This is a genomic window from Pseudarthrobacter arbutini, assembly GCF_054510915.1.
In genome coordinates, this window is the sequence record NZ_JBTNDQ010000004.1 from 55,300 (window position 1) to 168,848 (window position 113,549).

The 113,549-nt window shown below is 65.0% G+C and carries 105 protein-coding genes, 1 tRNA gene and 2 pseudogenes (2 of these 108 only partly in view); 52 read left to right on the forward strand and 56 right to left on the reverse strand.

Annotation, left to right across the window (positions count from 1 at the left end):
• The 10 genes and pseudogenes from ACX80V_RS05925 to ACX80V_RS05970 all read right to left on the reverse strand — a co-directional run.
• Positions 1-2,048 carry the 5' portion of a putative bifunctional diguanylate cyclase/phosphodiesterase gene (locus ACX80V_RS05925; RefSeq protein WP_485842381.1) on the reverse strand. 79 nt of this gene lie to the left of the window's left edge, so the window shows 2,048 of its 2,127 coding nt (coding positions 1-2,048); it begins with the start codon at positions 2,046-2,048; its stop codon lies beyond the left edge, outside the window.
• Between the two features lie 133 nt (positions 2,049-2,181).
• A complete protein-coding gene (locus ACX80V_RS05930) occupies positions 2,182-3,594 on the reverse strand; it encodes a UDP-glucose dehydrogenase family protein (protein WP_485842382.1) in 1,413 nt (470 codons plus the stop codon).
• On the reverse strand, positions 3,591-4,796 hold the full coding sequence (locus ACX80V_RS05935; RefSeq protein ID WP_485842383.1) for a glycosyltransferase family 4 protein: 1,206 nt from the start codon (positions 4,794-4,796) through the stop codon (positions 3,591-3,593). Before ACX80V_RS05935 ends, ACX80V_RS05930 begins: the two co-directional genes overlap by 4 nt.
• An 88-nt stretch (positions 4,797-4,884) precedes the next feature.
• Complete coding sequence (locus ACX80V_RS05940; protein ID WP_141139796.1) at positions 4,885-5,133, reverse strand: NfeD C-terminal domain-containing protein; 249 nt, start codon at positions 5,131-5,133, stop codon at positions 4,885-4,887.
• Complete coding sequence (locus ACX80V_RS05945) at positions 5,126-6,559, reverse strand: flotillin family protein (RefSeq protein WP_485842384.1); 1,434 nt, start codon at positions 6,557-6,559, stop codon at positions 5,126-5,128. Before ACX80V_RS05945 ends, ACX80V_RS05940 begins: the two co-directional genes overlap by 8 nt.
• A gap of 211 nt (positions 6,560-6,770) precedes the next feature.
• Complete coding sequence (locus ACX80V_RS05950) at positions 6,771-7,628, reverse strand: HNH endonuclease (RefSeq protein WP_485842385.1); 858 nt, start codon at positions 7,626-7,628, stop codon at positions 6,771-6,773.
• 66 nt (positions 7,629-7,694) lie between these two features.
• Positions 7,695-8,026: pseudogene (gene fdxA, locus ACX80V_RS05955) on the reverse strand (ferredoxin).
• A gap of 6 nt (positions 8,027-8,032) precedes the next feature.
• On the reverse strand, positions 8,033-8,173 hold the full coding sequence (locus ACX80V_RS05960) for a hypothetical protein (protein ID WP_485842386.1): 141 nt from the start codon (positions 8,171-8,173) through the stop codon (positions 8,033-8,035).
• Positions 8,174-8,439: 266 nt separating this feature from the next.
• Positions 8,440-9,210: a hypothetical protein gene (locus ACX80V_RS05965; RefSeq protein ID WP_485842387.1), complete on the reverse strand. Its 771-nt coding sequence runs from the start codon at positions 9,208-9,210 to the stop codon at positions 8,440-8,442.
• 255 nt (positions 9,211-9,465) lie between these two features.
• Positions 9,466-9,924 (reverse strand): DUF4383 domain-containing protein, encoded by a 459-nt coding sequence (locus ACX80V_RS05970; protein ID WP_056347206.1) that lies wholly within the window; start codon positions 9,922-9,924, stop codon positions 9,466-9,468.
• 313 nt (positions 9,925-10,237) lie between these two features.
• Here ACX80V_RS05970 and ACX80V_RS05975 point away from each other — a divergent pair, with 313 nt between their 5' ends.
• Entirely contained in the window at positions 10,238-11,554 is a 1,317-nt protein-coding gene (locus ACX80V_RS05975; protein WP_485842388.1) for a cell division protein PerM, read from the forward strand.
• A 42-nt stretch (positions 11,555-11,596) separates the two neighbouring features.
• Here ACX80V_RS05975 and ACX80V_RS05980 read toward each other — a convergent pair whose 3' ends face one another.
• A complete protein-coding gene (locus ACX80V_RS05980) occupies positions 11,597-12,025 on the reverse strand; it encodes a hypothetical protein (protein WP_485842389.1) in 429 nt (142 codons plus the stop codon).
• 39 nt (positions 12,026-12,064) lie between these two features.
• Between ACX80V_RS05980 and purN the strand changes: the two genes are divergently transcribed.
• A complete protein-coding gene (gene purN / locus ACX80V_RS05985) occupies positions 12,065-12,634 on the forward strand; it encodes a phosphoribosylglycinamide formyltransferase (protein ID WP_485842390.1) in 570 nt (189 codons plus the stop codon).
• A 20-nt stretch (positions 12,635-12,654) separates the two neighbouring features.
• Here the strand turns inward: purN and ACX80V_RS05990 are convergent, their stop codons facing one another.
• A complete protein-coding gene (locus ACX80V_RS05990) occupies positions 12,655-14,007 on the reverse strand; it encodes an MFS transporter (RefSeq protein WP_058929716.1) in 1,353 nt (450 codons plus the stop codon).
• 142 nt (positions 14,008-14,149) lie between these two features.
• Between ACX80V_RS05990 and purH the strand changes: the two genes are divergently transcribed.
• Positions 14,150-15,844: a bifunctional phosphoribosylaminoimidazolecarboxamide formyltransferase/IMP cyclohydrolase gene (gene purH, locus ACX80V_RS05995; protein ID WP_485842391.1), complete on the forward strand. Its 1,695-nt coding sequence runs from the start codon at positions 14,150-14,152 to the stop codon at positions 15,842-15,844.
• A 260-nt stretch (positions 15,845-16,104) separates the two neighbouring features.
• Here the strand turns inward: purH and ACX80V_RS06000 are convergent, their stop codons facing one another.
• Positions 16,105-17,073, reverse strand: a complete 969-nt coding sequence (locus tag ACX80V_RS06000) for a trypsin-like serine peptidase (RefSeq protein WP_485842392.1) — start codon at positions 17,071-17,073, stop codon at positions 16,105-16,107.
• Positions 17,074-17,315: 242 nt separating this feature from the next.
• Between ACX80V_RS06000 and ACX80V_RS06005 the strand changes: the two genes are divergently transcribed.
• A complete protein-coding gene (locus tag ACX80V_RS06005; RefSeq protein WP_485842393.1) occupies positions 17,316-17,543 on the forward strand; it encodes a hypothetical protein in 228 nt (75 codons plus the stop codon).
• A gap of 228 nt (positions 17,544-17,771) precedes the next feature.
• Positions 17,772-19,991 carry an NADP-dependent isocitrate dehydrogenase gene (locus ACX80V_RS06010; protein ID WP_485842394.1) on the forward strand — a complete coding sequence of 740 codons (2,220 nt, stop codon included), beginning with the start codon at positions 17,772-17,774 and terminating at the stop codon, positions 19,989-19,991.
• A gap of 144 nt (positions 19,992-20,135) precedes the next feature.
• Here the strand turns inward: ACX80V_RS06010 and ACX80V_RS06015 are convergent, their stop codons facing one another.
• The 7 genes and pseudogenes from ACX80V_RS06015 to ACX80V_RS06045 form a co-directional block, all read right to left on the reverse strand.
• On the reverse strand, positions 20,136-20,621 hold the full coding sequence (locus ACX80V_RS06015; protein ID WP_485842395.1) for a hypothetical protein: 486 nt from the start codon (positions 20,619-20,621) through the stop codon (positions 20,136-20,138).
• Positions 20,618-21,832 carry a serine/threonine-protein kinase gene (locus ACX80V_RS06020; RefSeq protein ID WP_485842504.1) on the reverse strand — a complete coding sequence of 405 codons (1,215 nt, stop codon included), beginning with the start codon at positions 21,830-21,832 and terminating at the stop codon, positions 20,618-20,620. The genes ACX80V_RS06015 and ACX80V_RS06020 overlap by 4 nt, the downstream gene beginning before the upstream one ends.
• Positions 21,833-22,099: 267 nt before the next feature.
• The gene (locus ACX80V_RS06025; protein ID WP_485842396.1) at positions 22,100-23,251 is read right to left on the reverse strand and encodes an LPXTG cell wall anchor domain-containing protein; all 1,152 of its coding nucleotides are present in this window, start codon (positions 23,249-23,251) and stop codon (positions 22,100-22,102) included.
• An 86-nt stretch (positions 23,252-23,337) separates the two neighbouring features.
• Positions 23,338-23,955 carry a hypothetical protein gene (locus ACX80V_RS06030; RefSeq protein WP_485842397.1) on the reverse strand — a complete coding sequence of 206 codons (618 nt, stop codon included), beginning with the start codon at positions 23,953-23,955 and terminating at the stop codon, positions 23,338-23,340.
• Positions 23,956-24,366: 411 nt separating this feature from the next.
• A complete protein-coding gene (locus tag ACX80V_RS06035; protein WP_485842398.1) occupies positions 24,367-25,437 on the reverse strand; it encodes a Gfo/Idh/MocA family protein in 1,071 nt (356 codons plus the stop codon).
• Between the two features lie 34 nt (positions 25,438-25,471).
• On the reverse strand, positions 25,472-26,161 hold the full coding sequence (locus ACX80V_RS06040; protein ID WP_485842399.1) for an ABC transporter ATP-binding protein: 690 nt from the start codon (positions 26,159-26,161) through the stop codon (positions 25,472-25,474).
• 2 nt (positions 26,162-26,163) lie between these two features.
• Positions 26,164-26,877, reverse strand: a pseudogene (locus tag ACX80V_RS06045) (ABC transporter permease); the annotation flags it as partial.
• 240 nt (positions 26,878-27,117) lie between these two features.
• Between ACX80V_RS06045 and ACX80V_RS06050 the strand changes: the two are divergent.
• A complete protein-coding gene (locus ACX80V_RS06050) occupies positions 27,118-27,276 on the forward strand; it encodes a hypothetical protein (RefSeq protein WP_485842400.1) in 159 nt (52 codons plus the stop codon).
• A gap of 202 nt (positions 27,277-27,478) precedes the next feature.
• Here ACX80V_RS06050 and ACX80V_RS06055 read toward each other — a convergent pair whose 3' ends face one another.
• The 4 genes from ACX80V_RS06055 to ACX80V_RS06070 form a co-directional block, all read right to left on the reverse strand.
• Entirely contained in the window at positions 27,479-28,576 is a 1,098-nt protein-coding gene (locus ACX80V_RS06055; RefSeq protein ID WP_058929702.1) for a substrate-binding domain-containing protein, read from the reverse strand.
• A gap of 50 nt (positions 28,577-28,626) precedes the next feature.
• Positions 28,627-29,910, reverse strand: a complete 1,284-nt coding sequence (mmsB, locus tag ACX80V_RS06060) for a multiple monosaccharide ABC transporter permease (RefSeq protein WP_058929701.1) — start codon at positions 29,908-29,910, stop codon at positions 28,627-28,629.
• A 48-nt stretch (positions 29,911-29,958) separates the two neighbouring features.
• Positions 29,959-31,515 carry a multiple monosaccharide ABC transporter ATP-binding protein gene (gene mmsA, locus ACX80V_RS06065; RefSeq protein ID WP_485842401.1) on the reverse strand — a complete coding sequence of 519 codons (1,557 nt, stop codon included), beginning with the start codon at positions 31,513-31,515 and terminating at the stop codon, positions 29,959-29,961.
• 131 nt (positions 31,516-31,646) lie between these two features.
• Positions 31,647-32,837, reverse strand: a complete 1,191-nt coding sequence (locus tag ACX80V_RS06070) for an ROK family transcriptional regulator (protein ID WP_058929699.1) — start codon at positions 32,835-32,837, stop codon at positions 31,647-31,649.
• Between the two features lie 221 nt (positions 32,838-33,058).
• Between ACX80V_RS06070 and ACX80V_RS06075 the strand changes: the two genes are divergently transcribed.
• Positions 33,059-33,838, forward strand: coding sequence for a carbon-nitrogen hydrolase family protein (locus ACX80V_RS06075; protein WP_485842505.1), 780 nt, complete (start codon positions 33,059-33,061; stop codon positions 33,836-33,838).
• Here ACX80V_RS06075 and ACX80V_RS06080 read toward each other — a convergent pair.
• Positions 33,817-35,466, reverse strand: coding sequence for a PucR family transcriptional regulator (locus ACX80V_RS06080; protein WP_485842402.1), 1,650 nt, complete (start codon positions 35,464-35,466; stop codon positions 33,817-33,819). The genes ACX80V_RS06075 and ACX80V_RS06080 overlap by 22 nt on opposite strands.
• Positions 35,456-36,670, reverse strand: coding sequence for an alanine racemase (gene alr / locus ACX80V_RS06085; RefSeq protein WP_485842403.1), 1,215 nt, complete (start codon positions 36,668-36,670; stop codon positions 35,456-35,458). Before alr ends, ACX80V_RS06080 begins: the two co-directional genes overlap by 11 nt.
• 100 nt (positions 36,671-36,770) lie before the next feature.
• Between alr and ACX80V_RS06090 the strand changes: the two genes are divergently transcribed.
• Positions 36,771-38,309: an amino acid permease gene (locus ACX80V_RS06090; RefSeq protein ID WP_485842404.1), complete on the forward strand. Its 1,539-nt coding sequence runs from the start codon at positions 36,771-36,773 to the stop codon at positions 38,307-38,309.
• Positions 38,306-40,000, forward strand: coding sequence for a flavin monoamine oxidase family protein (locus ACX80V_RS06095; RefSeq protein ID WP_485842405.1), 1,695 nt, complete (start codon positions 38,306-38,308; stop codon positions 39,998-40,000). Before ACX80V_RS06090 ends, ACX80V_RS06095 begins: the two co-directional genes overlap by 4 nt.
• Here ACX80V_RS06095 and ACX80V_RS06100 read toward each other — a convergent pair.
• The 3 genes from ACX80V_RS06100 to purU form a co-directional block, all read right to left on the reverse strand.
• A complete protein-coding gene (locus ACX80V_RS06100) occupies positions 39,997-40,515 on the reverse strand; it encodes a gamma carbonic anhydrase family protein (RefSeq protein ID WP_485842406.1) in 519 nt (172 codons plus the stop codon). The two genes, ACX80V_RS06095 and ACX80V_RS06100, sit on opposite strands and share 4 nt — an antisense overlap.
• 85 nt (positions 40,516-40,600) lie before the next feature.
• Complete coding sequence (locus tag ACX80V_RS06105) at positions 40,601-41,281, reverse strand: class I SAM-dependent methyltransferase (RefSeq protein ID WP_240484316.1); 681 nt, start codon at positions 41,279-41,281, stop codon at positions 40,601-40,603.
• Between the two features lie 27 nt (positions 41,282-41,308).
• Positions 41,309-42,169 (reverse strand): formyltetrahydrofolate deformylase, encoded by an 861-nt coding sequence (gene purU / locus ACX80V_RS06110; RefSeq protein WP_485842407.1) that lies wholly within the window; start codon positions 42,167-42,169, stop codon positions 41,309-41,311.
• 257 nt (positions 42,170-42,426) lie between these two features.
• Here purU and glyA point away from each other — a divergent pair, with 257 nt between their 5' ends.
• Complete coding sequence (gene glyA, locus ACX80V_RS06115) at positions 42,427-43,725, forward strand: serine hydroxymethyltransferase (protein ID WP_485842408.1); 1,299 nt, start codon at positions 42,427-42,429, stop codon at positions 43,723-43,725.
• A gap of 3 nt (positions 43,726-43,728) precedes the next feature.
• Positions 43,729-44,628, forward strand: coding sequence for a bifunctional methylenetetrahydrofolate dehydrogenase/methenyltetrahydrofolate cyclohydrolase (locus tag ACX80V_RS06120; RefSeq protein WP_485842409.1), 900 nt, complete (start codon positions 43,729-43,731; stop codon positions 44,626-44,628).
• 92 nt (positions 44,629-44,720) lie between these two features.
• Here ACX80V_RS06120 and ACX80V_RS06125 read toward each other — a convergent pair whose 3' ends face one another.
• Positions 44,721-45,161: a CHRD domain-containing protein gene (locus ACX80V_RS06125; protein WP_485842410.1), complete on the reverse strand. Its 441-nt coding sequence runs from the start codon at positions 45,159-45,161 to the stop codon at positions 44,721-44,723.
• A gap of 150 nt (positions 45,162-45,311) precedes the next feature.
• On the opposite strand from ACX80V_RS06125, the gene ACX80V_RS06130 reads away from it, so the two are divergent.
• The 5 genes from ACX80V_RS06130 to ACX80V_RS06150 are packed head-to-tail and all read left to right on the forward strand — an operon-like array spanning position 45,312 to position 49,504.
• Positions 45,312-45,875 carry a hypothetical protein gene (locus ACX80V_RS06130; protein ID WP_058929690.1) on the forward strand — a complete coding sequence of 188 codons (564 nt, stop codon included), beginning with the start codon at positions 45,312-45,314 and terminating at the stop codon, positions 45,873-45,875.
• 10 nt (positions 45,876-45,885) lie between these two features.
• Positions 45,886-46,719, forward strand: coding sequence for an exodeoxyribonuclease III (locus ACX80V_RS06135; protein WP_485842411.1), 834 nt, complete (start codon positions 45,886-45,888; stop codon positions 46,717-46,719).
• A gap of 20 nt (positions 46,720-46,739) precedes the next feature.
• Positions 46,740-47,783: a tryptophan--tRNA ligase gene (trpS, locus tag ACX80V_RS06140; protein ID WP_485842412.1), complete on the forward strand. Its 1,044-nt coding sequence runs from the start codon at positions 46,740-46,742 to the stop codon at positions 47,781-47,783.
• A gap of 4 nt (positions 47,784-47,787) precedes the next feature.
• Complete coding sequence (locus ACX80V_RS06145; protein WP_485842413.1) at positions 47,788-48,384, forward strand: 2'-5' RNA ligase family protein; 597 nt, start codon at positions 47,788-47,790, stop codon at positions 48,382-48,384.
• A gap of 37 nt (positions 48,385-48,421) precedes the next feature.
• Positions 48,422-49,504 carry a YihY/virulence factor BrkB family protein gene (locus tag ACX80V_RS06150; protein WP_485842414.1) on the forward strand — a complete coding sequence of 361 codons (1,083 nt, stop codon included), beginning with the start codon at positions 48,422-48,424 and terminating at the stop codon, positions 49,502-49,504.
• Here ACX80V_RS06150 and ACX80V_RS06155 read toward each other — a convergent pair.
• From ACX80V_RS06155 to sdhC, 5 genes are all read right to left on the reverse strand, one after another.
• On the reverse strand, positions 49,461-50,231 hold the full coding sequence (locus ACX80V_RS06155) for an alpha/beta hydrolase family protein (protein WP_058929686.1): 771 nt from the start codon (positions 50,229-50,231) through the stop codon (positions 49,461-49,463). The two genes, ACX80V_RS06150 and ACX80V_RS06155, sit on opposite strands and share 44 nt — an antisense overlap.
• Before the next feature lie 94 nt (positions 50,232-50,325).
• Positions 50,326-51,108, reverse strand: a complete 783-nt coding sequence (locus ACX80V_RS06160) for a succinate dehydrogenase iron-sulfur subunit (protein WP_058929685.1) — start codon at positions 51,106-51,108, stop codon at positions 50,326-50,328.
• A 1-nt stretch (position 51,109) separates the two neighbouring features.
• Entirely contained in the window at positions 51,110-52,909 is a 1,800-nt protein-coding gene (gene sdhA / locus ACX80V_RS06165) for a succinate dehydrogenase flavoprotein subunit (RefSeq protein ID WP_058929684.1), read from the reverse strand.
• A gap of 104 nt (positions 52,910-53,013) precedes the next feature.
• Complete coding sequence (locus tag ACX80V_RS06170) at positions 53,014-53,490, reverse strand: succinate dehydrogenase hydrophobic membrane anchor subunit (protein WP_056347273.1); 477 nt, start codon at positions 53,488-53,490, stop codon at positions 53,014-53,016.
• Between the two features lie 3 nt (positions 53,491-53,493).
• Positions 53,494-53,874 (reverse strand): succinate dehydrogenase, cytochrome b556 subunit, encoded by a 381-nt coding sequence (sdhC, locus tag ACX80V_RS06175; protein WP_082576094.1) that lies wholly within the window; start codon positions 53,872-53,874, stop codon positions 53,494-53,496.
• A gap of 256 nt (positions 53,875-54,130) precedes the next feature.
• Between sdhC and ACX80V_RS06180 the strand changes: the two genes are divergently transcribed.
• The 24 genes from ACX80V_RS06180 (at position 54,131) to ACX80V_RS06295 (ending at position 79,107) form a co-directional block, all read left to right on the forward strand.
• Positions 54,131-55,264, forward strand: coding sequence for a mannose-1-phosphate guanylyltransferase (locus tag ACX80V_RS06180; protein WP_485842415.1), 1,134 nt, complete (start codon positions 54,131-54,133; stop codon positions 55,262-55,264).
• Positions 55,265-55,351: 87 nt separating this feature from the next.
• The gene (locus tag ACX80V_RS06185) at positions 55,352-56,551 is read left to right on the forward strand and encodes an amidohydrolase (protein ID WP_485842416.1); all 1,200 of its coding nucleotides are present in this window, start codon (positions 55,352-55,354) and stop codon (positions 56,549-56,551) included.
• Positions 56,552-56,729: 178 nt separating this feature from the next.
• Positions 56,730-57,164, forward strand: a complete 435-nt coding sequence (locus ACX80V_RS06190; RefSeq protein ID WP_056343580.1) for a MarR family winged helix-turn-helix transcriptional regulator — start codon at positions 56,730-56,732, stop codon at positions 57,162-57,164.
• Positions 57,165-57,209: 45 nt separating this feature from the next.
• Entirely contained in the window at positions 57,210-57,641 is a 432-nt protein-coding gene (locus ACX80V_RS06195; RefSeq protein ID WP_485842417.1) for an organic hydroperoxide resistance protein, read from the forward strand.
• Complete coding sequence (locus ACX80V_RS06200; protein WP_485842418.1) at positions 57,638-58,660, forward strand: NADP-dependent oxidoreductase; 1,023 nt, start codon at positions 57,638-57,640, stop codon at positions 58,658-58,660. The genes ACX80V_RS06195 and ACX80V_RS06200 overlap by 4 nt, the downstream gene beginning before the upstream one ends.
• A gap of 297 nt (positions 58,661-58,957) precedes the next feature.
• Positions 58,958-60,064, forward strand: a complete 1,107-nt coding sequence (locus ACX80V_RS06205) for a BMP family lipoprotein (RefSeq protein ID WP_485842419.1) — start codon at positions 58,958-58,960, stop codon at positions 60,062-60,064.
• Between the two features lie 176 nt (positions 60,065-60,240).
• Entirely contained in the window at positions 60,241-61,878 is a 1,638-nt protein-coding gene (locus ACX80V_RS06210) for an ABC transporter ATP-binding protein (protein WP_485842420.1), read from the forward strand.
• Positions 61,871-63,238: an ABC transporter permease gene (locus ACX80V_RS06215; RefSeq protein ID WP_485842421.1), complete on the forward strand. Its 1,368-nt coding sequence runs from the start codon at positions 61,871-61,873 to the stop codon at positions 63,236-63,238. Before ACX80V_RS06210 ends, ACX80V_RS06215 begins: the two co-directional genes overlap by 8 nt.
• Positions 63,235-64,560, forward strand: coding sequence for an ABC transporter permease (locus ACX80V_RS06220; protein ID WP_485842422.1), 1,326 nt, complete (start codon positions 63,235-63,237; stop codon positions 64,558-64,560). The genes ACX80V_RS06215 and ACX80V_RS06220 overlap by 4 nt, the downstream gene beginning before the upstream one ends.
• A 5-nt stretch (positions 64,561-64,565) precedes the next feature.
• Positions 64,566-64,976, forward strand: a complete 411-nt coding sequence (locus ACX80V_RS06225) for a cytidine deaminase (RefSeq protein ID WP_485842423.1) — start codon at positions 64,566-64,568, stop codon at positions 64,974-64,976.
• Positions 64,973-66,286 (forward strand): thymidine phosphorylase, encoded by a 1,314-nt coding sequence (locus ACX80V_RS06230; RefSeq protein WP_485842424.1) that lies wholly within the window; start codon positions 64,973-64,975, stop codon positions 66,284-66,286. The genes ACX80V_RS06225 and ACX80V_RS06230 overlap by 4 nt, the downstream gene beginning before the upstream one ends.
• Positions 66,287-66,291: 5 nt before the next feature.
• A complete protein-coding gene (locus ACX80V_RS06235) occupies positions 66,292-66,921 on the forward strand; it encodes a DedA family protein (RefSeq protein ID WP_104060968.1) in 630 nt (209 codons plus the stop codon).
• Between the two features lie 105 nt (positions 66,922-67,026).
• On the forward strand, positions 67,027-67,755 hold the full coding sequence (locus tag ACX80V_RS06240; protein WP_485842425.1) for a DedA family protein: 729 nt from the start codon (positions 67,027-67,029) through the stop codon (positions 67,753-67,755).
• A 39-nt stretch (positions 67,756-67,794) separates the two neighbouring features.
• Positions 67,795-68,946, forward strand: coding sequence for an adenosine deaminase (locus ACX80V_RS06245; protein ID WP_485842426.1), 1,152 nt, complete (start codon positions 67,795-67,797; stop codon positions 68,944-68,946).
• Positions 68,924-69,586 carry a MazG nucleotide pyrophosphohydrolase domain-containing protein gene (locus ACX80V_RS06250; RefSeq protein WP_485842427.1) on the forward strand — a complete coding sequence of 221 codons (663 nt, stop codon included), beginning with the start codon at positions 68,924-68,926 and terminating at the stop codon, positions 69,584-69,586. Before ACX80V_RS06245 ends, ACX80V_RS06250 begins: the two co-directional genes overlap by 23 nt.
• 131 nt (positions 69,587-69,717) lie before the next feature.
• Positions 69,718-70,998, forward strand: a complete 1,281-nt coding sequence (gene eno / locus ACX80V_RS06255; RefSeq protein ID WP_056343550.1) for a phosphopyruvate hydratase — start codon at positions 69,718-69,720, stop codon at positions 70,996-70,998.
• A 134-nt stretch (positions 70,999-71,132) separates the two neighbouring features.
• Positions 71,133-71,798 (forward strand): FtsB family cell division protein, encoded by a 666-nt coding sequence (locus ACX80V_RS06260; RefSeq protein WP_485842428.1) that lies wholly within the window; start codon positions 71,133-71,135, stop codon positions 71,796-71,798.
• Positions 71,799-71,826: 28 nt separating this feature from the next.
• Complete coding sequence (locus tag ACX80V_RS06265; protein WP_485842429.1) at positions 71,827-72,498, forward strand: DUF501 domain-containing protein; 672 nt, start codon at positions 71,827-71,829, stop codon at positions 72,496-72,498.
• The gene (locus tag ACX80V_RS06270; RefSeq protein ID WP_485842430.1) at positions 72,495-73,442 is read left to right on the forward strand and encodes a Ppx/GppA phosphatase family protein; all 948 of its coding nucleotides are present in this window, start codon (positions 72,495-72,497) and stop codon (positions 73,440-73,442) included. The genes ACX80V_RS06265 and ACX80V_RS06270 overlap by 4 nt, the downstream gene beginning before the upstream one ends.
• A 35-nt stretch (positions 73,443-73,477) precedes the next feature.
• A complete protein-coding gene (locus ACX80V_RS06275; protein WP_485842431.1) occupies positions 73,478-74,851 on the forward strand; it encodes a S8 family serine peptidase in 1,374 nt (457 codons plus the stop codon).
• Positions 74,852-74,889: 38 nt separating this feature from the next.
• The gene (locus tag ACX80V_RS06280; protein WP_485842432.1) at positions 74,890-76,389 is read left to right on the forward strand and encodes an NAD(P)/FAD-dependent oxidoreductase; all 1,500 of its coding nucleotides are present in this window, start codon (positions 74,890-74,892) and stop codon (positions 76,387-76,389) included.
• A 107-nt stretch (positions 76,390-76,496) separates the two neighbouring features.
• Positions 76,497-77,441, forward strand: coding sequence for an N-acetyltransferase (locus ACX80V_RS06285; protein ID WP_485842433.1), 945 nt, complete (start codon positions 76,497-76,499; stop codon positions 77,439-77,441).
• A 20-nt stretch (positions 77,442-77,461) separates the two neighbouring features.
• Positions 77,462-77,535, forward strand: a tRNA-Leu gene (locus tag ACX80V_RS06290).
• A 225-nt stretch (positions 77,536-77,760) separates the two neighbouring features.
• Entirely contained in the window at positions 77,761-79,107 is a 1,347-nt protein-coding gene (locus ACX80V_RS06295; RefSeq protein ID WP_485842434.1) for an ABC transporter substrate-binding protein, read from the forward strand.
• Between the two features lie 192 nt (positions 79,108-79,299).
• Here the strand turns inward: ACX80V_RS06295 and ACX80V_RS06300 are convergent, their stop codons facing one another.
• From ACX80V_RS06300 to ACX80V_RS06315, 4 genes are read right to left on the reverse strand one after another with little or no spacing between them, the layout of a single operon-like run.
• The gene (locus tag ACX80V_RS06300) at positions 79,300-80,073 is read right to left on the reverse strand and encodes an ABC transporter ATP-binding protein (protein WP_058929664.1); all 774 of its coding nucleotides are present in this window, start codon (positions 80,071-80,073) and stop codon (positions 79,300-79,302) included.
• The gene (locus ACX80V_RS06305) at positions 80,070-81,107 is read right to left on the reverse strand and encodes an ABC transporter ATP-binding protein (RefSeq protein WP_252614995.1); all 1,038 of its coding nucleotides are present in this window, start codon (positions 81,105-81,107) and stop codon (positions 80,070-80,072) included. Before ACX80V_RS06305 ends, ACX80V_RS06300 begins: the two co-directional genes overlap by 4 nt.
• Positions 81,104-82,072: a branched-chain amino acid ABC transporter permease gene (locus ACX80V_RS06310; RefSeq protein ID WP_485842435.1), complete on the reverse strand. Its 969-nt coding sequence runs from the start codon at positions 82,070-82,072 to the stop codon at positions 81,104-81,106. Before ACX80V_RS06310 ends, ACX80V_RS06305 begins: the two co-directional genes overlap by 4 nt.
• 9 nt (positions 82,073-82,081) lie before the next feature.
• Positions 82,082-83,365, reverse strand: coding sequence for a branched-chain amino acid ABC transporter permease (locus ACX80V_RS06315; RefSeq protein ID WP_485842506.1), 1,284 nt, complete (start codon positions 83,363-83,365; stop codon positions 82,082-82,084).
• A 488-nt stretch (positions 83,366-83,853) separates the two neighbouring features.
• Between ACX80V_RS06315 and ACX80V_RS06320 the strand changes: the two genes are divergently transcribed.
• On the forward strand, positions 83,854-84,738 hold the full coding sequence (locus tag ACX80V_RS06320; protein ID WP_058929661.1) for a Bax inhibitor-1/YccA family protein: 885 nt from the start codon (positions 83,854-83,856) through the stop codon (positions 84,736-84,738).
• Between the two features lie 99 nt (positions 84,739-84,837).
• Here ACX80V_RS06320 and galK read toward each other — a convergent pair whose 3' ends face one another.
• Complete coding sequence (gene galK / locus ACX80V_RS06325; protein WP_485842507.1) at positions 84,838-86,001, reverse strand: galactokinase; 1,164 nt, start codon at positions 85,999-86,001, stop codon at positions 84,838-84,840.
• A gap of 68 nt (positions 86,002-86,069) precedes the next feature.
• Positions 86,070-87,227 carry a galactose-1-phosphate uridylyltransferase gene (galT, locus tag ACX80V_RS06330; protein ID WP_485842436.1) on the reverse strand — a complete coding sequence of 386 codons (1,158 nt, stop codon included), beginning with the start codon at positions 87,225-87,227 and terminating at the stop codon, positions 86,070-86,072.
• Positions 87,228-87,378: 151 nt separating this feature from the next.
• On the opposite strand from galT, the gene ACX80V_RS06335 reads away from it, so the two are divergent.
• From ACX80V_RS06335 to ACX80V_RS06350, 4 genes are read left to right on the forward strand one after another with little or no spacing between them, the layout of a single operon-like run.
• On the forward strand, positions 87,379-88,338 hold the full coding sequence (locus tag ACX80V_RS06335; protein WP_485842437.1) for an aldose 1-epimerase family protein: 960 nt from the start codon (positions 87,379-87,381) through the stop codon (positions 88,336-88,338).
• Positions 88,339-88,378: 40 nt separating this feature from the next.
• Positions 88,379-89,692, forward strand: coding sequence for an AI-2E family transporter (locus tag ACX80V_RS06340; protein ID WP_485842438.1), 1,314 nt, complete (start codon positions 88,379-88,381; stop codon positions 89,690-89,692).
• A 49-nt stretch (positions 89,693-89,741) separates the two neighbouring features.
• Complete coding sequence (ilvA, locus tag ACX80V_RS06345; RefSeq protein WP_485842439.1) at positions 89,742-90,980, forward strand: threonine ammonia-lyase; 1,239 nt, start codon at positions 89,742-89,744, stop codon at positions 90,978-90,980.
• Between the two features lie 8 nt (positions 90,981-90,988).
• A complete protein-coding gene (locus ACX80V_RS06350; RefSeq protein ID WP_485842440.1) occupies positions 90,989-91,606 on the forward strand; it encodes a rhomboid family intramembrane serine protease in 618 nt (205 codons plus the stop codon).
• A gap of 52 nt (positions 91,607-91,658) precedes the next feature.
• On the opposite strand, the gene greA is transcribed toward ACX80V_RS06350, so the two are convergent.
• Positions 91,659-92,153, reverse strand: coding sequence for a transcription elongation factor GreA (gene greA / locus ACX80V_RS06355; RefSeq protein ID WP_056343498.1), 495 nt, complete (start codon positions 92,151-92,153; stop codon positions 91,659-91,661).
• Between the two features lie 152 nt (positions 92,154-92,305).
• Positions 92,306-92,764, reverse strand: a complete 459-nt coding sequence (locus ACX80V_RS06360) for a DUF4307 domain-containing protein (RefSeq protein ID WP_248761972.1) — start codon at positions 92,762-92,764, stop codon at positions 92,306-92,308.
• 145 nt (positions 92,765-92,909) lie between these two features.
• Here ACX80V_RS06360 and mca point away from each other — a divergent pair, with 145 nt between their 5' ends.
• Both mca and ACX80V_RS06370 read left to right on the forward strand, forming a co-directional pair.
• Positions 92,910-93,815: a mycothiol conjugate amidase Mca gene (mca, locus tag ACX80V_RS06365; protein ID WP_485842441.1), complete on the forward strand. Its 906-nt coding sequence runs from the start codon at positions 92,910-92,912 to the stop codon at positions 93,813-93,815.
• Between the two features lie 114 nt (positions 93,816-93,929).
• Positions 93,930-94,289, forward strand: a complete 360-nt coding sequence (locus tag ACX80V_RS06370) for a hypothetical protein (RefSeq protein ID WP_485842442.1) — start codon at positions 93,930-93,932, stop codon at positions 94,287-94,289.
• A gap of 39 nt (positions 94,290-94,328) precedes the next feature.
• Here the strand turns inward: ACX80V_RS06370 and trhA are convergent, their stop codons facing one another.
• Positions 94,329-95,051 (reverse strand): PAQR family membrane homeostasis protein TrhA, encoded by a 723-nt coding sequence (gene trhA / locus ACX80V_RS06375; protein WP_240484314.1) that lies wholly within the window; start codon positions 95,049-95,051, stop codon positions 94,329-94,331.
• 154 nt (positions 95,052-95,205) lie between these two features.
• Here trhA and ACX80V_RS06380 point away from each other — a divergent pair, with 154 nt between their 5' ends.
• Both ACX80V_RS06380 and phoH2 read left to right on the forward strand, forming a co-directional pair.
• A complete protein-coding gene (locus ACX80V_RS06380) occupies positions 95,206-95,967 on the forward strand; it encodes an isoprenyl transferase (RefSeq protein WP_485842508.1) in 762 nt (253 codons plus the stop codon).
• A gap of 240 nt (positions 95,968-96,207) precedes the next feature.
• Positions 96,208-97,638, forward strand: coding sequence for an RNA 5'-3' helicase PhoH2 (gene phoH2, locus ACX80V_RS06385; RefSeq protein WP_058929654.1), 1,431 nt, complete (start codon positions 96,208-96,210; stop codon positions 97,636-97,638).
• A gap of 341 nt (positions 97,639-97,979) precedes the next feature.
• Here the strand turns inward: phoH2 and ACX80V_RS06390 are convergent, their stop codons facing one another.
• Both ACX80V_RS06390 and ACX80V_RS06395 read right to left on the reverse strand, forming a co-directional pair.
• The gene (locus ACX80V_RS06390) at positions 97,980-98,627 is read right to left on the reverse strand and encodes a GNAT family N-acetyltransferase (RefSeq protein ID WP_485842443.1); all 648 of its coding nucleotides are present in this window, start codon (positions 98,625-98,627) and stop codon (positions 97,980-97,982) included.
• Positions 98,628-98,699: 72 nt separating this feature from the next.
• Positions 98,700-99,494 carry a hypothetical protein gene (locus tag ACX80V_RS06395; protein ID WP_485842444.1) on the reverse strand — a complete coding sequence of 265 codons (795 nt, stop codon included), beginning with the start codon at positions 99,492-99,494 and terminating at the stop codon, positions 98,700-98,702.
• Between the two features lie 59 nt (positions 99,495-99,553).
• Here ACX80V_RS06395 and ACX80V_RS06400 point away from each other — a divergent pair, with 59 nt between their 5' ends.
• The gene (locus ACX80V_RS06400; RefSeq protein WP_058929652.1) at positions 99,554-100,111 is read left to right on the forward strand and encodes a prepilin peptidase; all 558 of its coding nucleotides are present in this window, start codon (positions 99,554-99,556) and stop codon (positions 100,109-100,111) included.
• A gap of 155 nt (positions 100,112-100,266) precedes the next feature.
• On the opposite strand, the gene ACX80V_RS06405 is transcribed toward ACX80V_RS06400, so the two are convergent.
• From ACX80V_RS06405 to ACX80V_RS06425, 5 genes are all read right to left on the reverse strand, one after another.
• Positions 100,267-101,967 (reverse strand): MDR family MFS transporter, encoded by a 1,701-nt coding sequence (locus ACX80V_RS06405; protein WP_485842445.1) that lies wholly within the window; start codon positions 101,965-101,967, stop codon positions 100,267-100,269.
• Positions 101,964-102,623 (reverse strand): TetR/AcrR family transcriptional regulator, encoded by a 660-nt coding sequence (locus ACX80V_RS06410; RefSeq protein ID WP_485842446.1) that lies wholly within the window; start codon positions 102,621-102,623, stop codon positions 101,964-101,966. Before ACX80V_RS06410 ends, ACX80V_RS06405 begins: the two co-directional genes overlap by 4 nt.
• 134 nt (positions 102,624-102,757) lie before the next feature.
• Entirely contained in the window at positions 102,758-104,179 is a 1,422-nt protein-coding gene (locus tag ACX80V_RS06415) for a class II fumarate hydratase (protein ID WP_485842447.1), read from the reverse strand.
• A 76-nt stretch (positions 104,180-104,255) separates the two neighbouring features.
• Positions 104,256-104,870 (reverse strand): carbonic anhydrase, encoded by a 615-nt coding sequence (locus ACX80V_RS06420; RefSeq protein WP_058929648.1) that lies wholly within the window; start codon positions 104,868-104,870, stop codon positions 104,256-104,258.
• A 9-nt stretch (positions 104,871-104,879) separates the two neighbouring features.
• Positions 104,880-105,560: a DUF4245 domain-containing protein gene (locus ACX80V_RS06425; protein ID WP_485842448.1), complete on the reverse strand. Its 681-nt coding sequence runs from the start codon at positions 105,558-105,560 to the stop codon at positions 104,880-104,882.
• A 219-nt stretch (positions 105,561-105,779) separates the two neighbouring features.
• Here ACX80V_RS06425 and glpX point away from each other — a divergent pair, with 219 nt between their 5' ends.
• A complete protein-coding gene (glpX, locus tag ACX80V_RS06430; RefSeq protein WP_252566698.1) occupies positions 105,780-106,802 on the forward strand; it encodes a class II fructose-bisphosphatase in 1,023 nt (340 codons plus the stop codon).
• Between the two features lie 166 nt (positions 106,803-106,968).
• Positions 106,969-107,904: an endonuclease domain-containing protein gene (locus ACX80V_RS06435; RefSeq protein ID WP_485842449.1), complete on the forward strand. Its 936-nt coding sequence runs from the start codon at positions 106,969-106,971 to the stop codon at positions 107,902-107,904.
• 27 nt (positions 107,905-107,931) lie between these two features.
• On the opposite strand, the gene ACX80V_RS06440 is transcribed toward ACX80V_RS06435, so the two are convergent.
• The 5 genes from ACX80V_RS06440 to ACX80V_RS06460 form a co-directional block, all read right to left on the reverse strand.
• Positions 107,932-108,897: a lipid II:glycine glycyltransferase FemX gene (locus ACX80V_RS06440; protein WP_485842450.1), complete on the reverse strand. Its 966-nt coding sequence runs from the start codon at positions 108,895-108,897 to the stop codon at positions 107,932-107,934.
• A 3-nt stretch (positions 108,898-108,900) separates the two neighbouring features.
• A complete protein-coding gene (manA, locus tag ACX80V_RS06445) occupies positions 108,901-110,151 on the reverse strand; it encodes a mannose-6-phosphate isomerase, class I (RefSeq protein ID WP_485842451.1) in 1,251 nt (416 codons plus the stop codon).
• A gap of 89 nt (positions 110,152-110,240) precedes the next feature.
• Positions 110,241-111,887, reverse strand: a complete 1,647-nt coding sequence (locus ACX80V_RS06450) for an LCP family protein (protein WP_485842452.1) — start codon at positions 111,885-111,887, stop codon at positions 110,241-110,243.
• A gap of 10 nt (positions 111,888-111,897) precedes the next feature.
• Positions 111,898-112,476, reverse strand: a complete 579-nt coding sequence (purE, locus tag ACX80V_RS06455) for a 5-(carboxyamino)imidazole ribonucleotide mutase (protein WP_058929643.1) — start codon at positions 112,474-112,476, stop codon at positions 111,898-111,900.
• Positions 112,473-113,549, reverse strand: the 3' portion of a protein-coding gene (locus ACX80V_RS06460) for a 5-(carboxyamino)imidazole ribonucleotide synthase (protein ID WP_058929642.1). 72 nt of this gene lie beyond the right edge of the window; the window shows 1,077 of its 1,149 coding nt (coding positions 73-1,149); its start codon lies off the right edge, out of view; its stop codon occupies positions 112,473-112,475. Before ACX80V_RS06460 ends, purE begins: the two co-directional genes overlap by 4 nt.

The window sequence follows — 113,549 nt, forward strand, 5'->3', positions numbered from 1 at the left end:
GAGAAAAAGTACCCCTGCAGCAAATCGCAGTCCAGCGCTGTCAGGAATTCCGCCTGAACCGCCGTTTCGATGCCCTCGGCGGTGACCGTCAGGCCCAGGCTGTGCGCCATGTTGATCATGGAACTGAGGATGGGGAGGCGTTCGGTTCCGGTGCGCACCATAGACACAAAGGTTTTGTCGATCTTCACCGCGTCCACCGGCAGGTCCTGCAGCCGGCCCAGCGATGAGTAACCGGTGCCGAAGTCATCCAGCGCCACACGGACTCCGGCCTCACGCAGGCTGGCCAGCTGCTTGATCAGACTGCAGTCGGCGTCGAAAAATACACTCTCGGTGACCTCCAGGACCAGCTGGTACGCCCCCACCCCGCTGGCCTCGGCGAGACGGAGGACGTTGCCGGCAAAGTCACGTTCCTGCAGCTGGACTCCGGAAACGTTCACCGCCAGCGACCGGGACGGGTCTTCGTTCAGCCACGGCGCGAGCTCGGCGAGCCCTAAAGTCATGACAGCGGTACCGATCTCGCTGATCAGGCCGCTGCGCTCAGCCACGGGAATGAAGACCGACGGCTGGATGCGCTCGCCATCGCGGTCCCACCGCGCAAGCGCCTCGAACTGGACTACCTGGCCCATCCGTGGGGAGACAAGGGGCTGGTAGTCCACGGAGATTTCCCCCAGCGGAATGGCGAGCTGCAGGCCGGCCTCCATCTCCGTGCGCTGCACCAGGGCAGTCCTCATCTCCGGATGGAACCGCAGGAACCGGTTCTTCCCCGCTGTCTTGGCCGCATACATGGCGATGTCCGCTTGGCGGAGCAAGTCTGACGCGCCGATGACGGCATTTCCGATGGAGGCAAGCCCCAGGCTCAGGCTGGGCCGGAGCATGGTGCCGTCAATCCACACCGGGACGTGCAGGCAGCGCACAATGCAGGCCGCGATTGCTTCGGCGTCCGGGCAGGCGGTAAGCAGAACCACAAACTCGTCGCCTCCCAGCCTGGCCACCACATCCGCGTTGGGGACACAGCCTTTGAGCCTGCGCGCCACTTCCACCAGCATGTCGTCGCCGGCCTGGTGGCCCAGGATGTCGTTGACCTCCTTGAAATCGTCCAGGTCGAGCAGCAGGACATCCACGGTCTTGAACCGCGGCTCGCGGAGGGCTGCCACCAGTGCGTCTTTGAAGACCGCCCGGTTGGCCAGTCCGGTCAGCGGATCCTGGAACGCAAGTGCTCGCAGCTGTTCGGCCTGCGCGGCCAGGTCAGTCACGGCCTGCTCGGCCAGCTCCTGCGCCTGCCTGCGCGGAGTGACATCCCGGAAGCTCCACACGCGGCCCGCTATCCTCTCGCCCACGCGCTGCGGCCGCGAATACCTTTCAAACGTCCTGCCATCCTTGAAGTCCAGCACGTCGTGGCTCTCGGCCCCGGGGCTGTCCGCAACCTCGGCGATCCTGGCCATGAAGGCCTCCGGATTCGCGACCTGGGAGACGATGAGGCGCATGATGGGGTCTTCACTGTCGCCGTCCACCAGTTCAGGCGGAATGCCCCACATTGTCAGGAACTGGTCATTGAACCCGGCCACGCTGCCGTCGGAGCTGATGACCAGGATGCCGTCGGCGGTGGATTCGAGGGTGGCAGTCAGAAGCGACATGGCCTCGCGGAGGTCAGCGTCAGCTCCCTTGCGGTGTTCCGTGCTCCGGACGGAGACAAGCAAAACCTGCGAGCCGCCGTCGTCCAGCAGTGAGCCTGCCACCTCGGCTGCGAACTCTGTGCCGTCCCGGTGCAGTCCGTAGACTTCCCGCGGCGGCAGCGGTTCATCGGGCTGCGCCTGCAGGTGCTCCTGAAGCAGCCGCGTTTCGTTCCGGAACCCCTCCGACAGGAGCAGCCAGTGGTCGCTGCCGATCAGCTCAGCGAGTGTGTAGCCGAACAGCCTGCTGGCCGCCGTATTGGCCATTTTGATGGTGCCGTCCGCGTTGACCGCCAGAAGCGCATCCGGGCTGGCATCAAGAAGCATGCCGAACTTCGACGCGCCCAGATCCTTGTCCTGCCGCTTGGAACGCCCCATGCGCTACCACCCCCACGCACATCATAAAGTGCAGGTTGTGATCGCGGTACGAAAACGCGTGACTTTTGAGAGGCCCTTGGAAATGGAGGCCCAGGAATTCGCGCTTCTGCTGGTCCGCGGCGGTGGAAACGGGCTAAGAGTTACGCATTCCCGTCAGCCCGGCCCCGGAAACTTGCCCGGCCCCGGCAACGACGCTGACAGCGGCGCCGGCGTTGGTGCCCAGCCCGCGGACCACCCAGCCGTCCGCCTGCCAGGCAGCAGCATCGAGAACGTTCCTGGCGTCCAGGATCACCCGCCGCCGCACCAAAGCGCCCGCAGCGGCAGGGCTCAGGCGCAGGTACTCGTCCCACTCAGTAAGGAGAAGCACCAGCTCCGCACCCTCCAAGGCCCGCGTTGCCGAGGCTTCGAACCGCAGCTGCGGATACCGCAGCCATGCGTGGTTCACGGCTTTCGGATCAGTCACCGTCACGTGTGCGCCGGCCGCTGCCAGCCGGGCCGCGACGTCCAGGGCGGGGGAGTCGCGGATGTCATCGGTCTCGGGTTTGAAGGAGGCTCCGAGGATGGTGATGGCGCGTCCGGAGAGCCCGCCGCCGCACAGTTCCGCGGCCAGGGACACTGTCCGGGTCCGCTGGCGGACGTTGATGGCGTCCACCACGCCCATCCAGTCGTTCACCGGATCCACGCCCAGCGCGGCGGCCTGGCTGCGGAGGCTGCGGATGTCCTTGGGCAGGCACCCGCCGCCGAAGCCCAGCCCGGCATGCATGTAGCGGTTCCCGATCCTCGGGTCCATGCCCATGGCCTCGCTGAGTTCGGCCACGTCCGCGCCGGACGCGTCGCACAATTCGGAGATGGCGTTGATGAAGCTGACCTTGGTGGCCAGGTACGCGTTCGCGGCCGACTTGATCAGTTCAGCCGTGGCGAAGTTGCACACCAGGCGCGGAATGCCGGCGTTCAGCAGCGGCTCATAAACGGCATCCAGCGCAGCCGTCACGGCACGCGGCGCCCCGGTCTTGGGGTTGAAGGCCGCGGCGCGTCCGCCCGCCACACCGTAAACCAGCCGGTCCGGCACCAGCGAGTCCTTCACTGCTGTGCCCTGCCGCAGGAACTCCGGGTTCCAGCCCAGCTGCACGTCCGGCCGCCCCGCGAGGACGCCCTGGAGCATGTCCACCGTGCCCACGGGCACCGTTGATTTACCGACGACGACGGCGCCCCTCGCCAGGTGCGGGAGCAGCGCCTCGGTGGCGGAAACAAGGAAGGTGAGGTCGGCGCGGTCGGACGTCTTGGACTGCGGCGTCCCGACGCACAGGAAGTGGACCTGGGCGCCGGCGGCAGCGGCGACGTCGGTGGAGAACGTGAGGCGGCCGGTGCTGCGTCCGTCGCGTAGCAGTTCGTCCAGGCCGGGTTCGAAGAAGGGGGCCTGGCCGCGGCCCAGCTGGTCCACTTTGGCGGCGTCCACGTCGATGCCCACCACGGTGTGGCCCATGGACGCGAGCGTGGCAGCGTGCACGGCGCCGAGGTAGCCGCAGCCGATCACCGATATTTTCACAGGGACGCTCCACTTTTGGTTTGGGCAGGCTCAACCACCGGGCGGCGGCTCTTGGTTTCGATGGTTTCAGCCAACGGTTCTCCGGCGATTACTGATTGGTACTGACGCACCAGCTCGGCGCTGAGCACCGGCCACGTCCGCGCCTGGACCGAGGCGTGCGCTGTCCTGGCGAACGCGCGGCGCTTGGCGTCGTCGCCCATGAGGTCCATGACCCGGGCCCGGAAACCGGCCAGGTCGCCGGGCTGGTACAGCCAGCCTGTACGGGAGTTTTCCACCAGGTCCAGGGGCCCGCCGCGGCCCGTGGCCACCACCGGCACCCCCGATGCCATGGCCTCCTGGATGGTCTGGCAGAACGTCTCGAACTCGCCGGGATGAACAAAAAGGTCGAAGGACGCCACAGCCTTCGCCAGCTCCTCACCGCCGAGGAACCCGGTGAACACGGCGTCCGGCAGGGCTTCCTGCAGGGCGGACTTTTGGGGTCCGTCGCCCACAATCACCAGCTTGGCGTTCGGGACGTTGGCGAGCGCGGCGAGGTCCTCCACCTGCTTTTCGATGGCCAGCCGGCCGACGTAGCCGATGATGCGCTCACCGCCGGGGGCAACCGTTGCCCGCCACCCGGCGTCGCGCTTTTCCGGAGAAAACCGCGCGGTATCCACACCGCGCCGCCACATGCCCACTCGCGGAATCCCGCGGCCGCGCAACTGGTTCAGCGCGAAGGTGGACGGCACCAGGGTCCGGGTGGCCAGCAAGTGGATATTCTCCACCCGGTTCCACGCCCAGTTCTCCAGGAACGGCACACCATACCGTGCGGCGTAGCTGGGAACCTCGGTCTGGTAGATGGCTATGGTGGGGATCCCCAACTGATGCGCGGCCTGCACTGCCCGCCACCCGAGGATAAACGGCGATGCGAGGTGGACAACGTCGGGTGCGTAGTCGGCAAGGATTCGCTTGACCCGGTACACACCGCCCATCGCCACTCGCACGTTGGTGTAGCCAGCCAGCGGAACTGCGGGCACCCGGTGCACCGTCGCGCCGTGAACCACCTCGGCCGGTCCCACGAACTCGGAGACGGCATAGGTGGAAGGGGCGATGACCAGGACGTCGTGGCCCTGGTCCTCCAGGTGTTCAAGCACCCTCAGGATGGAGTGGGTCACTCCGTTCATCAGCGGCAGGAATGACTCGGCAACAATTGCGATCCTCACCCCTCCACGGTGGGTGCGGCTCCTGTCGGGGCGGGGTCACGCGGGTTGAGTAGAGGGAAAGGTTGGGTTAACAGATCAGCGCTTGGGGTCAGCCGTCGTGGCCGTGCCGCAGCACGTCCGGGAGTTCGTCCACATAGACCGTTTGCGGCGGCTCGAAGTAGATGACCAGCACCTCGTCGCCGACCGCGAAGACGCTCGTCTTGTCGAAGGGGTGGGCATGGAACGCGTTGGTGCCGCCCAGGTAGGGCAGCATGACCTCGCCGAGGGTCCCTGGCCCAATCCGCCCGGTCACGCGGCCGATCTTGCCGGTAAGGCTCCGGTCAACGTTTCTATGCATCGGGGGCTTTCGCGGGGCGCTTGCCTTCCCGGCTGTTCTTCAGTGCCGAGGACAAGGCAGGAAGGTAGTCGCCCACCTGGGCCAGGATGCCGCCCAGCATCTTGTTGACGCCCTCGCCGCCGTTCAGCACGGTCATCTGTCCCACGTGGGAGAAAGGCTCGGCCGCTGCGGCGATGATGGCCGGCATGTTTTCAGCCAGCTGCTGCGAAATAACGGCGTCCTGGTTGGTCCCGAGTGCTTCGGCCCGCGCCTTGATGCCGTCTGCCTCGGCCAGCGCCTTGGCCTTGATGGCGGAGGCCGCGGCGTCACCGCGGGCCCTGGTGGCAGCGGCTTCGGCCTCGCCGGTGACCTTCGTGGCTCCGGCCGCGGCCGCCGCGGCAGTGGCGTTCGCCTGGGCCTGCAGTTCCGTCCGGCGGGCGTTGGCCTGGGCTTCGAGTTCGGTGCGGCGGGCCAGCGCTTCGGCGGCGCTGATGTCGGCCGCCTTCTGGCCTTCAGCGTCGGTGCGTTTGGCATATGCCTTGGCATCGGCCGGCTTCCGGATGGTGGTCTGGAGCTTCTGCTCTTCCCGGTCCGCCTCAAGCTTGGCCACTTCCGTTTCCTGCACGACGACGTGCTGCCGGGCTGTTGCATCGGCCAACGGTCCCGCCTGGGCGGCCTCGGCTTTGGCCCGTTCGGCGTTCGCCTGCGCCACCGACTGCCGGATGGCCGAAATGCTCTGCGCGTCCGCGATCATTGCGGCCGCCTCGGCTTCCTTCTCGGCCGCCTCACGGTTCCGTGTGGCCTCCGCGATCCGGGCCTCCATTTTGACCTGGGCAATGTGGGGCTTGGCGATGTTCTGGATGTAGCCCGTGGGGTCCTGCAGGTCCTTGATCTGCAGCGAATCCACCACCAGCCCCAGCTTCTCCATTTCCACTCCACTGGCGCTGCGGACCTGGGACCCCAGCTTGTCCCGTTCGCGGATGATCTCTTCAACGGTCATGCTTCCGATGATGGACCGCAGATGGCCCTCAAAGACGTTGTAGACCTGGCTTTCCATTTTGGGCTGCTGGCCCAGGAAACGCCTGGCCGCATTTGCGATAAACGGCGGGGCGTCGCCGATTTTGTAAATTACCACGCCTTCCACAATCACCTGGATGCCCTGCGAAGTCACGCAGGAAACCTTTAGCTCCGTTTCATTTAGCGTCAGGGAAAGCGTGCGGACGGTCTGCAGGCCCGGAAATACCAGGGCGCCTTTCCCGGTGACAATCTTGAAGTCCATTCCGGCCCGGGTTTCCAGGGTCCCGCGGGTCAGGCCGGAGATGATCAGGGCCTCATTGGGCTCCGCCACTTTCCACATCAGTTTGATGGCCCCCCAGACAAAGCCGACCACCAGTATTGCCCCGATAATCGCGGCAAGAAGCGGGAAGAATGCTGACAGATCCGGCATGACGAGGTCCTTTCGCGTGCGGAACAGGCCTCCCAGGAAAGCCCCAATAATGACAGCTGCTCAGGCCTCGCCGGTATTGCGTGTCTCCAATTCCGGCCAGCCGGCCAGCTGTTGTAGACAGTCTGGTTGGCGCCCGCCCAAGAGTCCAGAGCGCGGGATGTTGCATGGGGGTTTCAACAGGCCGGATCTCGACGGGCCCGATCACCGGTTCCTATTTGCCGAGGATCTCGCGGGCAACGCGCTGGGCCTCAATCTCCTCAGGGGCAACGGTGGTTCCGCGGAGGTATCCGGCGGTGGCCATGATTTGCCGCAGCTCGGCGTGCGTGCGCGGCGTGCTCACTCCGTGGTGGGCCATGGCATGGCAATTGGCACAGAGCGGAACCAGATCCGTGAGCGGATCCAGCTGGTAGCCGCCGCCGAGTTGAGCCGCCGGCACCATATGGTGGACGTCGATGAAGTCCTTGCCGAGCTCGCCGTACGCCAGTTCGAAGGAGAACCCGCAGGCCGCGCAGCTGCTGCCGCGGTGCGCGATGCACGCCCGCCGGGCCGCCGCATCACGCTCGTACCGGTTGGCGGTGACGCGCACGACGGCGGTCTCGGGGTACGTGCCGGGCACAGGTTGGGTGGGGTCTGGTCCTTGCGCCGGCCCGTGAGTGGCCCAGAGCGCCCGGACCGCGGCTTCGTCGCCGGACTCCAGCGCCACGCCCTCGGTTTCGGCGCTGTCCCACACGACGCCGGGCACCGCTGCGTCGAGGACCGCCGCAGGCACGTGGTCGCCCAGCGGCAGGAGCGCATCGAACGCCACCTGCACGGTGAACTCAGGCTGGCCCGACGACGTGGCCGCCAGATCCGGGTGCCCGGGCTGCCCCGACAGGACAACGCCATGGCCGAGCAGGCCGGGGCCGTGCGCTCCCAGCAGGAGCAGCCACACGCCGGTGCCGGGGGCAACGCTCCGGCCCACGCTCCAGGGCTCCAGGTGCAGCCCTGTCACGGCGACCTGTTCAGTAACAGCCGCGTAGTTCCAGCGGTTCCAGCCGGCCGGGTCCCAGCCCAGGATGATGTCGCTCATGGGGCCATTGTTGCAGGCCCCAAATGTCCGTTCGCGCTTGGTCAGCGGGGTGCCGTTTCGGCAGGCTCACCCACCGACCGGCTCGGTCACCGGCTCGGCGGCCACTACCGGGTGGTCCCGGCACAGGTTCCCGAGGCCAGCGGCGCCTTGCGGCGACCCCAGGTCCTCGAAGAACTCCACGTTGGCCCGCACGTAGTCGGCCCATTCATCCGGGACGTCGTCCGAGTAGTAGATGGCCTCCACTGGGCACACGGGGTCGCGCACGCGCCGCAGTCCACATACTGGGACGGGTGGATGTACAGCGAGCGTTCGCCTTCGTAGATGCAATCCAGCGGGCATTCCTCGATGCAGGCCTTGTCCTTTCCATCAACGCATGGCTGCGCGATCAGGTAGCTCACGGCGCGCTACACACCGGTGTAGACGGTCTTGCCCGAGGTGAAGAAGTCCAGGGCCAGTGACTCTCCGTGCAGGAGGGCGGCACGGCGTTCGACGGCGGTGCGCACCACCGCCTGGTTCTGCTCAAATTGCTGCCTGCCAGCGGTCAACGATTCATCTTAATTAAAGTGAAAAGTTTTCTCCAGGAGTGCGGTTCGGGCGGGTGGGCGGCCGTCCAGCCGCCCACCGCACCTTGTGCTAGCCGAGCTTTCCCATCGGGTCGGGCCAGTTGCCCACTGTCGAGATGACGCGGGCGCGGTTGATCACAGCACTGTTGATGGACATGACGGGTTTTCTCCTTGACTGAACGTGGTGTCCGCGCGCCGGTGGTGCGCGGTGGTCATGGTCTGCCGCGAAAAGGGCAGAGGTGACCTGTTCAGTCGGGTGAGGACCCTGGATCGAAGGAAGGACCGGCCGGCAGCGTCACTGCGCCGGACAGGTGTGGTCCACTGGTGGCTGTGGGGAGGAATGGCCAGGACCCGCCAAGGTCAGCCGCCCCCTCGGACCCTCCGGCTGACCCGGAATTGGCCGTCCCGGCGCCATTGGCCAGGGCCGGGGGAATTCGCAGCGCAGGGTTTTGCGGCCCGTTTTTGGGGCCGGAAGCGCTTGCCGTTGCCTCCGGCGTGGAGGCCAAGCCTGAGCGGTCCTGGGCCGGGCCGAAGCCGAACCTCGGGGCGTTGGTGGCCGCCAGGCTAACCGGGCCGGCCGATGCCGGGCTAACGCTCGCATTGCTACCCTCCGCAACCGCGCTCGACGCCGGGAGGCTGGGTGCCGCCGTTGGCACCGGGCCGGGTGCCGGCGTCGTACGCGGTGGCAGGCCAGGCAGCGGCCGTATGCCAGGAACGGGCAGCAGATCGGGAAGCCCGGGCACCAGGACAGTGGCAGTATCAACAGTGCCGGTGACCGCTGGCAGCGCGGGGGCAGCCAACGCGTTTGCGGCGGCCGCGGCTGAATCCGCCAGGGACGTTGCGGTTGCCAGTGCAGTTCCGCTTGAGCTCACCACGGCGGGAGGCACCGGAACAGGAAGCGGTTTCGCAAGTGCCGCGGAAGCGGGCTTCAGGAGGTCTCCGGCATCCGGGACGGGGCTGGACGCGGTGGCTGTTCCGGCTCCCCAGACGAGCCACGCCAACGCGACCAGGAGGACCAACAAGACAGGCCGGGACGCGGAGCGGCAACGAGCCCGCAGTATCGCCCCCATCCGATTCCCCCCACGCCGATGGGCATCAGCGTACGCTCGGCCCCGGCCGCCGTCCAGCATTAGTTTTCGCCGCCGTCGCGCACCAAGAAGCCGGTGCAGCTGGTCGCGGAACGCGGCAACTGCACCGGCGAGTAGGACGAAAATTCAGAACTTATTGATCATTTCTCATTCGCGGCTCCTATATCCCGGCCTGTCATTTCCGGGCTATTTCCTCTCGCCGGACATGTTCCTGGAGAACAGCCAGCCAGCAGCTATCATCGCTACGCCCAGCACCAGGTGGGTCCAGTTGTCAGCCATGTTGAACGACAGGAAGTTGGCCGCCGAGTCAACGCCGACACTGAGCCCGAAAATGCTGAGGATGATGTACAGCGCGCCTGCTCCGATGAGGAAGTTCCGTGCGCCATGTTCGGTCCGGGACATCGCCCAGCCCGTTGCGCCGATGGCCAGCTGCACAATATTGAGCAGCATGGACACCTGGAACAGCCCAAGGAACATTGCATGGGAATCAGGTCCCAGGAACATCAATTCGCTGTACTGGGTGGTGACGCCGGGGATAAAGCCCAGGGCACCCACCACCAACAACAGGATACCTACTCCCATGCCCGCATTTTGGACGTCTGCGCGCCCAAAATGAACGTGTGCATGTGGGGATGCGGTAGTCATTTTTTTCTGCCTCCAACCACTGATTGCGGACATTCCAATTTTACGGCGGCCCCGCGGAAAAAGCGCCGAATCAGGCCCGGATGGGGACATCTGCCCAGCGACATGAGCGACCCGGATGAGGCGCCCCGACAGTCTGAACGCCCGACGACGGCGCCATCACCAGCGGCGGCCGTCCCGCCGTCGTCGTCCGGTTCTTCGCCTGCCACGGGCCCCGCCGGCCGCGGACTACGAACTCTGGTGAGGCACGTCTCGCAGGGGGAATGAGCCTGTCGAAGCCCGGTCCGGAGGCCCGGCCGTGACACCATGGGACACGATGAAACTGCGCGCTGATCAGACCGGAGACCGTGGCCTTCCCATGCCCTTGTGGTTGCAGGGAGGCCTCGAAACGGCGCAGGCTGCCATCATCTCCACGCTCCTGGCGGTGGTGCCCATTGTGGCCGTGTGGGCCACCGCGGGTTTCCAGAACGCCGCCTTTGATGCCCTGGCCCGCCTCGCCGGCCAAGGCTGGCTGCTGATTCACGGGGTGCCGCTGCAGCTCGCCGTCGTGTCCGGTGAGGCTGGTGCGGCCGGCAGTCCAGGCTCCGGCCTGCTGACCCTGGTGCCCCTCGGCCTGACCCTGATCCCGTTTTTGCTCGCCTGGCGTGCGGGGCGGCGCCTGGCCCGGGCCTCCTATACGGACCAACTGTGGCAGGCGCTGCTCGGGTCCTGGGTGGTCTACTCGGCGTTCGGCGCTGCCACCGGCTTTGTGTGCCGCACGGCCGACGTCGTCATTAACATCTGGTTGGCAATGCTCATCCCGCTCATCCCGTTCGCCCTCGGCATGGTGATCGGCGCCCGCCGCGAGGCAGGCTCATGGAGCCGACTGATCGGCGTCGACGCCGTCGACTGGATCTCGCGCACGAGCCAGCATTCCCGCTGGGCCGGCTCCTATTTGGGCTCCGCGGCGAAGGCGGGATTTGTGGCGCTGTCTGCTTCATTGGCGCTCGCCGGTGTGCTCCTGGCCGTGGACCTTTTTATCCACTGGAACCTGGTGATTGCTGTCTATGAAGCGCTCGACGCCGGCGCGGTAGGGGGTGCCGCCCTCACCATCGCGCAGCTTGGGTATCTGCCCAACCTTGTGGTTTTTGCGCTGGCTTGGGTCTCGGGCTCGGGCTTCGCCCTGGGCGTGGGCTCGCAGGTGGGGCCGCTGGGCACCGCCACCGGGCCGCTGCCGTCCATCCCCGTCTTCGCCGCTATCCCGTCGGGTCCGCTGGACTACGGGTTCGTGGCGCTGGTGCTGCCCGTTCTGGCGGGTACCCTGGCTGGCTGGTGGTTCCTGCGCGAAGGCGAAAACCACTTCGACGAGTGGCTCTCCATCAAGATTGACGCGCGCTGGTTCACGGCCACGGTGTCCACGCTTGCCCTCGGCTCGCTGGTCGGGGTTGTATCCGGGCTGCTGGCCGCGGGCCTGGCGTGGCTGGCCCGCGGCTCCGCCGGGCTGGGCCGGCTCACCGCCATCGGACCCGACCCCTTGTGGATGGGACTCTGGATTGCCGCAGAGGTGGGCATCGGCGTTGTGATCGGTTACGCAGCCGGACCGTGGCTGGAACGCCAGCAGCACGTGGATGAGGAAGCGGAACTGGCCCGCTGACTTTCGTGGCGACTGCTGGCGTGGCTTCTAGTGGTGTGGCTGCTACCGGAGACCCGGCAGCGAGCTTTCAAGCTGGACCCGGCAATTGGAGAGCGCCTGGTCGGTGAGGGCCTCGCGTGAGCAAGTCTGGAAGTCCTGGACCTGGCGGAAAAACAGCGCCGTGGCCAGGATGACCAGCAGCATGATCAGCGATACCACCAGCCCCGAGATGGTGCCGAACAGGACCAGCTTGGACTCCTTGAGCCGAGCCGACCGGACCAGCAGGAGGATACCCAGCACAAAGCTCGCCGCGGTCAAGATGCCGGTGAGCCAGAGGTAGCTGACATCGAGCTGGTAGACGAAGAAGGCGCCCAGCACGGTGACAATGAAGATCCGGAACAGGTTGCGGGTTTTGGCGAGCGAGCCTTTGGCGGCCTCGCTGAGCGGCTGTTTGGTCCGTTGCTGGCCAGCCGGTTCCGGGGTGTTGTTCATGTTTTCCAGCCTACGCGAGCGTGCCCATAAGCTAGACCCATGCGCATCGTAGTCCTCGTTTCCGGTACCGGGTCCAATCTCCAGTCAGTCATCGACGCCGTCAAGGCAGGGGAGCTGGACGTGGAAATCGCCGCGGTGGGTGCCGACCGGGAGGGGACCTACGGCGTCGAACGCTCCTCGGAAGCCGGGCTGGAGACGTTTGTGGTCAACTTCAACTCCTTCCCCACCCGCGACGAATGGGATGCCGCACTGACCGCCCGCGTGGCGTCCTACGCCCCGGACGTGGTGGTCTCCTCCGGCTTCATGCGTATCGTCAGCGCCGACTTCATCGCAGCCTTCCACGGCAAGTACCTCAACACCCACCCGGCCCTGCTGCCTGCGTTCCCCGGCGCCCACGGCGTCCGCGATGCCATGGCCTACGGCGTGAAGGTCACCGGCTGCACGGTGCACTGGGCCGACGCCGGGGTGGACACCGGGCCCATCATCGCCCAGGAAGCCGTCACGATTGAACCGGGCGACACCGAGGAATCGCTGCACGAACGCATCAAGGTGGTGGAGCGCCGCCTCCTGGTCAACACCCTGGCAGAACTGGCCCTCGCCGCCGTCTGATTTTCGGGCGACGCCGGCGGCTACTCGAGGCGGCGCTGCTTGGTTTCGGGGGAGAAGAACGCCATCCACAGGACGGCCACCAGCACCAGCCCGCCGGCCAGGGCGAAGGACGTGGCCAGGCCGAGCTCGGGCCAGAAGTAGTTCGCAAATATCAGGGGCCCAAAACCAGCCCCCAGCCGGGAGAATGTTGACGCCCAGCCGAAACCCGTGCCGCGGAGCTCGGTGGGGTACAGCTCTGACACATAGGCGTAGAGCACCGGGATCGCTATCTGCACCACAAAGCCGAATACCAGCAGCCAGAACACCGCCGCCGTGGGGATGTCCACCACAATCGCCACGATCACCAGGGTCAGCGCGGACAGCGGGCCGGTGATGGCCAGGATCCATTTGCGGCCCACACGCTCCACCAGCAGCGCGGCCACAACAACACCCAAGAGCCCAACCGCGGCCATGGACGCCGTGGTCACAAACGCCTTGTACTCGGCGAAGCCCGCGCCGATCAGGATCCGCGGCATCCACGTCAGGGACAGGTAGTAGACCAGCAGGATGCTGAAAAACAGGGCCCAGGCCGTGGCCGTGATCTTCCAGTTGAACTGCCACACCAGCCGCAGCTGGTGCCAGGCGCTGCCGGCGGAGAGCCGCGGAACTTCCTGCGCGTCGGGCAGGCTGTAGGCACGGGGTTCGGCGCCCGTTGCCGCCACGAGGTCGTCGATGACCTTGGCAGCTTCCTCGCGGCGGCCCTTGCGGATGAGGAACAGCGGCGACTCCGGAACGCTGCGCCGGACCCAGAACACCAGGAGCGCAGGCAGCACCATCACCAGCATGGTCAGCCGCCAGTCGCCGAACACCGCCACGAGGCCGGCGGACACAAAACCGGCAAGGGCCGCGCCCACCGGCCACCAGCCGTCCATCGCGGTGAGGACCTTCCCGCGCTGCTTGCGTGGTGTGAACTCACCCACCAGCGCGTAGTCCACCGGAATGCAGCCGCCCAGACCGAAGCCGGCCATAAAGCGGAACACGCAGAACCAGATGAAGTCGGGGGAGAAGGCGCCCAGGACCGTGAAGAGCGAGAAGATCAGCAGCGTGGCCGTAAACGCCTTCTTCCGCCCGATCGTATCCGCGATGGTGCCCCACACAAACGCGCCCAGGGCCATGCCGATCAGGTTGGACGTACCCACCCAGGCCACTTCGCCGGGAGCCAGGGCCCAATGCGTCGAGAGCAGCGGGATGAGGATGCCGTTAAGCGTCACGTCCCAGGCATCGAACATAAAGCCGAGGCCGCCGATCACGAAGATCCTGCCCTGGACTTTCCAACGCCAGGGCAGTTCCTGGACCACCTGTTCGCCGCTGGGCACAGTGGTGTAAGTATTCATCGCAGCCTCCTGTGAAAACTCTAACCGTGCCCACTGACGTTCACACTGCCGCCGGCAAGCGGGGCAAACCGCACAACACGATAAACTGGGCCCATCCCCACCAACCGCGGCACTGTTCCGCGAGATCAGACGGAGACTTTTTGTGAGCGTCACGCAGCCTGACCGTGTATCCATCGACCGTGTTCCCATCCGCCGGGCGCTGATCTCGGTCTACGACAAGACCGGTCTGGAGGATCTCGCCAAGGGCCTGCACGCAGCCGGCGTGAAGATCGTCTCCACCGGTTCCACGGCCAAGAAGATCGCCGCGGCCGGTATCCCGGTCCAGGAAGTCGAAGAAGTCACCGGGTCTCCGGAAATGCTGGACGGCCGCGTCAAGACGCTGCACCCGCGCGTCCATGGCGGCATCCTGGCGGACCGCCGCGTCCCCGCGCACATGGAAACCCTCGCCGGCATGGAAATTGAAACCTTCGACCTGGTGGTGGTGAACCTCTACCCGTTCGTTGAGACCGTGAAGTCCGGCGCCGCGCAGGACGATGTCGTTGAGCAGATCGACATCGGCGGCCCCGCCATGGTCCGTTCGGCAGCGAAGAACCACGCCGCCGTCGCCATTGTTGTTGACCCCGCGTTCTACGGCTCCGTGGTTACCGCCGCCGCTGAGGGCGGCTTTGACCTGAAGACCCGACGGCGGCTGGCCGCCAAGGCGTTCGCCCACACCGCGTCCTACGACAACGCCGTGGCCACCTGGACTGCCAGCCAGTTCCTGGATGAAGACGGCGACGGCGTCATCGACTGGCCTGCCTACGCCGGCCTGTCGCTGGAGCGCTCCGAGGTTCTCCGCTACGGCGAAAACCCGCACCAGCAGGCTGCGCTCTACGTAGACAAGGCAGCCCCGGCCGGCATCGCGCAGGCCGACCAGCTGCACGGCAAGGCCATGAGCTACAACAACTTTGTCGACGCCGACGCCGCCCTCCGCGCCGCGTTCGACTTCGCCGAGCCCGCCGTCGCCATCATCAAGCACGCCAACCCGTGCGGTGTCGCCGTTGGTTCCGCTGATGTTGCAGACCCGATCGCCGACGCCCACGCCAAGGCCCACGCCTGCGACCCCGTTTCGGCGTTCGGCGGCGTCATCGCTGCCAACCGGACGGTCACCGCAGCCATGGCCGAGACCGTTGCCGGCATCTTCACCGAGGTTGTCATCGCCCCGGACTTCGAGCCGGCAGCCGTGGAGATCCTCGCCAAGAAGAAGAACATCCGCCTGCTGGCCCTGCCCGAAGGCTATGGCCGCTACCCGGCCGAAATGCGCCAGGTTTCCGGCGGTGTCCTGGTCCAGATGAGTGACAAGGTGGACGCCGACGGCGACAACCCCGCCAACTGGACCCTCGCCGCGGGCGAAGCCGCTGACGAACAGACGCTCGCGGACCTCGCCTTCGCCTGGACTGCCTGCCGTGCCGCCAAATCCAACGCCATCCTGATCGCCGATCACGGCGCAGCCGTGGGCATCGGCATGGGCCAGGTCAACCGGCTGGACTCCTGCCGCCTGGCCGTCGAGCGTGCCAACACGCTGGGCGTTTCGGTGGAGTCCGACGTCGAAGGTGCTGGCGGTGCGGCTGGTCCGTCGACAGCAGAGGCGAGCGTTGCACCCGAGCGCGCCCGCGGCGCCGTTGCAGCCTCCGACGCGTTCTTCCCGTTCGCTGACGGCCTGCAGATCCTGATCGACGCCGGCGTCCGCGCCGTGGTCCAGCCCGGCGGTTCCGTCCGGGATGAGGAAGTCGTCGCCGCGGCCAACGCGGCCGGCATCACCATGTACTTTACGGGTGCCCGCCACTTCTTCCACTAGGCGGTTAAACGTCGACGGCGCCTGTCCCCAACTGAGGGGACAGGCGCCGTCGGGCCTTAACGGGCAGCTAGGAAGGACGTGGTGCCGGGTCCGCGCCCCGCTGCATGAGGCACGGACCCCCTTCCGGAAGCCGAAGCTCCCGGGGCTTTGCAGCGGCCATTCGCTGTTTGGTCCAGTACTCGCGGATCTCCTCGCGGGGCTGGCCCGATTTGATGTGGCTGACGGATCCGTTCCCGGATGCCTCGTCAGGCGAGGTTTTCCTAGGCTGCTGCGGCACTGTCGTAGGCCGCTTTGATGACGCTGCCCCAGTACGGGCCGTACATCACGGGTTTCGGGCTGTAGCCGTAACTGTTGATGGAGTTCTGGAAGCCGTCGGAGCCGCTGCCGATGAACCACGGGCCGCCTGAAGAGCCGCCCGTCATGTCGCACGGGATGCCCTGGGTATTGAACTGCGAGTTGTTGGTGTCTTTGGTGGCCGTGCCGGTGCAGCTCCAGAGCCGTTCGCCGCTGAAGGGCTTGGCGGCGGGGTAGCCGTAGGCGGTGTACTGCAGGCCGCGGTCTTCATTGAATGCCACGCCTGAGCCGCCGACGACATCCTCCAGCAGTGCGCCGTCTTGCCTCGGGTCCATCACGGCAAAGCCGGTGTCGTAGGTGATGTCCCCACCCGTGCTCCACTGGGTGGGCGTGAAGTACTCGTCGGCGGTCCACGCACCGTAGGGCGCCACCCCGTCCTTGTACTTAGGGACAAAAACGAAGTTGGTGGCGAACGTGCCGGGACCCTCGTTGAGGCAGTGTCCGGCCGTGGCAACGGTGCTCTTGTTCGACGCCGACACGACGTTTCCGGAGCAGACGTAATTTTGGCCGCCGAGGGTGAAGAACACCTTGCCGATGTGGGCTACAGGGCCTGCAGGCTGAGAGAGTGAGGGCTTGCCCGTGGTGCCCGCCACCTTGGTTTTAGGCCCCTTCAGCACGCTCGCCGCGCTGGAAGAGTTGCCGCGCTCCAGCGCCTTGCTTGCGAGGACATCGCCGGGAATCGCCGCGCGCATGCGGTCTGATGTCCAGTAGTCTGCCGCGCCGGTGCTGTCCGCCGCTGCGCGGGCAACCGAAGGTACTGCCTTATCGTCCGACGCCGATGGTGCAGCGTTGGCGCCCCCGGCGCCAACCAGCGCGATTATGGCAGCTGCCGAAAGGCTCAGGAAGCTGGCAGCCAGGGAGCTGGTTCGCGTCATTGTTGTCCTGTCTAAAACGGGTGTGAGGGGGTCCGGGACGGCCCGCCGCGTGACTCCTCGAACCTATCGACGTATGACAAATTTGTAAATAGTAGTGACGCCTCGGGTATGGTCCCGGGCAGGCGTTCATGATCGCTCGCTGGTGCGCCGCTCTGGCAAAAACGGCCGCCGAAGGGTACTTTTCTCTATACAGTTACACGTCCGATCTGGGCTCCGGACTCTATGCGAATTGGGGTCCCGTCGTGATTGCTTTCAGGAAGTCCGCCAAAAGGTCCGCCGTCATCGGCCGGCATGTTACAGCCGAAGGGAGCGCCCAGGGCGCTTCGCCGGAAATTGAGGCATACGCCGCAGCCCTTCAGTTGCGCGACGTTGATCCGGTCCACTCGTTCACGGCAACGGAGGAATTGCGCCGCCAGGACCCCAAGTACGTGCAGCTGTGGCCCAGTGACATACCCCACAAGAGGCGCTGACCGGATCCTCACCTGCGACGGTGGCTCCCGGAGGTAGAGCGCGACGGCGGCTGTCCGCCCGAAGTGCGCACCGCCGTCGGGCGTTCTCCCATGCCCCAATCCGCTGTAATGCAGGGCCGTCCGGCCGCCCCGGTACGGTTCAAAGCCGTGTCCTCAGGTAAGTTAGGTGGTGGTGAAATAGAACAAAATTTCCAAAAAATCAGCCGACCTCCAGGGAGACGCCCGCGCATGTCCAAGATTATCTATACCCACACCGACGAAGCGCCGATGCTGGCTACTTATTCGTTCTTGCCGATCATCGAGGCGTTTGCTTCGACCGCAGGTGTGGAGGTGGAGACCCGTGACATTTCGCTCGCAGGCCGCATCATCTCCGTGTTCGGTGACTACCTCACCCCGGAACAGCAGATCGGCGATGCCCTTGCTGAACTGGGTGAGCTGGCAAAGACGCCGGACGCCAACATCATCAAACTGCCCAACATCAGCGCTTCCATCCCGCAGCTGAAGGCCGCCGTCGCCGAGCTCCAGGGCCAGGGCTACAACCTGCCGGATTACCCGGACAACCCCTCCTCGGACGAGGAAACGGCCGTCCGCTCCCGCTACGACAAGATCAAGGGCTCCGCTGTGAACCCGGTCCTGCGCGAGGGAAACTCGGACCGCCGTGCACCGCTGTCCGTCAAGAACTACGCCCGCCAGAACCCGCACTCCATGGGTGCCTGGTCCGCGGATTCCAAGACCAACGTTGCGCACATGACGGCTGACGACTTCCGCGCGAACGAGAAGTCCGTGGTTATCGAGTCCGACGGCACCATCGCCCTCCAGCTGGTCCGCGAAGACGGCTCGGTCAAGGTCCTGAAGAAGGCCTTCCCGGTGCTGGCCGGCGAGGTCATCGACGGCACTGTTATGCGCGCCGCGGCGCTGGACGAGTTCCTGGCAGCCCAGGTAGTCCGCGCCAAGGAAGAGGGCGTCCTGTTCTCAGCGCACCTGAAGGCCACCATGATGAAGGTCTCGGACCCCATCATCTTCGGCCACGTGGTGAAGGCCTACTTCTCCGAACTGTTCGAGACCTATGGCAAGCAGCTCACGGCCGCCGGGCTGAGCCCCAACAACGGCCTTGCCGCCATCCTGAGCGGCCTCGAGGAGCTTCCGGAGGACGTCCGTGCAGGCGTGAAGGCGCTCATCCAGAGGGGCCTCGACGACGGCCCGGCCCTGGCCATGGTGGACTCTGACAAGGGCATCACCAGCCTCAACGTGCCCTCCGACATCATCGTGGACGCTTCCATGCCCGCCATGATCCGCTCCTCCGGCCACATGTGGGGCCCGGACGGCCAGGAAGCCGACACCCTGGCGGTCCTCCCGGACAGCTCCTACGCCGGCATCTACCAGGTTGTTCTCGACGACTGCCGCGCCCACGGCGCCTTCGACCCCACCACCATGGGCACCGTCCCGAACGTAGGCCTGATGGCCCAGGCCGCCGAGGAATATGGTAGCCACGACAAGACGTTCGAGATCCAGGAAGCCGGCACCGTGCAGATCGTGGACGGTTCCGGCGCTGTGCTGATCGAACACGAGGTCGCCCCGGGTGACATCTGGCGCGCCTGCCAGACCAAGGATGCCCCCATCCGCGACTGGGTCAAGCTGGCCGTCACCCGCGCCCGCGCCTCCAAGACGCCCGCAGTGTTCTGGCTGGACGAGACCCGCGCGCACGACACTAACCTCATCGCCAAGGTCAACGAATACCTCAAGGACCACGACACCGAGGGCCTGCAGATCGAGATCATGTCCCCGGTGAAGGCAACTGCCTTCACCCTGGAGCGCATCCGCAAGGGCGAGGACACCATCTCCGTCTCCGGCAACGTGCTCCGCGACTACCTCACGGACCTGTTCCCCATCCTGGAACTGGGCACCAGCGCCAAGATGCTGTCGGTTGTTCCGTTGATGAACGGTGGCGGCCTCTTCGAGACCGGCGCCGGTGGATCTGCTCCCAAGCACGTCCAGCAGCTGCTCAAGGAAAACCACCTGCGCTGGGACAGCCTGGGTGAATTCCTGGCTCTGGCCGTCAGCTTCGAGCACCTGGCCACCACCACGAACAACGCCCGCGCGCAGGTCCTGGCAGACACCCTGGACAAAGCGACGGGAACTTTCCTGCTGGAAAACAAGTCCCCGAGCCGCCGCGCGGGCGAGCTGGACAACCGTGGCAGCCACTACTTCCTCGCCCGCTACTGGGCTGAGGAACTGGCCAAGCAGACCGAGGACGCGGAGCTGGCGGCATCGTTCGCGGCTGTGGCCAAGGAGCTTTCCTCCAACGAGGACACCATCGTCGGAGAACTTGCCGCGGTCCAGGGCTCAGCGGTGGACGTCGGCGGTTACTACCGGCCGGACGAGGCCAAAGCCTCGGCCGTGATGCGTCCGTCCGCCACGCTGAACAGGGTCATTGCGACCCTGAACTAAGCGGCACCGAACCTTAGAAGGCGGCGCCCACGGGACATGACACCGGGGCGCCGCCTCTTTCGTCTAGTCGACATCGCTTAGGCGACGGGAGCCGATGAAGCACAGATGGGTTAATAACCTCATATGCCGTCCGCCCGACCGCACTCAGTCGTCGTCCTTGCCTTTGCCTCTACTTCCCTTGTCGCCTGTGGGCGCGGGAGATACCGGCGCAGTGACCGCTTTCTGGGCCGCATCGGCGTCTGCCTGCTTTTGCGCAGCGGCCGCGTCCTCTGCGGCCTTCGCTGCTGCGGCGTCGGCTACGGCCTTCGCCGCCGTCAGGTCCGCCCGGACGGCAGTGGCGACCGTCGTGATGCTGCGCCGGCGTTCCTCGGAAACCTGCCCGGTCCCCGCAGCGGACGCGAGGTCGGCCTCGAGGCTATCCAAAGCTGCCAATCCGCCAGCGGGGTCATTATTTGCTGAGGCCTGGGTGACGCCGAGGACTCGTTCCTGGAGTTGGCGGGCGGCATCACGTTGAAGGCCGGTCTCAGCCGGACCGCACGCTGCCAGTGAACCGGCGACCAGAAATGCTGCTGCAGCTGTCAGGCATTTGGCCGTGGCCGAACGCCCGCGGTGCTTCGGTGCAGGGCTCATGGTTCCACGCTCTCCTGTAGTTCCTTGAGGTGGTCGCCCAAGGTGCCGGTGACGGCGGGGTAAGGAACGACGTCGGGCGTTGGCTGAGGTGCCAGGCCCAAGGTCAGCGCCGCCGCGGCTGCTCCAGCGGCGAGCCCGCCCAGTGCGGTGACCGTCCAGAACCGCCTTCCGGTGTGGCGGAGACGAGACAAGTCCGGGACCCAGCGCCGCGCGTCAGGACCGCGGGTGATGTCCAGTTGGCCCTTGCTGGGCCGGACTACAGGCAGATCTGATTCCGCGGTGATGGCGATGGACGGCGGCCTGAACGGCATGGCCGGGAGTACACGGGTTGTCTCCGGCGCGAGCTCGCCCGGTGCGGACACGGGTGACACCAAGGCCTGACGCAGAACGGATTCAACATCGGACGCGACGGGACGTTCCAGCGGTTCGATGGCAGTCATTGAACGGATCAGATCAGCCCACTCCGCCGGAAGGTCAGCGGGGATCTCGGGTGCCCGGTGCAACCTGGCCACTGCGGATTCCACGGCGCTGCCAGGGAACTCAACGGTCTGTTTGACGCATTCCAGCAGTACCAGACCCAGCGAGTAGATATCAGTGGCGGGCGACAGGGGAGAACCCATGGCCTGCTCCGGACTGAGATATGCGGCCGTCCCCACCATGGTTCCCGTGGCGGTCAGCCGGGCTGAATCCGCCATCCTGGCGATGCCAAAATCCGTGAGTTTGGGTCGTAAAGGTTCGCCCGGACGGATCTGCACCAGCAGGATGTTCCCGGGCTTGATGTCGCGGTGGATGATGCCCAGGCTGTGCACGTAGGCCAGCGCGTCAGCTACGCCTGCCCCGATGACTGCAAGCTCGTCCAAGGGAACTGCACTGTGCCTGATCCGGCTGCGGAGGTCCTGGCCCTCGACGAGCTCCATTGTCAGGAACGGCCGAGGTTCGTCCAGGACACGGGTATCGATGCCTGCATCGAACAGCGTGACCAGGCTGGGATGGTTGAGCGTTGCCAGCAGTTGGATTTCGGCTTCCTGGCGCCTGAGCTCATTGGCATCCGGTGCCTGCGGGGCAAAGAGCTTCAGGGCGACATCCCTGCCCAGGTTTTCGTCCCGGGCGCGGTAGACGGATGACATGCCGCCGCGGCCGACTATGTCCGCCAGCCGATAGCGTCCGCCGAGCATTTCATTCTTAATTGAGCTAGGCGAATCCGCCACCATGACCAGTTCCTCCCGGTGCGCTGCGGCACTATTCCTGCTCAATAATACCGGCCGGTAGGGCATCCTTTGAGCCGTCTGCCGGCACGCCGGCGGCCCGGCTAAGAAGTGATTGGGATTTTCTCAGCCGGACCTCCGGTCACAAGGACAAGTGCTGGTAGTTGAGCTCTCTGGTGGCCACCTCCTATCTGAAAAGTTGGCTAGGCCGCGAACGGCGGAGCCGGTGCATTGACGGTCTTAGCCGTCGCAGTCCGTTGAGTGCGGAGTCCGCTAGGCCTTCCGGCGCCGCTTGAGCATCAGCAGTCCGGCAAGCAGCAGGATGACGGCGAGAGGGATCAGCGAAGCATCCATGCCCGTCTTGGCCAGGGTGGCGGTGCCGCCCTGAGCTGAGGTGTTGCCCAAGGTGTTTGCTGCGGAAGATACCGAGCCGGTGGTCGTGCCGGCGGGAACAACAGTGATACCGGTCGTGCCAGCTCCCGTGGTGCCGGTAGTTCCGGTTCCCGGATCGGTCGCTCCGGTTCCTGGGTCAGTGGTGCCGGTAGTTCCGGTACCTGGATCCGTGGTATCCGTGTCACCCGTCGTTCCGGTTCCCGGGTCCGTTGTGTCCGTACCGGGCATTTCCGTACCGGGGGTTTCAGTACCTGGGGTTCCACAGCCATCGGTGCCGCCGCCGACGATGACGCATGCATCAATAGCAACATTCGCGCCGTCAAGAACGCCGGACGTGCCCAGGCCGAGGTTGATGTCGGCCGCTGCGGCGACCGCGGTGGTGCTGTCAGCGCCGCTGCCGTTGGTGTTGCCGAGGAGGTTGTCTCCGAGGTTGACGTCGACGATTGCGGCTACGTCAGCGGTGGTGCCACTGTCGTTTGTACCGCCGAGGATGCCATCACCGAGGCCGAGGTTGATGTCGGCCGCTGCGGCGACCGCGGTGGTGCTGTCAGCGCCGCTGCCGTTGGTGCCGTTGCCCAGCCCGATTGCGACGTCGGCTGCAATGTCGGCGGTGGTTCCGTTGCCGGTGGTGCCGGTCACGGTGCCGCTGCCCAGGCCGATCGCGAGGTCGGCTGCAACGTCGGCGGTGGTTCCGTTACCGGTGGTGCCGTCGAGGACGTTGTTTCCGAGGCCGAGGCCGAGGTTGATGTCGGCTGCTGCCGCAACGTCGGCGGTGGTTCCGCTTCCGTCGGTGCCGCCGAGACCGAGGTTGACGTCGACCACAGCGGCGACGTCAGCAGTGTCCGACTGCGTTGAGCCACCCAGCAGGCCCAACGACGTCGTATCTGCGGACGTCGCCGCTGAGACCAGTGCGGAGGCCGTGAGGTCCGGTCCGCTGGTTGTGTCCGCGGCGCTTGCCGCGCTGGCGCCGAAGGCCAGTAGCCCGCCGGCAAAGAGGGTGCAGAGCAGCCCCCTGCGAAGGTTGCAATTCATGATGATGTCTCCTGAGAAGTTGATGTGTGGCGCTGTTCAGCGCCTGGAGGCCGTGTTCTGCCCATGAAAAGGGCAGAAGGGCTCAACTAGTCAGGTGAGGAACCGGGGTCGAATGACACCGGTGAAGGGGCATGCTCGTGTGATCCGCTGATGGGGAAGGCTCCCGAAAGCGGCAGGTTGAAACCGAACTCGTCCAGCCAGGCAGCAGAACCTGAGGCGCCGGAGGGCGGAGCGCCGCTGCCGGCCCCCGAAGCAGGTCCTGCCGGGGCCGGAGCCGGTGGCGTGGAAGGGCCGGTGGTCCAGGGGCTTTCTGCCGGGACTGCAAGCAAGTTGTTGGAAGTGCCGGGGGAGTTTGTGGTGGCATCAACAGCGACGTGCCCTGAAGCGCGGGCGTCCGTGACAGTCGAGATCGCGCCGGCAGTCTCTTCAAGCGGCAGCAGCCCGGGAAGCTTGACCGGTGCGGACGGAACGGTCGCATCTACCAGATCCACTACGGGCTTCAGAATAGGCTCAAGAACCGGTGCGGCATCGGTGAGTGGAGGGGCGACTGTCTCAACCAGGTCATCTGCAGCGGTATCCACCACTGCGGCAATCGGGACAGCCCCGGCCGTGACGGTCCCCGCCGGAACCGCGCTCTTCACCACAGGGACGGCGGCGATCAGTTGATCAGCCGTGCCTGCCACCCTGCCTACTACGGGCTGCACGAGTCCGTTGGGAGAAGGAGCCGGGGACGCGGCCTCAAGATTGGGAGAGGCAGCACCAGACAACGGTGCCGCCAGGGACGAAACCGATGAAGAGAGGCCACCCAGAAGGGATCCTGAATCTCTCGAAGAGTCTGCTGTTGCGGCTGAAGCAGAAAGTGTCAGCCAAGTGGCAGTCACTGCACCTGCGAGGAGAAGCGGCCGGAGCGCACGCCACGGCGAACGGAATTTAGCCATGCGTACCACCCCCAGCATCGTTGAGACCTACGATTTCATCAGCGTAAGACTCTCGCGTGCAGGAAGTCTAGGGAAACTGAAAATAAATCCAGCAAGCTTAGTAATTTGTCACTCAGTCATCGATAACCGAAAGATGACTGTCAAACATGTTTACAAAAAAGTCATAGGCCAAAACGATCAATGGGCATCGTTCGGGTAGCTAACGCCCAGTTGCCCGCGCACTCCGTCAAAGAGCCGCATGGTTTTGATGGAATCCTCCAGCGGCATGACCGGGCTCTCGGTCAGACCCTGTTGGATGCACCGGGTCACCTCGCGCAGTTCGTAGGTATAGCCGATGCCGACGACGTCGAACGCCTCCATACGCAGGCCCTCCCGTCCGACGCCGATCACCAACTCCCGCGGATTGTTGATGGAACCGACACTCTGGAGGTAGCCCAGGCTGCCGGCCACCGTGGCAGTCCGCGGACCGTACGCCAAGAGCGAGGACGTCAGCTGGGCCTGGGCACCATGGTTATAGCCGAGCGTCAACGCATTCTGGGCGTCCACGCCGTCGTCATTAATGAAGCCGGTGGCACTGACGGTCTGCGGGAACCCCAGCGTTCCTACTGCCCACAGCAGGGGGTAGACCGAGATGTCCAGGAGGGCGCCGCCACCGTCCTGCCTGGCCCACAACCTGGACGTCGGGGAATAGGGCGCGGGAAAACCAAGGTCAGCGGTCACCCAGTGCACGTCCCCGAGCTCCCCGGACGCGGCAATCTCGAACGCCCGCTGCATGCCCGGGAGGAAGCGGGACCACACGGCCTCCATGAGGAAGAGCTTCCGCTCCCGGGCAAGCGCGACGAGCTCGCTCGCTTCCCTGCCGTTGATGGTGAACGCCTTTTCGCACAGCACGTGCTTGCCCGCATTGAGCGCAGCGAGCACAATCTGGTGGTGCTGGGCGTGCGGCGTAGCGACGTAGACAACGTCCACCGAGCCATCGGCGAGCAGCCGCTGGTAGCCGGGCACGCCGTCGTCGTCCCCGTAGGCCTTGGCGAAACCGTAGTCCGCCGCGAAACTCTCCGCAGTGCCCTGTGAACGGGAACTGACGGCATAAAGCTCGGCGTCTGGAAGCAGTGCCAGGTCCTGCGACACTGAGCGCGCGATCCCGCCGGTGGCTATGACGCCCCACCGCAGGCGTTTTCCGGTGGCAGACCGGGGATCCGGATCGGACTGGGTGGACAGCCACGGTGTGGCAATGGGCGCGCTCATGGTGCCCATCCTCTCATTCAGACCAGTGCGGGCGTCAGACCAAGGCGCGCGCCGGTTCTTCCGTCAGCCTGCCCTGCTGGAGCCTGAAGCGGCGGTCCGTCTTGTTGGCCAACGCCTTGTCGTGGGTGACCACGAGGATGGTGGTGTTGTGGTCACGGCTGAGCGAGCTGAGCAGTTCGATGATGTGATCGCCCGTCTGCTCATCAAGGTTGCCGGTGGGCTCGTCCGCGAGGATCAGCTTGGGTTCGTTGGCCAGCGCCCGGGCGATCGCCACGCGCTGCTGCTCGCCGCCAGACAGCCGGTTGATACGCCGCACCTGTTTCTCCGGGTCCAGCTGCACCTGCTCCAGAAGGTCCGTTGCCCGCTGCCGACGCTCTGTCCTGTGCACGCCCGCGAACTCCATGGGCAGCATGACGTTGTCCATCGCCGAAAGATTCGGGATCAGGTTGAACTGCTGGAAAACGAACCCGATATCCCGGCGCCGGTACTCGGTCAGCTTGCCGTCCGGCATCCCGGCCAGGCTCACGCCGTTGACGACGACGTCTCCGCTGGTGGGTTTGTCCAGCGCACCCAGGAGGGACAACAGTGTGCTCTTGCCGCTGCCGCTCTTGCCGACAATGGACGCCAGCGTGCCCTGGTCCAGAGCAAAACTGACGTCGTTGACCGGCTTGATGGTGCGGTCACCGGAGTTGAAAGTGCGGACCAGGTTCTTGACTTCAATCATGGCTATTCTCCTCGCAGGACTTCGATGGGACGGATGCGTGCCGTGAGCAGCGCCGGGACCAGCGCGCCGATGATGGCCACGCCGAACACCGCTGCGATGCCGGCGGCGATGACCCCGGGGGAGGCACTGGCGGTGACTGACGTCAGAAGCTGGGAAGCGCCGCCAAGAGGTCCGCCCTGGCCGCCAGGGAAGCCAGCGCCACCGCCCGGCATTCCGGCGCCGCCTGCAGCGCCGGCCATGGCGGCCCCGCGACCGGTGGTGGTGGCCGCCGTCGTGGTGGTGTTGGTGCTGATCAGCGCGGAAGCGATGCCGCCGCTGGCAAAGGAGGCGACGGCGGCGCCCACCGCGCTGCCCATGGCCACGAGGACCAGCGCCTCCAGCACGAACTGCAGGCCGATGGTGCGGTTGGGTGCTCCGATCGCCTTCACGACACCGATTTCTCGGCGGCGCTCGCGGACCAACATGACCATGATCAGCAGGATGATCAGCCCGGCGGTGCCCAAGGCTGCTACGAAGGCGATGAACGAGATGTTCTTGACGCTGCCGAGCGAGCTGACGGCGGACTCCAGGTTCTGCCCCTGCGTGACGTCGGCTTTGTCGGTGCCGAGGGCGGACTCAAGGGCGGTCTTGGCGGCCTCGAGATTTTCCATGCTGTCCACCGTGACAATCATCGAGGACAGCTCGCCCGGCAGTTCCGCGACGGTCTGCGCCGTCGGTTCCCGACCGCGGGGCACCTGTGTTCCTGGGCGAAGTTCTCCCCGGGCATCAACTCCTCCGCAGGCAAGACCAAGGGCAACGGCTCGACCGGACACGGTAACCGCTATCTCGCCCGGGTCCTGGGCGAGGCCGCCGTCGGGGCCAGCAAAACTCACACCTTTCTGGGCGAACGCCACCAGAGGCTCGCGCGGCGGCGGGGCAAGAAACGCGCCATCGTCGCCACCGGACGTTCCATCCTCGTGATCATCTGGCACCTGCTGGAGAACCCGGACGCACGGTTCAACGACCTCGGGCCCGATTACTTTAGCCGCCATACCAAACCAGAGACCAGCAAACGCAACCACATCCGCCAGCTCGAAGCCCTCGGCTACACCGTCACTCTCGCACCCGCAGCCTGACCCCTACCCGTCTTCATACCAACACCAACACCCGCCAGACCACGACGGGGTGCACCAGTGCGCACCGACCGCGGTCACGTCCCCTCCATTTTCGGACTAGTGAGAGAGCGTTGGGACGCGGAATGCCCCGGCTCCCTGTGGGGGAGCCGGGGCATTCTATGTAAACCGGTGGTGACCGGCGGACCGCGTTACTTAGACCGCGTTACTTGGTCAGCGGGCCCAGTACCGGATCGTCCACGTAGGCCGTCTTCACGTTGGCGGCGGTCACGATGACCGGCGGCAGCAGGAAGGCGGGTACGGTCTTCACCGTGTTGTTGTAGGACTTATCGTCGTTGACCTCAGGCGTCTTGCCTGCCTGGAGATCCTTGACCATCACGATCGCGTGCTCAACGAGCTTGCGGGTGTCCTTGTTGATGGTGGAGTACTGCTCGCCGGCAAGGATGGACTTGACCGATTCCTCCTCGGAGTCCTGGCCAGTGATGACGGGAAGCGGCTTGCCGGCGGCCTTGACGGAGGTGATGACTGCCCGGGCAAGCGTGTCGTTCGGCGAAAGGACACCGTCCAGCGACGCCGTGCCGTAGGAACCGGTCAAGAGGGTATCCATCCGGCGCTGGGCGTTCTCAGCCTTCCAATCCTGCGTGACGGCCTTTTCAAACGTCGTCTGGCCGGAGAGCACCTTCAGCGTGCCGTCATCGATCTTCGGCTTGAGGACCTTCATGGCGCCGTCGAAGAACACCTTCGCGTTGGCATCATCCGGTGAGCCTGCCAGCAGTTCAATGTTGTACGGGCCGGAAGGCTTCTTGGCCTTCATGCCGTCCAGGAGGGCCTGGCCCTGAAGCTCGCCCACCTTGAAGTTGTCGTAAGCCACGTAGTAGTCCACGTTTGCCGTGTTCAGCAGGAGCCGGTCGTAGGCGATGATGGTGGCGCCTGCGTCCTTGGCCTGCTGGAGCTGGGTCCCCAGCTGGGAGCCGTCGAGGGCACCCACAATGATCACCTTGGCACCCTTGGCGATCATGGCGCTGATCTGGTTCTGCTGCTCAGCCACACCGTTGTTGGCGAACTGGACAGTCGGCTTGAAACCGGCACTGTTGAGTCCGTCGTTGAACAGCTTCTCTGCCAGAACCCAGTTTTCGCTGGTCTTCTTGGGAAGCGCGACGCCGATGGCGGAGTCCTGTGCAAAGCCGCTGGCTCCACCGGTGGTGCTGGAGGTGCCGGGTTCGGCCCGTCCGCAGGCCGTCAGCGCCAGTGCTGCGATTGCAGCTATCGCTGCTGCCTTTCCTGCTTTACCAATCATTCGCATTTCTTGGTCCACTTTCTTTTTTGGGGTGTTGGTTCCGGAACCTGAATCGCTCAGGCTTCCCTGGAAATGACTTCTTTGGTGGAGGTGGTTTCATCCGGCTGCAGCGGTGTGCCTGGCCCGCCGGACGGACGGTTGAAGTTCTTCATCATCAGCCCGATGATCGATGCCCGGCCCTGCGACTTGTTGTAGACGTCGATGGCAACGGCCACCAGCAGCACCAGGCCCTTGATCATGGACTGCCAGTCGGCGCCGACGCTGAGTAGCTGCAGGCCGTTGTTCAGCACAGCCATGACCAGGCCTCCGACGATGGATCCGATGACGGTACCCACGCCGCCCGTCACGGCAGCGCCGCCGATGAAGACAGCAGCGATGGCGTCCAGCTCCCAGCCGGTACCGTCAGACGGTCCTGCAGAGGTTGAGCGGGCCACGAAGATCATTCCAGCGAGCCCGGCGATGATGGACATGTTCATCATGACCAGGAAGTTGATCTTCTTTGACTTCACACCGGACAGCTCGGCGGCGTGGCGGTTGCCGCCCACTGCGTAAACGTGGCGTCCCACCACCGTCTTGGAAGAGACGAAGCCGTAGATCAGAACCATCACGGCGAGGATCAGGCCTGGAATCGGGAAGGACGTGCCCGGGCGGCCGGTGGCAAACAGGTAGGTGGCGTAGAGAATCCCGCCGCAGATCAGGACAAGCCTGAGGACACTGACCCAGGTTTCCGAAACCTCCGCTCCGAGCGCCTTGGCCGTGCGGCGGCGCCGGACTTCGCTGTAGACAACGAACGCAACGGCGGCGAGTCCGAGGAGCAGCGTGAGGTTGTTGAATCCGGTGTTCGGTCCTATTTCGGGGAGGTAGCCGGCGCCGATGTACTGGAACTCCCGGGGGACCGGAATCGAGTTGGACTGGCCAACGAACTGTTGCGCCCCGCGGAAGATCAGCATGCCGGCCAGTGTCACGATGAACGCCGGAATGCCGACGTACGCCGTCCACCAGCCATGCCATGCTCCGATCAGGGCGCCCAGGCCCAGGCCGAGCAGGATTGCCAGGAACCAGGGGATGTCCCAGTCCCGCATGGCGATGGCCACCACCATGCCCACGAACGCCGCCACGGAGCCCACCGACAGGTCAATGTGGCCGGCGATGATGACCAGCACCATGCCGATGGCGAGGATGAGGATGTAGGAGTTGCCGTTGAAGAGGTTGATGACATTGCCCGGGGTGAGCGTGATGCCGCCTGTGAGCCACTGGAAGAGAACTATCAGAGCCACCAAGGCAAAGATCATGCCGAACTGGCGGGTGTCGCCACCGAAGAGTTTCTTGAGCGCGTTCATTGTTTTTTCAGTCCTTGTATCTGGAAGGTTCTGGAAGGCTGCAGTGGATCAAGCGGCTTTGCGGGCGGAGGTCATCAGCTTCATCAGGCTTTCCTGGCTGGCTTCCTCCTTATCGAGTACCCCAGTGATAGCGCCCTCGAAGATCGTGTAGATGCGGTCCGAGAGCCCCAGCAGTTCAGGGAGCTCGGAAGAAATCACTATGATTCCCTTTCCTTGGTTGGCGAGCTGCTGGATGATGCCGTAAATCTCGTACTTGGCGCCGACGTCGATACCTCGGGTGGGTTCGTCCAGGATCAGCAGTTCAGGATCGGTGAACATCCACTTGGCCAGGACCACCTTCTGCTGGTTGCCGCCGGAGAGCTTGGCAACCCCTTCCTCAACCGACGGGGCCTTGGTCCGCAGGGATTTCCGGTACTGTTCGGCGACCGTGAACTCCTTGTTGGTGTCCACCACGCTGCGCTTGCTGATTTTCTCGAGGTTGGCCGAGACCGTGGTGGTTTTGATGTCGTCGAGGAGGTTCAGTCCCAGCGACTTCCGGTCCTCCGTCACGTAGCCGAGGCCGGCGTAGATGGCCTGGTGGACACTCTTGAGTGTCATTTCCTTGCCGTCCACGTAGACCTGGCCCGACACGAAGTGGCCGTAGGACCGGCCGAAGACGGAGCGGGCCAGTTCGGTTCGGCCGGCACCCATAAGTCCGGCGAATCCCACGATTTCCCCGCGCCGCACAAAGAAGTTCGAGTTCTTGCAGACCAGGCGGTCCTGGATCTGTGGGTGGGCCACGGTCCAGTTCTTGACCTCGAAGAACACGTCGCCGATCTTGGGGGTGTGGTCGGGGAAGCGGGACTCCAGGGCCCGGCCCACCATTCCCTTGATGATGCGGTCCTCGTCGACGCCGTCGGCCTTGACATCGAGCGTTTCGATCGACTTGCCGTCCCGGATGATGGTGATGGAATCGGCGATCTGTTCGATCTCGTTGAGCTTGTGGGAAATGATGATCGAGGTGATGCCTTTGCCCTTGAGGCCGAGCATCAGGTCCAGGAGGTGCTGGGAATCGGATTCGTTCAGCGCAGCGGTTGGCTCGTCCAGAATGAGGATTCTGACCGCCTTGTTCAGCGCCTTGGCGATTTCCACCAACTGCTGCTTGCCGACGCCGATCTCCTTGATGGGAGTGTCCGGGTCTTCCCTGAGTCCCACCCGGGCCAGCAGCTCCGTGGACCGCTGCCGGGCCTCCGCCCAGTTGATGACGCCGCGTTTGGTCGGTTCGTTGCCCAGGAAGATGTTCTCCATGATGGACAGTTCCGGGATCAGGGCCAGCTCCTGGTGGATGATCACAATGCCGGCGTGCTCGCTGGCGCGGATGTCCTTGAACTGCTGGACCTCGGCCTGGTACACGATGTCGCCGTCGTAGCTGCCATACGGGTAAACCCCAGAGAGCACCTTCATCAGCGTGGACTTGCCAGCGCCGTTTTCGCCGCAGATTGCGTGGATCTCGCCGGCCTTGACCCGGAGGCTTACTTCCGCCAAAGCCTTGACGCCGGGAAATTCCTTGGTAATTGAGCGCATCTCCAGGATGACCGGGTCAGTGTGCGTGGTGTGGGACGTCATTTGTCCTTACGCCTCCAATGCATGACTTCTTTGTCCGCCCAGCAAAGCGCAGGGTCGTCTGATGAAAAAGTAAACTGGATCACACGGGTTGTCGTCAAGTCTTTAACGCAATTACCGGGATAACGAAATGGCTACGCACGCCGTATCCCGGCATGCTGGAACACCAGTGCGGCCGCTCCCAAAGCCTCTGCGCGGTCCCCAAGTGAGGACATCGTCAGTGTGGTGGTCTCGCCGATCACCGGCACTGCATGCCGGATAAGCCCCCGCCGAATGGGATCGAGCAGCAGGTCGCCCAGGCCCGCAAGGGGACCGCCCACCACGATGACTTCAGGGTTGATCAGGTTCGCTACGTTGCCCAGGGCGCGTCCAACTGCCAGGCCTGCATCGTCCACCACCCTGAGCGTGGCGGAGTCGCGCGCCAGGGCTTTGCGCACGATGTCCGCAGGTGTGAGGGGTGGGTCTTCCCCGCGGCCCAGCAGCTCCATCATGGTGGTGGTGGAGGCAATGGTTTCCAGGCAGCCACGGTTGCCGCAGCGGCACACGAGTCCGTGCTCGTGGATAGTTGCATGGCCGATTTCGCCGGTAATGCCAACGGTGCCGTAGTAGGGCGCGCCGTTGAGGATAAGGCCGGCGCCGATGCCCGATCCGATCTTGAGGAACATCAGGTTGCTCACGCCTGAATGCGGCCCCCACGTAACCTCGGACCAAGCGCCAAGATTGGCGTCGTTGTCAACGAATACAGGTATTTTGAGGGTTTCCTCCAGATGGTGAAGGATGTTGATTCCCACCCATTCCGGGAGGATGGCGCCCTGCGCCACGGTGCCGGTCCGGCGGTCGATGGGGCCGGGAATTCCGACGCCGGCGCCCACCACCAGGGTCCGGTCCACGCCGCTTTGCTCCAGCAGTTTGTCCAGTAGTCCGACGGCTGCCCGGATGCCTTCCTCGGCCTGGTGGCCCAGTGGCAGCAGGACGGATTCCTCGGCGATCACGTGGTAGCTCAAGGAGGCCAGGACCACGCGGAGATGCCGCCGCCCGAAGTCGATTCCCACGGCCACCGCGCCGTTGCTGTTGAGCCGCACGTTGAGTGCCCGGCGTCCGGAACTGGTGATCGGTTCGGTGGACGCCAGGCCCGCATCCTGCATGATTTTGACGATATTGGAGACCGTGGCGGTGGAGAGGCCGGTCTGGCGTGCAAGCTCGGCCTGGGTGGACGGACCGCTCATGAGGGTCTCGATGATCCGTTGCTGGTTCAGTTGCCGGAGGGCTGACTGGGATCCCGGATTTTTTGGTTTGCTCCTCGTCGAGCGCGGTGTGGCGGACATGAAAAGAAGATTGCCCTACTTTGACCATTGCAGTCAAGAAGTTAACGCAAGGAGTTTGCCGGATGAGACAAAATGATGGGACGATCCGTCCGTCCTGTGGCTTTGGCAGGTGCAATTGGCCCGGATGCCGTTCAGGGCCGGTGGCTAGGCTGGAAAAAGCGGACGCATACTTCCTGTGGCCGTCCCGATCATGTGAGGTGGAAACGGTGCTGCTGGCCCTGATGCAGGCAAACGCCCGCGTACTCGACGTTGACGCAAACTGCGCCGCCCTGGATGCGGCTGCCAAGGCGGCCGCCGCGAAAGGCGCAGCCGTCCTGGTGACCCCAGAACTCTTCCCCGTTGGATACGCCCCGCTGAGGCTCCGGGCGGAATTCGACCCCGCCGGGCTTCCCGCCATCAGGAAGACGCTCGCCGCCATCGCCCGCCGGCACGGGATCGCCCTGGTCTACAGCCTGCCGTCAGTGACGGAAGGGGGCAGCTGGCACATCACGTCCACGCTGGTGGACACCACCGGGGCAGAGCTTCTCAACTACGCCAAGGTGCACCTCTTTGGTGACGACGAACGCGCGGCGTTCAGACCCGCGGAGGCGGGTCCCGCCGTCGTGGATTTCAACGGGTTCCGGACCTCCATGGTGATCTGCTACGACGTGGAATTTCCCGAAACCGTCAGGGCCGCGGCGCTGGGCGGGGCGGAGTTGCTCCTGGTGCCCACCGCACTGGCGCACGGTTTCGACAGCGTTCCCCAGGTGCTGCTGCGGGCCCGCGCGCTGGAAAGCCAGCTGACCATCGCCTATGCCAACCACTCCGGAACCGAGGAGGGCTGCGAATTCCTCGGCGGCAGCGTCATTGCCGGGCCGGACGGTTCACTGCTGGCGACGGCGGGAGAGGGAGCCGGACTCCTGTACGCCGAGATGGATCCGGACGCCGCCCGGAAAGCCCGTGACGAGGTGCCCTATCTGCGCGAACGCCGGCCGGAGCTTTACCGGACCTGGGGCGTTTGAGCCGTCCCGTCTTCCAGGCCGTCCACGTACTGCAGGGCAATCCACAGTTCAGCACGCACCTGGGCGGAACCAAGGTCCATGGCAAGCAACTCAGCCAGGGCATTGATCTGGCGCCGCACGCTGTTCCGGTGCATCCCCAGGGCTTTGGCAGTGGCATCCCAGTTGCCGTTTTCGCCCAGCCATGACTTCAGGACACTGAGCTGGGAGCTGCGGCGGTCAGGCTCCTGCGCCAGGACCGGTTCCAACAGCCGGGTGGCAAGCATGGTGCCAGCGCTGCGGCCCAACAGCCCAGCGACTGACCACGTGACGTCATCCACGCGCACACTTTGTCCGCTTGCCTGGACGCGGGACCGCAGCGACGCCGCGCGCTGGTACGCTCCCGCCAGTCCCGCCAGTTCGGTGGCATCCCCGATGACCAGGCGCCAGCCGAGCTTCTCGACTTCGCTTACCAGGGCATCATCAACCTTCAGCCGGGTGACGGCAGCGAACCCGTAATCCGTGATCTCCACGAGTTTGGTGTCGAACAGCCGCCGCCACTGCAGCAGCTCCCGGACGGGACTGTCGCCCGCCGGCCATGTGCCCTGCTCCGCCTTGATACCCTGCACCACGCGAAGCGGTGCCGAACGGGTGGAGGAGGTGCTTTGGGCCAGCAGGTCCCTGAGCCCGTTGATGTGCCGCGTTCCGCCGCTGGCCAGGCTGTCCGGATGCAGCAGCAGCGCTGTGGCCAGCTGGCTCGGCGCGAGGGATCCGCTGGTCCGCTGCCGGACCAGCAGTTCCAGCAGCCCGACGGCGGATGAGACCACGCTGTTCTGCGAGGGCGTCAGCGGCTGGTCCGTCCCGAGAATCAAAGCGCCGAGGTTGGCGTCCCGCGTGCTGCGCAGTGGATGCCCGAACACCAGGACAGATCCGGGAATGTCGAACGAATCCATTTCCACCCGGGGGCCGCTGCCGCCGAGCAGCCGGTCGAGAATCTGCTGCAGGGCGGGAAGTTCGACGCCGGTGCCCGCCCGGGCGCGGACCCGTCCGTCCGCGCCGACCAGCACTGCCCACACGGGAACCCGCTGGGCCAGGGCGGCCAGGAGTTCATGCTCGGGACGGGCGGAGAGGACTGCGCGCATCAGCTGCCGGTTGATGTCCGCCAGCTGCCTGAAGACTTTGGCGTTATCCGATTCGAGCAGCTGCGAAAATTCCAGCCCGATGGCAGCGAACGGCACAGTGCCTGGCACCTCAACCAGCGTCAGGTTATGCCGGATGCAGGCCTTCACCAGTGCCTCCGGCACTGCGTCGAAGTAGGGTTCCAGCCCGAAGCCCAGGGCCCCCACACCGGCTCCCACCAGACGCCGCACGTACGCGTCAACCCGGGCCTGGTTGCTTGCCTCGCCCACAAACGGCAGCCCCGCCGTGAGGAGGAACTCGCCGTCGAGCAGGTACGGCGTGGGGTCCTCCAGCTCGCTGGGCTCTACCCAGCGCAGCAGGCCGGAACCGTTGCCGCCGTCGTGCAGGATCGTCAACTCCGGCGGCAACTTTTCCAGGAACTGCTCCAACGTGACAGCGCTGATCGGCTCGGCGCCGGTCCCTCTTCCCGTTACGGCTCTGGTGCCCGCTCCCGCGGCAGCTTCAGGCGACATGCGTCACGCTGACTTCGGGATCCTGGTAGTCGGGGCACTCGTAGGCCCTGGGCAGCCGCGGCGCTATCCGGTTGATGATTTCGTCGCCGTGGCTGCCGATGGCCGAGCCCCACTCGTCCGCGCTCGCCGCACCGGTGTCCGGATCGCCGAACAGCACGGCCGTGTCGCCGACGGAAACTCCGCAGGCTTCCGGGCCGAGGTCCACCATGAACTGGTCCATGCACACCTTGCCGATCACGGGCACCCGTCTGCCGCCCAGTTGGACAATGCTGCGCCCTGAGATGCCTTTCGGGATGCCGTCCGCATATCCGAGGGGGATCAGCCCCAGATACCTTGCCTCGTGGGTGATGGCCTGGTGTTCGTAGCTCACGCCGGTGCCGGCCGGAACCTTCTTCACGAGCACAACGGGAGCCGTGACAGTCAGGGCCGGGCGCAGCCCGAAATCCGCGGGGTCAAGATGGTCGGCGGGCGCCAGGCCATAAATGGCCAGCCCGGCCCGCACCATGTCGAAGGCAAACTCAGGGCGGTCCAGGATGTTGGCAGAGCTGGACACATGCCTCAGCTCCGGTTCCAGGCCGCCTTCCCTGGCCTGCCGTACGGCTTCCCCGAAGGCGTCCACCGCTGCGCGGTTCCCGGGGTGGGCCGGTACGTCGGCCCAGGCCAGGTGGGTCCAGATACCCCGGACAGTGAGGGTCCCCTCGAGCTCGGCGTTGCGTGCAGCGGCCACAAGGTTAGGCCAGTCTTCCGTGCGTGCGCCGCCGCGGCTCAACCCGCTGTCCAGCTCAAGGTGGACCGCGGCCGGCCTTCCGAGCGTGCGGGCGATGCCGGCCACTACGTCGAGTTGGGCGGGGCTGCCCAAGGACATGTCGACGTCGTTTTCCACAGCTTCGCGAATGATCTCGCTGGACGCTGTGGCGAGGTACAGCCAGGACAGCACTGGCGCCGTGATGCCGGCGCGGCGTAGCGCAAGAGCCTCGGTGAGCTGTGCCGTTCCGAGCCAGTCGGCGCCGGCAGCGAGGGCAGCCTCTGCCACCTCGACAAGCCCGTGGCCATAGGCATTGCCTTTCACCACCGCCATGAAATGCGGCGCGGGAGTGCGTGCCCGGAGGGCGCGGACATTATCGGAAATCGCGGCCAGATCAACGCTGACCCGGCCGGAAAGCGCTACCGAAGGCGTGCTGTTCTGTTGTGCATTACGTCTCATGCCAGAACACTATAGGTCATTTTGCACAATCGTGAGAGGTGGCTCACACGCCTAAGCTGGGCGAGGGGAAATGACAACTACTCACGAACGGACGTCAACGATGACTGTGCCCACCTACACAGAACGCCGGCCGGCACCTCCTGCCGGCCGGCCCGGCCTGGCCGCGCAGCTGCTGCGCCGCAAGCCGATCGGACAGATGGTCAATGAAGCCGAAACAGGCCACGGCGGAACCCGGCTGGTCCGCAGCTTCGGCGTTTTCCAGCTGACAATGATCAGTGTCGGCGCCACCCTGGGAACCGGCATCCTGGTCATCCTCGGCGAATCCGTTCCCTTGGCGGGGCCGGCGATCTGGATCTCCTTCGCCATCGCTGGACTCGCCGCCTTGCTGTCGGCAGTGTCCTACGCCGAAATGGCCGGTCTCGTTCCGGTGGCAGGCTCCAGCTATTCGTACAGCTACGCCACTTTGGGCGAGGGCATGGCCTGGATCTGTGGCTGGTGCCTCGTGCTCGAATACGCAGTCTCGGTCGCGGCAGTGGCAGTTGGGGCCGGCCAGTACGTGAACGAGTCCCTGGCGGTCTTCGGCCAGTTCCTGCCCGACGCAATCTCCCAGCCCCCAGGAGACGGCGGGGTCGTGAATATCCCGGCAATGGTCATCGTTCTGCTCGCCATGATCTTGCTGGTTCGCGGCGCCAAGGAAAGCGCCTGGATTAACACCGTCATCGTGGTGGTCAAGGTGGGAATCCTGATCTTCTTCTGCGCAGTGGCTTTCACCGCCTTCAGCGCCGGCAACTTCGAGCCTCTCCTGCCTATGGGCGCAGCCGGTGTCTCAGCCGCCGCTTCCAGCGTCTTCTTCTCGTACATCGGCTTCGACGCGGCATCCACGGCCGGTGAGGAAGCCCGCAATCCCAAGCGCGACCTGCCGCGGGCCATCATGCTCTCCATGCTGATCGTCACCACCATCTATGTCCTGGTTGCCGTGGCCGCCGTCGGCGCCCGTCCCTGGGGCTGGTTCGATGGTAACGAAGCAGCACTCGTGAAGATCCTCGAGGAAACCACCGGGCAGCCGTGGATCGCCCTGGTCTTCGCCGTCGGCGCAGTCCTGGCCATCGCCAGCATCGTGCTGACTGTCCTTTACGGACAGACCCGCATTCTTCTCTCCATGGCGCGCGACGGGCTCATTCCAAAAATCTTCGGCCGGGTCTCCGCGAGGACCGGCACTCCGGTTGCCGGCACCCTGATCGTGGGCATCCTCGTGGCAGTCACGGCCGGCCTGGTTCCACTCGGCGCCCTGGCTGACGCCACGAGCATCGGCACCCTCTTCGCCTTCTCGCTGGTGAATGTTGCTGTCATCTATCTCCGCCGCGTGCGGCCTGAACTCAAGCGGACCTTCCGGGTCCCGCTGTTTCCGCTCACGCCCATCCTCGGAGCGCTCATGTGCGCTTACCTCATGGCCAACCTGGGCGCCGACACCTGGGTGACGTTCGGAATCTGGATGCTGGTGGGCCTGGCGGCCTACTTCGGCTACGGTCGACGGAACTCCAGGGTAGCGGCGCTGAGCCACGAGGAATACTGTGAGCTGAGCAGGCCGGAATCTTCAACGCTGTCCACCCCCGAACAAACTAAGGCAGAGCTTTCATGACCGTCGCCACCGAACTCCCGGCCTCTGACCCGTCCAGCACACAGGCTGGCCCCATCACCATGCTGAACCCCGATTTTCCGTTCAGCTACGACCACTACCTCGCCCACCCGGCAGGGCTCGGTGCGGTTCCGCCGGAACTCTACGGCACTGAGGTAGCCGTTGTAGGGGCGGGCCTTTCGGGCCTCGTCACGGCCTACGAACTGATGAAACTGGGCCTGCGGCCGGTCGTCTACGAAGCGGACCAAATCGGCGGCCGCCTGCGCACCGCCAGCTTCCCGTCCGCTCCCGGCGTTGTGGCCGATCTGGGCGGGATGCGGTTCCCCGTTTCCGGGCGGGCGTTCTACCACTACGTGGACCTGCTGGGGCTGGACACGCAGGATTTCCCCAACCCGCTGGCGCCCGTCACCTCCAGCACCGTGATCGAACTTACCGGCCAGAAACACTACGCCGAGACCGCCCAGGACCTGCCGCCGTTCTTCCGCGAGGTGGCCGACGCCTGGAAGGCAGCCGTGAACGACGGCGCGAAGTTCGTCGAAATGCAGGAGGCCATCCGGGCCCGGGACACGGGCCGGATCAAGGACCTCTGGAACGAGCTGCTGCCGCTCATGGACGAGCAGACCTTCTATGGGTTCATCGCCGGGAGCGAGTCATTCAAGGAAGCCGGCTTTGCCCATCGTGAGGCCTTTGGCCAGGTGGGTTTCGGCACCGGTGGCTGGGACACCGACTTCCCCAACTCCATCCTGGAAATCCTCCGCGTGGTCTACACCGACGCCGATGACCAGCACCGGCTCATCAGCGGGGGAGCACAACGGCTGCCCGAGGCACTGTGGCAGCACGCGCCGTCGGGCATGGCCCACTGGCCCGACGGAACGTCCTTGGCGTCGCTCCACTCCGGCTCACCCCGCGGGGCCGTGGACAAGATCAGCCGCGATGCCGACGGCGACCTCCGGATCCGGGAGCGCTGGGGCCGCGAAGCCAGCTACCCCGCCGTGGTCACCACGTGCCAGTCCTGGCTGCTGTCCACTCGCATCCACACCGAGGAGGCACTGTTCCCGGCCGAACTGTGGACTGCGATCGAGCGTTCGCACTACATGCAGTCATCCAAGACTTTTGTGATGGTGGACCGGCCGTTCTGGAAGGACATCGATCCGGACACCGGCCGTGAGGTCCTGTCCATGACCCTCACGGACCGGCTGAACAGGGCCACCTATCTCCTGGATGACGGCCCGGACAAGCCCGCCGTGATCCTGCTGTCCTACACATGGAACGATGACGCGCTCAAATGGCTGGCGCTGGACGCCGACGAACGCGTTGAGCTGATGCTGCACTCGCTCGAGCAGATTTACCCGGGCGTGGACATCGCCAGCCACATCGTGGGCCAGCCCATCACCGTTTCCTGGGAAGCGGACCCCAACTTCATGGGTGCCTTCAAAGCGAACCTGCCGGGGCACTACCGCTACCAACAGCGCCTCTTCACGCACTTCAAGCAGGACAAGCTGCCCGAATCCCAGCGCGGGATCTTCCTCGCGGGTGACGACGTGTCCTTCACCGCGGGCTGGGCCGAGGGCGCCGTGACCACCGGCCTGAACGCGGTGTGGGGTGTGGTGAACCATCTGGGCGGGACATCGGCGGTGGGCAACCCCGGTCCGGGCGAACTCCTTGACGCCATCGGGCCTATCAGCCTCGACTAGCCGTGCAGCTCCCGGTGCGCCCGGGCCAGGTCCACGTAGCGGGCGGCATTCTGCTTCACGCCGTCGAACTCCTCGTCGGTGAGTTCCCGCCGTACCTTGGCGGGGACGCCGGCCACGAGTGACCGGGGCGGCACTACCGTGCCTTCCAGGACCACGGCACCTGCCGCCACGAGCGAGCCGGTGCCGATCACCGCGCCGTTAAGCACAGTGGCGCCCATGCCGATCAGGCAGTCGTCCTCCACAGTGCAGCCATGGACGACGGCGGCATGTCCCACACTGACCCCGGCCCCGACTGTGCAGGGGAAGCCCGGGTCTGCGTGGAGCACCACGTTGTCCTGCAGGTTGCTGCCGGCGCCGACGCTGATGGCCGCCGTGTCCGCCCGGACCGACACACCATAGAAGGCGCTCGAGTCCTCGGCGAGGGTTGCCTTGCCGATGATCGACGCCGTCGGGGCGATGAAGGCGGATTTGTGGACGGCCGGAGTGTTGCCGGCGAAATCGTAAAGAGGAGCCATGGGCCAAGCCTAGGACATCCACCCACCACCCAAGTAACTAGCGCTAACCGGCGTTTTGAGGGCTCATAACGACAGTTAGCGCTGCTTACTTGGGGGAGGCGGGTGTGCGGAGGATCAGGAACTGGTAGTGCTGTGTCCAGTTCCCGGCGCCCGGACCGGATTCCTCGCCGGCGCCTTCCGGCCAGGTGACAAAGTCCTCGATGGCACCATGCCGGCCAAAGACCTGCCGCACCGTCGCGTCGCTGCGCCGGCTGAAGAACCGCCGGGGCTCGACGTCGTCCTCGGGGTTCAGGACTTCTACATCCTCACCGGACCAGAGGCCGACGGCGATGGGCGCGTTGGGTGCCGTGACGCGCACGAGTTCGCGAAGGACGCCGTCAATATCAGTGGCGGGGACGTGCAGCAGCGTGCTCATGGTCCAGGCGGCCGGAAAGGTTCCGTCCGCAAAGGGCAGTTGCCGGGCGCTGGCCACGGAGACGTCGAGGCCCTTCGCCCGGGATCTGTGGACGTGCTCCTCAGAGAGGTCAACGCCGGTGTAGTGAATGCCGGCCCGGAGGAACTGCAGGCCATCGAGCCCCGTGCCCGAGCCGATCTCCAGGACGTTGTGACGGCGCTCGGACTTAAGCAGCGAAATGAACCGCTGACACTGTTCCACTCGCCTGGGCGCCAGCGGATGTTCCCAGCCGGACGCGGCGCGGCGGTTGTAGAACTCGGCGAGACGCTGCTCGCTGCCGTGTTCCTCCATCGCCACCTCAGCTGGCTCCATGGCTAAAGTCCCTTACCAATAGACCGTTTAGTTAAAGACCACTGTCCGGTTGCCGTCCAAGAGGACCCGGTGTTCTGCATGCCATTGGACGGCCTGCGTCAGGGTGCGGCCCTCCACGTCCCGGCCCATCTGCACGAACTGCTCCGGAGTGCGGGCGTGGTCCACGCGGATGACTTCCTGCTCGATGATGGGGCCCTCGTCCAGCGCAGCCGTGACGTAGTGGGCAGTGGCGCCGATCAGCTTCACGCCGCGGGCATGAGCCTGGTGGTAGGGCTTGGCGCCCTTGAAGGACGGCAGGAACGAGTGGTGGATATTGATGGCCTTGCCGGTGAGCTCCGCGCACAGGTCATCCGAAATGATCTGCATGTAGCGGGCCAGGACGGTCAGTTCGATGTCGTGCTCGGCCATGAGGGCACGCAGCTTGTCCTCGGCCTGGGCCTTGGTGTCCGGGGTGACCGGGATGTGGTGGAACGGGATGCCGTAGAACTCGGCCAGCCCGGCGAGGTCACGGTGGTTGGAGACGATGGCCGGGATCTCGATGGGCAGGGTGCCGGAGCGCTGCTGGAACAGGATGTCGTTGAGGCAGTGCGCGGACGTGCTGGCCATCAGGAGCGTGCGCACCTTCTGGCCCACGGGGTTGAGACTCCACTGCATGCCGAAGGAGTGGACCACCGGCTCAAGGGCTGCCTGGACCTCGGTGCGGGAGGCCGTCGTCGTTGCTTCCACCCGCATAAAGAAGTTGCCCGTTGCGGGGCTGCCGTACTGCTGCGAGTCCAAAATATTACAGCCCGCCACCAACAGTGCTCCGGCCACGGCGTGGACAATTCCGGGGCGGTCCGGGCAGGACAGTGTCAATACGTAGGCTCGGTTCAGCTGCTCTTCAGTCACGACTACAAGCCTACCCGCGCGGCCCGACCGCGTTTGGTAGTCTGGTGGGGTCGCAACTGGCGTTGGGTGGCTAACCACCAGGGAGTGGCAATCACGAAGACCACGGATCGTACGCCTGGGCCGAGGGTCATGTCTTACCGGAGCTGCACCCTCTGAGGATGTGGTTCATTTTCACGCCCTGTCATCAAGGGGCGGTGATGTGCGCCAGCCGGTAGCCTGACCTTAGCAGTGCCCGTATCCCTAGCCAGGAGTTTTTCGTGACTACTACCGCCACCACAACAGCCGTCGTCAGCAACCAGTCGCTGGCCGAGCTCGACCCCGAAATCGCAGCAGTCCTCAGCCAGGAACTTGGCCGCCAGCGCGGCACCCTGGAAATGATCGCTTCCGAAAACTTTGCCCCGCGCGCCGTGATGGAAGCCCAGGGCTCGGTCCTGACCAACAAGTACGCCGAGGGATACCCGGGCCGCCGCTACTACGGTGGCTGCGAATACGTGGATATCGCCGAGCAGCTGGCCATCGACCGCGTCAAGGCACTGTTCGGTGCCGAGTACGCCAACGTCCAGCCGCACTCCGGTGCCCAGGCCAACGCCGCAGCACTGTCCGCAATGATCACCCCAGGTGACAAAATCCTGGGCCTGTCACTGGCCCACGGCGGCCACCTGACCCACGGTATGAAGCTTAACTTCTCCGGCAAGCTCTACAAGGTGGCTGCCTACCAGGTGGAGCCGGACAACTTCCGCGTTGACATGGACAAGCTGCGTGAGCAGGCCATCGCAGAGAAGCCCCAGGTCATCATCGCCGGCTGGTCCGCCTACCCGCGCCACCTGGACTTCGCGGCCTTCCGCTCCATCGCCGATGAAGTGGGCGCGCTGCTTTGGACCGACATGGCACACTTCGCCGGACTGGTGGCTGCAGACCTGCACCCGAGCCCGGTGCCGTACTCCGACGTCGTCACCTCCACGGTGCACAAGACCCTCGCCGGCCCGCGCTCCGGTGTGATCCTGGCCAAGCAGGAGTGGGCCAAGAAGATCAACTCCAACGTCTTCCCGGGCCAGCAGGGCGGCCCGCTCATGCACGTCATCGCGGCCAAGGCTGTCGCCTTCAAGATCGCCGGCACCGCGGAATTCAAGGAGCGCCAGGAGCGTGTCCTCGAAGGCGCCAAGATCATCGCTGACCGCCTCAACCAGTCCGACGTCGCCGACGCCGGCGTCTCCGTCCTCACCGGCGGCACCGACGTGCACCTGGTCCTGGTGGACCTGCGCAACTCCCAGCTGGACGGCCAGCAGGCCGAGGACCTCCTGCACTCCGTGGGCATCACCGTGAACCGCAACGCGGTTCCGTTCGACCCGCGCCCGCCGATGGTCACCTCCGGCCTGCGCATCGGCACCCCGGCCCTGGCCACCCGCGGCTTCGGCGCCGAGGAGTTCACCGAGGTCGCCGAGATCATCGCCACCGCCCTGAAGGCCGGCTCCGCCACGGACGTGGACGCCCTGCAGTCCCGCGTGGACAAGCTCGCCGCCGACTTCCCGCTGTACCCGCAGCACGAGCAGTGGTAGTCCATGACCACTGAAACCGGAACTGCACAGATTCTTGACGGCAAGGCTACCGCCGCTGCCATCAAGGCCGAGCTGACCGTACGCGTGGCCGCACTCAAGGCCAAGGGCGTCGTCCCCGGGCTGGGCACCATTTTGGTGGGCTCCGACCCCGGGAGCACCTGGTACGTGGGCGGCAAGCATAAGGACTGCGCGGAGGTGGGCATCACGTCCATCCGCCGCGACCTGCCGGAGGAGACCACGCAGGACGAACTCCTGGCCGTGGTCCGCGAGCTGAACAACAACCCGGAATGCACCGGCTACATCGTGCAGCTTCCCTTGCCCAAGCAGATCAACCAGGACGTCATCCTGGAGGCCATGGATCCCGAGAAGGACGCCGACGGGCTGCACCCGATGAACCTGGGCCGCCTGGTGGCCAACGTCAGCGGACCCATGACCTCCCCGTTGCCGTGCACGCCCAAGGGCTGCGTCGAGCTGCTCACCCGGCACGGCATCAACCTCAAGGGCAAGCGCGTCCTGGTGGTGGGCCGCGGTGTCACCATCGGCCGTCCCGTGGGCTTGCTGCTGACCCGCAAGGACGTCAACGCCACGGTCATCCTGGCGCACACCGGCACCGTTGACCTGGCCGCCGAACTCCGCCAGGCCGACGTCGTGATCGCCGCCGCGGGAGTCCCGCACATGATCAAGGCAGCGGACCTCAAGCCGGGCGCAATAGTGCTCGACGTCGGCGTGAGCCGTGTGGACGGCGGCAACGGCAAGGCGGTGGTCACCGGAGACGTGGATCCTGCTGCTGCCGGTGTCGCTGCGTGGATCTCCCCGAACCCGGGCGGCGTGGGGCCGATGACCCGTGCCATGCTGCTCGCCAATGTGGTGGAGACCGCGGAGCGCCAGGCAGGAATCGCCTAGTTTCGTTCCTTAACAGCAACGCTCGACGGCGGCCCGCACCTTCACTGAAAAGGTGCGGGCCGCCGTCGGGCTTTTTGCCGTGAAACCAGAACTTACTTCAGCTGGCCGCGGACCTCCCCGCCGGGGAAGTCGGCGTTATGCACGTTGACGTAGTAGTCGCCTGGGTTGGCTTCGATGGCTGCCAGGACGGCCGGACTTGCCGTGGTGCAGTCATCAACCGTCCAGTCGGTGCCACTTACCACATCAACCGGAATAACCACGTCGCCGGCCACATTGCGGGACGCGACGTGGATGTGGGCCGCCGTGGCAGGAGCGGACAGATGACGGACCGTCAACGTGTAGCAGAGCTCGTCATCGTCGATGGTGTAGCTGAAGGATCCGCCGGCCCCGGTGTGGACAGGGTGGGCTTCCTGGCCGGTGTTGAGCGGAATGGCGGGAGCGGCGCCCGGTTTCGCCTCCGCAGGGGCGGTGATCCCCAACAGGGAGATGATGGCTGTGGCCACCGCGGCTGTCCTGAACGCATGACTTTTCATGATGTGTCCTCAGATAGACGAATGAACTTCCACCCCTAGCCCGATTCACGCTACGCCGCGCCCTGATCAGGCACTATGGCGTCCCTGGCCGGGTGTTCGCCGGGGGTGGAAGGTGCGCTGGGGCTCTGCTGCGTTTGAGACAATAGACGCATGCGATCTCTGGGTAACACTCAATCTCCGTCCGGCCGGCCCAAGGGCGGCTTCTCCATGCTCCGGATCAGCGGCCCGGGAATGATGGTCTTCGTCATCGCGTTCATCGTTGCCGTGATCTTTGCCGCGAACCAGAACGACGTCGTGGGCTGGGTCGTCGCCATCATCGCCGCTTTCTGGCTGGCCCTCGCAGCCTTTGTGGTGTTCAGCATCCAGAAGGCCGCCAAAAAAGCCGGCGCGAAGCTGACGGAAGCCCAGAACGCCTTCAACAGCGCAGCCGGCCGCGCGCCGTCGTCGTCCTCGGCCGACCACGGCGGCACCCGGGTGGTGTACGAGCGGACCGAAGCGGACGAAGTCCGCGACCTCAAGCTGGACCACTCCTTCAAGATCGTCCAGGTCCAGATCCAAGTAGTGGAGAAGGAACGCGCCAAGGGTGAGGCAGCGGATCAGGATACGATCCGCCGCGCGCTGGAGACCATCGAGATCACCGCCACCAACGCCCGCGACATGATCCGCGCTGCCGGCGGCACCGGCGACCCGGTCAGCGGAACCATCATCGACTAGAGTAGTGCGGGTGATCTCGGCATTGAAGAAGGACCACCTTCGCATCGCATCAGTCAACGTCAACGGCCTCCGGGCTGCCTACAAGAACGGTATGGCGGCATGGCTGGAGCCCCGCGAGGTGGACATTCTCTGCCTCCAGGAAGTCCGGGCCCCTGACGCGATCGTGCGCCAGCTGCTTGGTGATGGCTGGCACATCCTGCACGCTGAAGCCGAGGCCAAAGGCCGCGCCGGCGTCGCCATTGCGTCCCGTGAAGAGCCACTGGAAACCCGCAACGGCATCGGCGATGACTACTTCGCCACCGCCGGACGCTGGGTTGAGGCTGACTTCAGGGTGGCCGACGCCGAGGGGAACCCCGCGCAGCTGACCGTTGCCAGCGCCTACGTGCACTCCGGCGAGGTGGGTACCCCGAAGCAGGTGGACAAGTACCGCTTCCTGGACGTCATGAGCACCCGCCTGCCGGAACTGTCCAAGCACAGCGACCACGGACTTGTCGTGGGGGACCTCAACGTGGGCCACACCGAACGGGATATCAGGAACTGGAAGGGCAACGTCAAGAAGGCCGGCTTCCTGCCCGACGAACGTGCCTATTTTGACCGCTTCTTCGGCGAGGACATCGGCTGGAAGGATGTCCACCGTGGCCTGGCGGGCGACGTTGACGGCCCTTACACCTGGTGGTCACAGCGTGGCCAGGCCTTCGACAACGACACCGGCTGGCGCATCGACTACCATATGGCCACCCCGGACCTCGCCGCCGCCGCATTCTCGGCAGTGGTTGACCGGGCGCCCTCGTGGGACACCCGCTTCTCTGACCATGCACCGCTGGTAGTGGACTACCGGCTCTAAGCCCCGAAGGTTTTCTTCCCATGACTAGCCCGACTTCCCCGGCGACCAAGAAACGCATCCTCTCCGGCGCCAAGCCCACGGCGGACTCCCTGCACCTGGGCAACTACATTGGCGCTGTCCGCAACTGGGTGGACATGCAGGCCGAATATGATGCCGTCTTCTTCATCCCGGACCTTCACGCCATCACCGTGGACTTCGACCCCGCCGAGCTCGCCAAGCGCACCCGAGTGGTTGCCGCGCAGTACATTGCCGCCGGCATCGACCCGGACAAAAGCATCTTCTTTGTGCAGTCCCACGTCCCCGAGCACGCCCAGCTGGCCTGGGCACTGAACTGCATCACCGGCTTCGGCGAAGCCTCCCGGATGACACAGTTCAAGGACAAGACCCAGAAGTCGGGCGCGGACGTCGCAACTCTTGGCCTGTTTGCATACCCCACGCTCATGGCAGCCGACATCCTGCTGTACCAGACTGACCTCGTGCCGGTGGGCGAGGACCAGCGGCAGCACCTGGAGCTCACCCGGAACCTGGCCCAGCGCTTCAACACCCGCTACGGCCACACGTTCACCGTGCCGGAGGCCACCATCCTCAAGGCCAGCGCCAAGATCTACGACCTCCAGAGCCCGACTGCCAAGATGTCGAAGACAGGCGGGTCGCCCCACGGTTCCATCCAGCTCCTGGAAGACCCCAAGCTCGCCGCGAAGCGCATCAAGTCCGCAGTCACTGACACCGGAACCGAGATCCGGTTCGACGCCGAAGCCAAGCCGGGGGTTTCCAACCTCCTCACCATCTATTCGACGCTTACCGGGAAGTCCGTCGCTGACCTGGAGACGGAGTACGAGGGCAAGATGTACGGCCACCTGAAAGTGGACCTTGCGGAGATCATGGTGGACTTCATCACGCCGCTGCGGAACCGCACCAACGAACTGATGGCTGACCCGGCCGAGCTGGACCGGCTGCTGGCCCAGGGCGCCGAGCGGGCCAGGGAAATCGCCGCAGTGACCCTTGGCCAGGTCTATGAGCGCATGGGCTTCCTGCCGTCCCTCAGCCTCGCAGGCGTCCGCTAGCTCGATGTCGGCCACCAGCAATGTCAGTGAAGGAATGAGCGTAGGCGTCATTCTGGGCTTCCCCCCTGCCATCGCCGAGGAACTTCAACGGTGGCGCGCCTCCTTCGGGGACCCCATGGCGGGGGTGGTGCCCGCGCACATCACGCTGGTCACCACCACGCCCACCCAGGACTGGGCAGCCACGCAGGCGCACGTCCGCGACGTGGCGCGGCGGCAGGTCCCGTTTATGGTCACCATCGCCGGGACCGGAACGTTCCGGCCGGTCTCCCCGGTGGTTTACATCAACGTGGAAGACGGGTTCGACTCCTGCGTGGAGCTCCACGAAAAACTCCAGACCGGCCCGCTGCAACGCGAGTTGCCGTTCTCGTACCATCCGCATGTCACGATCGCCCACGATGTCGCGCCCGAAAGCCTGGACGAAGCCGAAACGGTGCTTGAAAGTTACCGGGCGACGTTCCCGGTGGTTAGCATGGGACTCTACGAGCACGATGCCGACGGCATTTGGCAGCTACGGGAAGAGTTGGACTTTGGGACCGAAACTGACGACGGCGGGTCCTTCGCCGCGGACGCCGACGCAAACGGAGCCACCGCTCCCTACTGAACAGGCCCGCCTGAAGCTCGCCGTCATCCAGAAACGGATGGAGTGGGGCAAAGCCAGAAGGTCCGACGGCGGCCCAGTGGCCAGCTCGCTGGCGATGCTCCAGTGGCTGCTGGCCAGGCTTAATGCCTTCCGCCCGATGCGCGCGTGGCAGCACTACAACCTCCAGCATGGCCCGTTGATGAGCGCCGGCATCGGCTTCAACATGTTCTTCTCCATCACCGGCCTGTTGGCCACGGGTTTCTCCGTTGCCGGCCTGGTGCTGCGGGGCCAGCCTGCCCTGCTGGACACCATCATCGGCAGCGTCGCCCAGAGTGCGCCCGGACTGCTGAAGGTGGGAGGGGGAGAAGGGTTGGTTGATCCGAATGACCTCCTGAACCCGGACGGCCTTGGCTGGACCGCCGTGATTGCTGCCGTGGTCACGGTCATCACGTCCCTGGGCTGGATCGCCGGGCTCCGCGACGGCCTGCGCGGTGTGGTGCAGTTGCCGCCTCTTAGAATCAACCCGATTGTCCTTAAACTGCGCGACGCCGGCACCCTCCTGCTCCTGGGAGTGGCCCTGGTGATCAGCGCCGGAGCGTCCTTGGTGTTCGGCACGGCGGCCGGCTGGGTCACGGACTTCCTGCAGCTGGATCCTGCGGTGGCAGGTCCGCTGACCACCGTGATCAAGATCGGTGTGCCGTTGACGCTCAACTGGGTCACGGCCGTCATCATGTTCCGGCTGGCCGGTGGGCTCAAGCTCTCCCGGCGGGCACTCCTGGAGGGGACCATCCTTGCCGCTGTGGGCACCACCGTCCTTCAGGTCTTCAGCACTGAACTGCTGGCCGGTGCGGGACGGAACCCCATCCTGGCGCCGTTTGCCATCATCATCGGCCTGCTGATCTGGTTCAACCTGGTCAGCCAGGTCTACCTCGTGTCAGCCGGCTGGTCCACCATCCGTGAAGAGGACATCAGGAGCGAACCCGCAGGCCAGGACAAAGCCCTGCGGGGCTCCCGACAGGTCCAGCCCGGCAAAGTACCCGTCGAGGGCCACAGCGACGGAAAGGGCCCCGGCGCCGGGCACCAGGGCAGCGCGGCAGTTACTTCCCGGCGTCGAGGTACTGGTCGGCCCAGGCAGAAATAATCCTGGCGGCCCGGGCTGCCTGGCCCTTGCCGGTCAGCAGGTGGTCGCTGCCTTCGAGTGAGACGAAGTTCCGCGGATGGCGCGCCGTCTGGAAGATGGTGCTGGCGTTCTCGATGCCCACAGTGTTGTCCGTGGGGGAGTGGAGGACCATCAGCGGTTTGTGCAGCTGCCGGATGCAGTCCGTGAGGTCCGCGTTCTCCAGGTCCTCCACAAAGTGCTTCCGGATCTCCACGCGTTTCCCGCCGAGGTCCACTTCCGCGCTGCCCTCGCTGAGGATCTTGTCCAGTGCGGCGTCAAAGACGTGGGCCACGTGCTTGGGTGAGAACGGGGCCGCAACTGTTGCGACGGCGTCGAGCTCCGGGATCTGGCGGGCGGCCGAAAGCACCGCCGCGCCGCCGAAGGAGTGGCCCACCAGCAGGGAGATGGCCTTGCCCTGGCTGCGCATGAACTCAGCTGCCACCACGGTGTCCGCCACCTTGTGGCTGAAGGAGCCCTCCGACCAATGGCCGGCGGACTCGCCCAGCCCCAGATTATCGAAGCGGAGCATCCCGATGCCGGTGTCGGCCAGGGCCTTGCACATCCGGGACGCCGCCGGGCTGTCCTTGCCCAGGGTGAAGCCGTGTGAGAAGACGCCCCAGCCCCGCACCGGCCCCTCAGGGACGTCGATGATGCCGGACAGGAGCTCGCCGGTGGAACCTTCGAAGCTGACTTTTTCGGAGCGGGACATCGCGTGCTGCTTTCGTTGGTGCCGTCACGTGTTAAACAACGACGGCGCCCATCCCACCTGAGGTGGGTGACGCCGTCGTAAGCAAGAACCTGAATTAGATCTTACGGGAGAGAATTGCCTGCTTGACTTCGGCGATTGCCTGGGTCACCTGGATGCCGCGGGGGCATGCTTCGGAGCAGTTGAAGGTGGTGCGGCAACGCCACACGCCTTCCTTGTCGTTCAGGATTTCCAGGCGCATGTCGCCGGCATCATCACGGGAATCGAAGATGAAGCGGTGGGCGTTGACGATCGCGGCCGGGCCGAAGTACTGGCCATCGGTCCAGAAGACCGGGCAGGAGGACGTGCACGCAGCGCAGAGGATGCACTTGGTGGTGTCGTCGAAGCGCTCACGGTCCTCGGCGGACTGCAGGCGTTCCTTGGTGGGCTCGTGGCCCTTGTTGATCAGGAACGGCATGACTTCGCGGAAGGACTGGAAGAACGGCTCCATGTCCACGATCAGGTCCTTCTCCACCGGCAGGCCCTTGATGGGCTCAACGGTGATGGGCTTGGTGGTGTCCAAGTCCTTCAGGAGCGTCTTGCAGGCAAGGCGGTTGCGGCCGTTGATGCGCATGGCATCGGAACCGCAGACACCGTGGGCGCAGGAACGGCGGAACGAAACGCTGCCGTCAATTTCCCACTTGACCTTGTGCAGGGCATCCAGCACGCGGTCGGTGCCGTACATGGTCACCTTGAAGTCGTCCCACGTGGCGTCCTCGGACACCTCAGGGTTGTAACGGCGTACACGCAGGGTGACGTCGAACGTGGGGATCTCTCCGCCGCCTCCGATGTGTGCGGGCAGTTCGATCTTGGAGGCTGGCTCAGCAAGTTCAGCGGTCATCTTAGTACTTCCTCACCATCGGCTCGTAGCGGGTAAAGACAACCGGTTTGGTGCCCAGACGGATGCCGGCGATTGCCTCTGCCGAGCCGTCGGCCGGGGCGTGGTCATCCTTGTATGCCATGGAGTGCTTCATGAATTTTTCGTCGTCGCGTTCCGGGAAGTCCTCGCGGAAGTGTCCGCCGCGCGATTCCTCACGGTGCAGGGCGGCCACGGTCATGACCTTGGCGAGTTCCAGCAGGAAGCCCAGCTCAACGGCCTCGAGCAGGTCCAGGTTGAAGCGCTTGCCCTTGTCCTGGACGCTGATCTTCTTGTAGCGGGCCTCGAAGGACTCGATATCCGTCAGGACCTGGTTCAGCGTGTCAGCTGTACGGAACACCTGCATGTTGGCGTCCATGGTGTCCTGGAGTTCCTTGCGGATCACCGCCACCTTCTCATCGCCGTTGCCGTTGCGGGCAATGTCCAGCAGCTCGATGGTGTAGGCCTCCGGATCCTCCGGGAGGTCCACGAAGTCAGCAGTCTTGGCGTACTCCGCGGCGGCGATGCCGGCGCGCTTGCCGAACACGTTGATGTCCAGCAGAGAGTTGGTGCCCAGGCGGTTGGAGCCGTGGACCGAAACGCAGGCAACCTCGCCGGCGGCGTAAAGGCCCGGGATGACGGTGTCGTTGTCCTGCAGGACCTCGGTGGTGATGTTGGTGGGGATGCCGCCCATGGCGTAGTGCGCCGTGGGGAACACCGGAACCGGCTCCGTGTACGGTTCCACACCCAGGTAGGTGCGGGCGAACTCCGTGATGTCCGGGAGCTTGGCATCGATGTGCGCTGGCTCCAGGTGCGTCAGGTCCAGCAGGACGTAGTCCTTGTTCGGGCCGCAACCACGGCCTTCACGGACTTCGTTGGCCATGGAGCGGGCCACGATGTCACGCGGTGCGAGGTCCTTGATGGTGGGGGCGTAGCGCTCCATAAAGCGCTCACCCTCGGAGTTACGCAGGATGGCGCCCTCACCGCGTGCGGCTTCGGAAAGCAGGATGCCCAGGCCGGCTAGGCCTGTCGGGTGGAACTGGAAGAACTCCATGTCTTCCAGCGGGATGCCACGGCGGAAGGCGATGCCCATGCCGTCACCGGTGAGGGTGTGGGCGTTGGAGGTGGTCTTGAAGACCTTGCCGGCGCCGCCCGAGGCGAAGATCACGGACTTGGCCTGGAACACGTGCAGCTCACCGGAGGCAAGGTCATAGGACACGACGCCGGCAACACGCTTCTGCTTGTACGGCGTGCCGTCCTCGCGGACAGCGTCTTCCTCGACCGTCAGGAGGTCAAGGACGTAGTACTCGTTGTAGAACTCCACGTTGTGCTTGACGCAGTTTTGGTACAGCGTCTGCAGGATCATGTGGCCGGTGCGGTCTGCTGCGTAGCAGGCGCGGCGGACGGGCGCCTTGCCGTGGTCGCGGGTGTGGCCACCGAAGCGGCGCTGGTCGATCCGGCCTTCGGGCGTGCGGTTGAACGGCAGGCCCATCTTTTCCAGGTCCAGCACGGCGTCGATGGCTTCCTTCGCCATGACCTCGGCGGCGTCCTGGTCAACCAGGTAGTCGCCGCCCTTAATGGTGTCAAAGGTGTGCCATTCCCAGTTGTCTTCTTCGACATTGGCAAGGGCCGCACACATGCCACCCTGCGCCGCACCGGTGTGCGAGCGGGTGGGGTAGAGCTTGGTCAGTACTGCTGTTCGCGCGCGCTGACCGGACTCGATCGCGGCGCGCATGCCAGCGCCACCGGCACCGACGATGACGACGTCGTACTTATGGACCTGCATACTTGGGCGCTCTTTCTCTCAAAATTCGCTATAAAACAACGGGCGGGCGTTGCCTGCACCGCAAAATACAGCCTGCGGCTCACCGCGGGCAGCGGATGATCTGGCTACGCGGGGCAGAAGCCGCCGGGCAGCGGAACGCCGTCAACCACGGGGCACGGGTTGAAGGTGAAGATCACCAGGGTGCCAAGGACGATGATCACGGTGGTGGCCGCGTAGAGGACGATCTTGAGCCAGAGTCGGGTGGAATCCTTCTCGGCGTAGTCGTTGATGATGGTGCGTACGCCGTTGGTGCCGTGCAGCATGGCCAGCCACAGCATGGCGAGGTCCCAGATCTGCCAGAACGGGTCAGCCCACTTGCCGGCGACGAAGCCGAAGTCGATGGCGTGGATGCCTTCGCCCACCAGGAGGTTCACGAAGAGGTGCCCGAAGATGAGCACCACCAGCACTACGCCGGAAAGGCGCATGAACAGCCAGGCGAACATTTCGAAGTTGCCCCGGCTTGCGCCGGTGCGGCGGTACTGGGGGGAGATTTTGCCGCTACTGTTTTTCCCACTGCGTGGGCTGTCGATCGTTGCAGTCATGGCTCAGTGACCTCCGAGTGCGAGGGAAAGGTGGCGGATGGAGAAGCCGACCATAACAACTACCCACAGGGCCAGGACGGTCCACAGCATCTGGCGCTGGTATTTGGCGCCCTTCTTCCAGAAGTCGACGGCGATGATCCGCAGGCCGTTAAAGGCGTGGAAGACAATCGCGGCAACCAGGCCCGTTTCACCCAGGGCCATAAGGGGGTTCTTGTAGGCACCGATAACAGCCGTGTAGGCCTCCGGGGACACACGCACCAACGAGGTGTCCAGCACATGGACCAACAAGAAGAAAAAGATCACTACACCGGTAATCCGGTGTCCTACCCAGGACCACATGCCTTCACGGCCGCGGTACAAGGTGCCAGCTGGTTTTGTCGGCACTGATAAACCTCCCTGCAACACAGCGGCGCTGGCATGAGATCCACGCGGGGGGAACGCCTGCTGCGAGAGCAACTCGTAGCTCAGGCCTAAATCTAGGCTTCGCTCACAGCTTATTCAATTTAGGAACTCCTTGGTGACCCCGCAATGCCTGCGTTTTGCCCGTAGATGAGACGAACACCACACCATGGCGCGCCCGCGGGGGTTGGCGGAGGGTTCTGAAAGGGCAGTTCACGGCTCGTCAGCTAAAGTAGCCGTGATGAGTACAGACAAAGTGACAAGCCCGGATTCACCCCTGAGCCGCTTTATTGCGGTCATTCCGGCAGGCGGAGTGGGGACCCGCCTCTGGCCCCTGTCACGGGCAGCAGCTCCCAAATTCCTCCATGACCTCACCGGGTCCGGCAGCACTCTGCTGCGTGCCACCTACGACCGCCTCGAGCCGCTGGCAGGCAGGCGCGTCCTCGTGGTGACCGGCACTGCACACCGGGCCGCCGTCTGCCGGCAGCTGCCCGAGGTCCAGGAGTCGGACCTGGTCCTGGAGAGCGAGCCCAAGGATTCCGGCGCCGCCATCGGCCTGGCTGCCGCCATCCTGTACCAGCGTGACCCGAACACCATCATGGGTTCCTTCGCCGCTGACCAGGTCATCAGTCCTGACCACCTGTTCCAGCAGGCCGTCCGCGAGGCCATCCACACGGCCGCCGCCGGCAAGATCGTGACCATCGGCATCAAGCCGACCCACCCGTCCACCGGCTTCGGTTACATCCGCGCCGGCGAGGGACTCAACATCGAAGGTGCGCCCAGCGCCCAGGCCGTGGTGGAGTTCGTGGAGAAGCCGGACGAGGAAGTTGCCCAGCAGTATGTGGACAGCGGTGAGTATGTCTGGAACGCAGGAATGTTCGTGGCTCCCGTTGCCCTGATGCTTAGGCACCTTGAGGCCAACCAGCCGGAGCTGTTCAAGGGCCTGCAGGAGATCGCCCAGGCCTGGGACACTCCCGAACGTGATGCCGTCACAGCCCGCGTCTGGCCCACGTTGCCCAAGATCGCCATTGACTATGCGGTGGCCGAGCCTGCCGCCGCTGCTGGCGATGTTGCCGTTGTGCCGGGCACCTTCGGATGGGACGACGTCGGGGACTTTGCTTCGGTGGGCCGGCTCAACAGTGCGCGGGAAGTCGATGACGTCACCGTTATCGGTGAAGGCGCCCGGGTTTTCACTGAAAACGCCAGTGGTGTAGTGGTTTCGGACACGAAGCGCGTGATCGCCCTGATCGGCATCAAGGATGTGGTCATCGTTGACACGGGCGATGCCCTCCTGGTGACCACCAAGCAGCACGCGCAGCGGGTCAAGGGAGCCGTTGACGCGCTCAAGGCCAGTGGCGACACCGACGTTCTGTAACCCGGTCGGAAGTGTCCAGGCGCGGCACAATCTGTAACGCGCCCGCCGTGATGACGCTATTCCGTGGACGCTCGCTAGAGTAAATGAGTGCGTAATTACACTACTGAAGCCGAGCCCACCGCATTAGTGCGGCCATGGTTGGAACCCCTCCTGCCGGAGCTGATCGACTTCCGCCGGGATCTGCACGCGCACCCCGAGCTTTCCTTCAAGGAATTCCGCACCACAGACAAGCTGGTGGAGCGGCTCGAAGCCGCCGGACTGGCTCCGCGGCGGCTTGAAGGCACCGGCCTCACCGTCGACATCGGCGAGGGTCCCATCGCCACAGCGCTCCGGGGCGACATTGACGCCCTGCCCATCATCGAGGAAACGGGGCTGCCGTTTGCCTCAAAGAACCATGGCGTCACGCATGCCTGTGGCCACGACGTCCACACCGCCGCCATGCTCGGCGTCGCGCTGGTCCTGCAGCGCATGCACGAGGAGTCCCCGCTGGGCGGTTCGGTCCGGATCATTTTCCAGCCTGCCGAGGAGACCATGCCCGGCGGCGCACTGTCCTGCATTGAGCAGGGCGTCCTGGACGGTGTGCCGCGCATCCTTGCGCTGCATTGTGACCCGAGGATCGACGTCGGACGCATCGGTACGCGCATCGGCGCCATCACGTCCGCGTCGGACACCATCAGGATCGAGCTGAGCGGCCGCGGCGGCCATACCTCCCGTCCGCACCTGACGGAGGACCTCGTGTTCGCCCTGGCACAGATCGCCGTGAATGTTCCGGCTGTGCTGTCCCGCCGCGTTGACGTGCGCAGCGGTGTCTCTGTGGTGTGGGGCCATATCTCCGCCGGATCCGCGCCAAACGCGATTCCCGGCACCGGCTTCATGGCCGGGACCATGCGCTGCCTGGACCGCGATGCCTGGAAAGACGCCGGCGAGCTCCTGGACGAAGTAGTACATCAGGTGGCCGCGCCCTACGGTGTGGAAGTACGCCTGGAGCACACCAGGGGAGTGCCGCCGGTGGTCAACTCGGAGCACGAGACCGCACTTATTGAGGCCGCAGCCCGCGCCGAAATCGGTGAAGGCGCCGTAGTGCTGACGCCGCAGTCCATGGGCGGCGAGGACTTCGCCTGGTTCCTGGCTGAGCGTCCCGGCGCGATGATGCGCCTGGGCACGAAGACCCCCGGCGGCGAAGAGTATGACCTGCACCGCGGCGACTACATTCTGGACGAACGCGCCCTGGGCCTGGGCATCCAGGTCCTGACGGCAGCTGCCCTCCGGACCATCCGCGACCTCTAGCCCCCGCGCCCCGAGCTACCTAACCCCCTGGCGCGAACGGACACTTAAGCACCACCTCCCGCGCGGACTGGCAGATAACACCCTCAAATCCCGGTTTTGAGGGTGTTATGTGCTCGTTCGCGCGTCTCATTGGCACGGTAAGTTGTGCACAATTGAATTGTGGACTACCGTCTTAGGTATGACTGAAGCCCCCCGCCTCGACCGCCAGGTGTGTTTTGCGCTGTACTCCGCGTCCCGCGCGGCAACAGCGGTCTACCGCCCCGTCTTGGAAGACCTCGGCCTGACGTACCCGCAGTATCTGGTGATGCTGGTCCTCTGGGAATCGGAGCCGAAGGGCGTCAAGGAGCTCGGCGAGGAACTGGGCCTTGACTCCGGCACGCTGTCGCCGCTGCTCAAGCGGCTTGAGGCCATGGGGCTCGTGGAGCGCCGCCGGTCCGGGGAAGATGAGCGCCGTGTTGCAGTCCACCTGACGCCGGCCGGACGCTCGCTCAGCAGCAAGGCCAGCGGGATTCCACGGCACCTTGCGGACGCCGCCGGGTTGTCAGCCGATGAGCTGGAACAGCTTCGCACCACTCTTGAAAGGCTCACAGAAGCCCTTCACCGCGCGCACTGAGCGCCCAAGATTTCCGTTATCCACATCCAACAGGACGGACCACCTATGAAGACTCTCTACACTGCCGAGGCCCTGGCTTCCGGCGAAGGCCGCGACGGCAACGCACGTACCAACGACGGCAAGCTGGATGTCAGTCTTGCCAGTCCCATAGAGCTGGGCGGTGACGGCCAGGGCACCAACCCGGAGCAGCTTTTTGCCGCCGGTTACGCGGCCTGCTTCCACTCGGCGCTCCGCCTCGTGGGGCGCAAGGAGCGCGCAGACCTGACCGATTCAGCCGTGGCGGCCAAGATCCACTTTGGCGCCCTGAACGACGGCGTGGGCTACGGCCTCGCTGCTGAACTGGAGATCGCGGTTCCGGCCCTGGATCTCGCCACGGCCGAGTCCCTGGTGGCCAAAGCGCATCAGATCTGCCCCTATTCCAACGCCACCCGCGGAAACATGACCGTGGACATCAAGATCCTGGAGTTCGCAGCATGAGCGTGACAACGGCACTGCCATCATCCAGCCGCGAAATCCGCCTGGCCTCGCGTCCGGTAGGGCGTCCCGGTCCCGAGAACTTCCGGCTGGCAGAGGCACCGCTGCCGGAGCTTCAGGACGGCCAGATCCTGGTCCGCAACCTCTACATCTCCGTGGACCCCTACATGCGCGGCCGTATGAACGACGTCAAGTCGTACTCGGCCCCGTTCGCTCTGGATGCAGCGCTCGACGGCGGCGCCATCGGTGAGGTCATCGCGTCCAGGGCCGAGGGGCGGAAGGTGGGGGACGCCGTCGTCCATCAACTGGGCTGGCGGGAATTCGCGGTCCTGGAGGCAGACGCAACCTCGGTTGCCCGCACAGACCTTGCGCCGGCGTCGGCGTTCCTTGGAGCGCTGGGCATGACCGGCCTGACGGCGTACGCCGGCCTGCTCAAAGTGGCGGAGTTCAAACCCGGCGATGCCGTGTTCGTGTCAGGTGCGGCGGGTGCCGTGGGCTCTCTTGTGGGCCAGATCGCCAAGGCGATGGGCGCTTCCAGGGTCATCGGCAGCGCGGGAACCGCGGAGAAAGTGGCCCGGCTCCTGGAACTGGGCTTCGACGCCGCGTTCAACTACAACGACGGGCCTGTGCGGGAACAGCTTGTCCAGGCCGCAGGACCCGCAGGTATTGACGTGTATTTCGACAACGTGGGTGGCGATCAGCTGGAGGCTGCCCTGGCGGTCCTGAATGTGGGCGGCCGTGTGGCCATGTGCGGAGCGATAGCCCAGTACAACTCCACCGAACCCACGCCGGCGCCGCGGAACCTCGCCCTTGCCATCGGCAAGCAGCTCACCCTGCGGGGGTTCCTCGTCAGCGGACAGCGCCAGCACAGCGCTGAATTCTTCGGCAAGATGTCAGCCTGGCTGGCGGAAGGTTCAGTCCGGTATGACGAGACCGTGGTGGATGGTCTGGAGAATGCGCCCCAGGCCTTCATGGATCTGCTCGACGGCGCGAACACGGGCAAAATGCTGGTGCGCCTCTAAGCTCCCCACCAGCGCGAACGGACACTTGAGGCCCTGCCGGGCGGGCCCCAAGTGTCCGTTCGCGCTTAATGGGAAAGGACGGAACCGCCGTCTTCTACTGGTTGGTAACAAATTCTCAACAATCTTCAGGATCCGGCTCCAATGTGATAGCAGATGTGCTGCAGGCCACTAATGTTGGTTCTATCAGAGCGCTTCGGCGCAGTGCTGCGGACCGTCAGTGAAAACAGAATTTCAGGGTTGAAACAGACACTCATTGAATTCACGTCGTAGCGCATCTCTCTTCATCCTGGAGGAATCTTGAAGACATCACTGCGTGCATACCTTAAGCGCGGTTCAGTTGCTAGCGTGGCCACCATGGGTGCTACCGCACTCCTGCTGACCAGCTGCGGTGCGCCTCCCGAAGCCGGCAGTCCCACAGCAACGGCCACGGACTACACCGGCTGCATTGTCTCGGACTCCGGCGGATTCGATGACCAGTCGTTCAACCAGTCCTCCTACGATGGACTGAAGAAGGCTGAGAAGGACCTGGGCATCAAAGTCAACCAGGTTGAATCCCAGAGCAACAACGATTTCGAGCCGAACCTCCGTGCCATGGTCACCGCCGGCTGCGACCTCACCCTCACCGTCGGCTTCCTGCTTGGTGACGCCACCAAGACCCAGGCCGCGGCAAACCCGGACAGCCACTTCGCCATCATCGACTTCGGCTACGACCCGCCCATCAGCAACGTCAAGCCGATCATCTACGACACCGCCCAGGCTGCCTTCCTGGCCGGATACCTCGCTGCAGGCACTACCAAGACCGGAACCGTGGCCACCTTCGGCGGCATCAAGATCCCCACCGTCACCATCTTCATGGATGGCTACGCTGACGGCGTGAAGTACTACAACGAGAAAAAGGGCACCAGTGTCAAGGTCCTCGGCTGGGACAAGGCTGCACAGGACGGAAGCTTCACTGGCGACTTCACCAAACAGGACGTGGGCAAGCAGCTCACCCAGAACTTCCTGGACCAGGGCGCGGACATCGTGATGCCCGTTGCCGGTCCCGTGGGCAAGGGTGCCGGTGCAGCGCTGAACGAGGCGAAAGCGGCCGGCAAGGACGTCAAGCTCATCTGGGTTGACTCCGATGGCTTCCTCACGGCTCCCGAGTACAAGGACATCATGCTTTCGTCAGTCATGAAGCTGATGGGCGAAGCTGTAGAGACCGTGGTGAAGGAGGACAAGGACGGCAAGTTCACCAACACCCCGTACGTCGGCACGCTGGCGAACGACGGCGTCCAGTTGGCCCCGTTCCACAGCTTCGACTCCCAGGTCCCAGCCGATCTGAAGTCCGAACTGGACCAGCTCAAGAAGGACATCGTGGACGGCAAGGTTAAGGTCGAGTCCGCGGCAAGCCCCAAGGCTTAGTCTCCCTCGCTAAAGCGCCACCCCCGGATGGTCACTGACTGGCCGGGTGGTGGCGCTTTTCGTTGGAGTTCACTCCACGGCAAGACCGCCCACCCGGAACTGCAGGCACTAGGCTGGTGCTGCAGCCGTATATCCCGTCCGGTTCGATTGCGGACGCTTCGAGATTGGTCAGAGTTTTGAAACTTGAACTCAGAGGGATCACCAAACGCTTCGGCTCCCTGCTCGCCAACGATCACATAGACGTGGTGGTTGAACCTGGACAGATCCACTGTCTGCTGGGCGAGAACGGGGCCGGCAAATCCACCCTGATGAATGTGCTGTACGGGCTTTACGAGCCCACCGAGGGCGAAATCCTCGTTGACGACAAACCTGTTTCCTTCCGCGGTCCCGGCGACGCCATGGCCGCTGGCATCGGCATGGTGCACCAGCACTTTATGCTGGTGCCGGTCTTCACAGTTGCCGAGAACGTGGCCCTTGGAGCCGAGACCACCAAGGCCGGTGGCTTCCTCAACCTGGAAGACACGCGCCGCAAGATCAAGGAAATCTCGGACCGCTATGGGTTCGACGTCGATCCGGACGCCCTCGTTGAGGACCTGCCCGTCGGTGTCCAGCAGCGCGTGGAAATCATCAAGGCCCTGGTCCGTGACGCCAGGGTCCTGATCCTGGATGAACCAACGGCAGTGCTGACGCCGCAGGAAACCGACGAGCTGCTGGACATCATGCGCCAACTCAAGTCCGGCGGCACATCGATCGTGTTCATCTCGCACAAGCTGCGCGAGGTGAAGGCGGTGTCGGACACCATCACCGTGATCCGGCGCGGCAAGGTAGTGGGGTCCGCCGACCCAGGCGACTCCACCACGGCGCTGGCCTCCATGATGGTGGGCCGCGCCGTCAGCCTCACACTGGACAAGGCCCCCGCCAAGCCCCTAGAGAAGACCTTCCAGGTCAAGGACCTCACCGTCATCGCTCCGAACGGGCAGCACACCGTTGACAGCATCAGCTTCGACATTGCCCGTGGCGAGATCCTTGCCGTCGCGGGCGTCCAGGGCAACGGCCAGACCGAGCTCACCGAGGCCATCCTTGGTCTGCAGGAGCGCGTCCACGGCTCCATCCTCCTGGACAACGTGGAGCTCGTTGGCCGCAGCGTGAAGGACGTCCTCAACTCCGGCGTCGGCTTCGTCCCGGAAGACCGGTCCGTTGACGGCCTCATCGGCACGTTCTCGATCGCTGAGAACCTTGTGCTTGACCGGTACGACCAGCCGCCGTTCGCCAAGGGCATCAGCATGAGCCCGGCGAAGGTCCTGGAGAACGCGAAATCGCGGATCGACGAGTTCGATGTCCGGACGCCCTCGGGCCTCCTGGCCGCAGGCACCCTCTCGGGCGGCAACCAGCAAAAGATGGTCATGGCGCGGGAACTGTCCCGGCCGCTGCGCCTCTTTATCGCCTCGCAGCCCACCCGCGGTGTGGACGTCGGGTCCATCGAGTTCCTGCACAAGCGGATCGTGGCTGAACGGGATCAGGGCACACCGGTCATGATCATCTCCACCGAGCTGGATGAGGTCATGGAACTCGCCGACCGGATTGCCGTGCTGTACAAGGGCAAGCTGGTGGGAATCGTCCCCGCCGGCACCGGTCGCGATGTCCTGGGCCTGATGATGGCAGGGATCTCCGCGGAAGACGCTGCCGGCGCTGACCACGCCGCCCCGGTGAAAGCTGACACGCAGGCCACTGAAACGCCCCCGGCCGATACGAAGGATGCCGCTGCCGCAGAACGCCGTGCAGCCTCCAGCCCCGAAGGAGGCGACCATGCCTGAAGAGCATCACCCTAAACATGCCGACCAGCCCGCGAAACCGCACGAACAGAGCGTAGCGGCGGAAGAAACCGCCGCTGTGGTGGCCGTCGACACGGCCGGCGGCGCCATCAGCCCGTCGGCAGTGCCCGCCACCGCCCAAAGCGGGAAACTTCCCGGCGGCCCGGACACCCTCATGCGGAAAATCTTCACCGGCAACGGGATGGTCTCGGTTCTGGCCGTCCTGCTGGCGCTGGTGATCGGCGGGCTGCTGATTGCCGCCACGGACGAGCGCGTCAGTACGGCGTCGGGGTACCTTTTTGCACGGCCCACAGATTTCTTCTCGGCAGTGTGGAACTCCGCCACCCGGTCCTACGTGGCACTGTTCCAGGGGTCCGTCTTCAACCCCAGAGGTTCCAGCCTGGCCGTCCAGTTCGCGCCCCTGATGGAGACCCTTACCATCGCGACACCGCTTATCACGGCGGGACTGGGCGTTGCCCTCGCGTTCCGCGCGGGCCTGTTCAACATTGGTGCCCAGGGACAGATCATCATGGCCGGTATACTCGCGGCCTGGGTTGGTTTTGCCCTGCACCTTCCCCTCGGCCTGCACCTGTTGCTGGTGCTGGTTGCGGGCCTTGTGGGCGGAGCCCTCTGGGGTGGCCTGGTTGGCCTCCTCAAGGCCCGGACGGGCGCCCACGAAGTCATCCTGACCATCATGTTCAACTACATCGCGCTCTACTTCCTGCGGTACCTGCTGAACACGCCGGCGTTCCAGCGGCCGGGGGAGTCCAACCCGATTTCGCCCATCCTGGATCCCACCGCAATCTACCCGCAGATTTTCGGCTCACAGTACCGGCTGCACCTGGGCTTCGTCCTGGCCATCGCGGCCACTGTCCTGGTGTGGTGGCTGCTGAACCGGTCCACGGTCGGCTTTGAATTCCGGGCCGTCGGGGCCAACCCCAAGGCCTCGCTGACCGCCGGCATCAACGTCTCGCGATCCACCATCCTGGTCATGGCAATAGCCGGCGCACTCGCCGGAATGTCCGGAGTGGCCCAGGTGGCCGGCACGGAAAAGGTCCTGACAGACGGCGTCGCTGCAACGTACGGGTTTGACGCCATCACGGTGGCGCTGCTGGGACGTTCGACGCCGTGGGGCACCTTCGCTGCCGGACTGCTGTTCGGCGCCTTCCGCGCCGGTGCCGCGCAGATGCAGATCCAGACCGGAACACCCATCGACATCGTCCTGGTGGTCCAGTCGCTGATTGTCCTCTTTATCGCGGCCCCGCCGCTGGTGCGGGCAGTCTTCGGGCTGAACCCCCGCCGCAAGAAGCCAGCCAAGGGCGGCAAATCCCAGCAGGCAGCAACCACCGGAGGCGCAGCATGAGCGCAACAGCAACATCGCCCCTGCCGGGACGCGGAACACCCGGAACATCGCCCCTGGCCGACGAGGCCCAGCCAACATCCGGCAAACCGGTGCTCTGGAAAACCCCCGTCCTGCTCTCGGCGCTGGGACTCGTCGCTTTTGTTTTCTTCGGCCTGATGGGATCAGCGCAGACCGCAAGGTTCGGAATTTCCACCGGCGAGGATTTCTTCCAGCTGCCCACGCTGGAAATCCCTGCAATGCCGGGCGGCATCGTCCTCTCGGTCATGATGCTTGGGCTCGCGGCCTATGCCGTCTATCTGAAGACCAAGGCCCGGCCCACGCCGGCCTGGCTGACCGTCACTTTTACGGTGCTGTTTGTGGCAGCCTTCCTCATCTGGGTGGTGGGCGGTGCCCGGACGCCCAGCATTTCGCTGGCCGGACTCATCGCCGGTTCGGTCACCCTGGCCGTCCCGCTGGTGTTCGGCTCTTTGTCCGGCGTGCTGTGCGAGCGGGTCGGGGTAGTCAACATCGCCATCGAAGGCCAACTCCTTGGCGGCGCCTTCACCGCGGCAATCGTGGCCAGCATTACGCAGAACCCCTTCGTGGGCCTGCTTGCGGCCGCTGTGGCCGGCGCGGCGGTGTCCATGGTGCTTGCGGTGTTCAGCATCAAGTACCTGGTCAACCAAATCATCGTCGGCGTGGTGCTCAACGTCCTGATTTCCGGTGTCACCGGCTTCCTGTTCAGCACTGTTATGCAGGCGGACAAAGCCAAGTTCAACTCACCGCCCGGCCTGGACATCGTCGAGATTCCCATCCTCTCCGGAATCCCGATCCTCGGCCCCATCCTGTTCAAGCAGTCGCTGGTGGGCTACCTGATGTACGTCGCCGTCATCGTTGTCTGGGTTGGACTGTTCAAAACCAAGTGGGGCCTGCGGGTCCGTGCTGTGGGCGAACACCCGCAGGCCGCCGACACCATGGGCATCAATGTCAATGCCACTCGCTTCTGGAACGTGACCCTGGGCGGTGCCATCGCAGGTATCGGTGGCTCGTTCTTCACGCTCGTGGCGATCGACAGCTTCACGAAGGAAATCTCCGGTGGACGAGGCTTCATCGCACTCGCCGCGCTGATCTTCGGACGCTGGAACCCGATCGGAGCGTTCTTCGCTGCCCTGCTGTTCGGCTTTGCGGACAACCTGCAGAGCATCGTGACCATCATCGGAACCCCGGTGCCGAGCCAGTTCATGGCCATGCTGCCCTACCTGGTGACCGTGCTGGCCGTGGCCGGGCTGGTGGGCCGGTCCAGGCCACCGGCAGCCAGCGGCATCCCGTACGTCAAGGGATGACGGCCATGGAAAGGGTTTCGAGCCCGGTCGACTGGCAGGCCCTGGAGGCCGCGGCAGTCGACGCCATGAAAAACGCCTACGCCCCGTATTCGAAGTTCCCGGTGGGGGCCGCGGCCTTCACCGAGGACGGGCGGCTTGTCAGCGGCTGCAACGTGGAGAACGCCAGTTACGGGCTCTCCCTGTGTGCTGAATGTGCCCTGGTGGGAAACCTGCACATGACCGGCGGCGGGTTGTTGCGCGCCTTCTACTGCGTAGACGCCGCGGGCAACGTGCTCATGCCGTGCGGCCGCTGCCGGCAGCTTCTCTATGAATTCCGCGCGCCTGACATGGAGCTTATGACAACCCAAGGCATCAAAACCATGGACCAGGTGCTGCCCGACGCATTTGGTCCCCAAAACCTGGAGGATCCAAGGTGACACAGGCAACTGAGGCATTCGACGCCGTCGACATCATCCGCACCAAGCGGGACCGGGGCACCCTGAGTCCGGAACAGATCGACTGGACCATTGACGCCTACACCCGAGGGGTCATCGCCGACGAACAGATGGCCGCGCTGAACATGGCCATTCTGCTCAACGGCATGGACCGCGCCGAAATTTCGCGCTGGACGGCGGCGATGATCGCCTCGGGCGAACGGATGGACTTCGGCGGCCTCCGGCGGCCCGACGGCGGTGTGAAGGCTACCAGCGACAAGCATTCCACCGGGGGAGTGGGGGACAAGATCACGCTGCCGCTGGCACCGCTGGTGGCAGTGTTCGGCGTGGCCGTGCCGCAGCTGTCGGGCCGCGGGCTGGGCCACACCGGCGGCACCCTGGACAAGCTGGAATCGATCCCCGGCTGGCGGGCGGCCCTGAGCAACGACGAAATGATGGCGCAGCTTCAGGACGTGGGCGCCGTGATCTGCGCTGCCGGGGCGGGGCTGGCGCCGGCGGACAAGAAGCTCTACGCACTGCGGGACGTCACTGGCACGGTCGAGGCGATCCCGCTCATCGCCTCCTCGATCATGAGTAAGAAGATCGCCGAAGGCACAGGTTCCCTGGTCCTGGACGTCAAGGTGGGCAGCGGTGCCTTTATGAAGGACGAGGCCCGGGCACGCGAACTGGCCGAAACCATGGTGGCCCTCGGCAAGGACGCGGGAGTGAACACCGTGGCGCTGCTCACCAACATGAACACCCCGCTCGGCCTCACCGCAGGCAACGCGATCGAAGTGGAGGAATCCGTGGAGGTCCTGGCCGGCGGCGGCCCGGAAGACGTCGTCGAACTCACCGTCCGGCTGGCCGAAGAGATGCTGGCCTGCGCGGGCGTCCACGACGCCGATCCGCGCGCCGCGTTGAAGGACGGCCGGGCCATGGACGTCTGGAACCGGATGATCGAAGCGCAGGGCGGAGATCCGCGCGCCAAGCTGCCGGTCGCCAAGGAATCCGAGGTCATCTACGCCCCGGCCGACGGTGTCCTGGTGGGGCTCGATGCCTTGGCAGTGGGCGTTGCGGCGTGGCGCCTCGGCGCGGGACGTGCCCGCAAGGAAGACGCCGTCCAGGCCGGTGCAGGGATCCGCATGCATGCAAAGCCTGGTGCCACGGTCCGTGCCGGCGAGCCGCTGATGACGCTGCTCACGGACACGCCGGAAAAGTTCGCACGCGCCAAGGAATCCCTTGAACACGCCGTCACGGTTGCCCCGGAAGGGTCGCGCCCGGCCCAGCAGCTCATCATCGACCGAATAGCATAGGGACAATGCAGGCCATCAATGAATTCATCCTCGCCGCCGCCGGGCAGCCGTGGGTGCTCCTCCTTGTGCTGGCCTGCTGCCTGATCGACGGGTTTTTCCCGCCTATCCCCAGCGAATCCGTGGTGGTGGGCCTGGCCGCCGTTGCCGCCACCGCGGACGTCCCCAATCCCTGGCTGCTGATGGCCGTCGCGGGCCTGGGCGCTTTCTCAGGCGACAACATCGCGTACCTCATTGGACGCCGGGTGGGTACCCGGCGCTGGCACTGGATGCGCGGACCGCGGATGCAAAGTGCCTTCCGCTGGGCAGGAGACGAGCTGAGGAAGCGGCCGGCGTCGCTCATCCTGGTGGCGCGGTTCATTCCTATCGGAAGGGTCGCCGTCAACCTCACCGCGGGCGTGACCCACTATCCGCACTTGCGTTTCGTGGGCCTGACGGTCCTTTCCGCCACGCTCTGGGCCTCCTACTCGGTGGGTATCGGGCTGTTCTTCGGCCAGTGGTTCGAAAACAACCATCTGCTCGGCGCGGCCATCGCAATCGTCTGCGCCGTGGGCCTTGGAATCGTGGTGGATCTGATCATTAACCGCATCCGGGGAAAGGTTCCTGTGGTGGAGCGGCTGAAGGATCCGGAGGCCTAGGGTTTGCGGCGTCCGTGCGTAGCGGGCAGGGTCCCGGGCATGGGACACTGAAGAGCGACTTACGTCACTTCCGGCTGCATCATTTCGTCTAGGAGCAAGACCCGCGTGGAGTTTATTAATGAGGCCGTGCTCCATGCAGCGGGCCAATGGTGGATCTACCCGGTCCTTCTTGTGTTCTTCTTCATCGACGGCTTTGCCATGGTGGTCCCCAGCGAGACGCTGATTGTGGCGTTGGCCGCGTTTTCCCGGCACAGCGGTGAACCGAATCTCTGGATCCTGGGCGCGACTGCTCTGGTCGGTGCCATCGCCGGTGACAACATGGCCTTTATGCTCGGCCGCAGGATCGGCCTCAACCGCTGGAAGTGGATGCGGCGTCCCAAAGTGCAGAAGGCCTTCGGCTGGGCACGGTATGAACTCGAAAAACGCGGCGCCGTCCTGATCTTCACGGCGCGCTATATTCCCTGGGGCCGGGTGGCGGTCAACTATGTGGCCGGCAGTACCGGCTTCGCGCACCGCCGGTTCTTCCTGCTGGATGCCTTCGCCTGCATCACGTGGGTGGGGTACTCCGTCGGCATCGGGATCCTGGCCAGTTCGTTCCCCTGGCTCCACCACAACCCGCTGCTCAGCGCAGGCATTGCCGTGGTGTTCGCGATCGTGCTGGGCATCCTGATCGACCACCTCCTGCGCTGGTGGCACAAGCACCTGGCCCGCAATGACGCCGAAACTGTGGATGAATGGCTCGACGGCGGCCCGGAAGGTTCCCTGCCCGCGCATACCGCGGCTTCGTCGCTGCTGGCGCCCTCCCCGGCCGAGGCGGAGCAGCGCGGACAGTAGCGGCTGGCATAAGCCGCCTGCCGACCCTAAGGTTGGATGGTGACTGAGCCTATTGTTGACGCTGCCCCTGCCATCGATTTCGACCTGAAGAGCCTGCCTAAGGTTTCGCTCCACGACCACCTGGACGGTGGTCTCCGTCCAGCCACCATCATCGAACTGGCCGAGGCCGTTGGCCACACGCTACCCTCCACCGACCCGGTGGCCCTGGGCGAGTGGTTCCGCGAGTCCGCGGACTCGGGCTCGCTGGTCCGCTACCTGGAGACGTTCGACCACACGGTCGCCGTGATGCAGACCAAGGTAGGCCTCATCCGCGTCGCCAAGGAATTCGTGGAAGACCTCGCGGACGACGGCGTGGTGTACGGCGAAGTGCGCTGGGCACCGGAGCAGCACCTCCAGAAGGGCCTGTCCCTGGACGAAGTTGTTGAAGCCGTCCAGGAAGGTCTCGAAGCCGGCGTGGACGCCGTGACTGAAAGCGGCCGCGAAATCCAGGTGGGTCAGCTGATCACCGCCATGCGCCACGCAGACCGTGGCCAGGAAATCGCCGAACTCGCTGTCCGCCACCGCAACAAGGGCGCTGTGGGCTTTGACATCGCCGGAGCTGAAGACGGCTTCCTCCCGTCCCGGTTCAAGGATGCCTTCACCTACCTCGCCGAGAACAACTTCCCCGCGACGGTGCACGCCGGCGAGGCCGCCGGACTCGAAAGCATCCAGTCCGCCCTCGTTGACGGCCGGGCACTGCGCCTGGGCCACGGCGTCCGGATCGCCGAGGACATCATGGTGGAGTTCGACGACGAAGACGAAGACAGCACCGTGAGCGACGAGGACAGCATCGGCCTGGTCACGCTGGGCGATCTGTCCAGCTGGGTCCGCGACCGGGGCATCGCCCTGGAGATCTGCCCGTCATCGAACCTCCAGACCGGAGCGATCGCCGGATTCGGCGAGGGCATCGAGAGCCACCCGCTGGACATGCTGTACCAGCTGGGCTTCAACGTCACCATCAACACCGACAACAGGCTGATGAGCGGCGTCACCCTGACGGACGAGTTCGAGCTCCTCGTGGAAACCTTCGACTACGACCTCGACGATCTGCTGGAGCTCACGCTGAACGCTGCCGAGGCCTCCTTCCTGCCGCTTGAAGAGAAGGAAGCGTTGGTGGAGTACATCAACGATGCCTACGACAACCTTGGCTGAGCACGCTCCCATCGATCGGCTGGTCGTTGTCGTGGCCCAGCTGCGGGAGCACTGCCCGTGGATGGGCGCCCTCACCCATGCCTCGCTGGTGGAATACCTCCTGGAGGAGGCCTTCGAGGTTGCCGAGACCATCGAGACCGGCGCGGATGACGTGGAGCTTCGCGGCGAACTGGGCGATGTGCTGCTTCAAGTGGTGCTGCACGCCCGGCTCGCCGAGGAGCGCGGCACGTTCACGTTCGACGACGTCGCTCGCGGGCTGAGTGCCAAAATGGTCCGCCGCAATCCCCATGTCTTCCGGCCCGACGGCACGCTGCAGGACGCGTTCCCTGCCTCGGTGGCGGAGATTGTCCGGAAGTGGGACGCCGTGAAGACTGCGGAACGTCCGGAGCGAACGGGGCCTTTTGAAGGCATCCCGGACGCACTGCCGGCACTGGCGAAGGCGCAGAAGTTCCTTGACCGGGCCGTACGCGCCGGAGCGGTGGTTGAGCTTGCCGAAACCCCGGAAGTCGAAACCGCAACGTCTGAGGAGGAGCTCGGCGACCTGCTGCTCGCCGTCGTCGGCTCCGCACGTGCCAGGGGATTCGACGCCGAACGTGCCCTTCGGGGCGCCATCCGGCGGCAGTTCGCGTCGCCATCATGACGTCCGGGTGATGGATAGGGTTCCGTAACCTGCACCACTCTCGACTAGGCTTGGTCCTGACGAGGACGTCCCAGATTTAACGCTTTTTCCAGCTGTTCGTTCCCCCAAAATCGCCCATAAGGAGCACATCCATGGCGCTTATCGATGCCATCCACGCCCGCGAAATCCTCGATTCCCGCGGAAACCCGACCGTAGAAGTTGAAGTACTGCTCTCCGATGGCCAGATCGGCCGCGCGGCAGTACCCTCCGGAGCCTCCACCGGAGAGCACGAGGCTGTTGAGCTCCGTGACGGAGACAAGGGACGTTACCTCGGCAAGGGTGTCCAGAAGGCCGTTGACGCTGTCATCGACCAGATCGCTCCGGCACTGACCGGCTTCGACGCCACCGACCAGCGCAGCATCGACCAGGCCATGATCGACCTGGACGGCACCCCCAACAAGGCCAAGCTCGGCGCCAACGCCATCCTGGGCGTTTCGCTGGCCGTTGCCAACGCCGCTGCCGCCTCCGCAGACCTGCCGCTGTACAAGTACCTGGGCGGCCCCAACGCGCACGTCCTGCCGGTTCCGCTGATGAACATCCTCAACGGTGGCTCGCACGCCGACTCCGACGTGGACATCCAGGAATTCATGATCGTCCCGATCGGCGCCGAGACCTTCTCCGAGGGCCTCCGCTGGGGCGTCGAGGTCTACCACAACCTCAAGTCCGTACTGCAGGCCAAGGGCCTGTCCACCGGCCTGGGTGACGAAGGTGGCTTCGCGCCTAACCTGCCGTCCAACCGTGCTGCGCTGGACCTGATCCAGGAAGCCATCACGAACGCCGGCTACACCCCGGGCAAGGACATCGCCCTGGCACTGGACGTCGCCTCCTCCGAGTTCTTCAAGGACGGCGCCTACCAGTTCGAGGGCAAGGCACTGTCCGCCACCGAGATGAGCGCCTACTACGCCGAGCTCGTGGCCGACTACCCGCTGGTTTCCATCGAGGATCCCCTGGATGAGAACGACTGGGACGGCTGGAAGACCCTCACCGACAGCATCGGTGACAAGGTCCAGCTCGTCGGCGATGACCTCTTCGTCACCAACCCGGCCATCCTGCAGCGCGGCATCGACACCAAGACCGCCAACTCGCTGCTGGTCAAGGTCAACCAGATCGGTTCACTGACCGAAACGCTGGACGCCGTCAGCCTGGCCCAGCGCGCCGGTTACACCACCATCACCTCGCACCGCTCCGGCGAGACCGAGGACACCACCATCGCCGACATCTCGGTGGCCACCAACGCCGGCCAGATCAAGACGGGTGCCCCGGCACGCTCGGAGCGCGTTGCCAAGTACAACCAGCTCCTGCGCATCGAAGAAGAACTCGACGACGCCGCACGCTACGCCGGCCGCAGCGCTTTCCCGCGTTTCAAGGGCTAGTAGCCGCGTAAACCTCTGACCGGTGGCTATGGTTGAAAGACCATAGCCACCGGTTTTTGTTTAGCCGGCATTGATTGAGCCGGCATCAAGCGCAGAGTTGCGGCCAGAGGCAGGCCGCACGTTTCAGGAGTGTCATGGCCACCCGCCGTCCCAAAGTTCCCAAAGCCGCTTCTAGGCATCAGGCCACCACGGACCCAGCCACTGAAGACGCCGGCGTCATCCGCGCCGATTTTGGCGGTACAGCCAGCAGCGCAAAGGGCGGGAGCAAGGGCAAAACCGGCCCGGCGTTCAGCGCCGGAACATCCGCATCGGACACCAGGCTCCCGGCAAGCAAAGGGCAGGGGAGCGGCCACAGCGGAAACACCGCGGGCAAGACACGGAAGGCTGACACCACGCAGGATGACAGCCAGCCGGTGCCCGCCAAGGCGTTCTCCGGCCGCATGCTGGCACTGGCGGTGGTCATGATTGCCATCACCATCATGCTGGCACCCACCGTGAAGATCTTCTTCGACAAACGGGCCGAGCTCGCCGCCCTCAGCGCCGATATTGCCGCCCGCCAGGCCGAGCAGGACGGCCTGCGGCAGCAGATATCACGGTGGCAGGATCCGAACTACGTGAAACAGCAGGCCCGCGACCGCATTAACATGGTTATGCCGGGTGAATCCGGCTACTGGGTCTTCGGTGGCGATCTGCCGGCCGGAACAAGCAGTAGCCTGACCGCCACAGCAGCACAAGACCCCGCCGATCTGCCGTGGGTGGATTCCCTGTGGGAGTCCATCAGGCGTGCGGCCACAGACTGAACAGCTAGAGGAAGGATGGCCCGCGCCAGTGGAAGAAAACACGGCGACTGCGCCGGAGAAGTCCCGCCAGCCATCAGCACACGATCTTGAAGTACTCAGCAGGCAGTTGGGACGGCCGGTGCGCGATGTGGTGGAAATCCCGGCGCGCTGCGTCTGTGGCAACCCGCTCGTCGCCGCCACCGCGCCGCGGCTGAGCAACGGGACGCCGTTTCCCACCACGTTCTATCTGACGCACCCCGTCATCACTTCGGCGGTTTCCCGGCTGGAAGCTGCCGGGCTGATGAACGACATGAATGAACGCCTGAGCGCCGATGAGCCCCTCGCGGCCGCCTACCGTGCAGCGCACGAGGACTATCTCGCAGCCCGCGCGGCGATCGGCCAGCGTTCCGGCATCGGCGCCGTCCCGGAGATTGACGGCATCTCCGCCGGTGGCATGCCCACCCGGGTCAAATGCCTCCACGTCCTGGTGGGCCATTCCCTCGCGGCAGGTCCCGGCGTGAACCCGCTGGGGGATGAGGCCATTGCCGGCATCAGTGAATGGTGGACAACGGACCGCTGCTACTGCGACGGCGCCTGGGACACCGCAGGGGAGGCCCCGTCAAAGGATCTCAGCCGCCACGGACCCCAGGGCCTGCCGGAGATCGTGGGCCGGCCCGCTCCGGTCCGCAAGACAGCAAGCGCTGACGGGGCAGGGGCATGACCCGCGTCGCCGCCATCGACTGCGGTACGAACTCGCTCCGCCTGCTCATCGCTGACATCGACCGCAGCAACGGGACAGCGAAGCTCACCGACGTTGTCCGCGAAATGCGGGTTGTCCGGCTGGGCCAGGGCGTGGACGCCACCGGTGAACTCGCCCCTGAGGCACTGGAGCGCACCTTCGCGGCCACAAAGGATTACGCAGCCATGATCCGCGAGCACGGCGCCGAGTCCATCCGTTTTGTGGCAACCTCGGCCAGCCGGGACGCGCGCAACCGCCAGGTCTTTGTGGACGGGATCCAGGAACTGCTGGGCGTTGAGCCTGAGGTTATCTCGGGCGATGAAGAAGCTGCCCTGTCCTTCGCCGGGGCCAGCAGCGTGCTGCCCATCCTTGACGGCGAGCAGGTGCTGGTGGTGGACCTCGGCGGCGGCAGCACGGAGTTCGTCCTCGGTACCGCCGGCGGTGTCACCGCCGCCAAGTCCGTGGATGTCGGCTGCGTCCGCCTGACCGAACGGCACCTGCAGGACGATCCGCCCACGGCGGAGCAGATCGCCGCCGCGGAAGCCGACATCGACGCCGCCATCGCCCGGGCGGGGCTGGACGTTCCGCTGGAACGCGCCACAGCCGTCGTCGGGGTGGCCGGCTCGATCACCACCATCACCGCCCATGCCCTGCGGCTTCCGGAGTATTCGCCGGCGGCGATCCACGGGACGGAATTGTCCATCGGCACCATCACCGAAGCCGCCACAGACCTCCTCCACATGACCAGGCGAGAACGTGCGGAACTGGCGTACATGCACCCCGGCCGCGTCGACGTAATGGGTGCCGGCGGGCTGGTGTGGCGGCGCATCCTGGAGCGGCTGAATGAACTCACCGCGGGCCGGATCGTCACGGCCACGGCCAGTGAACACGATATTCTTGACGGAATTGCCCTGAGCATCCACTAACCAGGCCTTCAGCCAAACCAAGCATGGGAACCCACATGACCAGAGCAACAGCACGGTTCCGCCGGGCCGCGTCAGCTCTCCTGGCGATGACCCTTGCAGGCGTCAGTCTGGCCGCAGGACTGACCCTGGCGCCCGCGGCCATGGCCGACGCTGAACGGGACAAGCAGTACTGGCTTGGCGAAGCCGGAATTACGAAGGCCTGGGAAGTTTCCAAGGGCGCCGGAGTCAAGATCGCGGTGATCGACAGCGGCGTGGATGCCCAGCACCCTGACCTGAAGGGCGCCGTCACCGGAGGCTTCGACGCGTCCGGGGCCGGCAGCCCCAACGGGCAGAAAAGCCTGGGCGTCAAGCCGGAACACGGGACCCTGGTAGCCACCATCCTGGCCGGCCGCGGACACCAGCCCGCCGGCGCCTCCGCTTCGCCCGGTCCCGGCCCGGCTGCCGCCGGACCGGACGGCATGATTGGCGTGGCTCCCGAAGCTGAGATCCTGTCCGTGTCAACGTGGCTGGGATCGGCCAACCCCGCGGGCAAGAGCGATCAGGACCAGATCCCCGAAGCGGTCCGTTGGGCCGTGGACAACGGGGCCAAAGTCATTAACATTTCGCTGGGCAGCGCCACGCCGCAGTGGCCCCAGAGCTGGGACGCTGCCTTCCTCTATGCCGAACAGAAGGATGTGGTGATCGTGGCCGCCGCCGGAAACCGGATAGGCGGCAACCTCCAGGTCGGGGCTCCCGCCACCATTCCCGGCGTCCTCACGGTCGCCGGCCTGGACCGCAAGGGCACAGCGAGCGTCGACTCGTCCTCCCAGGGGATCAGCATCGGTGTGGCGGCCCCGGCTGAAAACCTGCTGGGCGGGCTGCCCGGCGGCGGCTACGCAGAATGGGCGGGAACGTCCGGAGCTGCCCCGATCGTTGCCGGTGTGGCCGCACTCATCCGTTCCAAGTGGCCGGAGATGAGCGCCAAGCAGGTCATCAACCGGATCGTCAGCACGGCCAAGGATGCCGGTCCTGCCGGAAAAGACCCGCTGTACGGCTTTGGCGTGCTGAACGCCGAGGCCGCCCTGAAGGACTCCGTCCCGGAAGCCGCCGCCAACCCGCTCGGCTCCATCTCGGACTGGATCCGCGTGCACCGCCGCGGCAACCTTGGTGCGCCGGCACCGGTGCCCACCGACGAAGTGGCCAGTGCCGTTCCCACGCTGCCCGAGCCCGCTGTGCCCGCGGCCGAGGCGCCCTCACAGCGTGACAGTGCCGTTGGCGCCGCCGTCGTGATCGGTTCGGTGATCCTCTTTGTGGTGATCATCGGGGCAGCCGCCTTCCAGCTGCGGAGGGCTGCCCGAAACCCCGGAGCGGCGCGCGAGGAACCCGATACCGGCGCGTTCCAAACCGTTGATTCAGGCGGCAAAACGTAGTTAGTGAAGATTTTCACAAACTGTTGTATCCTTAAATCATGGCAACCACCCCAGAGCTCCAGGACCGTCCCAGGGTACTCGTCGTCGGCGGCGGGTACGTCGGCCTGTACGTAGCACTCAAACTGCAGAAGAAGATCGCGAATGCCGGTGGCATCGTCACCCTCGTGGATCCACTGCCCTACATGACTTACCAGCCCTTCCTGCCCGAAGTGGCCGGCGGCAACATCGAGGCCCGCCACGCAGTGGTCTCGCACCGCCAGCACCTGAAGCAGACTGAACTCATCCAGGGCAGCGTCACCTCGATCGACCACGCCAACCGCACCGCCGTCGTGGCGCCCGCGGACGGCGGAGAGCACATCGAGATCCCCTACTTCGACATTGTGGTGGCCGCAGGCGCCATCACCCGCACGTTCCCCATCAAGGGCCTGGCGGACAAGGGCATCGGCCTGAAGACCATCGAAGAGGCTGTGGCCCTTCGCAACAAGGTGCTGGAGCGCCTCGAGGCCGCGTCCACCATCGCGGACCCCGCTGCCCGTGCCAAGGCACTGACATTCGTGGTTGTCGGTGGCGGCTTCGCCGGCATCGAGTGCATCACCGAAATGGAAGACCTGGCCCGCGCCGCGGTCAAGAACAACCCCCGCATCCGCCAGGAAGAAGTACGCTTCGTCCTGGTTGAAGCCATGGGCCGCATCATGCCCGAGGTCACGGCACCGCAGGCCGAATGGGTTGTGGAGCACCTCCGCAGCCGCGGCATCGAGGTCCTGCTGAACACCTCCCTGGACAGCGCTGAGGGCTCCCTGAAGCTCATCAACCTCCCGGACAAGTCCCTCGCCCAGGAATTCGAAGCCGACACGCTCGTCTGGACTGCCGGCGTGCAGGCCAACCCGATGATCCGCTCCTCCGACTTCCCGCTGGAACCCCGCGGCCGCGTCCGCGTTCTGCCGGACCTCCGCATCGCCGGTGATGAAGGCATCATTGACAACGCCTGGGCCGCCGGCGACATCGCCGCCGTGCCGGACCTCACGGGCAGCGGCCTGCCGGACGGCACCTGCGTCCCGAACGCCCAGCACGCACTTCGCCAGGCCAAGCGCCTCGCCAAGAACCTGTGGGCTTCGCGCTGGGACAAGCCGCTGAAGGACTACAAGCACAAGAACCTGGGTGCTGTGGCTGGCTTCGGCGAGTGGAAGGGTGTTGCCAACATCAACATCCTGGGCCGCATCGGCCTCAAGGGCCCGCTCGCCTGGCTGGCACACCGCGGCTACCACGGTATGGCCATGCCCACCATGGAGCGCAAGGTCCGCGTCATCATGGGTTGGATCCTCGCGTTCTTTATGGGCCGCGACACCACCCAGCTGATCGACCTCGATAACCCTCGCGGTGCCTTCGTGGCCGCTGCCACACCGGCTCCCAAGCCAGCTGCGGCTGCTCCTGCCCCGGCGGCCAGCGCGCCGGAGGCATCCGCCGGAGCAGCAAAGCCCGGCTCCGCCGAGGCCACCAGCTTGGACGCCAAGCAGTCGGTCACCGCGGACGCCAAGTAACGCTGGCATCCTGACGCAGCATTTGTAACGCCCGACGGCGGCTGTCCCCTTGCGGGATAGCCGCCGTTTTGGCGCTTCCCGCCTGGTGTCCCTCCTAGACTGGCAGCATGACTGGCGAAAAGAACCTCCAGACCCTGCTGGCAACACTGAAACCGGTACTGCGGGAGGGGGAGTACGTCTACGTCCTGTGGCCGCATGGCAGGCCGCTCGAGCCCGGCATCGAAGCTGCCGTCCGTGAGGCCGAGGGCCTGACGGTCGTCCTGCCGCGGGAAAGGGCAGACAGCCTGGGGCTGCACTACGACTTTGTGGCGGCCTGGATCACCCTGGAAGTGCACTCTGCGCTGGAGGCTGTTGGCCTGACCGCCGCCGTCGGGAAGGCCCTGACCGACGCCAGGATCAGCTGCAACGTGCTGGCCGGCTTCCACCACGACCACCTGCTGGTGCCGGTGGCGGACACACCACGCGCCGTCGAAGCCCTAGCTGAGCTGTCAGCGGCCAGCCGGCACGTGCCGCGGCCCGAGCTGCTGCTCAGGAACGAGACGGCTGCGGACAGGGACAAGATCCTCGCGTTGACGGGCGAGGCGTTCGCGGTCTCCCCGGTCACGGGCCTGCCGGTGGACGGGGAGCCCGACGAGGTGGACGTGCTCCGCCGGCTCTTCGAGTGCGAGGACTACCTGCCCGAGTTCAGCGTGGTGGCGGTGCTCGACGACGAGATAGTCGGCCATGTGATCAGCACACGGGGCTGGGTGGGCGACTACGGGTTGCTGGGGCTCGGGCCCATCGGTGTGACACCAAGGCTGCAGCGCCATGGGATCGGCACTGCCCTCATGAACGACACCATTGCCCGGGCCAACGCGGCGGGGGAGGGCGGGATTGCGTTGCTGGGCAGCACCGATTACTACCCGCGCTTCGGCTTTGTCCCGGCTGCGTCCTTCGGCGTCCTCCCTCCCGACGCAGCCTGGGGGGACCACTTCCAGCTGCTCCCGCTGGCGGTCTGGCCCGGCGGGGTCCACGGAACGTTCCGGTACGCCGGACCGCTTGCGGGCGAATGACGGGATACCATTGACCGGGCGCCCCAGTAGCCCAATTGGCAGAGGCAGCGGACTTAAAATCCGCGTGTTGTGGGTTCGAGTCCCACCTGGGGTACAAATTCTCCCTAGGGAGTTCCTCCTGACGCGCCCTTCCGCGCCTCCCGCGTGACCTCAACAGACCTTTCCCGTTCATTGATTTCGCATATGCAACGACTGTTATAAGGATGTGACCTCAGTCACTTATATCCGCCGAAGATATGCATTAGCTTGAAGTTAAATCAGGAACACCTGATCATCCGCGTCAAAGGCCGTTCGCACCTTTCGATCCAGGAGATTGTCAATGATTTCACTTTCCCCGGCGGCACCCCGTCTTGCTAAGCTCACAGCGCTTAGCGTCGGCGTCGCCTTTCTGGTTACAGCCTGTGGTGGTACCTCCACCCCGAGCTCGACAGAAACCACCACGTCAGCATCTGGGATCTCCTGCCCCGCTCCCGGCGCGGCTCCCGGAAGCACAGCAAAGGCAGGCGCTGGAGGCGCAGTTCCGCCTGCAACCACCGTCACGGAAACGCCGCTCAAGCTGGGTTCCCTGCTCCCCACCACCGGCTCCCTGGCCTTCCTCGGGCCGCCCGAAATCGCGGGTGTGAATCTTGGCATCAAGGAAGTTAATGATGCCGGGGGTGTCCTGGGCAAGCCTGTGGAAGTGATCCACCGTGACTCCGGCGACACCAAGACAGATATCGCCACGCAGTCCACCAGCGCGCTCCTCGGCCAGGGCGTCAGCGCCATCATCGGTGCCGCGTCTTCGGGTGTCTCCAAGACGGTCATCAACCAGATCACCGGTGCCGGTGTCATCCAGTTCTCGCCCGCCAACACCTCCCCGGATTTCACTACCTGGGATGACAAGGGCCTCTACTGGCGTACTGCGCCTTCAGATGTGCTGCAGGGTAAGGTCCTGGGCAACTACATGGCCACCTGTGGTGCACAGACTGTGGGCATGATCGTGCTCAACGACGCCTACGGAACCGGCCTTGCCGGCAACGTCAAGTCCGCCTTCGAAGCGGCCGGCGGCAAGGTGGTTGCGGAGGAGCTCTTCAACGAGGGCGACTCCCAGTTCAGCAGCCAGGTGGACAAGGTCATTGCGGCCAAGCCCGACGCGATTGCCCTGATCACCTTTGACCAGGCCAAGAGCATCGTGCCGCTGATGACGGGCAAGGGTGTCAAGCCCACCCAGATGTTCCTTGTGGACGGCAACACTTCCGACTACAGCAAGGACTTCCAGGCCGGGACCCTGAAGGGCGCCCAGGGAACCATCCCTGGCACGTTCGCCAAGGAAGCGTTCAAGCAGAAACTGCTTGCGATTGATCCGGCCCTGAAGGACTACAGCTACGCAGGTGAATCCTACGATGCTGTGAACCTGATCGCCCTTGCCACTGAGGCCGCCAAGAGCACCAGCGGCGTTGAGATTGCCAAGCAGCTCAAGGCAGTCTCGGAGTCGGGTGAGAAGTGCAGCGACTTCGCCTCCTGCGTCACGCTGCTCCGCAACGGCAAGGACATCGACTACGACGGCCAGTCAGGTCCGGTGACGTTCTCCGACGCCGGCGACCCGACGGAAGCCTACATTGGCATCTACGAGTACCAGGACGACAACAAGTACGCGCCGTCCAAGGAAGAATTCGGCAAGCTGTAAAGCCGCTTCCTGCATAAAGACCCCCGTCCACACCGGACGGGGGTCTTTTGCGTGGAGGGACGAGCGCAGGCGCCCGAGCAAGTGGTTGCGGAGGCGCTCGGACGGTACCAACGCGCCGGGGAACTACGCCAGGCACGCAGAAGGGCCGCCACCGGCTGGTGACGGCCCTTCTGGGAGCTACTGCCTGAACCGCTAGTCGACGGTGTCAGCCAGCGTACCCAGATAGAGCTGGATCACCTTGGGGTCCTTCATCAGTTCCCGCCCGGTTCCGGTGTAAGCGTCCCTTCCTTGGTCAAGCACATAGGCGCGGTCGCAGATCTGGAGGCAACGGCGGGCATTCTGTTCCACCATGATCACCGAGACGCCTGCCCGGTTGATCTCGTGCACCCGCAGGAAGGTTTCGTCCTGCTTGACAGGGGAGAGGCCTGCGGAGGGCTCATCAAGGAGCAGGACGGCGGGCTCCATCATCAGCGCGCGTCCCATGGCCACCATCTGACGTTCGCCGCCGGAGAGCGACCCAGCCCGCTGGGCCCGGCGCTTGCCGAGCTCAGGAAACAGGCTGGTCACAAAATCAAACCGCTCGGCGAAGTCTTTGGGCCGCTGGAACATGCCCATCTGCATGTTCTCCTCGATCGTCAGCGTGGCGAACACGTTGTTGTTCTGCGGGACGAATCCCACGCCCATGGTGACCAACTTGTTGGCTTTCAAACCGGTGATGTCCTGGCCACGCACCACAACGGTGCCCGAATGGACTTTCACCAGACCGAACATCGCCTTGAGCAGAGTCGATTTACCAGCGCCGTTGGGACCGATGATGCCGATCAGTTCGCCCTTGCGAGCCTCGATATTGCAACCGTTGAGGATATTCACACCGGGAAGGTAGCCGGCAACGAGGTTTGTTACCTTGACGACCGAATCGTCGGTTGCCGCGCTACCGGCAGCGGGAGCCGCACTCGTGGCGCTCATTCTGTGTCCTTTTCTCTGCGACGTTGTTCTTCCGCACGATTCTCCTCGAGCTCCTGCTCGAGCACATCGATGGCGATGATGCCCGCGTTCTCAGTACCGACAATTGACTCCTCATCGGCTTCCAGCTCGGCTGCAAGTTCCTTGATGCCCTCGGTGTCGCCAAGGTCCACGTCGTGATGGGCTCCCAGGTAAGCGTCGATGACGGCGGGATTCTTCATGACTTCGCCAGGAGGGCCCTCGGCGACGATCTTTCCTTCCGCCATCACCACCACCCAGTCGGCAATATGGCGCACCATGTTCATGTCGTGCTCCACGAAAAGCACGGTCATGCCTTCAGCCTTGAGGTTCTTGATGTGGTCCAGGAGGGACTGGGTCAGCGCCGGGTTGACGCCTGCCATGGGCTCGTCCAGCATGACCAGCTTGGGCCTGACCATCAGCGAACGTGCCATTTCCAGGAGTTTCCGCTGGCCTCCGGAAAGCGAGGCAGCGTAGTCGTCCTTCTTGGCGTCCAGCTTGAACTTCTCAAGCAGGACGTTCGCCTGGGCAGTGATCTCCTTTTCCCGACCGCCCCAGAGGCCCTTGAACAGGGCCTTGGAGAGGCGCTCACCGGGCTGTTCCGAGCCACCGAGCCGCATGTTCTCCATGACGGTGAGCTTGCCCATGACCTTGGTCAGCTGGAAGGTCCTCACCATCCCCATTCGTGCCACTTTGTAGGGTGAAACCCCGGCAAGGCTATTGCCTTCGAACTCCCATTTGCCGGAGTTCGGCATATCGAATCCGGTCAGCAGATTGAAGAGGGTGGTCTTACCTGCACCGTTCGGGCCGATCAGCGCTGTGATCTTGTGCCGCGGGATCTCCAGGTATTCGACGTCGACGGCGTTGATGCCGCCGAAGCTGCGGGTGACGTTTGCCGCCACCACGATCGGATCGCGCTTCTTGCAGCCGGGAGCAGTGTCCCCGGCGGCAATCGGACGCGTGTCCGTCATGTAGTCAATTTTCTCCGACGGACGGGGTTCTTCGCTATGCGTGCTCATGCGAACGCCAGCTCCTTCTTGTTACCGAAGACGCCCTGGGGCCTGAAGATCATCAGCAGCATCAGTGCGACACCCACAAGGATGTAACGCAGCTGGCCGGCCTGGACAGTGTTCAGCCAGGTGACGGCGCCGGATTCGATCAGGCCGTACAGGATGCCCTGTGTGAGGGACAGCACTACCCAGAAGATCATTGCGCCGATGACGGGTCCCAGCACCGTGCCGAGTCCGCCGAGCAGCAGGCAGGTGTAAAGGAAGAACGTCAGTTCGGTGCCGTAGTTGGCCGGCTGGACCGCGCCGCGGGGGAGCGTAAAGATCATGCCCGCCAGGGCGCCGAGCACGCCACCGATGATGAGGGCCTGCATCTTGTAGGCGTACACGTTCTTGCCGAGGGACCGGACCGCGTTTTCGTCCTCGCGGATGCCCTTGAGTACGCGGCCCCACGGGCTCCTCATCAGCAGCCACACCAGGGTGCAGCAGATGATGACGAGGCCCCAGCCGACGATCCGGATGAAGAAGTCCCGGTTATTCATGCCCATGTACGAACCCGCCGGAAACGGGTTCATTGCGTAGAACCCGCCTTCGAAGGCGGCCAGGCCGTTGGCCGAACCGGTCACGGCGGTCAGCTGGTTGGTCGTGACAATATAGCGGACGATTTCCGCGGCTGCGATCGTGACGATAGCCAGGTAGTCCGCGCGTAGCCGCAGGGTCGGTATGCCCAGGAGCATCGCGAAGATGGCCGAGCAGATCATGGCGATGACCAGTCCCACAAAGAAGGGCACGCCAAAGGTGAGCGTCGAGATGGCGAAGCCGTAGGCGCCCACCGCCATAAAGCCGGCCTGGCCAAAGTTCAGCAGGCCGGAGTAGCCGAAGTGGACTGCCAGTCCGAGAGCCGCAAGGGCATAGGCCGCGGTGGTCGGGCTGAAGAGTTCGCTGGCAGCGCTGGAGAAAATGAATCCGAAATCCATGGCTGTCTCCTAACCCACGCGCTCGCGACGGCCCAGGATGCCCTGGGGCCGGAACAAGAGGACAACAATCATGATGAACAGTGCTCCCACATACTTGAGGTCGGCAGCGAGGCCGAAAACGGTGGTCAGCTCTACGAAGATGCCGACGATGATGGACCCGATGAGGGCGCCGAAGACGGTGCCGAGGCCGCCCAGAGTCACGCCGGCGAAGATGAGCAGCAGGATCTGCGAACCCATGTCGAAGGTCACGCCCGGCCGGTAATAGGCCCATAGGATTCCGCCGAGGGAGGCGAGCATGCCGCCGGTAACCCAGACGATCCGGATGACCGAGTCGACGTCGATGCCGGAAGCGGCGGCCAGTGCAGGATTGTCGGCCACCGCCCGGGTTGCCTTGCCCAGCCGGGTCTTCAGCAGGACGATCCCCAGCAGGGCAATGACCACTGCGCTGACAATCAGGGACCAGAGGTTGTTGGGCGAGATGGATATAGGGCCGAGCTGGATTTCCGCGCTCTGCGCAAAGGGCAGTTGCTGCGTGGCGCCGCCAAAGTAGAACTGGATGACATAGCGGACGGCAAGGGCGAGGCCGATGCTGACGATCATCATGGGCACGAGGCCCGTTCCGCGGCGGCGAAGCGGCTTCCAGAGCCCGGCGTCCTGGATATAGCCGAAGAGGCCGCCGCCGAGGAGCGAAAGGATCAAGGCCAGCCAGAAAGGGAGTCCTATAGCGTTAAAGGCGAAGACCAGCACGGCGCCCAGGGTGACCATTTCCCCATGGGCGAAGTTCGTCAGGCCTGTGGTTCCGAAGATCAGGGAAAGTCCCACGGAAGCCAGCGCCAGCAGGAGGCCAAAGCTCAGCCCCGCCATGAGCCGGTTGACGAGGTTCTGGCCGAAGTCCTGTTGCTGGACAACGATCCCTTCGCCGAAGGCGAAAATCACGGAGAGGTTGGAGGTCTGGCTGAACGTTACACTGCGGGGGTTTTCCTGGCCTTCCGCGAGCTTGATGCCCTCTGGCAGGGTCGATTCGTCCAGCTCGATCTCATAAGTGCCCTGGACCGGGACGCCAATGCTCCAGGACCCGTTGGCCGCGGATGTGGCGGTCCCTTCGAAGTCCCCGCTCCTGGCGGTTATGGTCACATCGGCGATGGGGGCGCGCGCGTCATCCCGAAGGAAGCCGCTGATGTTGTTCTGGAAGGTCGTAATCGACGGGGATGGTGTCGGAGACGGCGAAGTGGCTTGTGATGCCGGGGCGACGACGAGCAGTATCGCCACGACAGAGGCAAAGACGGCCCCTATCACTTTCAGCAATCCGCCCGGCCGTCTGTGCGGCGAGCCTTTGGGTGTACTTCTCAAAATGAAAATCCTCCACTTGGGTGGGGTGGCCAGGGATGCGCCATTGCAACCACTGCAAACGTCACGGGACGGATGGTGGTGCTTTCTGCAGGTTGGGGTCCTGATTGTGATATCCGTCACCGTGTGTGGTTTATGTTACAGCTCGTCAGAGGCAAATTTTAGGCTGGGGGGAGGCCGTCGGGTAGCGATCGCATAACAACTGCGTTACAGCCATGGCGCAATGGCAAAGTGTTCGCAAAGAAACTTCTGTTGATCAGCAGTATTCCTCCGGGGGCGGCCTGGCCTACGCGCGGCCCGGCGGCGCGTGCGACCGTCCATCACGGTTGCGTTTCGGCGCCATGGACCGGGAACTTATTGGGGCGTGAGCGCGTAGATATTGGTAGCGTGGTTCGTAAGTCACGACTCAACCCTTTACTTGGAGGACACCAGCAATGGCACTTGGCGGAAACCCGATCTTCAACGGAAAGAATTTCCGTGGAGCAACGCAGGCACCGCGTGTCCCGCAGGCACCCTACGGACAGGCACAGTATGGCCAGCGGGCTCCCGGCCAGGTCATGGATCCCCAGAATGGTTGGGGCCAGCAGCAGAACATGACCGATGAGCAGCTGCGCCAGATGTACAACCAGCCGGCCGCAGGTCCCGCGGACACCGGCCGGATGACCTACGACGACGTCATCGTCAAGACAGCGGCGTGCCTCGGAGTCCTGCTGGCCGGTGCCGCGGTGACCCTGTTCGTCAGCATGGGGCTGGCCAGCATCCTGATGATCGTCGGTGCGCTGGGCGGCTTCGTCCTGGCACTGGTCAACACGTTCAAGAAGCAGCCTTCACCGGCCCTGATCCTGGCCTATGCCGGGCTCGAAGGCCTGTTCCTCGGCGGCCTCACCCGCGTGCTCGATCTGATGTACCCGGGAGTCGGCCTGCAGGCCGTCATCGGCACGCTGTCCGTGTTCACCGTGACGCTGCTCCTGTTCAAGAGCGGCAAGGTGCGCGCCTCTCCCAAGGCCATGAAGTTCTTTATGATCGCCCTGGTGGGTTACGGCCTGTTCTCCGTGGTCAACCTGGTCATGATGATGACGGGTATGACGACGGAACCCTTCGGCCTGCGCAGCGGCATCATTGGTGTTGTCATCGGCATCCTGGCCATTGGCCTGGCCGCGTTCTCCCTGGTCATGGACTTCACCAGCATCGAGGCCGGCGTGCAGAGCGGCGCACCGCAGCGCTTCTCCTGGACCGCGGCCTTCGGCCTGACGGTCACCCTGGTCTGGCTCTACGTGGAGATCATCCGCGTCCTGGCCATCCTCCGCGGCGAGGACTGACAACAAAACCCGGCATCCGCCGTCGTAATCTCACTCACAAGAAGAGGGCCCCACCGATGCATTTCGCATCAGGCGGGGCCCTCTTTTCCGGTATCCGCGCTACGAAATGCGCATGGCTCCCGCTGCCGGGGTCACCGTGAAGATGTCAGGGGCCGTGTAGCCGGCTTCTTCGAAGGCACGCACGACGGCGGCGCGCACCTGCTGCTCCGACGTCACCGGGGTGAGCGCGATGGCGGCCCCGCCGAAGCCACCGCCGGTCATCCGGGCGCCGATTGCGCCGTTGGCGCGGGAGGTGGCCACCGCCAGATCCAGCTCCGGGCAGGAGATCTCGAAATCGTCCCGCATGGAAACGTGGCTGGCGTCCAGCAGCGCGCCGATGGAACCGGGGCCCGCACTGGCCAGCAGCTCCACGGTCTGCAGCACGCGGTCGTTTTCGGTCACGATATGGCGCACGCGCCGGTAGGTGACCTCGTCCAGGAGGCCGGCGGCTTCTTCCAGGTCCTCCATCCGGACGTCACGCAGTGCCTTGACGCCCAGGACCTCGGCGCCCAGTTCGCAGGACGCGCGACGGGAGGCATACCCGCCGTCGGCATGGGAGTGGGAGACGTTGGTATCGATCACCAGCATCACTAGCCCTGCAGGTTCTGTTTCGAAGGGAACCAGCTGAACGCTCTGATCGCGGCAGTCCAGGAAGACTGCGTGCCCCTTGGATCCGCGCAGCGACGCTGACTGGTCCATGATGCCCGTCGGCGCGCCGACAAAGTCGTTCTCGGCGCGCTGGGTGGCGAGGACCATCTCCTCGGGTTCAAGCCCCGCTCCCGTCAGGTCATTCAGGGCTGAGATGACCGCGCATTCGATGGCGTGCGATGAGGACAGGCCGGCGCCCAGGGGGACGTTGGAATCGAGCAGCAGATCCACCCCCGGAACGGCGATGCCCTGCTGCTGCAACGCCCACATCACGCCGAGCGGATACTTCGTCCAGCCCTTGGCGGAAGCCGCGTCCAAAGAGCCGAGGTCGGCGGTGACCATGCCGTGGTCGCCGTAAGTGGACAGGAGCCTGACCGTGGAGTCCGGACGGACTCCGACAGCCACCCGGGCGGTCTTGTCGATCGCGAACGGGAGCACAAAACCCTCGTTGTAGTCGGTGTGCTCGCCGATGAGGTTTACGCGTCCCGGTGCCTGCCAGACGCCGTCGGGCAGCCTGCCGAATTCCTGCCCAAAGCGGGCGGCCAGGTCCGCCGTGCCGGGTTGCGCTGTGTCCAGGTCCTCAGTGCGCGGTTCCGCCGGGTTGGTCAGAGGGGTCCGGGCAGTCAACGGGTCAGGGGAGGAGCTCACGCGTGTACTCCTTCAGGCCGGGCCCCCAGAGCAGCAGGGGCGGGGCTGGACTCCGGAACCACCACGGCACGGAGCCGCTCCGCCACGCTTTCCGGGGTGGTGTCATTGATAAAGGCGCCCATGGCGGCTTCGGAGCCGGCCAGGAATTTGAGCTTGTCGGCTGCCCGGCGGGGCGACGTCAGCTGGAGGTGCAGGTAGCTGGCGGGGCGCAGGAGGTCGTCAAGAGGGGCCTGGTGCCAGGCGGAAATGTAGGGCGTCGGCGTCGGATACAGGGCATCGAGCCGTTTGAGCAGGTCAAGGTAGACATGGGCCAGTTCATCCTTTTCCTCACCGCTCAAGGCGGCCAGGTCGGGTACCTGCCGGTGCGGCACCAGATGGATTTCCAGCGGCCAGCGGGCAGCGAACGGCACGTAGGCGCTGAAATTCTCGCCCTCCATCACCATTCGGCTCCCGTCCTCGCGTTCCGCCCGCAGCAGCGAGCCCGTGAGCGTCTGCCGCCCGTCGGACCCATCATAGAACTTGCGTGCGGCCGCTCCGATGACCCCTGCCCGGGGAGTGACGTAAGGGTATGCATAGATCTGGCCGTGCGGGTGGTGGAGGGTGACGCCGATGTCGGCCCCGCGGTTTTCGAACGGGAACACCTGCTTGATCCCCGGCAGTTTGCTGAGGACTTCGGTGCGGTGCGCCCACGCCTCAACCACAGTCCGGGCGCGGGCCTCACCCAGGCCACTGAACGATCCCGTGTGCTCGGGAGTGAACGCCACTACTTCGCAGCGTCCGTACGCGGGTCCGGTGGTGCCCCAGGCCGGAGTGGACGGCACTGGGCCCACTGCTGGGCCTAGCGACGGGAAGCGGTTTTCAAACACCACAACGTCGTAGTCGGGTGCGGGGATCTCGGAGGGGTTGTTCGGTGTGGTGGGGCAGATGGGGCACTGGTCCGCAGGCGGGAGGTGGGTGCGGGACTGCCGGTGCGCCGCGACGGCCACCCACTCGTCGGTGAGGGCATCGAAGCGTACTTCGCCAGGCTCGCCGCGCTCGGGCAAGGGCCGGTGATCGGTGGTGGTGGCCCCCGTGCGGGGCTTGGCAGCAGCGCCGTCGTCGAAATAAATCAGCTCCCGGCCATCGGCGAGCGTGGTGGTGGTGATACCTGTCATGGCGGGGGTCCTTTGCGTGCTGGTGCCGGAGGTGTCGGGCGTCCGTTGCCTCGATCATCCCATATTTCGCTCAAAAAAGAATAGTTTCACACAAAAGAGAACATTTCCCGGTGATGGCAGGCAGTCCTTGCCCCCTGTTACGGTGGTGCTCATGACTTCGAGCGCAACCCCGGACGCGAGCATTTCCGCCGGATTCCAGACCTACGCCACCGGCCGGCAGTACGAACTCCGCAGGGGTGACGCGTTCGCAGTTGTGACTGAGTTGGCGGCCGGCCTGCGGCTTTACAGCCGCGCCGGTGTCCAGCTCACGGAGACCTATGGGGACGCCGAGATTTCCCCCGGCGCCGCCGGGATCACCCTCGCCCCCTGGGCAAACAGGGTGGAGGACGGGGTCTGGTACCTGGACGGTAAGAAGCAGCAACTGGACATCACGGAGGTTTCCCGGAACAACGCCAGTCATGGACTGCTCCGCAACTCCGCCTACAGCCTGGTTGATGAATCGCAATATTCCGTGACCCTCGAGGCGACGGTCTTCCCGCAGCATGGCTACCCCTTCCTCGTGCGCCACCGGGTCCAGTACCTTCTCGCTGAGGACCTTGGCCTGGAAGTCCGCCAGACGCTGATCAACGATTCCAACGCGTCAGCGCCGTTCGTCCTGGGCGCCCACCCATACCTGCGGCTGGGCGACGCGGACGTGGACCAGCTCACCCTGACCGTCGCCGCCGGCAGCCGCCTGGTGGCGGACCAGCGCCTGATCCCGCGGAGCTCGGAGCCCGTCAGCGGGGACAGTGACTTCCGCAGCGGCCAAAGAGTGGGGGACCTTGAGATCGATGTAGCCCTCACTGACCTGACGTTCGACGGCGGTGCGGCCCGCCATGTGCTCAGCGCACCTGACGGCCGCAGTGTCACGTTGTGGCAGGACGAATCCTGCGGCTACGTCCACATCTTTGTGACAACTGAGCTGCCCGGCAGGCCCAGGGTGGTGGCCATCGAACCCATGACCGGTCCGGCCAACGCCTTCAACTCGGGTGACGGGCTGCGGTGGCTTTCGGCCGGGGAAACGTTCACGATGGCCTGGGGGATCGATGCTGTCCTGGGCGGGGCCGGGTAGCCGTTTCGCATAAGGGGCGGTGCTGAGGAAGTATTAGGCTATGACGCCAGCCGAGGACGCCACCCCATCCGATTCAAAGCCCACAGGCACGGCGCCGGATACGGTCCGGCCGGTGGAAACTGTCCGCCCGGCCCGGGTGCGCGCGGACCGGGAGCTTGAGCAGGACATTCCCTACGGTATCCGGATCGCTGCGTCGTGGGCCTGGCGGCTCGGTCTCATCCTTCTTGTGGCCAGCGCCCTGATTTGGCTGCTCAGCCGGATCAGCTTCCTGATTATCCCCGTTATGGTGGCCGCACTGCTGGCCGGGCTGCTGAGCCCGGTAGTGCGCTGGCTGCGGAGCAGGCGCCTGCCAAACGGCGCCGCGGTGGCCATCACGGTGCTGGGGTTCATCGGTGTGATTGCTGGCGCCCTTGCCCTGGTGGGACGCCAGCTGGCTTCAGGTTTCGGCGAATTGTGGTCCCAGGCGCTGACGGGCGTGAAGCAGATTCAGGACTGGCTGGCCGAAGGACCCCTGCACCTCACTGCCGACCAGATCGACCAGTACCTCAAGGAAGCATCCGCCGCACTCCAGAACAACAGCAGCAGCATCCTCAGCGGTGCGTTGTCCTTCGGCAGCACCGCGGGCCACTTCGCCGCGGGAATGGTGCTGGCCCTCTTCATCCTGATCTTCTTCCTGCTCGAAGGCGACAGGATCTGGGCCTTCCTGGTCCGCCTCCTCCCGAAGAAAGCGCGTGCGGCAACGTTCGGTGCCGGACGCAAGGGCTGGGCTTCCATGGTCAGCTACGCACGGATCCAGATGTTTGTTGCGTTTGTTGACGCGGTAGGCATCGGCGCCGGCGCGGCCATCATCGGGGTGCCGCTGGCCCTGCCCCTGAGCGTGCTTGTGTTCATCGGTTCCTTTATCCCGGTAGTCGGTGCCCTGGTGACCGGGGCCATCGCCGTACTCCTGGCCCTGGTGGCCAACGGGCCGGTCAACGCCCTGATCATGCTGGCTATCGTCCTGCTGGTCCAGCAGCTGGAGAGCCACATCCTGCAACCCCTCGTGATGGGCAAGGCCGTGGCCCTGCACCCGGTGGCGGTCATCCTCTCTGTGGCGGCGGGTTCGTACCTTGCGGGCATCCCCGGCGCGCTGTTCTCAGTCCCCATCCTCGCCGTAGCAAACTCCGCAATTCGCTACATCGCGGCCAGAACGTGGGAACATGAACAGGTGCTGGCAACCCCCGGAGGGCCGGTGACGCCAGGCCCGGACCATGATGACTCCATCAGGGACGTCCGGTTGCCGGGCTTCAAGCCCAAGCGCGGCAAGGACGCCGCAGCCAGCACAGAAGCAGCCAATCCGAACGCCCAGGCCTGAAACATGAGCCAAGGCGCCGGAGCCGTATCCACCCAAGGAGAATAAGTCCGTGAACACCCTTGAAACCCTTCCCGTCACGCTGGGCGATGTCCTGGAGGCGCAGAAGCTGCTCGAGGGGATTATTATGCGGACCCCGGTGGAATCGTCACGGGCCCTGGGCGGGATGGTTGGCGGCGACGTCTTCTTCAAGTGCGAAAACCTGCAGCGGGCCGGATCGTTCAAGGTCCGCGGTGCCTATGTCCGCATGGCCAAGCTCTCGGCTGAGGAGAAAAAACGCGGTGTTGTGGCCGCGTCAGCCGGAAACCACGCACAGGGCGTGGCCGTAGCCGCCAAAAGCCTGGGCATCAAAGCCCGCATCTACATGCCGCTGGGCGTAGCCCTCCCGAAACTGGCGGCCACCCGCAGCCACGGTGCGGAGGTGATCCTCCACGGCCACAACGTGGATGAGGCCCTCGCCGAGGCGCAGCGCTACGCCGATGAGTCCGGCATGGTCTTTGTGCACCCTTTCGACAATGTTGATGTGGTGTCCGGCCAGGGAACCGTTGGCCTGGAAATTCTCGAGCAGATCCCCAATGTGGACACCGTCCTGATGGGTGTGGGTGGCGGCGGGCTGCTGGCCGGCGTCGCTGTAGCCATCAAGGCCCGGGCCAGGGAACTTGGGCGGGAAATCCGCATCATCGGTGTCCAGGCCGAAAACGCCGCGGCCTATCCGCCGTCCCTCGCCGCCGACGCCCTGGTTCCGCTGAAGAAAGTGTCCACGATGGCTGACGGCATCGCCGTGGGCCGGCCCGGACAGCTGCCCTTCAGCATCATCCGTGAGCTCGTGGACGATGTTGTCACCGTCAGCGAGGATTCCCTGGCGCGGGCCCTGATCTTCCTGCTGGAACGGGCCAAGATGGTGGTGGAACCCGCCGGAGCGGTGGGGGTTGCCGCCCTGATGGACGGCAAGATCGAAAACCCCGGCACTACGGCCGTGATCCTGTCCGGCGGCAACATCGATCCGATGTTGATGCTCAAAGTCATCCAGCGGGGCCTGTCCGCCGCCGGGCGCTACATGACCGTCCGGATGATGCTGGATGACCGGCCCGGTTCGCTGGCCACCATCGCCCGCATCATCGCCGAAAACGATGCGAACGTCACGGGCCTGGACCACACCCGTGTTGGCGGCTCCATCAGCATGGGCGACGTTTCCATCACCGTGAACCTCGAAACCAAGGGCCACGAACATTGCGAGCAGGTCCTCGGCGCCCTTCGTGCCGAGGGTTTCCAGCCCATTGTGGTGCATTAGGAGCAGCCATGCTTGACGCGACGGGGGACGGAAAGCCGCGGAACCGGGAAACTACAGCCGCGCGGGCGAAAGGCGGACTGTTGGTGGCCGGCGGCTTTGTGGCCGTGCTCTTTGTGATCGAACTGATCAACATGCTGACCCTGCATGCCCTGAATCGGACTTTCGGGCTCCGGCCCCGGTCCGCGGACGGGCTTCTGGACATCCTGACGTTCCCGCTGCTGCACGCCAATCTGAACCACCTGCTGTCCAATGCCCTGCCCCTGATCGTCTTCGGCTTCCTGGTGTTCCTCTCCGGCGTGAGGGTGTTCCTGACGGCCCTCGGGTTCAGCTGGCTGGGCTCCGGACTGACAGTGTGGCTGATTGGCGACGGCGGCATCACCATTGGCGCCTCCGGCCTGGTTTTCGGATTGTTCGCCTTCCTCCTGGTGCGGGGTTTCTTCAACCACAGCTGGCGCCAGATTCTGCTCGCCGTGGTGCTGTTTATGGTCTATGGCGGCATCCTGCTGGGGGTGCTGCCCATCATGGGCAGCTACATCTCCTGGCAGGCGCACCTCGGCGGAGCGGCAGGCGGAGTTGTCGCTGCCCTGTTGCTGCGCCCCAAGCACGCAAGAACGCCGGCCCCCTGACGGGGACCGGCGTTGGCCAGGCTTGGTTGGCCTGAACGATCAGTGTGAAGCGTCAGCCTGCATAAGGCTTGGCGGAGAGGATTTCCACCGTGATGTCCTTGCCGTTCGGAGCCGTGTAGCTGAGCTTCGCGCCCTCTTTGTGGCCGACGATTGCGGCGCCGAGGGGTGACTTCTCACTGAACACGTCCAGGTCTGAATCGCCGGCGATTTCGCGGGACCCCAGCAGGAATGTCTCTTCGTCGCCTGCGATCCGGGCAACAACGAGCATGCCGGGCTCCACAATGCCGTCGTCAGCGGGGGACTCGCCCACGTGGGCATCGCGCAGAAGGGCCGTCAGCTGGCGGATCCGGGCTTCGATCTTGCCCTGCTCTTCTTTGGCCGCATGGTAGCCGCCATTTTCCTTCAGGTCGCCCTCCTGCCGGGCAGCTTCAATCTTCTGGACAATCTCCGCACGGCCAGGGCCGGAAAGGTGGTCCAGCTCTGCCTTCAGGCGGTCAAAAGCTTCCTGGGTGAGCCAGGCTGCAGGCGCGCTGTTGGTGGTAGACACGGACTTCTCCTAATGGTCGTACATGCAAAAGACCCCGCAACGGTGGCCACTTATGGAACTCAGCAACCAGCTCAGCGGGGTAAAGGTATTGACCCATTGTAGTCAAAACTCTGGACATACCCAACCCGGGATGGGGCATAGATCACACGGCGCTACGTACCGGCACCCGGAATCCAGCAGTCGTCCACCACACCGGAAACGGACAGGGACTCCGTCCGGAGTGTCACGCGCTGCGAAACTGTCCTGCCGCCGTCGGCCGTTCCGTCAGCTTCCCCGGGCGGGATGTCCACTACTTTCCAGCCCACCACGGCGAACTTGGAGTCGAGGGCCTTGACGGCGCACTTGACGGCCGTCCCCGGTTCCCTAGTGACCTGGAAATCAACCTCGGCCGCCGTGGCATCGATGGTGCTGAAACCGATGTCCTTGAACGTTACGTCAGAGCCGGCTGAGGACGTGGAGACCCAGGCCATAAACCCCACTCCGGCCGCCAGCGCTGCTACGGCAATGCCACGTTTGACCGCACGCGGGAGGGGCTGCTTTTTACTGCCATAACGATTGGCTAGGCTAGTGTCTGCAGGCGGGGACACGGCGGGCTGATCCTGGGTAGTCACCAGTCCAGTTTAGTTCGGTTCCAGGCTGTGGCCGTCCGGGCCGGATCAGCCCCCTTCCCGGCACAGCTGTCCCGTCCGTCCAGTCATGCAGTCCTCAGTCCAGTGGCCGTCACAGCAGCCGCAGAAGAATAAGGAGCCGTCCTCGATGACAGCGTCCACCAATACCCCGGCAACGCTGAGGCTGCTAGCCGTGCACGCGCACCCGGACGACGAGTCCAGTAAGGGCGCCGCGACTATGGCCATGTACGCCGCCGCCGGAGTGGAAGTTATGGTGGCCACCTGCACCGACGGATCCCGCGGAGACATCCAGAACCCTGCCGTGGAAGGCGAGCCGCATCCCAAGCGGGACATGGCCGGCGCGCGCCGGCTGGAAATGGACCAGGCCGCCAAGGTACTGGGCATCAAGCAGCGCTGGTTGGGATTCACGGACTCCGGGCTGCCCGAGGGCGATCCGCTGCCGCCGCTGCCGGCCGGATCCTTCGCCGTCCAGCCGCTGGAGCGCGCCGCGGCGCCGCTGGTGCGGCTGGTCCGGGACTTCAAGCCGCAGGTGATCGTCAGCTATGACGAAAACGGCGGATACCCGCACCCGGACCACATCATGGCGCACCGCGTGGCAGTGGAGGCATTTGCGGCTGCGGGTGACCCCAGCAGGTATCCCGATGCCGGAGCGGCCTGGGAACCCAGCAAGCTCTATTACGACAGGGCCTTCAGCCCGGACCGGTTCCGCGCACTGCATTTTGCCCTGGAAGAAGCAGGCCTACAGTCCCCGTACGCCCAGCGCCTGGCCGCGTGGCTGGAAACGGATGCGGAAGGCCACACCCCGCCGCAGGGTGCCCATGCCACCACCACGCAGATCGACTGCGGGGACTTTTTTGAGGCCCGCGACGACGCACTCCGCGCGCACCGGACGCAGGTTGATCCGTTGGGGTTCTTCTTTGCCGTGTCGGCCGAGATGCAGCGCCGCGTGTGGCCGTGGGAAGACTACTCGCTGATCGAGTCCAGGGTCCCCGCGGAATTGCCCGAAAAGGACCTTTTCGCCGGGCTAAGATAGAGCGGCAGCATATTCTATGCCGTGTAGAAAAGCTGTGGGCTGGTCCGGGTCCCGCGGACCCGCGTCCGGAATCCCCGGCTGGCTGCCCATCAGTTTCCACAGAAGGTTTGAACCGTGCACCACTTGCTCCTCGCCCTGACAATCACCCCCTCACCGCTGCCGACGCCTGGCCTGCGTGAGGGCATCTCCGAGGACCAGATCACCCCGGGCCTGTGGGGCTTCATCATGACGGCTTTCTTTGTGCTGGCCACCACTCTGCTGATTGTGGACATGGTCCGCCGCATCCGCCGCGTCCGCTACCGGGCGCAGGTGGAAGAGGAACGCCAGGCAGCGGCCGAGGCCGCGGACATTGAAGCTGCGGACGGCCACGACGGCCTCGGTGTTGCCGGCGACACGGATGCGTCCGGCGACAAGGCAGGCCTCGAAGACAACGGTCACGGCCAGGCCGCCGACCGGCCCCAGCCCCGCGACTGAAGCGGGCCGGACCCCCGCGTTCCTACCGGCCTCAACAGTTCAGCTGAGGACTGCGATGGCGATCGCCGTGAAATGTGCTGCGAAGGCCAGGACCGTCAGGGCATGGAAGAGTTCGTGGAAGCCAAAGTGTTCGTAGCTGAAGTTGGGTTTCTTAAGCGCGTAGAACACGGCGCCGGTGATGTATAGTACGCCGCCCACACAGATGAGGACGGCGGCGGGGACGCTGGCCGCGAAGAACTCAGGCAGGTAGAACAGCGACCCGCAGCCCAGTGCGATGTAGATGGGCACGTATAGCCAGCGCGGCGCGTCCGTCCACAGCAGCCGGAACAGGACGCCGAGAATGGCCCCGGACCAGATGACCCAAAGCAGCAGGACCGCCTTGGGCTGTTCCAGCAGCGACCAGGCCAGGGGAGTATAGCTGCCGGCGATGACCAGCATGATGTTGGTGTGGTCCAGGCGTTTGAGGACAATCTTCACGCCCGGCGACCAGTTGCCGCGGTGGTAGATGGCACTGATGCCAAAAAGCAGGACGCCGGTGGCAGCGTAGATGGCCGAGGTGATCTTGCGGTCCGTAGTGGGGGCGAGGACCACGAGGACGAGGCCCGCTGCCAGGGCCAACGGAGCCGTGACGGTGTGGATCCAGCCGCGCCACTTGGGCTTGATCATCAGGAGCTCGGCCAGCCGGACGGCGGCGTCGTTCAAGGGGCTGTGGCCGTGGTCCGCCGAGGGCGCGCGCGGGCCGTCAGGAGTCTGGCTGTTCATGGCTTCAGAATATCCTCTCTATGGATAAGTTACTCATGGGTAACAATCATGGCAGGTCATCCGGGAACGTCCCGTCACGCCGGTCCCGGTCCCGGGCGGTAGCCTAGGATGTGCAATGCCGTCGAACAGCAACGGAAGTCAGGTGAGTCTCCTCGTGGAATTGCGCGGGTTCCTTTATGGCTTCTACGAGAGGCGGCTGCTCAGCGAGTTGGCCGGCGGCCGCATTCCCAATCACATCGGCGTGATGGTGGATGGCAACCGCCGCTGGGCCAAACAGTTCAACGCACCCACCAGCCAGGGCCACCAGGCCGGCGCGGACAAGATCCATGAATTCCTCGGATGGTGCCAGGAGCTTGGGGTAAAGGTGGTCACGCTCTACATGCTGTCCACGGACAACATGAGCCGGTCCAGCGAGGAGCTGGACCTTCTGATGGGGATCATTGCCAACACCCTGGACCGCCTGGACGATGACGCCAACATCTCGGTCAACGCCATGGGCGCCCCCGAGCTCTTGCCCGACTACCTGGCGGAACGGCTCAACAAGCTCACTGCCCGCACTCCGGTACGCGAAAAGATCCATGTCAACGTTGCGGTGGGCTACGGCGGACGCCGCGAAATCGTTGACGCCGTGCGGGAGCTGCTTCACGACGCCGTCGCCCAGGGCTCTGACATTACGGCGCTCGCTGACACCCTGTCCGTGGACGATATTTCCCGTTTCCTCTACACGCGCGGCCAGCCGGATCCTGACCTCGTGATCAGAACCTCCGGGGAGCAGCGGCTGTCCGGGTTCCTGATGTGGCAGAGCGCGTACAGCGAGTTCTACTTCTGCGAGGCTTTGTGGCCCGCCTTCCGAAAAGTGGACTTCCTCCGCGCCCTTCGGGACTACGCCGGCAGGCAGCGGCGCTTCGGGACCTGATCCGGCCGGTCCGTTCATCCGGAATTCACAAGCCGGCAACAGGAATCGCCGACGGATGGCACCGGAAATTACTGGGCAAGGATTTACGTTATATCCATCAGCAGGCAAAAACGCCGGCTGATCGGGGAGGCCAGTACATGGAGCGAATTTCGCACCGGTTGTATGGGAGGCCGGACCCGGCCTCCAGGCCGAGCCGCCTCACCAATAACAATTCCGGGCGTGCCCGGGGCTGGAGTCGATGTGGCTAATTCTGAACAACTGCCCGAAGCCGTTTTTGACCAGGGACAGAAAGCTACCTCTCGCGCCACGCGAGCCACCTCACAAACCGGTGCAGCAGACGAAACATCTGCGGCCGGTTTTGCTGTCTCCGGAAGGGACGCCACCATTAGCACGTTCGTCATTGACACCTCCGTCCTGCTCTCGGATCCACGGGCGCTGCTGCGCTTCGCCGAGCACGAAGTCATTGTTCCGATCGTTGTCATCACGGAACTTGAGGGGAAACGGCACGACCCCGAACTGGGCTACTTTGCCCGCAAGGCGCTCCGGCTGCTCGATGATCTCCGGGTGAAACACGGTGGCTTGAGCAAACCCATCCCCATCGGAAACGAGGGCGGCACCCTTCTGGTGGAGCTGAACCACATTTCCGCCGAGGTGCTCCCCTTGGGTTTCCGCAGTGGCGACAACGACAGCCGCATCCTGGCTGTGGCCAAGAACCTGGCCAATGAAGGCCGGAACGTCACCGTGGTTTCGAAGGATCTCCCGATGCGGGTCAAGGCCTCCGCCATGGGACTCACTGCCGACGAATACCGCAACGAACTGGTCAAGGATTCGGGCTGGACCGGCGTCGCGGAGGTCGAGGCCAGTGAGGACGAAATTTCCACCCTGTACGGCCACGAGCCCGTCTTCATTCCCGCAGCCGCGGAAATGCCGGTCAACACCGGGCTGGTGATCCTCTCCAACCGGGGCTCAGCCCTGGGCCGGGTGGGCGCTGACAAGCAGGTGCGGCTGGTCAAGGGGGACCGGGACGTATTCGGGCTCCACGGACGATCGGCGGAACAGCGGCTCGCCATCGACATGCTGATGGACCCCGCCGTCGGAATCGTTTCGGTTGGCGGACGGGCCGGCACCGGCAAATCCGCGCTGGCCCTGTGTGCCGGCCTGGAAGCCGTGCTGGAACGCCGCGAGCACCGCAAGGTGATCGTCTTCCGCCCGCTCTACGCCGTGGGTGGCCAGGAACTTGGCTACCTGCCCGGCTCCGAGTCGGAAAAGATGAACCCCTGGGCCCAGGCGGTCTTTGATACGCTCGGTGCCCTGGTCAGCCAGGAAGTCGTGGAAGAAGTTATGGACCGCGGCATGCTCGAGGTCATGCCGCTGACCCACATCCGCGGCCGTTCCCTGCACGACGCCTTCGTGATCGTCGACGAGGCCCAGTCACTCGAGAAGAACGTCCTCCTCACCGTGATGAGCCGCATCGGCCAGAACTCCAAGATCGTCCTCACCCACGACGTCGCCCAGCGTGACAACCTGCGCGTCGGCCGGCACGACGGTATCGCCGCCGTCGTCGAAACCCTGAAAGGACACCCCCTCTTCGGCCACATCACCCTCACCCGCTCAGAGCGCTCACCCATAGCAGCCCTGGTCACGGAACTGCTAGAAGGGGCTGAGATTTAGCCCTTTCCGGTTCGCGAGGGGCCGTGGTTCCGTTCGTCGGGCCACGGCCCTTCTCCGTCGCTTAGACACAACGCATAGGGCCGCCTCGGTCGCTGGGCGACCTCCGGCGGCCGATGCGTCGCGATGCGCTCCTACGAGAAGGTCCGTAACCCGACTAGAGCGCGCCGTTCGTCAAGAGAACCGCGCCTACGCACACACGTCCGTCCCTAGTGCTTCGCGTAGGAGCGCATCGCCGACCAGAGGGTGGCGAAGGTCGCCCAGCGACCGTAGCCGCGCGGCGGGAGGTGTCTAAGCGACGGCGAAGTGCTCGGGGCGGACGAACCGAGCCACTACACGGCGCACTAGCCGACGCCGAGGTGCTTAGCTGCTGCTTCGTGGCCTTCTACTTCGAGGGTCCAGTCGGGGCGTTTGAAGGTTGCGGGGGTGAGGCGCACTTTTTGGACGTCGACGGCCTTGCCGCCCCAGGATTGCCTGTTGGTGCCGTTGAGTTCGTAGCCGAGGGAGCGGGAGACACCCAGGGAGGCGGCGTTCCAGGCGGCGGCTTCGGATTCGGCCACTTCGGCGCCGAGCCAGTCGAACGCGTAAAGCGCGACGGCGGCCCGCATCTCCGTGCCCAGCCCTTGGCCGTGGAGGGACTGCTTGAGCCACGAGCCGGTGCTGACGGTCTTGAGGGTGGCAAAGTCCTTGGCACCGATGTCCTGGCAGCCGATGAATTCATCCTGATACCAGATGCCCAGGAGCAGGGTCCAGTCCTCGGGCGTGGCCTGGCCGCGGCAGCGCCAGTACCACTGCGCCATGTTGTGCCCTAAGGACTCCGCCGGCAGTTCCGTCCATGGAGTGCTGAAGGGGCTCCGTCCGGGTTCGTGGACTCCGCTGGCGGCCGCTGCAACTGCGGCGGGAATGTCGTCGTCGGCGATGGGACGCAGCACTAGGCGGGGTGTGGTCAGCTCGAGGCCGAAGAGGGGCCAGATGGAAGTCAGCGCGGTCATCAGGGAAGCCTAGCCCAGGGCAGGCCGCGGGAGTCTGTCAAACGCCGGTGATGGCCGGAGCAGGACCCGCGCTCAGGCGCGGATATCCCACGTGATGTGGCGGCGGACGTCCGTAAGGTTCATGGACTCCGCCACGAACAGGTCGTCCAGCATGTATTCGTCCACCGCGAGGATCCGGATCCAATGCCCGTATTCCGGGGTTGCCGCTTCGAGTGACTGGCTGGCCACGCAGACGCCGGTTTCCAGGTCGATCCGCACCCGGTTGCTGCCGGGCAGGCAGAGCGGAGCGGCAGTATCCGTTGGATGGTAGGACGCGGTAGGCGTCACGGTTGCCTCCAGTGCCGGCCGGCCATCGTGTTCGACGCGGCGAACGGCGTCGACGTCCACGGCGTTAGTGCCCGGGAACTCAATGGGGACCGGCGCGTTCCCGGCGAGTTCCACCGGATCGAGGGCAGCCGAGAAACGCCCGTTCCCGAACCCTGGTTCGCCGTATGCTGCCTCCGGCCGGCGCCTGACCAGGCCGCCGTCGTCGTAAACGGGCGCTACGAGGTGGGGCGGCAGCAGCCAGGACTTCCGAGTGGCGCTGACGTACAACCCGTCCTTGGAATCGTTGATGCCGGTGGTGCTGTGGAGGACAAGCCGGTCGGCGGTTTCCAGGCGCAGCGCCCCGGGCCGGCGCAGCCAGGCGCGGACCAGGGGAGCGCCCGGGTCGGGGACGTCGGAAAACGGTTCATCCCAGTATTCAAAGCGCAGTGACTGCCATTTCCAGGGGGAAGACCGGCAAAGGTTCCGGAACATGGTGCTCAGGTCTGCAGCGGCGGCGCTGCCCTCCGGATCCGGCCGGCGCCTGGTGTCCCATGTCGACATATCCACAGTTTACGCGTGGGCTCTGCGGTGCGGCGCGCGAATCCAGTAGCATCCGAGGGGTGATCCGACGACTCGATGGACTGTGGGACGCCACCCCGCTGGCGTTCTGGCTGGTGCTGGCCGCATGTGCCTACTTTTTGGTTATGGCGGCTCGGCTGACGGTGATTGACGTTCGCCACCATCTGCTGCCCAACCGGATTGTTTTCCCGTCCTACGGTGTGGCTGGGGTCCTGTTGCTCGCGGCGGCCTTGGTGCACGTGATCGCCGGTCCTGCCGCGCTCGTGGGGTCACCCGACGGTGCCGCCGAGCTCCTGGGGATCCCGGCGCTGCGCATCCTGGCGGGGGGAGCGGTCCTGTGGGCTTTCTATTTTGTCCTGCGGATGGTTTACCCGCCCGGCATGGGCTTTGGCGACGTGAAGCTGGCCGGTGTCCTAGGGATGTACCTTGGCTATCTCGGCTGGGGGCACGTTTTTGCCGGGACATTCGCAGCTTTCCTGCTGGGAGGCCTCTGGTCCATGGCCCTGCTGGCGGCCCGCCGCGGCACGTTGAAGTCTTCCATCCCGTTCGGCCCGTTTATGCTCGCCGGCGCCACTGCCGCCATGCTGCTGCCCGCTTAGCGCCAGAGAGACACTTGCGGCCCCGGACCGCAGGCGCCACGAAAACAACAGGGGCGCCGCAACCCCCAAGATCGCGGCGCCCCTGCAGGCTTTGTTTCTGCGGCTTCCGCCGCTATGGCTAACAGCCGCTATGGCTTATAGCCTTACGACGGCGGTCAGCGGCGCTGGGAGACCAGCTCGCCGTCGTCGTCCTTCAGGCTGTCCGCGGGGTCAGGGACGGCAGTCTCCCTCTCCGTTCCGCCGTTCAGCAGGGCCAGGTGTTCTGCTTCCAGGCGTTCTGCTTCCTCGCCGCCCACAGCCTCGCCCCGGGCCACCATGCCGGCGGTGTCCGAGAGCGGGATCTGCTTCAGGGTGATGGCCAGGATCAGCGCGAGGGCGATGAACGGCACCAGGTACCAGAAGACCGGAGCAAGGGAGTCCGCGTAGGCGTTCACGATTGCATCGCGCAGCTGGTCCGGCAGTTGGCTCAGGGCCTGCGGGTCCAGGGTGCTGGTGGACTGCGAGGCCTGTTCCGCGGACGCTCCGGCGCCGGTGAACGCGCTGGTCAGCGATTCGGAGAGCCGGTTGGTGAAAATCGCGCCGAACACTGCCACGCCCAGGGACGCGCCGACTTCGCGGAAGTAGTTGTTGGTGCTGGTTGCCGTGCCGATCTGATCGGCGGGAACGGAATTCTGCACCACCAGGACGATGACCTGCATGATCGATCCCAGCCCTGCGCCGAACACGAACAGCTGGACGCAGATGATCCAGATGGGCGTCTCGGCGGTCAGGGTGGTGAGCCACAGCATCGCCGCGATCGTCAGGGAGGCACCGAGGATGGGGAACATCTTGTACTTGCCGGTCTTGGAGATCCGGATCCCCGAATAGATGGCCATGCCCATCAGGCCCAACATCATGGGCAGCATCAGAAGCCCGGATTCAGCCGCAGAGGTCCCCGAAGACATCTGCAGGAACGTGGGAACAAAGGCGATGGCGGCGAACATGCCCAGGCCCAGGGTAAAACCGATGGCCGTGGCGTTGACGAAGATCCGGTTTTTGAACAGGCTGAGCGGGATGATGGGATCCTCCGCGCGGCGCTCCACCATAACGAAGGCCGCGGCGGAGATGAGCATTCCGGCGCCGAACGCCCATGTCAGCGGTGAATCCCAGCCTTCGTCCTTCTTGCCGCCGAAGTCGGTGAAGAAGATCAGGCAGGTGGTGGCTGCGGACAGCAGGATCACGCCGAGGATATCGATGCGCTTTTCGGCCTTCTTGTTAGGCAGCGTCAACGTGAACCAGGCGGTGACGAAGGCGGCGATGCCGATGGGGATGTTGATGTAGAAAGCCCATTCCCACGTCATGTGGTCCACGAAGAATCCGCCCAGCAGTGGGCCGGCGACGGCGGAAAGGCCGAAGATGGCGCCCAGGGGACCCATGTACTTGCCGCGGTCCTTCGCCGGGACGATGTCCGCGATGATTGCCTGCGAGAGGATCATCAGTCCGCCGCCGCCCAGGCCCTGGATGGCGCGGAAGATGACAAAGCCCCAGAAATCGGTGGCCAGGGCGCAGCCCACTGAGGCGAGGGTAAACAGTGCGATGGCTACAAGGAACAGGTTCCGGCGGCCCAGGACGTCACCGAACTTGCCGTAGATGGGCATCACGATGGTGGTGGCAAGCAGGTAGGCGGTGGTAATCCAGGCCTGGTGCTCTACGCCGCCGAGTTTGCCCACGATGGTGGGCATGGCGGTGGAAACGATGGTCTGGTCGAGGCTGGAGAGCAGCATGCCCGCAATGAGCGCCGAGAAGATGATCCAGATGCGTTTCTGGGTCAGCAGCAGCGGGCCGGTTGCCGCTTTGGGACCGACGGTAGTGGTCATGATGATCCTTTGGAGGTGGTGGGGAGGTTCTGCGCGAACAGGGTCTTGAGGGCCCGGGCGTCTTCGAGGAGCAGTTCCGGGAAACTACGGGTGTTCGACGCCGAGAAGTAGGTTCCGTGCGCGTGGTGGGCTACGGCGGTGATCGCGGTGACGGCCATGACCACTACCGGGTGATCGGCGGGGACGCCTTCACGTTGGGCGATGAGCTGGCGGGATGCGGCCTCGCGTTCGGCGCTGATGCCGACGATCTTTGCGACAAGTTGGGGTTCCTTCTTGATCGCGGCGATGAGCTGGCGGACATCGGTGGCGGACTCGGAATCCACTTTCGACGCCCAGATGTCCAGGGTGAGCTGGATGAGGTCGGCCAGCAGGGATTCGGAGATGGTCCCCGGTTCGCCGCCGCCGGCCAGGAAGCCGGCCATGAGTTCGCCGGGGTGCTCGTCGTCGTGATGGCCGAGGATGGCGTCTTCCTTGGTGGGGAAGTAATTGAAGAACGTCCGGCGGGAAATGCCCACCTCTTCGCACACCTCCTCGACCGTGAAGCCGTTGAGCCCTTTGGCAGCGGTCAACGAGCGCGCGGCGGCGGTGACAGCCTGGCGCGTCTGCTGTCGCTTGCGTTCCCGGAGGCCGCCGTCGATGTTTGCACTATTCTCCATAAAGTAAAGTTTTGCACTAAGTCATCCAGAGTGCAAAAAAATGCAGGCGCCACGAACGACGGCGGCCGGCGCCTTCCGTGGGGAAGGTGCCGGCCGCCGTCGAACGTTCGTGCTGGGTGCCGCGGGGCTCGGGGCTATGCCTTGTGCGGCGGGCGCGTCATGGACATAACGTCCAGCGCGGTATCCAGCTGCTCTTCGGTGACCTCGCCGCGCTCCAGGAAGCCCATGGCGACGACGGTCTCACGGATGGTGAGGCCCTCGGCCACTGCCTTCTTGGCGATTTTGGCCGCGTTCTCGTAGCCGATGTACTTGTTCAGCGGAGTCACGATCGAGGGGGAGGCCTCGGCCAGGAAGCGGGCGCGCTCCACGTTGGCGGTGATGCCGTCGATCATCTTGTCCGCCATGACCCGGCTGGTGTTGGCCAGCAGGCGGATGGACTCGAGCAGGTTGGCGGCCATGACGGGGATGCCGACATTGAGCTCGAAGGCGCCGTTGGTGCCAGACCAGGCGATGGCGGTGTCGTTGCCGATGACCTGGGCGCAGACCATGATGGACGCCTCGCAGATGACCGGGTTGACCTTGCCCGGCATGATCGAGGAGCCCGGCTGCAGGTCCGGGATGGCGATTTCGCCGAGGCCGGTGTTGGGGCCGGAGCCCATCCAGCGGAGGTCATTGTTGATCTTCATGAAGGAGATCGCGATGTTGCGCAGCTGGCTTGAGCCTTCGATGAGGCCGTCGCGGTTGGCCTGGGCCTCGAAGTGGTCGCGGGCCTCGGTCAGCGGCAGGCCGGTGTCCGTGGCGAGCAGTTCGATGACACGTTCCGGGAAGCCGGCCGGGGTGTTGATACCGGTGCCCACCGCGGTGCCGCCGAGCGGAACTTCGGCAACACGGGGGAGTGCGGCATTGATGCGCTCGATGCCGTAGCGGACCTGGGCTGCGTAGCCGCCGAACTCCTGGCCGAGCGTCACCGGGGTGGCGTCCATGAGGTGGGTGCGGCCGGACTTGACGACGTCCTTGAACTCCACGGCCTTGCGCTCCAGCGACTCGGCCAGGTAGCCAAGCGCCGGGATGAGGTCGTTGATCAGGGCCGAGGTGGCGGCAACGTGGACCGAGGTGGGGAAGACGTCGTTGGAGGACTGCGAGGCGTTGACGTGGTCGTTCGGGTGGACAACTTTGTCACTCCCGGCGGCTTTGAGGGCACGCGTGGCCAGCTCGGCGATGACCTCGTTCATGTTCATGTTCGAGGACGTGCCGGAACCGGTCTGGAAGACGTCGATGGGGAAGTCGCCGTCGTACCTGCCGGCAGCTACCTCATCGGCAGCCGCAGCGATCGCCTTGGCCAGCTCGCCGTCGAGCACCCCAAGTTCTGCGTTGGCCTGCGCGGCAGCCTTCTTGACCCGGGCCAGCGCCTCGATGTGCGCGCGTTCCAGGGTCTTGCCGGAGATGGGGAAGTTTTCAACTGCACGCTGCGTCTGTGCACGGTACAGGGCGTTCACGGGGACGCGGACTTCGCCCATCGTGTCGTGTTCAATGCGGAATTCTTCAGTGGAAGTCATGGGGCTAGCTTAGGGCGATCGGGGGCCCGGACTAAAACCGTGAACCGCATGCTACGGGCACTGATCCGGGCTGGGCCTAGACCTCGCCGATCCCGGAAACCACGTTGGCGCGGCCCTCGGCGAGGCTGTAGGAGAGGCCGATCACCGCGGCGCGGCCGTCCTCGATTGCGGCCGAAATCACACGGGAGCTGTCCACCAGGCGCTTGGACGTCTGCTTGACGTGCTCCACCACCATGTCGTTGATCTCGTGCTCGCCGTTCCGCATGGACGTCAAGACAGAAGGCGTGATGCGCTCCACCAGGTCCCGCATAAAGCCCACCGGCATGTTGCCGGTGTCCACTGCGGACTTGGTGGCACTGACGGCGCCGCAGCTGTCATGCCCCAGCACCACGATCAGCGGCACCCCCAGCACGCTGATGCTGTACTCCAGGGAGCCCAGGACGGCGTCGTCAATCACCTGGCCGGCGGTGCGCACCACGAAGGCGTCCCCCAGGCCGAGGTCGAAGATAATCTCCGCGGCGAGCCGGGAGTCCGAGCAGCCGAAGATCACGGCAAACGGGTGCTGGTTTTCCACCAGCGACGACCGGCGGGACGCGTCCTGGTTCGGGTGCGACGATTCGCCGGCAACAAAGCGTTCGTTGCCTTCGCGCATGCGGCGCCAGGCAAGGGCGGGGGTCAGGTAGGTAGCCACGGGCTTACTTTACGGGGCCGTGCTGGCTGACGGTGAAACTGTGACGGCCGGGTTGGCGTCCATGGACTGCACGACGGCGGTGGCGAGTTCGGCGAATTCGTCCAGCTGAGCGCTTCCCGTCAGGACAACGGTGGTTCCGCGGTACTTCAGCACCATGCTCTTCTCGCCTTTGCCGGTGTCACGCAGCTCCCAGTCCTGTCCGCCCGCCGCACGCGTTCCCGTCACGGGAGCGCTCTTGGTCTGCTGGACGAGCCAGGTGGGGTTGGACTGGCGGGTCTGGACCAGGCCGATGAAGGACTCGTTCGGTGTCAGGTAGCCAACTTCCCACGTGGGAACGCCGCTGCCGGTGCCCGACTCCCATCGGGCGTAGTTGGACGTGAACGACTTGCCGGTGTCCGGTGTTACGGGTGTGAATCCCGCCACATCCGTGGCGTTCCGGGCCACTGCGCCGACGTCGATGTTCGGGCGGAATCCGTCGCTCTTGGGGAGGGGGTTCATCAGGATGATGGGCAGGAAGGCGGCGATGCTGACCACCAGGGCAACGATCATGCCGATCACGGAGGCATTGGCACGCTTCGCCGCGGCGGCCGGGATTACTGGGCGGACAGGGGCTGCGTCGGCCGTGCCGGCGCTGCCGCCTTTAGCTCCGGAGTCGGAGGGGTCGGGCCCGGGGCTGATTTTTTCCTGCATTTCACTCACCCCTCTATAGTCGCCCATGTTTACGCGCAACTCACAGTCGGGGGAGTGGGGGAGGCTCAAGGTCCATGTTGCAGGGGGACGTCATGCCGCGCCCCGAAGGCTCCGCCACGACTATGATCAGTACCAGAGGAATCACCGCACCGGCTGAATCCGGCCGAGCGGGTCCAATGATCGCCACTCGAAGAAGAGGTTCACGTGTCACCAGCGCCTATGACCCAGCAGTACTCCACGATTTCCCCCTCCCTGGCCGTGGGCATCGACGAGCCAGACCGCAACCTCGCCCTTGAACTTGTCCGCGTCACCGAAGCCGCGGCCATCGCCGGCGGCCACTGGGTTGGCTTCGGCGACAAGAACAAAGCCGACGGCGCGGCCGTTGACGCCATGCGCTCCTTCCTTCACACGGTCCACTTCAACGGCGTTGTGGTCATCGGCGAAGGCGAAAAAGACGAAGCCCCCATGCTGTTCAACGGCGAACATGTTGGCGACGGTACCGGTCCTGAGTGCGACGTTGCCGTGGACCCGATCGACGGCACCCGCCTGGCCGCCCTCGGCATCAACAACGCTTTGGCAGTCCTCGCCGTGGCTGAGCGCGGCTCCATGTTCGATCCGTCGGCCGTGTTCTACATGGAGAAGCTCGTCACGGGCCCGGAAGCCGCCGACATGGTGGACCTCCGCCTGCCGGTCAAGCAGAACCTGCACCTGATTGCCAAGGCGAAGGGCGTGAAGGTCAACCAGCTCAACGTCATGATCCTTGACCGCGACCGCCACCGCCCTCTGGTCGAAGAGATCCGCGAAGCCGGTGCGCGCACCAAGTTCATCATGGACGGCGACGTTGCCGGTGCGATTGCAGCAGCCCGCTCCGGCACCGGCGTTGACGCCCTGATGGGTATCGGCGGCACGCCGGAAGGCATCGTTGCTGCCTGCGCCATCAAGTCCCTCGGCGGCGTCATCCAGGGCCGGCTGTGGCCCACCAGCGACGACGAGAAGCAGAAGGCGATCGATGCCGGCCACGACCTGGACCGCGTGCTGTCCACCAATGACCTCGTGTCCAGCGACAACTGCTACTTCGCGGCCACCGGCATCACCGACGGCGACCTCCTCCGGGGCGTCCGCTACTCCAAGGACAAGGTCCTGACCCAGTCCATCGTCATGCGCTCCAAGTCCGGCACCATCCGATTTGTTGACGGCGAGCACCAGGCCAGCAAGTGGGAAGGCTACGCCCGCAAGAACTAGCAGGTCTTCACCCCGCGTACTCCTGCGCGAACTGGCAGCTAATGACCCCAAATTCCTGATTTGGCGTCATCAGCTGCCAGTTCGTGTTTCAGCAGGTAACCCAGCCTGTGGATAACGCAAACCTCAGGCCGGAATCGGACCACAATGGAGCATGTCCCGGACGCCCATGCCTCCTCAGCTCCCGCACGGATCATTTCTTGTTGCCGATGCAGAGGCCCTGGGCCTCACTCGGAGACAGCTGAGCAGGGAGGGCATATTCACGCCCTCGCGCGGCATCAGACTGCCGCTGGGCAGCACCGGTAGTGTCGCCGAAAACATCCGTGCCTACAGCCGCCTTGACCCCAACTGCGTCCTGACGCACTCCACCAGCGCGAGAATTTGCGGAATATGCCTGCCGGCTTGGCTGGAGCAGGACTGGAGGATCCACATCGCCCGTCCTGCCGACGGCTGCAAGCCGCGCCGCAGGAACGTTGTGGGTCACCAGTTGTCGTTCAAGTCCGGCGAGGTCATATCGTTCGACGGCGTTCGGCTCACCTCAGCTGCCCGTACCTGGCTCGACCTGGCCACAATGTTGAGCCTCAACGACCTTGTCGCGGCCGGTGACTCCATCGTCGTCAGCCATGGAGATGACTTCCCGATGCCGCGGAAGCCGCTGGCAACTGTTGCGGACCTGAGGCACATGGTGGGTCAGCATTCGGGAATGCGCGGGGTGAAAACGGCGCGGCTAGCCTTGGATCTGATCAGGGTGGGGGCAGACTCGGCACCCGAAAGCCTGATGCGGCTTGCACTGGTACAGGCAGGAATTCCCGAACCGACGTTGAATGTTGTGCTCCGCAACGGGCTGGGTCACCCTGTGGTCTGGCCGGATGCTGCCTACCCGGAGTATCGGATCGCACTGCAATATGATGGCGCCCACCACAGTGATCCTGACCAGTACCGCCGCGATATCAAGCGGCAGGGCCTGACTGAAGGTCTGGGCTGGCGAGAAATCCGTGTCCAGAAGAGTGACCTGGAAGGGGATCGGCCCTTCGTCGTCGAAAAAGTGCGGGCGGTCCTGAGCGGTTCGTCGGCCCGCTCCGGGTGGGAACGAACTGGCAGTTGATGACCCCAAACAGCAAATTTGAGGGTATTATCTGCCAGTTCGCGCGGAGGGGGAGCGGAGGGCTCGAAGCCTGTCGCGCAGCTTGCGGGCCAGCTGGTACGCGTTGTACCGGAGCTTTTGAACGGGGAGGTCCCAGGTGCCGGGGTACTCCACCTCGCGGCCGCCGAAGGACTTCTTGAACGCGGTGAATCCTGCCCATTTGTGGCTGGGCTGGTCCGCGGGCGCGACACCCCACAGGTCCACGTGTTTCAGGCCGCGTTCCTTGGCGTCTGCCATCAGGGTCACCAGGAGCGGGATGCCCGCGCTGAGCTTGCGGTGAGTGTCATCCAAGGCTGCGTGGGCGTAGGTCCGCGTGTCCGCGGAATCGTAGGCCAAGGCCGCGGCGATCGGCTCGCCGTTCAGTTCGGCGATGAACATGGTGGCTGCGCCCGCGGGCATCAGGGAGGCTGCCACCTGGGTCAGGTACTCGTCACTCTGCGGCTTGAAGCCGTTCCGCCGGGCCGTCATGTGCAGGAAGTACAGCAGGATACTGATGTCGTCCGCGTCCTGCGACGCCCGGAACGTGACGCCCTTCTTGTGGATGTTCCGGTAGAGGTTCCGGTTCACGGGCTTCATCGCGGCGAGGACATCCTTGAAGTCACCTTCGAGGTCCACGATCCAGCTGAGTTCTGGCTGCTGGTTCACGGGTGCCGGCTGCAGACCGCGCCGGCTGAGCTCCGTGGCGGCCGGCATCTCAAGCCCGGCGGACACCGGCTCAATCCGGACAAACACAGCGCCGCACGATCTGGCCGTTGCCACCAGGGCGGCCAGGGCGGCGTCGAACGCCTCCGCGGAGGATGCCACCGGCCCATAGGGGGCGTAGAGGACCTTTCCGGCCGGGTTTTTCTCCTCGACGGCCAGGAAGCTCCAGCCCGGGCCGGACTGCTGATGGACTGTGCGGCCCAGCGACGACTGGACATCCGCCCAGGCAGGCGTCTGCAGGAAGAATTCCACGGCTCAGGCCTTCAGGGATGTGGTCACGGCGAAGGCAACGGCAGGGGACTCGGCACCGGCCACCGGGTGGATATTGACCGGTGCTTCCGCGGCGGGAAGGAAAGCGCTGCCCCCGCGGGCCAGCTGCAGGTCGCCCTTGGGCGAATCGAGATACACCGATCCGGCAACAACAATAACGACGACGGCGCCCGCCTGGGCCAGCGGCACCGGCTCCGCGCCGGGTGCCAGTTCGATCCGCTGAAGCTGGAACTCCCGGAAGGGCGGCTGGTACAGCTCCTGGCCAAGCCCGGAGACTTCCGGCGTGAGCATCGGCACCGCCACCGGCTGGAATTCGATGGTCCGCAACAGCTCCGGCACATCGATGTATTTCGGCGTCAGCCCGCCGCGGAGCACGTTGTCCGAGGACGCCATGACTTCAACACCCAAGCCGTGCAGGTACGCGTGCACGTTGCCCGCGGGGAGGTAGACGGCCTCGCCGGGGGCCAGCGAAATCCTGTTCAGCAGCAGCGAAATCAGCACGCCGGGATCACCCGGGTACTTCTCGTTGAGGCTGATGACCGTGGACAGTTCCGCCCTGTACGGTGCCAGCGGAGCGCCGGAGATCAGAGCCGCGGCCACCATGGCTGTGGTGTGGGAGACGTCATCGCCGCCCGTGATCAGGCGCTCGAAGGCGCTCCTGAGGCCGGCACCCTCGTCCGGGTTCTCCAGGACCTCAAGCAGCTCCACGAGCAGGGGCGGGACACCGGTTTCCACCAGGTCGAAGCAGGCGGCAAGGTGGAGCAGAATCTTCCGGGTTGATGCCGGCGCCCGGAACCCGCACAACGCTTCGAACGGCGTCAGCGCGAAGATCATTTCGGGCTTGTGGTTGTCATCGCGGTAGTTGCGGTGCGCGGCATCGGGCGCAATGCCGTCAGCATTCTCCCGGGCGAATCCCGCTTTGGCCTGTTCGATGCTGGGATGGACCTGGAGGGACAACGGCAGCGCGGCAGCAAGGATCTTGGTCAGGAACGGGAGCCGCGGGCCAAACTCGGCCACAGATTCGCTGCCCAGGAAATGTTCCGGATCTTCGGCAATCAAGGCATCCAGCGGTGCCACGGAGCCGTCCACCCGGCGGGCCATCGAGGGGGCGCCGGGGTGGGCGCCGATCCAGAGTTCGGCTTCCGGCCGGCCGGACTCGGGGCGTCCCAGCAGCCCTGCGATGGCGGTGGTGGATCCCCAGGCGTAGTCGCGGAGGACGTTTTCAATTTCGTACACAGCCGGTATCCATTCTTGGTCTTCAGGTCTACGTAAAGCCTTGCAGTCAGGTGCCGCGGCCGGGTTTTCCGCGCGACGGCGCAGCGGGCCTAGAGCGGCGCGCATTGGCCGTTGGTGGCCACCAGTTGGCGGATAGCTTCCTCGTTACCCTCGCGCTTGAGCTGGTTCAGCAGCTCCGCGGTGATCGGTTCGCCGTCGGGCGTTGTAGTCACGGGGGTGAAGTCGGACGACGGCGGGGCAGTCTGCGCGGAGGTTCCACCGGCTGCCAGGAACGCAGCCATGGGCACCTGGGCGGACGCCTGCAGGCGTCCGCCGGCCGTGGCGGGCTCAACGAGGCTGTCAACGGGTGCGGCAGCCTGTGGGCCCGAAGCTGATGCCAGCAGCTGGTCCACCTTGGCGTGGATGACGTCAAAGTCAGGCACCGTGGAGAAGGACGCGTCGAAGTCGGGCGGGCCGATGGTGAGCCGCTTGACCTCCTGCCCCTTGGCCTTCGTGGCGAGGTCCACAAAGCTGCCGAGCTGGGACGAGGAAATGTTGGACTCCACAACCTTGGTGCCTGCGCTGGCGATGTCCTCGAATTTGGACAGCAGCGTGGCAGGGTCCAGCTGCTTCAGCATGGCCTGCTGGACGCACTGCTGACGCTGGATCCGGGAATAGTCGTCGACGTATTCGCGGGACCGGCCGTACCAAAGGGCGTGCTCGCCATCGAGTGTTTGTTCGCCGGCAGGAATCCAGCCCAATGGCATGCCATGGGTGCGGGTAACCTCGTCGAAGTAACCGCTCATCGGAACCCAGCCGCCGGCCTTGATTTTGATGCCGCCCATCGCGTCAATGAGTCTGGCGAAGCCCGCCATATCCACCAGGACGTAGGCCTGGACCGTAATACCCAGCGTTCCTGAGACTGCTTCGAGAGTCGCCTGCGCGCCGGGGTCGGCGACACCCGGGTACAGGTCCGCGTGCTCGTTGGTCACTTGGGTATTGATGGCGTTGATGAGGCACGCGTCGCCGCAGTCGTAGCCGTCCGGGTAGATTTCGCGCATGGGCGAACCTTCGCTGAACTGGGCGTTCTGCAGGTTGCGCGGCACGGAGATGATGGCGGTCTGGCCGGTCTTGGCGTCCACGCTGAGGACGGACAGGCTGTCCGGGCGCCTGCCTGTGCGGTCGTCGCCGGCGTCACCTCCCATCATCAGGAAGTTGTAGCGGCCGTCCACGGGATCGATCGTTGGTCCCCCCGCGAAGATGCTGCCAATGGCGTTGCGGCCCACGTTCAGCAGATACGCGGCATACCCAAGGGTGCCGCTGCTCAGGACCAGGGCAAGCACCAGGGCGATGCCGACGGCGGGCCGCGCCGCCGGTGCCAGCAGGACCGGGCGGATCAGCCGGAGTGTGTTGATGAACAGGAACGCCCATCCAAGCGCCAGCGCCACCAGGACGAGGATGATCACCAGCGAGGCAAACTGATTGGTGAGGATGTTGATCAGGAGCGACCGGTTCACGGCCAGAAGCAGCAGCGTGACCGCCAGCAAAGCCCAGGCGCTCAGGGTGACGCGAAGGGCAATACGGCCGAGCCTGCGGTCGCCGGCTACAATTTGGGCGCTGCCGGGCACCAGGAGGGTCATCAGGACCAGGGCAAAGCCCCGTTTGGTCCGGACGGGTTCGGAGGCGCTGGACGGATACCGGACGGGATCAGTCATGACCGTGCCGGTTGCTGGCTGCTGCGGTTCGCTTCTGGACATGTCCGGTTCCTTAACGGCTGCCCCGGAGAACACCATTGCCGTCGGCGAAGACTTCGCTGACTTTCTGCCTGAGGTTGGCTCCCTTGCGGGTGGCGACGTCGTTGAGTTCCTGGGCGAAGTCCAGGAGGTCGGCGCGGAGCGTGGCTGCCAGTTCGTCCGTGCCCGACGCGAGGATCCGGACTGCTAGCAGGCCTGCGTTCCGGGCACCGGCAATGGACACTGTGGCTACGGGAACGCCGGCCGGCATTTGCACGATGGAGAGGAGGGAATCCATGCCGTCCAGGGTCTTCAGCGGGACCGGGACGCCAATAACGGGCAAGGGAGTCACGCTTGCCAGCATGCCGGGAAGGTGGGCAGCTCCGCCGGCGCCCGCGATGATGACCCGCAGCCCGCGTTCGTGGGCGGTCTGGCCGTACCGGATCATTTCGGTGGGCATCCGGTGTGCGGAGACCACATCGGCTTCAAAGGGGATGCCGAACTCAGCCAATGCATCCGCGGCGGCCTCCATGACCGGCCAATCCGAGTCTGAGCCCATGACCAGCCCAACGATGGGACGGGGGACGGTGCCGGTGGTGGTTTCGGTGGTCATGCGTTCTCCTCGGAAATCCGTGCTGATTCTTCGGTGGGAACCCGGCCGTCGCGGATGATGGCCGCCACCCGGGTTGCGCGTTGCCGGACCGAGTCCACATCATCCGTGGAGGTCCCTACGAGGTTGACATGGCCAATCTTGCGTCCCGGACGCACTGATTTTCCGTAGCAGTGGACCTTGGCGGCCGGCTCGCTGGCGAGGGCGGCCGGGTAAGCGGAAAACAGATCCTGGTTGTCGCCGCCCAGGAAGTTTTTCATGACCACTACCGGGCCCAGGATGTCGGTGGCACCCAGCGGCAGGTCCAGGACCGCCCGCAGGTGCTGCTCAAACTGGCTGGTAACCGAACCGTCCTGGGTCCAGTGGCCGGTGTTGTGGGGGCGCATCGCGAGTTCGTTGATCAGGAAGCCGACGCCAGAGCCCGGTGTTTCAAAGAGTTCCGCCGCCATGACTCCGGTGACGCCAAGTTCCGTGGCGACGCGCAGTGCCGCGTCTTCCGCGGCCGCGGCAACCTCGAGGGGGATGTCAAGGGCAGGGGCGATGACTTCGTCGCAGACGCCGTCGACCTGGATAGTGTGCACCACCGGCCAGGCTCTCGCTTCGCCGCCCGGGGTCCGCGCCACCAGCGCGGACAGTTCGCGGCTGAACTCAACTTTGGCTTCGGCGAGGAGCGGGCTCATGGCCTCGAACCACGGAGCAGCCTCTTCGGCGGCCTCGGCGGAGTCGATGATCCGCACGCCCTTTCCGTCGTAGCCGCCGCGGGGCATCTTGAGGACAACCGGCCAACCCGTTTCTTCGCCGAAGTCCACGAGCGCGGCGACGTCAGCGACAGCAGCCCAGATGGGGTTTGGGAGACCAAGGCTGTCGATGGCAGCCCTCATCACCAGTTTGTCCTGGGCATTAAGCAGGGCGTCCGGACCGGGCTGGACATTCACGCCAGCGGCCAAAAGCGCGCGGAGGTGGTCCGTGGGGACGTGTTCGTGGTCGAACGTCATAACATCCAGACCGTCCGCGAAGTCGAGGAGAGTCTGGAGGTCCTTGTAGTCACCCACCGGTGAAGTGGACACAGCAGACAC

Excerpts from the sequence above, each read along its gene's own strand:
- ACX80V_RS05940 (WP_141139796.1), bottom strand. The coding sequence starts at position 5,133 with ATGCATAGAAACGTTGACCGGAGCCTTACCGGCAAGATCGGCCGCGTG.
- ACX80V_RS05945 (WP_485842384.1), bottom strand. The coding sequence starts at position 6,559 with ATGCCGGATCTGTCAGCATTCTTCCCGCTTCTTGCCGCGATTATCGGG.
- ACX80V_RS05950 (WP_485842385.1), bottom strand. The coding sequence starts at position 7,628 with ATGAGCGACATCATCCTGGGCTGGGACCCGGCCGGCTGGAACCGCTGG.
- ACX80V_RS05970 (WP_056347206.1), bottom strand. The coding sequence starts at position 9,924 with ATGACTACCGCATCCCCACATGCACACGTTCATTTTGGGCGCGCAGAC.
- ACX80V_RS05975 (WP_485842388.1), top strand. The coding sequence starts at position 10,238 with ATGAAACTGCGCGCTGATCAGACCGGAGACCGTGGCCTTCCCATGCCC.
- ACX80V_RS05980 (WP_485842389.1), bottom strand. The coding sequence starts at position 12,025 with ATGAACAACACCCCGGAACCGGCTGGCCAGCAACGGACCAAACAGCCG.
- purN (WP_485842390.1), top strand. The coding sequence starts at position 12,065 with ATGCGCATCGTAGTCCTCGTTTCCGGTACCGGGTCCAATCTCCAGTCA.
- ACX80V_RS05990 (WP_058929716.1), bottom strand. The coding sequence starts at position 14,007 with ATGAATACTTACACCACTGTGCCCAGCGGCGAACAGGTGGTCCAGGAA.
- ACX80V_RS06000 (WP_485842392.1), bottom strand. The coding sequence starts at position 17,073 with ATGACGCGAACCAGCTCCCTGGCTGCCAGCTTCCTGAGCCTTTCGGCA.
- ACX80V_RS06010 (WP_485842394.1), top strand. The coding sequence starts at position 17,772 with ATGTCCAAGATTATCTATACCCACACCGACGAAGCGCCGATGCTGGCT.
- ACX80V_RS06015 (WP_485842395.1), bottom strand. The coding sequence starts at position 20,621 with ATGAGCCCTGCACCGAAGCACCGCGGGCGTTCGGCCACGGCCAAATGC.
- ACX80V_RS06020 (WP_485842504.1), bottom strand. The coding sequence starts at position 21,832 with ATGGTGGCGGATTCGCCTAGCTCAATTAAGAATGAAATGCTCGGCGGA.
- ACX80V_RS06025 (WP_485842396.1), bottom strand. The coding sequence starts at position 23,251 with ATGAATTGCAACCTTCGCAGGGGGCTGCTCTGCACCCTCTTTGCCGGC.
- ACX80V_RS06035 (WP_485842398.1), bottom strand. The coding sequence starts at position 25,437 with ATGAGCGCGCCCATTGCCACACCGTGGCTGTCCACCCAGTCCGATCCG.
- ACX80V_RS06040 (WP_485842399.1), bottom strand. The coding sequence starts at position 26,161 with ATGATTGAAGTCAAGAACCTGGTCCGCACTTTCAACTCCGGTGACCGC.
- ACX80V_RS06055 (WP_058929702.1), bottom strand. The coding sequence starts at position 28,576 with ATGCGAATGATTGGTAAAGCAGGAAAGGCAGCAGCGATAGCTGCAATC.
- mmsB (WP_058929701.1), bottom strand. The coding sequence starts at position 29,910 with ATGAACGCGCTCAAGAAACTCTTCGGTGGCGACACCCGCCAGTTCGGC.
- mmsA (WP_485842401.1), bottom strand. The coding sequence starts at position 31,515 with ATGACGTCCCACACCACGCACACTGACCCGGTCATCCTGGAGATGCGC.
- ACX80V_RS06070 (WP_058929699.1), bottom strand. The coding sequence starts at position 32,837 with ATGTCCGCCACACCGCGCTCGACGAGGAGCAAACCAAAAAATCCGGGA.
- ACX80V_RS06075 (WP_485842505.1), top strand. The coding sequence starts at position 33,059 with ATGCAGGCAAACGCCCGCGTACTCGACGTTGACGCAAACTGCGCCGCC.
- ACX80V_RS06080 (WP_485842402.1), bottom strand. The coding sequence starts at position 35,466 with ATGTCGCCTGAAGCTGCCGCGGGAGCGGGCACCAGAGCCGTAACGGGA.
- alr (WP_485842403.1), bottom strand. The coding sequence starts at position 36,670 with ATGAGACGTAATGCACAACAGAACAGCACGCCTTCGGTAGCGCTTTCC.
- ACX80V_RS06090 (WP_485842404.1), top strand. The coding sequence starts at position 36,771 with ATGACTGTGCCCACCTACACAGAACGCCGGCCGGCACCTCCTGCCGGC.
- ACX80V_RS06095 (WP_485842405.1), top strand. The coding sequence starts at position 38,306 with ATGACCGTCGCCACCGAACTCCCGGCCTCTGACCCGTCCAGCACACAG.
- ACX80V_RS06100 (WP_485842406.1), bottom strand. The coding sequence starts at position 40,515 with ATGGCTCCTCTTTACGATTTCGCCGGCAACACTCCGGCCGTCCACAAA.
- ACX80V_RS06105 (WP_240484316.1), bottom strand. The coding sequence starts at position 41,281 with ATGGAGCCAGCTGAGGTGGCGATGGAGGAACACGGCAGCGAGCAGCGT.
- ACX80V_RS06120 (WP_485842409.1), top strand. The coding sequence starts at position 43,729 with ATGACCACTGAAACCGGAACTGCACAGATTCTTGACGGCAAGGCTACC.
- ACX80V_RS06125 (WP_485842410.1), bottom strand. The coding sequence starts at position 45,161 with ATGAAAAGTCATGCGTTCAGGACAGCCGCGGTGGCCACAGCCATCATC.
- ACX80V_RS06130 (WP_058929690.1), top strand. The coding sequence starts at position 45,312 with ATGCGATCTCTGGGTAACACTCAATCTCCGTCCGGCCGGCCCAAGGGC.
- trpS (WP_485842412.1), top strand. The coding sequence starts at position 46,740 with ATGACTAGCCCGACTTCCCCGGCGACCAAGAAACGCATCCTCTCCGGC.
- ACX80V_RS06145 (WP_485842413.1), top strand. The coding sequence starts at position 47,788 with ATGTCGGCCACCAGCAATGTCAGTGAAGGAATGAGCGTAGGCGTCATT.
- ACX80V_RS06150 (WP_485842414.1), top strand. The coding sequence starts at position 48,422 with ATGGAGTGGGGCAAAGCCAGAAGGTCCGACGGCGGCCCAGTGGCCAGC.
- ACX80V_RS06155 (WP_058929686.1), bottom strand. The coding sequence starts at position 50,231 with ATGTCCCGCTCCGAAAAAGTCAGCTTCGAAGGTTCCACCGGCGAGCTC.
- ACX80V_RS06160 (WP_058929685.1), bottom strand. The coding sequence starts at position 51,108 with ATGACCGCTGAACTTGCTGAGCCAGCCTCCAAGATCGAACTGCCCGCA.
- sdhA (WP_058929684.1), bottom strand. The coding sequence starts at position 52,909 with ATGCAGGTCCATAAGTACGACGTCGTCATCGTCGGTGCCGGTGGCGCT.
- ACX80V_RS06170 (WP_056347273.1), bottom strand. The coding sequence starts at position 53,490 with ATGACTGCAACGATCGACAGCCCACGCAGTGGGAAAAACAGTAGCGGC.
- ACX80V_RS06180 (WP_485842415.1), top strand. The coding sequence starts at position 54,131 with ATGAGTACAGACAAAGTGACAAGCCCGGATTCACCCCTGAGCCGCTTT.
- ACX80V_RS06190 (WP_056343580.1), top strand. The coding sequence starts at position 56,730 with ATGACTGAAGCCCCCCGCCTCGACCGCCAGGTGTGTTTTGCGCTGTAC.
- ACX80V_RS06195 (WP_485842417.1), top strand. The coding sequence starts at position 57,210 with ATGAAGACTCTCTACACTGCCGAGGCCCTGGCTTCCGGCGAAGGCCGC.
- ACX80V_RS06200 (WP_485842418.1), top strand. The coding sequence starts at position 57,638 with ATGAGCGTGACAACGGCACTGCCATCATCCAGCCGCGAAATCCGCCTG.
- ACX80V_RS06215 (WP_485842421.1), top strand. The coding sequence starts at position 61,871 with ATGCCTGAAGAGCATCACCCTAAACATGCCGACCAGCCCGCGAAACCG.
- ACX80V_RS06220 (WP_485842422.1), top strand. The coding sequence starts at position 63,235 with ATGAGCGCAACAGCAACATCGCCCCTGCCGGGACGCGGAACACCCGGA.
- ACX80V_RS06225 (WP_485842423.1), top strand. The coding sequence starts at position 64,566 with ATGGAAAGGGTTTCGAGCCCGGTCGACTGGCAGGCCCTGGAGGCCGCG.
- ACX80V_RS06235 (WP_104060968.1), top strand. The coding sequence starts at position 66,292 with ATGCAGGCCATCAATGAATTCATCCTCGCCGCCGCCGGGCAGCCGTGG.
- ACX80V_RS06250 (WP_485842427.1), top strand. The coding sequence starts at position 68,924 with ATGCCTACGACAACCTTGGCTGAGCACGCTCCCATCGATCGGCTGGTC.
- eno (WP_056343550.1), top strand. The coding sequence starts at position 69,718 with ATGGCGCTTATCGATGCCATCCACGCCCGCGAAATCCTCGATTCCCGC.
- ACX80V_RS06260 (WP_485842428.1), top strand. The coding sequence starts at position 71,133 with ATGGCCACCCGCCGTCCCAAAGTTCCCAAAGCCGCTTCTAGGCATCAG.
- ACX80V_RS06270 (WP_485842430.1), top strand. The coding sequence starts at position 72,495 with ATGACCCGCGTCGCCGCCATCGACTGCGGTACGAACTCGCTCCGCCTG.
- ACX80V_RS06275 (WP_485842431.1), top strand. The coding sequence starts at position 73,478 with ATGACCAGAGCAACAGCACGGTTCCGCCGGGCCGCGTCAGCTCTCCTG.
- ACX80V_RS06280 (WP_485842432.1), top strand. The coding sequence starts at position 74,890 with ATGGCAACCACCCCAGAGCTCCAGGACCGTCCCAGGGTACTCGTCGTC.
- ACX80V_RS06285 (WP_485842433.1), top strand. The coding sequence starts at position 76,497 with ATGACTGGCGAAAAGAACCTCCAGACCCTGCTGGCAACACTGAAACCG.
- ACX80V_RS06295 (WP_485842434.1), top strand. The coding sequence starts at position 77,761 with ATGATTTCACTTTCCCCGGCGGCACCCCGTCTTGCTAAGCTCACAGCG.
- ACX80V_RS06300 (WP_058929664.1), bottom strand. The coding sequence starts at position 80,073 with ATGAGCGCCACGAGTGCGGCTCCCGCTGCCGGTAGCGCGGCAACCGAC.
- ACX80V_RS06305 (WP_252614995.1), bottom strand. The coding sequence starts at position 81,107 with ATGAGCACGCATAGCGAAGAACCCCGTCCGTCGGAGAAAATTGACTAC.
- ACX80V_RS06310 (WP_485842435.1), bottom strand. The coding sequence starts at position 82,072 with ATGGATTTCGGATTCATTTTCTCCAGCGCTGCCAGCGAACTCTTCAGC.
- ACX80V_RS06320 (WP_058929661.1), top strand. The coding sequence starts at position 83,854 with ATGGCACTTGGCGGAAACCCGATCTTCAACGGAAAGAATTTCCGTGGA.
- galT (WP_485842436.1), bottom strand. The coding sequence starts at position 87,227 with ATGACAGGTATCACCACCACCACGCTCGCCGATGGCCGGGAGCTGATT.
- ACX80V_RS06335 (WP_485842437.1), top strand. The coding sequence starts at position 87,379 with ATGACTTCGAGCGCAACCCCGGACGCGAGCATTTCCGCCGGATTCCAG.
- ACX80V_RS06340 (WP_485842438.1), top strand. The coding sequence starts at position 88,379 with ATGACGCCAGCCGAGGACGCCACCCCATCCGATTCAAAGCCCACAGGC.
- ACX80V_RS06350 (WP_485842440.1), top strand. The coding sequence starts at position 90,989 with ATGCTTGACGCGACGGGGGACGGAAAGCCGCGGAACCGGGAAACTACA.
- mca (WP_485842441.1), top strand. The coding sequence starts at position 92,910 with ATGACAGCGTCCACCAATACCCCGGCAACGCTGAGGCTGCTAGCCGTG.
- trhA (WP_240484314.1), bottom strand. The coding sequence starts at position 95,051 with ATGAACAGCCAGACTCCTGACGGCCCGCGCGCGCCCTCGGCGGACCAC.
- ACX80V_RS06390 (WP_485842443.1), bottom strand. The coding sequence starts at position 98,627 with ATGACCGCGCTGACTTCCATCTGGCCCCTCTTCGGCCTCGAGCTGACC.
- ACX80V_RS06395 (WP_485842444.1), bottom strand. The coding sequence starts at position 99,494 with ATGTCGACATGGGACACCAGGCGCCGGCCGGATCCGGAGGGCAGCGCC.
- ACX80V_RS06405 (WP_485842445.1), bottom strand. The coding sequence starts at position 101,967 with ATGACCACTACCGTCGGTCCCAAAGCGGCAACCGGCCCGCTGCTGCTG.
- ACX80V_RS06410 (WP_485842446.1), bottom strand. The coding sequence starts at position 102,623 with ATGGAGAATAGTGCAAACATCGACGGCGGCCTCCGGGAACGCAAGCGA.
- ACX80V_RS06415 (WP_485842447.1), bottom strand. The coding sequence starts at position 104,179 with ATGACTTCCACTGAAGAATTCCGCATTGAACACGACACGATGGGCGAA.
- ACX80V_RS06425 (WP_485842448.1), bottom strand. The coding sequence starts at position 105,560 with ATGCAGGAAAAAATCAGCCCCGGGCCCGACCCCTCCGACTCCGGAGCT.
- glpX (WP_252566698.1), top strand. The coding sequence starts at position 105,780 with ATGACCCAGCAGTACTCCACGATTTCCCCCTCCCTGGCCGTGGGCATC.
- ACX80V_RS06435 (WP_485842449.1), top strand. The coding sequence starts at position 106,969 with ATGCCTCCTCAGCTCCCGCACGGATCATTTCTTGTTGCCGATGCAGAG.
- ACX80V_RS06450 (WP_485842452.1), bottom strand. The coding sequence starts at position 111,887 with ATGTCCAGAAGCGAACCGCAGCAGCCAGCAACCGGCACGGTCATGACT.
- purE (WP_058929643.1), bottom strand. The coding sequence starts at position 112,476 with ATGACCACCGAAACCACCACCGGCACCGTCCCCCGTCCCATCGTTGGG.